Consider the following 112,634-nt stretch of genomic DNA (forward strand, 5'->3'; position numbering starts at 1 on the left):
ATGGAAAACGTCACCATCGTCGGCACAGAAGCAGGAGTCCTCGTACTCGCGACCGAGTCGGGCGAGCGGTTCGCGCTGCCCATCGACGACATGCTGCAGCGCGAGATCCGTCGCGCCACCCGTCAGAGTGAGCCGACGGCACAGAAGCTCGCCGCGAGTCCGCGTGATATCCAGGCGCAGATTCGAGCCGGTCTCACGGCTCCGGAGGTTGCCGAGCTCCTGGGTATCAGCGTCGACGACGTCGCCCGTTTCGAAGGCCCCGTCCTGGCCGAACGCGAGCACGTCATCGGCCAGGCCCTCGCCGTTCCCGTTCTCATCGGCAGCGAGGTCGAGCCCGACGCGCAGCCCACCTTCGGAGTTGCCGTCCGCGCCAAGCTCGCGGAGGTCGAAGCGACGTCGGAGCGTTGGGCGAGCTGGAAGGAGGACTCGGGCTGGACCATCAAGCTCGAGTTCACCGCCAACGACGTCGAACACGACGCCCGCTGGAGCTTCGATCCCCGCCGCAGCGCCCTCTCGCCGCTCAATGCGGACGCCACGCAGCTGTCCCGCCAGGGCTCGCTGCCCGAGGGACTCATCCCCCGCCTGCGGGCCGTGGACGCAGAACGGATCACCTCTCCGTACAAGGACGAGAGCCGCTTCGACTCCGGCGCATTCGGCCCCCGTCTGCTCCCTGCTCCCGACGCCGAGATCGAGGATCCCTCCCTTCCCGAGCGTTCCGACGCGGCCGCACAGGACGCGGCGATCAAACGCGCACCGGCATCACAGACGACGAGCCCCGAGACCGCAGACCTTCTCGAAGCTCTCCGCCGTCGTCGCGGCCAGCGCGAGACCGCGCCGCTGCTGGATGAGCCCACGGACGCAGATCGGGCCGATCAGAGCCCGATCTCACTCTTCGAGGTCCTGGAGCAGCCGGACGACGAGCCGCAGTCTCCGCAGCCCGCGCCTCAGACGACCAACTCGGATTCCGGCGAATCCACAGGTCGGAGACGTCGTCGCAACGCCATGCCCTCTTGGGACGAGATCGTCTTCGGCGCACGAACGGACGAGTGAGACCGGCCTGAGAGTGCTCGCCGGGAAGTCGTGCCGGAGAGCATACCGGGCGATCGTCGTCAGCGAGCGAAAGCGCCGAGCCTGACAACGGGGACCTGCCGCTCCTCCGGTGTGAGTGCACCGTGCTGGCCGACCATTCCGCGACCGCGCTGGTCCGCAGCCGTGCCGTCATAGACCGCCCACGACCCACGCGCGATCGCGAGCACGTCACCGATCCGAGGCGAGGCTGCCTCGGAGACCGTGGGTCCGAAGAGGCCCGCACCCACGGCCTCCTCGCGGGTGACGACATCGGCGACCCCCTCGAGATCCGCACGCCAGCGCGATACCAGCGAGACGCCATCCGCATCGGGCTCCAGATAGGCGTGCAGCATCCGCGGTTCACCACCCACGTGTCGGACGCCTTCGAGGTGGTCCGCTTCGAGCACGATCTGTCGGTTCGGCGCCACATCGACCATCCCATGATCCGACGTGACCACGACCCCGACGCCCGGGGGCACCCGTGCGGAAAGAGCGGCATCGACGTCCTCGAGCGCCGCGACCCATTCGGACGAGGCGATGCCGTACTTGTGGCCGGCCTTGTCGACCTCTGGAAGGTAGCAGTAGACCAGCGAGCCCGGATGGGACTGAGCGAGCGCATAGGCGGCTTCGATACGCGACGCCGCTGTGGTGGCTGCGACGAACTCGGCACCTCGGAGAGTGGCTTTGGTGAAGCCGCTGTGCGCGTATCCGGCGAACCCCACGGCGAAACTCTCGTGGCCGGCACCACCGGCGCGCTCGAAGATCGTGGGAGCCGCCTGCCACGTATACGGGTCGATCCCGTCGGTCTCCCAGCCGCTGAGCTGGTTGACGAGCACGTCGCGGGTCGGATCGAGCACTCGGTAGCCGACGAGGCCGTGCTCCCCCGGCCAGACACCGGTGACGATGCTGGTCAGCGCCGCCGCGGTGGTGGAGGGGAAGACCGACTGCGCGACGTCCTTCTTCGCCATCCCCGCCGTCAACGCACGTGCGTGACCGGCGTGTGCCCGCAGACTGATCGCTCCGAGCCCGTCGATCACGACGAGCACGGCCGAGTCTGCGCGCGGCAACAGCGCCGATTCGCCGCGGAGGGCGGCGAGCAGGTCGTCCGCCACCCCGACGACACTCCGGGCACTCGGCGACGCGGACGGTAGCATGAAGGACATCCGAGCCAGTCTGACACAGGCTCCCGTATGCCTTCAGGAAGTCCATGCCGAAAACCCCGCCGCCCGAGCCTGTCGAGGAGCGCATCCAGGACATCGACCTCTCCACCGAGATGCAGGGCTCGTTCCTCGAGTACGCATACTCGGTGATCTACTCGCGCGCGCTCCCCGATGCGCGCGATGGTCTGAAGCCGGTGCAACGCCGCATCCTGTACCAGATGGCCGAGATGGGCCTTCGCCCCGACCGCGGTCATGTCAAGAGCGCCCGCGTGGTCGGCGAGGTCATGGGAAAGCTCCACCCCCACGGCGACTCCGCGATCTACGACGCGCTGGTGCGCCTCGCGCAGGAGTGGGCGCTGCGCGTCCCTCTGGTCGACGGACACGGCAACTTCGGCTCCCTCGACGACGGTCCGGCCGCGGCTCGATACACGGAGGCACGGCTCGCCGCCGCCGCCCTCGCGCTCACCGAGAACCTCGACGAGGACGTCGTCGATTTCATCCCGAACTACGACGGCCAGTTCCAACAGCCGGCTGTCCTGCCCGCTGCTTTCCCGAACCTCCTGGTCAACGGAGCGAGCGGCATCGCGGTCGGCATGGCGACCAACATGGCGCCCCACAACCTGATCGAGGTCGTCGCGGCCGCCACGCATCTCCTGGAGAACCCGGACGCGACCACCGAGGACCTGATGGAGTTCGTTCCCGGTCCGGACTTCCCGTCGGGCGGGATCCTGATGGGACTGGACGGGGTCAAAGACGCCTACACGAACGGACGCGGTGCGCTCAAGGTCCGAGGGAAGACCTCGATCGAGCCCCTCGGCCCTCGGCGCACCGGCATCATCGTGTCGGAACTGCCGTACATGGTCGGCCCCGAGCGTCTGCTGGAGAAGATCCGCGACGCCGTGCAGTCGAAGAAGCTGCAGGGCATCAGCGACGTCACCGACCTCACCGACCGCAACCACGGACTCCGCGTCGCGATCGGCATCAAGACGGGCTTCGACCCGAACGCCGTCCTCGAACAGCTCTACCGTCTGACGCCGCTGGAAGACTCGTTCAGCATCAACAACGTCGCTCTGGTCGAAGGCCAGCCGCGCACGCTCGGGCTCAAGGAGATGCTGAGCGTCTACGTGGGCCACCGCCTCGAGGTCATCACCCGGCGCAGCCGCTACCGCCTGAAGCGGCGCGAGGAGCGTCTGCACCTCGTCGAGGGGCTGCTCATCGCGATCCTCGACATCGACGAGGTCATCCAGGTCATCCGCTCATCCGACGACTCGGAGCAGGCCCGCACCCGCCTGCGCTCGGTCTTCGATCTGAGCGAGCTGCAGGCGGAGTACATCCTCGAGCTGCGTCTGCGCCGTCTGACGAAGTTCTCCCGCATCGAGCTCGAGACCGAACGAGACGCGTTGCTGGCCGAGATCGCTGCCCTCCGCGAACTGCTGGGGAGCCCCGTGCTGCTGCGCGCCGCGGTCGCGAAGGAACTCGATGCCGCGGCCGACGCGTACGGCACGCCCCGGCGCACACTGCTCATGAACGCCGCACCGCCCAAGCCCCGCGCCACCAAGGGCGCGGTCGACCTGCAGATCGCCGACGCCCCCACGGTGCTCATCCTCTCGACCACCGGGCGCACGGTCCGAGTCGACCTCGGCGAAGGGCAGGAGCTCACTTCCCCGGCACGTCGTAGCAAGCACGACGCGATCCTGACCGCGGTCGAGACCACGGTCAGGGCCGAGCTCGGAGCGCTCACGAACCTCGGACGCGTCGTCCGCTTCTCCCCCGTCGACCTGCCTTCCGTGCCTGCCACCTCGGTTCAGCTCGCTGCCGGCACGCCGTTGCGCGACTATCTCGGGATCACGACGAAGGGCGAGCGGGTGCTCGGTTTCGTGCGGTTCGACAGCGATACGCCGATCGCCCTCGGGACCGCCCAGGGAACGGTCAAGCGCATCGTCCCGTCAGCGCTTCCCGTGCGGCCCGACCTCGAGGTCATCGGCCTGAAGCAGGGCGACACGGTGGTGGGCGCGGCCGAGGCGCCGGACGACGCCGAACTGGTGTTCGTCACGACCGACGCGCAGCTGCTGCACTTCTCGGCCTCCTCCGTGCGCCCGCAGGGGGCGCCGGCCGGCGGCATGGCCGGCGTCAAGCTCAGCTCCGGGGCATCGGTCCTCTTCTTCGGTGTCGTCGATCCCGCCACCGAGTCGGTCGTCGCCACCGTCTCCGGAGGCGACAGCGCACTTCCCGGCACGGAGCCGGGGCGCGCGAAGGTCTCGTCGTTCACCGAGTACCCGGCCAAGGGTCGCGCCACGGGCGGCGTGCGCGCGCACGCATTCCTGAAGGGTGAGGATCGCCTCACGGTCGCGTGGGTCGGGCCCCAGCCACCGCTGGCGGTCGATCCGACCGGTGCCGTGCGCAAGCTTCCCGAGACGGGCGCACGTCGCGATGCCTCCGGACAGCCCGTCGAAGGCGTGATCGGCAGCATCGGCCGCACCCTGGTCTGAGTTGCTCCGCAGGCGGGGTGACCGCCTGCAGCGAAGAAGCCGGTATGGGATGACCCGTGCCGGCTTCTTCCGTGTCTCCGGGGCTCAGGCGTCGATCGACTCGCGCGACAGCCGGTCGGAGGAGTCGATGATGAACTCGCGGCGCGGGGCGACCTCGTTGCCCATCAGGAGCTCGAACACGCGGCCCGCGGCCTCCGCATCCTCCATGCGCACGCGACGCAGCAGCCGTCCGGAACGGTCCATCGTGGTGTTCGCCAGCTGTTCTGCGTCCATTTCACCCAAGCCCTTGTACCGCTGGATCGGCTCGTGCCAGCGCTTGCCCGCCTTGCGGAGCTTCGCCAGCAGCGTGTGCATCTCCTGCTCACTGTAGGTGTAGATCGTCTCGTTCGGCTTCGAGCCCGGGTTCATCACGATGATCCTGTGCAGCGGCGGGACGGCGGCGAACACGCGGCCGTGCTCGATCAGCGGCCGCATGTAGCGGAAGAACAGGGTGAGCAGGAGGGTGCGGATGTGGGCGCCGTCGACATCGGCATCGCTCATCAGGATGATCTTGCCGTAGCGAGCCGCATCGATGTCGAAGGTCCGGCCGGAGCCTGCACCGATCACCTGGATGATCGACGCGCACTCCGCATTCGACAACATGTCGCCGACCGACGCCTTCTGCACGTTGAGGATCTTTCCCCGAATCGGCAGCAGCGCCTGGAACTCGCTGTTGCGCGCGTTCTTGGCGGTGCCGAGCGCCGAGTCTCCCTCGACGATGAAGAGCTCGCTGCGTTCGACATCGTTCGTGCGGCAGTCGACGAGCTTCGTCGGAAGGGTCGACGACTCCAGTGCGTTCTTGCGGCGCTGCGTCTCCTTGTGCGCACGTGCCGACACGCGCGCCTTCATCTCCGAGACGATCTTGTCGAGCAGCTGCGACGCCTGGTTCTTGTCGTCGCGCTTGGTCGAGCTGAATCGCTGGGCCAGGTCCTTGCGGATCACCTGGGCGACGATCTGCCGGACGGCCGGAGTGCCGAGGATCTCCTTCGTCTGCCCCTCGAACTGCGGCTCGGGCACGTTCACCGTGAGCACCGCTGTGAGGCCCGCGAGGACGTCGTCCTTCTCGAGCTTGTCGTTGCCGACCTTGAGACGACGCGCGTTCTGCTCGACCTGGGTGCGGAGAACCTTGAGGAGTTCTTGCTCGAAGCCCTGCTGATGGGTTCCGCCCTTGGGCGTCGCGATGATGTTGACGAACGACCGCACGCGCGTGTCGTAACCGGTGCCCCACCGCAGCGCGATGTCGACGGCGCACACGCGCTCCACCTCGGTAGCGACCATGTGCCCGTCGGCCTGCAGAACGGGAACGGTCTCCTTGAACGTCCCCTCCCCCTGGATGCGCCAGTTGTCGGTCACCGGCGGATCGACCGCGAGGTAGTCGACGAACTCCGAGATCCCGCCCTCATAGAGGTAGGACGTCACCGTCCCGGTGGCATCCGCATCCTCGGAGCCGAGCTCGGGAGCATCCGGACGATTCGTCCGCTTGTCGGCGACCTCGATCTCGAGGCCCGGGACGAGGAACGCCGTCTGTCGGGCGCGGGTCTCGAGCTCGGAGAGCTGGAAGGCCGCGTCCTTGGTGAAGATCTGCCGATCGGCCCAGTAGCGAACCCGCGTACCGGTCACGCCGCGGGGCGCCTTGCCGATGACACGGAGCTCGCTCTTCTCCTGGAAGGGAGTGAACGGCGCGTCGGGACGCTTCTCTCCGGAGTCTGCGAAGACCCCCGGTTCGCCACGATGGAACGACATGGCGTAGGTCTTGCCGCCGCGATCGACCTCGACGTCCAGGCGCTCGGAGAGCGCGTTCACCACGGAGGCGCCGACACCATGCAGACCACCGGATGCCGCGTACGACCCGCCGCCGAACTTCCCACCGGCGTGCAGTTTGGTATAGACCACCTCGACGCCGGTCAGACCGGTGCGCGGTTCGACGTCCACCGGGATGCCGCGGCCACGGTCGTGGACCTCGACACTGCCGTCGGCATGCAGGATGATGTCGATCTTCGTGCCGTTGCCGGCCACCGCCTCGTCGACGGAGTTGTCGATGATCTCCCAGAGGCAGTGCATGAGTCCGGGCGACCCGTTCGACCCGATGTACATCCCTGGGCGCTTGCGGACGGCCTCGAGGCCTTCAAGCACCTGGAGATGATGGGCGGAGTACTCGGCATTCACAATCTCCGAGTCTAATCTCGCGAGTCGTTCCGGCTCCGCAGACACTCCCCGCGGAGGGCCACTCGACGGGCGTCGCGTACGCGCTGAGCGAAACACGCCGCAAACCGGGCATGCGCACAGGTGGGGCGTGGTTGTATTGACCAAATCCCCCAGCGAAGCCGACACCCGAGGAGGCACCGAGATGAACGCAACGACCGAACGTGACACCTCCACCGTCGAGTTCCGCCTGACCGCCATGGATCGCTGTGATTCATGCGGCGCTCAGGCGTACATCGCCGCTGAGGTCAACGGATCCGAGCTCCTGTTCTGCGCCCACCACGGCCGCAAGTACGAAGAGAAGCTCCGCAGCATCGCGACCAGCTGGCACGACGAGACCGCCCGCCTCGTCGAGACGGTCTGATCGCATCCTGACGCACGTCGACTGGTCCCGGTCAGTCGACTGCGGTCAGCGCACACGAATCAATCGGCGACGACTCTCCGCACACGTGATGTGAGCCGGGTGAGGATCTCTTCTCCCACGGTATCGATACGCTCAGCGAGAGTCGTCGCCGACGTCTCTCCGTGCGTCCCGGCGCCGAAGACCACGACCTGATCCCCCGCTCTCGCTCCTGCCCAGCCTTCGACAGTCGACGTCGTATGTCCCACCGACGTGAGGGTGCGCGTTCCGGCAGATGTGCCGACGCGACTTCCGGCCAGTGTCGAAGGGAATCCGTCGAAACTGCCGATGCCGATGGTCACGTCGTCCCGCTGGACGCTGATGACGGGCGCGACGAGGCTCGCAGCCGGGAGGATGCCTTCCAGTTCCGGTCCGTCTGCGGATCGGATGCCATAACAGAAGGCTCCGATGCGCGAGACCGTTCCGCGCAGTTCGGGGCGCCACCAGGACGCCGCCGACGCGGTCAGGTGAAGCGCGGCAGGGGTCGTCCCCGAATCCGCCACGGTACGGACCGCTTCGAGGAACACCGATTGTGCGACGTCGTCGTCCGCGTCGCTCGCCTCGGCGATATGGCTCCACACCCCCTCGAACTCCAGGAGTCCTGCGCGCTCGGCGTCGCGCGCGACAGCGACGGCCGCAGCCCAGTCGTCGGGCAGGATGCCATTGCGATGAAGGCCGGTGTCGATCTTCAGGTGCACGCGCGCGGGCGTGCCGAGCGCCTCTGCGCGCGTGATGATCCGCCGAAGGTAGTCGCTCGTGCCGACGCCGAGGTCGAGCCTCTGCATGAGGGCGTCGTCGATCTCGGCGTCCGTCGACGTCACCCACGCGAAGATCCTGGCGTCGCCGCCGGCGATCCTGCGCACGGTCAACCCGGTACGGATGTCATAGCTGCCGAACCACGTGACGCCCGCGTCGGCCGCGGACTCGACGGCCCACGAGAGTCCGTGGCCGTACGCGTCGTCCTTGAGCACGAGCATCAACGTCGACGGCGCCACTCGGGCGCGTACCGCGTCGATGTTCGCCCGGAACGTGCTGCTGCTCAGGCGCAGCTCCGGACGGCTCAAGCCTCCCACCCCCGCACGGCATGTGCGCCGGCGACGGTGACGAGTTCCGCCGGGCTCATTCCGGTGACGGCGGCCCAGTGCGCGATGGCGGATCCCGCCTGACCCTCGCCGCCGAAGTACGTGACCTCCGCGCCCGCCTCGGCATCCGCGCCTTGGAGGTCGACGACGCAGACGTCCATGGCGACACGGCCGACGATGGGGCGAGCTGCGCCGTCGATCTCGACCTCGGCATGGTTTCCGAGCGCGCGCACGATGCCTTGGGCGTACCCACCGGTCACCAGCGCCACCGTGGTCTCACGCGAGGCGCGGTAGGTGTAACCGTAGGAGACGGCGTCTCCCGGCCGGAGCCCCTTGGTGGAGAGGACGCGACCCGTCAGCCGCATCACCGGTCGCGTCCTCGTGCGTCCGGTCGCATCAGGAAGACCGTAGAGGAGCGTCGCGTCGATGTCCGGCTCACCCGTCGTGGCGCCGTCGATTCCCTCGAGCTGCAACGCCTCCACCTCTCCGCGGGCGTCGACGAGCACTCGCTCGGCTCCTGCGGCCGTCACGAGCTGCGCGACGGCGAGAACACCATGACCCCAGGCGTCACGCCGTAGATCGGCGACTCGGCCGCCTGCCGACACGGCAGCAAAGGCGCCCGCGGCCAGGGCCGAACGGGAGATCATCGCACGCGGCAGGGCGCTGGAAGTCGTCTCACACACGTCTTCCACCCTAGCTTCCGGCTCTCAGGTCGGCCGTCCCGGCCCCCGTAGACTGGTGGGGACCCCGACCCTGGAGCCTCATGTCTCGTCTTTCCCTCGCGCCCCGCATCCGCTATCTGATGGGACGTGCCCGCCGCATCGACGTCGGATCGGTGGTGGAACGCGCCAAGGAGGCATCCGCTCAGCATCACAAGGCCGTCCCCGCCATCGTCGTGGACATGCTCTGGTCGGCCGCGCGCCACAACGTCGGGTTCCAGGACTACATCGACTACGACTTCGCGATGCTGACGAAGGCCGAGCGCGACACCTACATGACGCATCCCGTCTCGAACCAGCTCTCGCAGCGGTATGACCACCCTGACTACCGCTGGATCTTCCAGGACAAGGTCGAGTTCGACAAGCAGTTCTCCGACCACCTGCACCGCGAATGGATGGTCGTCGACCAGGGCAACGCCGACGCGGTGCGCGAGTTCACACAGCGACTCGGCACGATCGTCACGAAGGAACCTGTGGGACAGGCCGGAACCGGAGTGCATCGCTATCACGCCGCCGACATCACCGACTGGAACGAGTTCCACCAGGGGCTCCTCGCTCGAGGCGAGCTGCTGATCGAAGAGGTGATCCGCCAGCACGACGCGCTTGCGGCCGTGTGCCCCGGGACGGTGAACACCACCCGCATCACGGCGTTCTTCGATGGTGAGAAGGCGCACATCCTCGCCATGGCCCAGAAGTTCGGTCGCGGTGCGGTGAGCGATCAGATGACCTTCGGCGGCTTCTACACGATGCTCGACGAGAACGGTCATGCCGTCGGTGCCGGGTACGACTCGCACGGGCACGTGCACGAGACGCACCCGGACTCGGGTTTCCGCATCGCCGACTTCCAGCTGCCCTACATGGACGAGGTGCGCGCGTTCATCGACGAGGTCGCCCGCGTCGTGCCCCAGGTGCAGTACGTCGGTTGGGACATCGTCGTCTCCCCGGACGGTCCCGTCCTCGTCGAGGGCAACTGGGGCGCCGGAGTCTACGAGAACAAGCCCAGCGTCACCGGTATCCGCACGGGCCACAAACCTCGGTACCGCGAAGTCATCGGTTTCTGAGACAGAGATGACGAAGGCCCCGGATGCCGAGCATCCGGGGCCTTCGTCGTCGTTCTGAGCGGATCAGATGACAGAGGTCAGACTGCGCGGACGATGCCGAGCGGTGTGGACTCGAGCCCCTGTCCGAGCGGGTTGTCCCCGAGGATCTTGACCAGACGACGCTCGCCGTCCTTGTCGAGCGTCGACCCGAGGATGTTGCCGCCGAGGTCGTTGATATCGACCACTGCCACTTCTGCCTGGCCACCGATCAGTGCCTTCAGCCGCGCGGCCACGCCGTCGGGATCCTTCGGTCCGAGCACGACAGCCTCGTTGTACGGAGGGATGGTGTGCTTGGTGGGACCGTCGATGGCCCGCGCCTTGTCACCCGCGATGCGGTAGAAGTCACCACGACGACCGAACGCCTTGGTGACCGCTGCCACGGCCGACGCGAACAGGATCCGCGGAGTGCCGCATTCCCGCAGCGCCATCTCCATCGTCTCCGGCATGCCGAGCCCGATGCCGTACGGCGTGCGGGTGACGTACTTGGAGAGGAACAGGGCGAGCTTGCGCGGCTTGATCTCGTCGAGACGGTACGACCGCCCCTGGGTGATCGCCACGATCTTCTCGGTCACGAACAGCAGGTCGCCCGGCTGCACGGCGTCCTTGGCGTACTCCGTGATGATCGCATCGAGGTCGTCCTCGGGCATGACCACACGGGTACGCAGCGGGATACGCGCATAGCTCTTGCCGTCGACGCTCGCCTCGAGCGCCTTGCCGTCGTTCGCCTGGCTCATTCGAGGTAGTCCCGCAGGGACTGCGAACGGCTCGGGTGCCGGAGCTTCGCCATGGTCTTCGACTCGATCTGACGGATGCGCTCACGCGTCACGCCGAAGGTGTCGCCGATCTGGTCGAGAGTCTTCGGCTGACCGTCGCCCAGGCCGAAGCGCATCCGGATCACGCCGGCTTCGCGCTCGGAGAGCGAGTCGAGCAGCTGCTCCAGCTGACGCTGCAGCATGGTGAAGCCCACCGCGTCGGCCGGAACCACGGCCTCGGTGTCCTCGATCAGGTCGCCGAACTCGCTGTCGCCGTCTTCACCCAGCGGCGTGTGCAGCGAGATCGGCTCGCGGCCGTACTTCTGCACCTCGACGACCTTCTCGGGCGTCATGTCGAGCTCACGGCTGAGCTCTTCCGGCGTGGGTTCGCGGCCGAGATCCTGCAGCATCTGACGCTGCACTCGCGCGAGCTTGTTGATGACCTCGACCATGTGCACCGGGATGCGGATCGTGCGGGCCTGGTCGGCCATCGCACGGGTGATCGCCTGGCGGATCCACCACGTGGCGTACGTCGAGAACTTGAAGCCCTTGGTGTAGTCGAACTTCTCGACCGCGCGGATGAGGCCGAGGTTGCCCTCCTGGATCAGGTCCAGGAACTGCATGCCGCGGCCCGTGTAGCGCTTGGCGAGCGAGACGACGAGTCGGAGGTTCGCGCCGAGCAGGTGGCTCTTGGCACGCTGTCCGTCGCGGGCGACCCACTGCAGGTCGAGTCCGAGCTGGCTCGTCTTCTCGGCCGCGGTCATCGCCGACAACTTCTCCTCGGCGAACAGACCCGCCTCGATGCGCATAGCGAGCTCGACCTCTTCGGCCGCGTTCAGGAGCGCGACCTTTCCGATCTGCTTCAGGTAGTCCTTGACAGGGTCGGCAGTCGCACCGGTGATCTGCGTCGAGTAGACGGGAACGTCTTCATCGTCGTTCGACGAGATGACGATCGCGCCGGTCGGCAGCGGCTCGGTGAACTTCGGCTTCGCGTCCTCGTCCTCGTCGTCCTCGACCGCAGCAGCGGCGGGGGCCTCGTCTTCTTCGACGACGTCCTCGGACTTCTTCTTCTTGACGGGGGCGCGCTTCGCGGCAGCACGCTTCGCCGCGCTCAGGGGCGCGGGCTTCTCGGGCGCATCGGCCTCGACCGGAGCGTCGGCGGTCGTCTCTTCGGCAGCCTTCTTCGTCCGGGTGTTCTTCGTCGTGGCAGGAGTCACGTTTCGCCTTTCACGGAGCTGCTGTGTAGCCCCGGGACATTTCGGACACTAGTAAGACCCTTGTCAAGTCCAGCGCTCGAAAACACTGATTGACAACGGGTCAGAGTCCTAGTATCGCACACGTGTGGCGATGCGGATGCATTACGACGAAGTTCTCGCGGATCCGTGTCAGTTGCGACCGGGCTTGTCCTCGTCGCCCGACGGACGCGACGCCAGGTAGCGCTCCAGTTCCGCAGCGAGCTCGTCGGCGCTGGGAAGGTCCCGCTCACTGAACCCGCCCTCGTCGTACGAATCGTCATCGGGATTGCGTCCCGCCATGTACGCGTCATATCGGCGCTCGAGGTTGTGCACCATCTGCTGCAGCTCATCGTTCCCGGCGACCTGCTCGTCGACGCGCGCCAGGTAGTCCTCGCGGCGCTCCTGAACGGCGTCCAGCATCAGCACCAGACCGGTCGAGGCCATCAGCCTCTCTGCCGCGGCGATCACCGCTTCTGGATTCTCGGTCTCGGCGAGGTAGTGCGGCACGAGGAGCACGAATCCGACGGCGGGGTCGCCGCGCTCGACGAACCGGAACTCGAGGAGGTGACCGGCGGTCGCCGGCACCTGGGTGCGCGGACGCCAGACGGAGTGCGCGACCGTGAGCTCACGGCGATTGCCGCTCACGGTTGTACCGATCGGACGTGTGTGCGGAACAGGCATGGCGATCGAATGCACCCAGTGCAGCCCCGACACCTCGAACTCCGCCGCCAGGGCGAGGACGGTGCTCGCGAAGCGGTTCCACGCGAAGTCGGGCTCGTACCCGGCGAGGAGCAGGAACGGACGGCCGAGCGCGTCCGTCGCGAGGGACAGCTCGAGACGCGGCGGCCGGAATTCGGTGAGATGGTCCTGGTCGAACGCGATCACCGGTCGACGGGCGCGATAGTCCAGTAGCGCGTCGTTGTCGAACACCACGACGGTTTCCGGCGACGCGGTCTCCCTCAGGTGGTCGATCAGACCGGACACCGCGCTGCCCGCGTCGGTGAAACCGGTGAGAAGCAGCACCAGGGGCAGGCCGCGCGGCACTGTCGGCGCATTCGCGACGCGTTCGTGGATCTCACCGGAGAAGGGCATGTGTCCATGCTACGAGCAGGGCCGGGGGCCGGGGGCCGGGGCGCGGAGCATCATGCTGAGAGCGAACACGCGCCACGAGGGCGCGCGACCATGCTGCGGCAGAGATCCTAGGATGGAGGCATGACGCTTCCCGTGCTCTCGCACACCACCGCTCAGTTCCCCGGAAGCGCTGCAGATGCCGCAGTGCTCGTCGTCGCCGCTCTCCCTGATTCGGCGGATTCACTGGCCGGTTATCCCGGCCTCGCCGATGCGTTGGCCGGTATCGGCTTCACCGGCTCCGCTGGATCGTTCGCACGCGTGTACGCCCCGGAGGTGACGTCGTTGCCGCTGGCCGTCGTCGGCGTCGGCAACGCGCCTGACCCCGCTGCGGTGCGCAATGCGACCGGGACAGCGCTGCGCACCCTCGCCGGTTTCGAGCACGTCGCCATCGCCCTCGCCGACGGCCTGGAGTCCTTCGCCGTGCCGGCAGCAGAAGGCGCCGTGCTCGGCGGACACAAATTCGACGGGTACCGCACGGAGAAGGGCAAGGCTCGCGCCACCACGATCACCCTGCACGCCGCCCTCGACGACGAGGACGCCGAGCATGCTCAGGTCCTCGGCGACGCCGTCGCCCTCGTCAAGGACCTCGTGAACGTTCCCGCCGAGTGGCAGAGCCCTGCCCAGCTCGCCCAGAGCGCCGCCGACAGCGTCGCCGACCTCGACGTCACGGTCGAGATCCTCGACGAGAAAGACCTCGCCGAGCAGGGCTTCGGGGGCATCCTCGGCGTGGGGCAGGGCTCCGACCGCCCCCCGCGTCTGGTCCGCCTCGACTACTCCCCCGCGGACGCATCGCGACACATCGCGCTGGTCGGCAAGGGCATCACCTTCGACACCGGCGGGCTGTCGCTGAAGCCCGCCGCATCGATGGTCGGCATGAAGTTCGACATGGCCGGAGCAGCGACATCTCTCGCCGCGATCCGCGCGATCGCGACTCTCGGGCTCCCTGTCCACGTGACGGCCTGGCTCTGCATCACCGACAACATGCCCTCGGGCCGCGCTCTGCGCCCCGGCGACGTCATCCGCATCCTCGACGGCACCACGGTGGAGGTGCAGAACACCGACGCTGAGGGCCGCCTCGTCCTGGCGGACGGTCTGGTCGCCGCGAGCCGAGAGAATCCCGACGTCATCATCGACGTGGCGACCCTCACGGGTGCCATCGTCGCCGCGCTCGGCCACCGGCACACCGGTGTCTTCGGCGACGTCGAGACGGTCTCCGCGTTCATCTCCGCGACCGCACAGGTCGACGAACCGGCCTGGCACATGCCGCTGCCGGAGTACATGGAGGAGTCGCTCGAGTCCCCCATCGCCGATCTCCAGAACGCCAACATGGGCGACCGGATGGGCGGTGCCTCCTATGCCGGCCTGTTCCTGCGCCGGTTCGTCGGGCGCACGTCGGAGGCCGAGGACGCCCCGCGCATCCCCTGGGTGCACCTCGACATCGCGGGCTCCGGCGAACACGCCGGCGCCCCGTACGGCTTCACCGAGAAGGGCCCCACCGGGGCGATGGTCCGATCGATCGTCGCCTTCGCCGAAGCATCCCACACGGAGGCATGACATATGACAACCCACACCTTCGACATCGTCGTCCTGGGCGGCGGAAGCGGCGGCTATGCCGCTGCATTGCGCGCGAGTGAGCTCGGCAAGTCCGTCGCATTGATCGAGAAGGACAAGGTCGGCGGCACCTGCCTGCACCGCGGCTGCATCCCGACCAAGGCACTCCTGCATGCGGCCGAGGTCGCCGAGCATGTGCGCGATGCCGCGTCGGTCGGTGTGACGGCGTCCCTGGAAGGCATCGACCCCGTCGGCGTCCGCACGTATCGCGAGGGCATCGTCGCCAAGAAGTTCAAGGGTCTCGAAGGTCTCGTCAAAGCTCGCGGCATCACCACCGTCACCGGGCTCGGTCGACTGAATCCAGACCGCAGCATCAGCGTCGGCGATGACATCTACGTCGGTGCGGACGTCGTGCTCGCGACCGGTTCGTACAGCCGATCGCTCCCCGGCCTCGAGATCGGCGGACGGATCCTCACCAGCGAGCAGGCGCTTGCTCTGGATGTCGTCCCCGACCGCGTCCTGATCCTCGGCGGTGGTGTCATCGGCGTCGAGTTCGCGAGCGTCTGGCGCTCCTTCGGCTCCGAGGTCACCATCATCGAAGCGCTGCCGCACCTCGTCCCGAACGAGGACATCGCGCTCAGCAAGGGCCTGGAGAGGGCATTCCGCCGCCGTGGCATCCAGTACTCCCTCGGGACCCGCTTCCAGACGGCCACGCAGGACGACTCGTCCGTCACGGTCACGCTCGAGGACGGCAAGGAGTTCACGGCCGACTACCTGCTCGTCGCCGTCGGACGCGGGCCGGCGACGGCCGACCTCGGCTTCGAAGAGGCCGGTGTCACTCTGGACCGCGGCTTCGTGATCGTCGACGAAGACCTGCGCACCGGGGTCCCGGGGCTCTGGGCCGTCGGCGACATCGTCCCCGGCCTCCAGCTCGCGCACCGCGGATTCCAGCAGGGCATCGCCGTCGCCGAACGGATCGCCGGCCTCTCCCCCGTCAACGTTCCCGATCTGCAGATCCCCAAGGTCACCTATTCCAGCCCCGAGGTCGCGTCGGTCGGAGTTACCGAGGAAGCCGCCGCTGCTGAACACGGCGCGGACGCGATCGTCGCCTACGAGTACAACCTCGCCGGGAACGGCAAGAGCGAGATCATCGGAACGGGTGGTCTCGTGAAGGTCGTCCGCCTCAAAGACGGCCCCGTCATCGGTGTGCACCTGCTCGGCGACCGTGTCGGCGAGCTCATCACCGAGGGGCAGCTCGCCGTCGCCTGGGAGGCGCACCCGGAGGACATCGCTCCCCTGATCCACGCGCACCCGACCCAGAGCGAGGCACTCGGCGAGGCCTTCCTCGCCCTGGCCGGCAAGCCCCTGCACGCCCTCTGAGCACCAACCGGTGCCCGAGTCACTAAGCTAGACAAGCGTCATACAACTTCCTGAAGGAGACTCAGTCATGAGCACATCCGTCGTCCTCCCCGCTCTCGGCGAGAGCGTCACAGAGGGTACGGTCACCCGCTGGCTCAAGCAGGTGGGAGACACCGTGCAGGCGGACGAGGGCCTGCTCGAGATCTCGACCGACAAGGTCGACACCGAGATCCCCTCCCCCGTCAGCGGCGTGATCGAGGAGATCCTCGTGGCCGAGGACGAGACCGTCGAGGTCGGCGCGCTCCTCGCGCGCATCGGCGATGGCAGCGCCGCGGCTCCGGCCGCAGATGCTCCCGCCGCCGCCGCACCCGCCGCGGAAGAAGCGCCAGCCGAGGCATCTCCCGCTGCCGAAGAGACCTCGGCTGCAGAGGCTCCGACCCCCGCCGCAGAAGCACCGGCACCCGCCGCTGAGTCCGCACCTGCCGCACCCGCCGGCGATGCGACAGACATCGTGCTTCCCGAACTGGGCGAGAGCGTCACCGAGGGAACCGTCACCCGCTGGCTGAAGCAGGTCGGCGACACCATCGCCGTCGACGAGGCCCTTCTGGAGATCTCCACCGACAAGGTCGACACCGAGATCCCGTCGCCGGTCGCCGGCGTACTGCAGGAGATCGTGGCCGGCGAGGACGAGACCGTCGCCGTCGGCGCTGTGCTCGCACGTGTCGGTTCCGGCGCAGCGCCCGCTTCCGAGGCACCTGCTGCTCCGGCACCCGCTGCTGCTCAGGCACCCGCTGCTGCTCCGGCACCCGCTGCTGCTCCGGCACCTGCCGCTGCACCCGCCGCTGCTGCTCCGGCGCCTGCCGCTGCTTCGGCACCTGCCGCTGCACCGGCCCCGGCTGCTCCGGCCCCTGCCGCCACTCAGCCCGCATCGAAGCTCGCGCTCCCCACCGAGAACGACAACCTCTATGTGACCCCGCTCGTGCGCCGACTGGCGTCGCAGCAGGGCGTGGATCTGGCTTCCGTCACCGGAACCGGTGTGGGCGGTCGCATCCGCAAGGAAGACGTGCTGAAGGCCGCGGAGACCGCGAAGTCGGCGCCCGCTGCAGCAGCAGCGGCCCCTGCTCCGCTCGAGGTGTCGCCTCTTCGTGGGACGACCCAGCCGATGTCGCGTCTGCGCAAGGTCCTCGCCAAGCGCGCTGTCGAGTCGATGCAGCAGACGGCACAGCTGACCACGGTCGTCGAGGTCGATGTCACGGCCCTCGCCGACTACCGCGACAGCGTGAAGGCGTCGTTCCTCGAGAAGACGGGCGACAAGCTCTCCTTCCTGCCGTTCTTCGCTCTCGCCACGGCCGAGGCCCTGCAGGCGTTCCCGATCGTCAACGCGACGGTCGACGGTGAGAACATTGTCTACCCGGCCAGCGAGAACGTCTCGATCGCGGTCGACACCGAGCGGGGCCTGCTGACGCCGGTACTGCGTGACGCGGCGTCGAAGAACATCGCCCAGATCGCCCACGAGATCGCCGATCTTGCGGCACGGACCCGCGACAACAAGCTGAAGCCCGACGAGCTGGCCGGTGGAACGTTCACGCTGACCAACACCGGTTCGCGTGGTGCCCTGTTCGACACGCCGGTCGTGTTCTTGCCGCAGTCGGCGATCCTGGGCACCGGAACGGTCGTCAAGCGTCCGGGTCTCGTGAAGGTCGGAGGCACCGACGCGATCGCTGTCCGGTCGTACGTGTACCTCGCTCTCTCCTATGACCACCGCATCATCGACGGTGCAGACGCCGCCCGCTTCCTGGGCGCCGTGAAGGCGCGACTCGAGTCGGCACAGTTCGCCGCTCAGCTCGGCGCCTGACGGGCGAAGAGTCATCCTGGCTGGTCCGCGACGTCGTAGACGTCGCGGACCAGCCATTTCTCTCCTGTGCGGATGAGCACGACGATCGTCTGATCCGAACCCTCGTCTTCCTCCCCGCCCTCTTCCCCCTCCGCGCCTCCCTCCCGACCTGCCGATGCGAGGCGCACCACCGCGACGTCGCCGTATTCATCCACCAGTTCCGCGGCCGAGGGCGGCAGCCCGTCGAGGGCCTTCATCACTCGCGCGGCGTCGCCGGACACCGCGTCTGCGCACGAGGTGTCTCCCGCGGCCCGACAATCCGCGATCGCGCGGAGGAGCGATGAGGCTGCCGCCACGGGATCGATGCCCGCGGCCGACTCCTCGGGCTCTGAGCCCTCGGGGGCTGAGTCCTCAGGGTCGGAGTCCTCGGGGGCTGAGTCCTCAGGGTCGGAGTCCTCGCTCTCTTCCGGGGCACCGATCACGGAAGGCGAGGCCGCCGGAGACGCATCTTCGGGCGACGACGATGCCCGCGCCTGACCACTGCCACCAGACAGGTCAGCGCCCTTACCCGACGCTTCTCCCTCCGGCAGCAGCAGTCCGCCGGCAAGCACAAGCGCCGCAGCCGCGCCCGCGACGAGCAGGGAACGTCGACGCAGCTTCCCGGTCTCAGCGGATCGCCCACGGCGTACGCTCCGGCGACCGGTTCGCGAAGCCTGCGTTCCTCTCATGCGATCCACACGCGCAAGAACCTCGCCGATCGATGAGCGCATCGCATCGCCGATCGCCTCCCGCGCGCGGCTTCCGCGACGCGACCCCCTGCTCGGAGTCCGGTCCGCGCGCAGACGTCGCCCCCCTTCGTGAAGGCCAGAGACGTGCGGAACGACGGCGCGGGCGACGTCCCGCGCTCGTTCCGCAGCATGGATCTCGCGTTCGAGCGGCTGCGGCGCGGCGACGTCGAGCATCGACTGCTCCCACGCCTCGGTGAGCCTGCGGGGCAGACGCGGCTGGGCGATGACCTTCCGCAGGGCCTCCTCGATCGCACCGGTCGCGCGTCTGAGCACTTTGTCCGAACTGCGCTCCGCCAGCTGTTCCAGGATCTCCACGGTCCCCGCCCTCGCGTCCGTGCCGTCCCCCAGCACGAACACCGGTCGCCCGCCATCCGTCAGCCACCATGCCCCCGTGCGCATGCCGTCGATGCCCTCTCCCAACTCGTCGAGTCCCCGCAGGAGACTGACGACGAGAGTGGTGGTTTCGCCCGGCGTGATGCCCCCTCCTCCCACCGAACGGCGGCCCAGGAAGCTGCACACACGCTCGATGCACCACGGAAGCAACACGTCGTGCCCTCCCTGGCGCCGGACGACATCGATCGGCGCAGCGATGTGTTCGGCGCCGGAGAAACCCCATCCCACCCACCCGCCGAGCGCCGCCGCGTCTACTCTCACGGCGACGCCGTCCCCGTTCGTGACGAGAGTGCCGGGGAAGGGCCCCTCCGTCGCATCGAGCGTTCTCACCACGCGATGCGCGCCCGGTACGAGCGGCCCGCCCCGGCCGTCGTCGATCGCGATGTCTTCCATTGCTCCATCACAGCGCAGACCTCAGCCCGATCCCGGTGCCCGGGGATGATCGCGACGGATTCCGCCGAATCCTCTGATGTGCAGGAGTGGTGGCGCCGGTCCCCTCCGCTTCGCGCGAACGCCGACATCAGGAGGCTCCGGGACTCGGTAGGCTGGTCCTCATGGCAAAGCGTGCTCCTGAACCCGAAAAGCGTCCTGGGTTCTTCTCCCAGATCAAGTCCCTCTTCCGGTTCACACGTGAGGCATACTCCTGGTTGCCGTGGGCGCAGGCTGCCATCCTCATCGGCGGCGTGCTGCTCGGCCTCGTCGCCGGCTATCTCATCCCGCCCTTCCAGATCTGGACGCTCGTCCTCTGGGGGATCACCGGTCTCATGCTCGGCATCCTCGGTGCCCTGTTCCTGATGACGCGCCTCTCGACCTCCGCCATGTACAGCAAGATCGACGGCATGCCCGGCGCCACCGGACACGTGCTCAGCACGAGCCTCGGGCGCAGCTGGCAGGCATCCGAGACTCCCGTCGGCATCAACCCGAAGACCCAGGAGGCTGTGTACCGCACCATCGGGCGCGGAGGCATCGTCATCGTCGGTGAAGGTGCACGCGGCCGATTGACGCGTCTCGTGAACGAGGAGCGCAGCAAGGCACAGCGTGTCGCGCACGGCGTCCCGGTCACCGTCCTCTACGTCGGTCACGGCGACGACGAGGTGGCGATCGCCGATCTCTCGAAGACGATCAAGAAGCTCCCGAAGGCGATCGACAAGGCCACGATGGCCGCCGTCATCCGCCGCGTGGACTCCGTCTCCCAGTCGCTGTCATCGCTGCCGATCCCGAAGGGCATCGACCCGACCAAGGTGCGCTCCCAGCGTCCTCGTTGACTCTCCGCACCTCAGAAGCACCGAGCGCGGCCATCCTCCTGCGAGGGTGGCCGCGCTCTCTTTCACTCGGAGAGAGGCTGTCGCGGCAGCCTGCGGACTTTGGCGCGCCGACGACGACGCTCAGGAACCATGGAGCGCATCTCGTCGAGCTTGCCGAAGCAGAACAGCCGGTCATCGGCTTCCAGGACGACGTGCTTGCGCGGGTTGGGAATGACACTGACTCCTCGGTGCAGCGTGAGGACCGTGATGTCGCGTTCCCAGAGCCCGGCCTCCCCCAGGGTCTTCCCGACGAGGTCGACCGCGCCGTGGACCATCAGCTCGGCGACGCCATAGCCCGTCGAGACGGTGAGACGCTGACGCACGTCGATCTCGGGGAAGGCGACCTGACCGGCGATGTAGTCGATGATGGCGCCGGCGACGTCGAGCTTGGTGGCCGTCTCGATGCCCTGCAGCCCGGGTGAGGAGTTGACCTCCATGACGAGCGGGCCGTCGTCCCCCTCGAGCATGTCGACACCGGCCACACGCAGGCCCATGATCTGGGCCGAGCGCACGGCCGCACGCTCATAGACCGGATCGAGCTCGATGGCCTCGACCGATCCGCCACGGTGCACGTTGGATCGGAACTCGTCACCGGCCGCCGATCGTCGCATCGCCGCGACGACACGGTCACCGACGACCAGCGCCCGGATGTCGCGACCGCGGCTCTCCGAGATGAACTTCTGGATGAGCACGTTCTGCTTGGTGGAGTGCAGGGTCTCGATGATGGCCTCGGCGACCTTCACCTGAGGGGCGAGGATGACCCCGATCCCCTGTGTGCCTTCCAGGAGCTTGATCACGACCGGAGCCCCGCCCACGCGTTCGATCGCCGGACGGACGTCGGCGCGGTTGCGCACGAACGCGGTCGGCGGCATCGCGATGTTGTGGCGCGAGAGGATCTGGTTCGCTCGCAGCTTGTCACGTGCGCTCGAGATCCCGTTCGCCGTGTTCGGCGTGTAGACGTCCATCTGCTCGAACTGGCGCACGACGGCCGTGCCGAAGTACGTGATCGAGTTCCCGATGCGCGGGAGGATCGCGTCGTAGTCGCTGAGCTGGCGACCCCGGTAATGCAGGTCCGGTTCCTCGGCGGTGAGATCGATCGCGAAGCGCAGAGTGTTGAGCACCTTGACGTTGTGTCCGCGTTGAAGCGCGGCTGCACGCAGCCGCTGGGTGGAGTACGCCTGCGGCGCGCGGGAGAGCACTGCGATCTTCACGGGGGATTTTTCCTGCCAGGATGTATCAGGTGAGTAGGACTACCCCCCATTCAAACACCCTTACGGGGTGGCGAGAATGGGTGAGCCTGCCCGATCTCGGAGTGGACTGGCTGAAGGCCAAGATCGACACGGGTGCGCGCACGTCGTCTCTGCATGCTTTCGACATCGTGGAGTTCGAACAGGACGAACAGCCGTGGGTGCGGTTCAAAGTCAAGCCCTGGCAGGACAGCCAGGAGGACGCGGTCGTCGTCGAATGCCCGATCCATGATCGTCGTGCGGTGCGGAGCTCGTCCGGGCACGCCCAGGAACGCCTCGTGGTCGAGCTGCTGATCCGGCTGGTGGACCGCGAGGTGCTGGCTGAGGTCACCCTGAGCAACCGCGACGAGATGGGCTTCCGGATGCTCATCGGCCGGGAGGCGCTGCGCCGCGGCTACGTGGTCGACCCCGCCCGCTCGTTCCTCGGCGGACGAGCCCCGCGCGAAGCACGTCGACGCAACCGCGGGCGAGACTGACGGCAGCCCGCCGCAGGTCAGGTGCGGATCAGAACCGTGCCGACGGCCTTGTCGTGGAGACCGCGCTGATCGGCATCCCAGATCACCGCAGGCACGACGACCACGAGCAGAAGCGTGCGGACGATCGGCCGCCACAGACCGACCCAGCTCCCGTCCATGCGAGCAAGACGCATGCCGAGGATACGGTGTCCCGGGCTGCCGCCGGCGGTCGGGATGAAGACGATCTGCAACACGGCGAACACCAGCATCGGAGCGAACTGGCTCAGGCCGGCTTCCGTCGGCAGTGCGAACTGGTTGAATCCGAGGAATCCGGTCGCGATGATCGTCGCCGCGGTGTAGTCGATCAGGAGCGCTCCGATACGGCGTCCGGGACGGGCGATGCTCCCGGAGCCGGATTCGGGGAGTCCGAGTCGTTCACCGGGGTACGTGTTCACAGCATCCGTCACTCCCCCAGCCTACCGAGCGCGAAATGCCGCTCTGACGCCCTCGCGCCTGTAACACGCCCGAAACAAAGCGGATACCGTAGAGAAATCCCCCGTCCGTACTCTGCAGAGTGGCCGTGAAGCCATCGATCCGCATTACAGGAGTCGTACATGTTCAAAGATTCGTCCGAGGTACTGAGCTACATCAAGGAGAACGACGTCAAGTTCCTTGACATCCGTTTCACCGATCTCCCGGGTGTTCAGCAGCACTTCAACATTCCTGCATCGACGGTCGACGAGGCTTTCTTCACCGACGGCCAGCTGTTCGACGGCTCGTCGATCCGCGGCTTCGCGAGCATCCACGAGTCCGACATGCAGCTCATCCCCGACGTCACGACGGCGTACGTCGACCCGTTCCGCGAGGCGAGCACGCTCGTCATGCTGTTCGACATCTACAACCCGCGCACCGGCGAGATCTACTCGAAGGACCCGCGTCAGGTCGCCAAGAAGGCCGAGAAGTACCTGACCTCGACCGGCATCGCCGACACCGCCTTCTTCGCCCCCGAGGCCGAGTTCTACATCTTCGACGACGTCCGCTACAACGTCACGTCCAACTCCAGCTTCTACAGCGTCGACTCGGAAGAGGGCGCCTGGAACACCGGTCGCGAGGAAGAGGGCGGAAACCTCGGCAACAAGACCCCGTACAAGGGTGGGTACTTCCCGGTCAGCCCGGTCGACAAGACAGCCGACCTGCGTGATGACATCACCCTCAAGCTGATCGACGCCGGGTTCATCCTCGAGCGCTCGCACCACGAGGTCGGCACCGGCGGCCAGCAGGAGATCAACTACCGCTTCGACACGATGGTGCACGCGGCGGACGACATCCTCAAGTTCAAGTACATCGTCAAGAACACCGCCGAGGAGTGGGGCAAGGTCGCGACCTTCATGCCCAAGCCCCTCTACGGTGACAACGGCTCGGGCATGCACACCCACCAGTCGCTGTGGAGCGACGGCAAGCCGCTGTTCTACGACGAGGCCGGCTACGGTCAGCTCAGCGACATCGCGCGCTGGTACATCGGTGGCATCCTGGCGCACGCGCCGGCCCTGCTCGCCTTCACCAACCCGACCCTGAACAGCTACCACCGCCTGGTCAAGGGCTTCGAGGCTCCGGTGAACCTGGTCTACTCGGCCGGAAACCGCTCCGCCGCGATCCGCATCCCGATCACGGGCTCGAACCCCAAGGCAAAGCGCATCGAGTTCCGTGCCCCCGACGCCTCCGGCAACCCGTACCTCGCCTTCGCCGCGCAGCTGATGGCAGGACTCGACGGCATCAAGAACCGCATCGAGCCGCACGAGCCGGTCGACAAGGACCTCTACGAGCTTCCGCCCGAGGAGGCCAAGGACATCCCGCAGGTTCCGAACTCCCTGCTCGACTCGCTCGACGCGCTGGCGGCCGACCACCAGTTCCTCCTCGAGGGCGGCGTGTTCACCAAGGAGCTCATCGAGACCTGGATCTCCTACAAGTACGAGAACGAGATCCTGCCGATGGCGCAGCGTCCGCACCCGTTCGAGTACGAGCTGTACTTCGGCGTCTGACGACAGCGGAGCATCACGAAGAGCCCGTCCCCGCTTCTGCGGGGACGGGCTCTTCTGCGGTGGGGGTGGCGGCGCGGGGCCTCACTCAGATCGCTTCGGGCCGGGGCGCGACCCAGGTGCCGTCGAGCACGCACAGGCGCGGTCGGTAGAGGCGCAGTGTGTAGTTCCACCCCGGCATGACGACCAGCGCGTTCGTGAGGCCGGCAGGGTGCGCACCGAAGTGGATGGTGATCCCGCCGTCGTCGTCCGCGGTCGCCGTCAGGCTGTTGATACTGTTCACCCCGAGCTCGTTCTCCTCGAAATAGCCGGCGGCGTTGTAGAGCGAGACGGACCAGAAGGCGTCGACAGGAACGTCCGTCAAACGCAGACGATAGTCCCCGACCGGCAGGCCCTCGTCAACGCTGATGTAGGTCGCCTCGTACTCGGGCAGACCACCCCATTCGCCGGCGACGCCCAGCAGGTGCATGACGGGATCCACTTCCTCCCTCGTGCCGAACGCACGATCGTAGGTCGAGACGCCGCGCCCGAGAGTGAGCAGAGCATCACGGGTCTCCGACTGCGACGGCTCGTCGTACTCAGGGAGCGGGAACTCCCCCGATCCGCCGCCCACGAGACGAAGTGCGTCCTGGAGGTGATTCACCTCGGCGATGTCTTCGGCGTCGTTCGGGTCGACGAGGATGCGGACCAGGACCGCCGCGTAGTCGGTTCCGACGGCTGCGCGTGTGAGCGCATGGTCGCCGGGCTCGTGTAACAGGAACGGCGCGTAGTGATCCTGATTCACGACGAAGGCGGAGACGTAACGACCGCCCGTGTCGGGCAGCGTGAGCGTGACTCCTTCGCGCACATCGATGACGGCACTGCTGTAGAGAGTGTCCCGGTTCTGCCGGATGATGGGCTGATCGTCGAGCGACTTCAGCCCTCGCGTGTGATTCCAGGTCCCGAGCGTGCTCCCGGCGGCGAGCCGGGAGAACATCAAGTCGGACTCGGCACGAGCGAAGTTGCGGACGTTCACCTTCGTGGCTGACATGTCGTTCCTTTCTCTCGCGGCACAGACTCACCGCGAAGCATGGGTCGGGGTCGGATGCCCGGCCGTGACACGGTCCGGCAGCGCGGACCTCGTTGCGATTCTGTTCGCCCGATCGCTCTCCGGACGCACGCGTCATCCTCATCGGATGAGATCTGCCTGCCCACCAACATCACGGATTCCCACGCCGATATCGTTGTCCCGTGATCGATGCCGTCCGCGAGGCCCTGTCTCCCAGCGATCCGGCACTCGCCCGCGCGGCGCTGCGCCGGAACTGGCTCCGTCTCATCCTCGAATCCCGCACCCGCGAACTCGAACAGCTCTGCCTCGCCCACCCCGAGCCGCACGACCCGCACGTCCTCCTCATCCGTGCCTGCTGCCGCGACCTCCTCGGCGATTCCCACGGTGCCACGTTCCTTCGCGGCCAAGGAATGCGCATCGCTGACGATGACTTCGTGGTCTGCTTCACCGAGCTCCTCCTCGCTGCCGACACCCTGACGAAGGCCACGGTCGCCGATCGCGCTCGAGAAGCTTTGACCGAGTGCGGGCCCGACGACGACTATCCCTCGGCGCTCTTCCTCCTCGGCTGGACGGAAGTGCGCCTCCGCCGCGACCTCTCCGGTGCCATCGGCCTCCTGCGCTCAGCCTCAGACGAAGCCCGCTTGCGCGGCCGACCGGAGACCTACCGCCTCGCCCAGTCCAATCTCGCCTTCGCCTTGACCCACGCCGGTCTCTTCACCGCTGCCGAGCAGACGCTCGATGCGCTTCCCGTCTCGTCCGAGCCGTCGGACTGGGACATCTTCGAGGGCGGGCTCCCCCAGGCGAACCGCGGCACCATCGCATACTGGCGAGGCGACTACGACGAAGCGATCGCCCACCTCGAACAAGCAGTGGACGACGGCGCTCCCGGCAACAACTTCGAAGCCCTCGCCCGGCTGTACCTGGTCATGAGCATCATCGCGCTCAGGCGCGAAGACCGATACTTCGCCGCGGCCGGCCTGCTCCACGGGGTGAGCAAGGACGATAAGCACGGCATCCCCTGGGACACGCTGCGCCGCGTGATCTCCGCACTGCTCGCGCACGCCGAGGGACACGACGACCGCGCTCTAACCATCGCGGCGCCGGCACTCGCCCGCCCCGGTGCCGCCGTCGCCCACGCGGTGCTCGCGGAGCTCTATCGTGTCCTCGAAGAACCCGCGTCGGCTGCGCAGGCGCTGCGGCTGGCGATATCGGGCGCGCTGCCACGCTACGCGCGGGCGAGCACGCTCGTCACTGCAGCGGCCCTGCGCTCCACCGCAGGGCATGGAGCGGACGCGCACGAACAGCTCGACAGAGCCCTCGAATCCGCAGCCCCCGAGCGGATCCTCACTCCATTCCTCTCGGATGATCCGCTCATCGGCGATCTCCTGATCGCCCATGCCCACCGCGGATCCCGCCACGATGAGTTCCTCGGAACGATTCTCGAACGACGGGGAGAGCTGGCCCGACGACGGACGGGCGTCCTCACCCCGCGCGAGAGCGAAGTCCTCGCATACCTGCGCACGACGATGACCGCCGAAGAGATCTCCACGCGTCTGGGGGTCGCCTATCCCACCGTCAAGACCCACATCCGCTCCATCTATCGCAAGCTCGGCGTGACCTCGCGACGGGGGGCCGTCCTCACCGCCGACGCGAGGTGAGGAATCAGACGTCGCCACGCCGCGCCACCGGCTTGACCGCGCGGGATCCAGGGTGATCAACTGGTGAGTCTGACCATCGACCGGGGGAATCATGCGCCGTAGAAGAGTGACCGCGAACACCGAGCTGCGCGCGTCGGCGGAGCCGCGTTCATCGCAGCCGTCGAATGCGGTCGCCGCATATGCCAGGACCAACCCGTTCATGTTCGGCCTGCTGGGCGCCCTCGGAGTGCTCGTCGCACTGGGGATCGGCAGCATCGTCGGGCAGCTCGCGACCGTGCTCGTCTACATCGGCGTCGCCGTGTTCCTCGCACTCGGGCTCGATCCGATCGTCACCTTCATCGAGAAGAAGCTCCCCCGCCCCGCGGCCGTCACCATCGTGGTCGCCGCGGTCATCCTGGCGTTCGCCGGCGTCATCCTCGCGATCGTCCCGCTGCTCGTCGAGCAGATCAGCAACCTGATCAAAGACGGACCGCAGATGATCAAGGACTTCATGGCCAGCGACTGGTTCAAGGACGTCAGCGGTCAGTTCGGCTCGACGATCGACGACGCCGTGCAAGGCATCCTCGGCTTCGTGCAGGACCCCAACAACTTCCTCGACATCGGGGGTGGTGTGTTCGCCGTGGGCGCGGGTATCGCCGGCGGCTTCACCGGGATCACGATCGTCCTGATCCTGACGCTGTACTTCATGGCGTCCCTGCGCAGCATGAAGCACGTGGCCGCCCGCTTCGTGCCCGCCTACCAGCGCGACACCTTCAGCGGCCTCCTCGAAGACGTCTCTGGCGCCGTGGGCCGCTACGTCATCGGCCAGGTGAGCCTCGCACTCATCAACGGCATCCTGAGCCTCATCTTCCTCAGCATCATCGGCGCCCCGGTTCCGGCCCTGCTCGCCCTGATCGCCTTCATCGGCTCGATGATCCCGCTGGTCGGCACGCTGACCGCGTCGATCATCAACTCGCTGATCTGCCTGTTCGTCTCTCCGCTGACCGCGCTGATCGCGATCATCTACTACCTCATCTACATGCAGATCGAGGCATACGTGCTGTCGCCGCGCATCATGAGCAAGGCCGTCGCTGTGCCGGGTGCGCTCGTCGTGATCGCCGCGGTGGCCGGCGCCGCGCTGGGCGGCATCCTGGGCGCCCTGGTCGCGATCCCCGTGGCCGCGAGCATCATCATCATCATCCAGAAGGTGACGTTCCCCGCGCAGGACCGCAAGATCGTCCCCCCGCCCGTCACCCGCTGACACGGGGACGGGACGGGGCGTTCGACCTCAGCGGACCAGGAGGGCGCCCGGCTCGACGCGCACGTCGAACGCGGTGACCTCGCCCATCTCCTCCCCGTCGATCTCGAACACGAGGGGCGTCTTCAGCTCGACCGAGATGCTCTCTACCGGAAGGTGGCGGGCGGACTCGGTGCTCACGGCCTCGTCGGTGGCACCGAAGAGACGGCGGATGCCGTTGTCCCAGACGAAGGAACGGAGCGTGTCGAGCCACTGCAGCGCACCGTCCGCGCTGATCATGAGCACGTCGAGCTTGCCGTCGTCGAGCACCGCATCGGGAAGCAGCCGGATGCCGCCCTGCACCATCCCGCAGTTGCCGATGAGCATGGTGTGTCCCCGCACGGCCACGGCCTTCTCCCCGTCGATCGCCAAAGTGATGTCGGTCATCTCGGTGCCGGCGAGTGCGCGGCCCATCGCCTCCACGTAGGCCAGCCAGCCGGCCTTGGACTTGAGGTCGTCGTCGGTCTCCACCAGCATCTGCGCATCGACGCCGAAGCCGACCATCACGGCGAAGGCGTGCTCGGTGCCGTCGTACGAGACCCAGCCGAGGTCGATCCGACGGGGCTCGGCGTCGCGCACGCGCTCCAACGCCGCCTTCACGTTGTTCAGCGGAACGTCGAGGTTGCGCGCAAGCAGGTTGCCGGTCCCCTGCGGCACGATCCCCAGTGCTGTGTCAGACCCCGCCAGGGACTCCGCGACGGCGCGTACAGTGCCATCGCCGCCGACGGCGATCACGATGTCGCGGCCGTCTTCGCGGGCCTCGCGAGCCATGCCCCGGCCCGGGTCCTCCGGAGTCGTCTCCCACCAGCGGATATCGTACTGAGCGTCGAACACGCCGCTCACGGCGGTCTGCAGGACCTCCTGCTCGACCTTCGAAGGGTTCCAGACGATGCCGATACGTGCGTGGGTCATATCGTCAGCTTGGGACACCTCGCCCGATACCGCAAACTCAGGGCGCGGACTCAGCCGTAGAAGAGCTGCTCGAAGGTCTTCCGTGCGCGTCGGGTGACCCCGAGGTAGTCCTCTTCGAGCTCGGTCGCCGATCGATCGGGGTAGCCCAGGAGCCTGCCGATCGCGTCGAGCTGCCGACGATCCGCCGGCAGCACATCACTGGTCTGCCCCGTGAGCAGGGTGATCGCAGAGCGGAGACGGCTGGACAGGAGCCAGGCTTCACGAAGGCGCAGCGCGTCTTCCTCGGAGACGAGATCAGCCGCGACGGCAGCCTCGAGGGCACCGAGCGTCGACGTCGTGCGCAACCCGGGAACCGCGTGCGCATGCTGCAGCTGCAGCAGCTGGACGAGCCACTCCACGTCGCTGAGCGAGCCCGGTCCCAGCTTCAGGTGACGCCGCGGATCGGCGCCCTGCGGCAACCGCTCCCCCTCGACTCTGGCCTTGATGCGTTTGATCTCTCGCGTCCCCTGCAAGTCGACCGATTCCGGGTAGCGGATCGTGTCGGCCAGAGCCGTGAACCGCGCGATGAGCTTGGCGCTTCCTGCCACCCCGCGGGCGCGCAGCAGTGCCTGAGCCTCCCATGACAGCGACCAGCGCCGGTAGTACTCGGTGTACGCCTCGATGGATCGCACGACCGGCCCGTTGCGTCCCTCCGGCCTCAGATCGGCATCGAGGTCGAGCGGGAGGCGATGATCGGTCAGGTGCTCGCGCAGCCCCGCCACGATCTGCGTCGCCAGCTTCTGGGCGCGCTGCGGATCGACACCGTTCGCGTCGTACACGTAGAGGATGTCAGCGTCGGATCCGAAGCCGAGCTCGGCACCGCCGAAACGTCCCATCGCGATGACGGCGAAGTCGAGCGCCTCGTCCTCGGGTGGGACGACCTCCCGGATGACCGCGCGCAGGGCGGCTTGAATCGTGGCCTCGGTGATCTCGGTGAGTGCGGTGGCCACCTCTTCGATGGTGAGGACGTCGAGGACTGCTCCCATAGCGGTGCGCAGGAGCTCACGCCGTCGCAGCGCCCTGACGGCGCGCAGCGCATCGCCGATGGACTCATGACGCGTCTGTATCGCACGAGCCTCCTCGTCGAGCGCTGCCGCGCCCCGAGGGCGCAGACGCCCCGTGCTGTCCAACCATGCCACGGATTCGGGGATCCACTCCAGGAGCTCCCCGACGTAGCGTGAGGATGACAACAGGCGGGTGAGACTCTCGGCGGCCCCTGAGGAGTCCCGCAGCATCCGCAGGAACCAGGGAGTGTCCCCGAGTCGCTCGCTGATGCGCCGGAATGCGAGGAGCGCATAGTCGGGGTCGCTGCCGTCCGCGAACCACCGCACCATGATGGGCATCAGGTGGCGTTGGATCGTCGCCTTACGGCTCAGTCCGCTCGTGAGGGCGCCGATGTGCCGGAGAGCTCCCGCCGGGTCACGGAACCCGATCGCCGCCAGGCGGTCGTGCGCCTGGGCTGCGGAGAGCGTGCGCTCCTCCTCCGGCAGCCCGGCGACGGCGCTGAGCAGCGGCCGGTAGAACAGGCGGGTGTGGATCTCGCGCACCTCGCGCCGCACGCTCTCCCAGCGCGCCCACACGCCCTCGCCGCTCTCGGCCAGTCCGGTGCCTCGCGCCAGGATCCGAAGACCGGCAGGAGTGCGCGGCATCAGATGCGTGCGGCTGAGCTCCCTGAGCTGGAGGCGGTGCTCCATGAGCCGCAGCAGACGATAGTCGTCGGCGAACGCGGCTGCATCGACGCGCCCGATGTAGCCGCCCTCGACGAGTGCGTCGAGACTCTCGAGGGTTCCACGCGTGCGCAGCGATTCGTCGGTGAGACCGTGGACCAGTTGCAGCAGCTGCACCGTGAACTCGATGTCTCGCAGACCGCCGGCTCCGAGCTTCAGCTGATACGGCGCATCCTCGGGATCGATGTGCTCCATCACGCGCTCCCGCATGCGCTGCACGCTCTCCACGAAGTCCTGTCGCGCCGCGCTCGACCAGATCTTCGGCTGAACCGCGGCGATGTACTCGGCCCCGAGCTCGGAGTCTCCCGCGATCGGACGGGCCTTGAGCAGCGCCTGGAACTCCCAGCTCTTCGCCCAGCGGTCGTAGTACGCGAGGTGCGACGCGAGCGAGCGGACCAGTGCACCCTGCTTGCCTTCGGGGCGGAGAGCGGCGTCCACCTCCCACAGCGGCGGCTCCACCTCGATGGCGTCGAGGTTGCGCATGGTCTCGCGCGCGAGTCGCGTGGCGATATCGATCGCCCGCGCCTCCGAGAGGATCTCCTCGTCGCTACTCCCGCCGACGAAGATCACATCGACGTCGCTGACGTAGTTCAGCTCGCGAGCCCCGGCCTTGCCCATCCCGATGACGGCGAGACGCGTCGCGGCCACTTCCGCACGGCCCATCGATCCCTGCAGTCTGGCCCTGGCGACGGCGAGCGACGCTTCGAGGGCGGCACCCGCGATGTCCGCCAGCGCCGCAGACACCGGTCCGACGATCGACTCCGGGTGCGGATGCGAGAGGTCATAGGCGGCGATAGCGGCGAGATGCCGACGATACGCGATTCTGATCGCGACGACCGCATCATCGTCGCCCGACTGCGCGAAGCCGTCTTCCGCGCCCACCGCAGCCAGCAGGCGCTCCTGCAGCTCCGCCGACGAGGGCAGCCCGACGATCGGCCCTTCCAGGACCGAGAGCTGATCCGGGTGGCGGAGGAAGAACTCGGCGAACCCTTCCGACGCGCCGAACACCCGCCATACCCGCCGACGGGTCTCCTCGTCGACCAGCAGCCGCCGCAACGGCTCCTCGTCGCGGCGCGCCACCCGCAGGAGTCCGCGCACCGCTGCATCGGGGTCGGCGGCGTCGGCCGCCTCGAGCAGGACCGAGCGCGGCTGATCCAGAATGGCCGCCAGCTCAGCGAGAGAGGCCGCGGCTTCACTCAGCTCGGAGAAACCGAGCCTCGCCAGCGCGGAGAGGGAGACCGAATCGTCAGGACGCGCCATCTGTGCGGATCAGAGCAGTTCGAGATTGCTCTTCAGCTCGAACGGGGTGACCTGACCTCGGTAGGCCTCCCATTCCTTGCGCTTGTTGAGCAGCACGTAGTTGAAGACCTGCTCGCCCAGCGTCTCCGCGACGAGCTCGGATGCCTCCATGTACTCCAGGGCATGGTCGAGACTCGCCGGCAGCGCCTCGTAGCCCAGTGCACGCCGCTCGGCGTCGCTCAGCGACCACACGTTGTTCTCGGCCTCGGGCGGGAGATCGTATCCCTCCTCGATTCCTTTGAGCCCCGCTGCGAGCAGGAGTGCGTACGCGAGATACGGGTTCGACGCCGAATCGATGCCCCGGTACTCCACGCGGGACGACTGGCTCTTGTTGGGCTTGTACATCGGCACGCGGACGAGAGCGGAGCGGTTGGCGTGGCCCCAGGTCACGAAGCTCGGCGCCTCGTCGCCGCCCCACAGGCGCTTGTACGAGTTGACGAACTGGTTGGTGACTGCAGAGATCTCGTTCGCATGACGGAGCAGGCCCGCGATGAAGTGCCGCCCTGTCTTCGACAGCTGGTACTTGGCGCCTTCTTCGTAGAAGGCGTTCTGGTCGCCTTCGAACAGCGACATGTGCGTGTGCATCCCGCTGCCGGGCTGGTCGCTGAGGGGCTTCGGCATGAACGTCGCATAGACGCCCTGCTCGATCGCCACCTCCTTGATCACCGTGCGGAAGGTCATGATGTTGTCGGCTGTCGTGAGTGCGTCCGCGTAACGGAGATCGATCTCGTTCTGCCCGGGGCCGCCTTCATGGTGGCTGAACTCCACGGAGATGCCGAGGTCTTCCAGCATCCGCACCGAGCGGCGGCGGAAGTCGTGTGCCGTGCCACCGGGAACATTGTCGAAGTATCCGGCCGAGTCCACGGGCACGGGGCCGTCGGGACCGAACGAGGAGGACTTCAGCAGATAGAACTCGATCTCCGGATGCGTGTAGAACGTGAATCCGGCGTCCGCGGCCTTCGCGAGCGTGCGCTTGAGCACGTGACGCGGGTCGGCGACGGCCGGCTGCCCGTCGGGCGTCGTCAGGTCGCAGAACATGCGCGCGGTCGGGTCGATCTCCCCGCGCCAGGGCAGCGTCTGGAACGTCGTCGGATCGGGCTGCGCGAGCAGATCGGATTCGTAGGTGCGTGTCAGCCCCTCGATCGCCGAACCGTCGAACCCGATGCCCTCCGCGAAGGCGCCCTCGACCTCGGCCGGCGCGATGGCCACCGACTTGAGCGTGCCGATCACGTCCGTGAACCACAGCCGCACGAACTTGACGCCGCGCTCCTCGATGGTCCGGAGGACGAAGTCCCTCTGCTTGTCCATGGCTACTCTGCGCCCTGGCCCTTTGCGTCGCCCTTGACATCCCAGCCCTGCTCGACGGCCTCTTCCTCGGCCCAGGCGCGCGAACGCTCCTTGACGACCTCGGGCGCGCGGCGGGCCTCGGCCTCCGTGTCGAACGGACCGATGCGGTCGATGGAGGGCGAGATCATGCCGAACTCGATCTCGCCGGTCGTGGAGTTGTACCAGTACTTGTGGTCGCCGTCAGACATGTCTGCCCCTTCTTCACGTGATGTCATCGATCCTACTGGCGCGCACCGCGGTCGCTAAGCTATCGCCCATGGCAAAAGCGATCGGCGTCGACATCGGCGGCACGGGTATCAAAGCAGGAATCGTCGACCTCGAGCACGGAATCATGGCATCCGACCGGGTGCGGGTCCCCACTCCCGAGGGCGCATCGCCGCAGGATGTGCTCAACGCCGTGCAGACCGTTCTGAAGACGCTCGACGTCCACGACTCCACCCTTCCGCTCGGTGTCGCCTTCCCGGCGATCGTCAAGCGCGGCAAGACCCTCTCCGCGGCGAACGTCTCGAAGGAGTGGATCGACTTCGACGCGGAGCGGTTCTTCCGGGACGGCCTCGGCCGCAACATCGTCTTCGTCAACGACGCCGATGCCGCCGGCGTCGCGGAGGCCCGCCATGGAGCCGCCAGGGACGTGCGCGGCTTCACCCTTCTGACGACCCTCGGCACCGGTATCGGATCGGCTTTCCTCTACGACGGTGTGCTGCTGCCGAACACCGAGCTCGGGCACCTGAACTTCCGTGAGTACGAGTCGGTCGAGACGTACGCCGCGACCTCGGCGCGCGAGCGCGAGAACCTCACCTGGGCCGAGTGGGCCGAGCGCCTGCAGGCGTTCTACTCGCACATCGAGTTCCTGTTCAGCCCCGACCTGTTCGTGGTCGGCGGCGGCGTGTCGAAGAATGCGGGCGACTTCCTCCCGCTTCTCGATCTCAAGACCCCGATCGTCCCGGCGATCCACCGCAACAACTCCGGCATCATCGGTGCGGCGTCCCTGGCCGGGGACTGATCGCCACGACGCCTGACACCCGAAGGCCCCGCTGACTCTGCAGTCATCGGGGCCTTCGTTCGCCTTCGGGGACGATCAGCCGCTGGATGGTGGACCCCCTGGCGGTCTTCGGTGGGCAGATCCACCCCCCGCGAGCCTCGCGGAGGTCACCGAATCCTCGTGCACCCACCGGGGGTGGGTCGACCAAGTCCGGTGAGGTGAATGGCCCGACTCATACGGGCGACGTCCCGCCTCTCGTCCGGGGGCAAAACGCCCGCGGCCGGTCAGCGCTGCGGCGGCAGGACGAACGTGGTCTCGTACGCGTGCACCTCGCCGTTCACATCCCCCACACTCGTGATCGTGTACGGGCTGAGGTTCAGCGTGTCACCGGCGTAGAGCGGGGTCAGGTACGTCTGGTTCGTGGGGTCGACAGAGTGCAGGCTCCCGCGACGAACCGCGTTCAGGGCTTCGTACGAGTACGGGCCGAGACAAAGCCGTTCGAGGATCGCATCCTTGTAGTCGCCCGACGCGACCAGGTACGACGCGAGCGAGCCGTCATCCGCGGACACGACGGTCCCATTCGCTCCTGCGCGCGATCCCAGGTCGACCATGCCGTCGTACAGACCGACGTCCAGCGGCTCGCCGTTGGAGATCGTCCCATCTCCGCCTGGCCGCCGGCACTGGGGTGTGGCCGCGGGGACCGGGTCGGCGCCCGACGTCGGCTGGATGCTCGGTGCCAGGGTGGGCTGAGCCTCGGCAGGTGACTCGACGGCTCCCGGGGTCGGCGCGCCACAGCCGGTGAGCGCTGCGGTGGACAAGCCGAGGAGAAGCGCCGTGGTCGCGGCGGGCGTGCGGTACGACATGAACGAACGCTACAGGGTAGCCGGCATACGAACCAGCAGCGAACGCCGAGCGTGTCACTGCGAGGTCCCCACGCGCCACCTCGACGTACAGAATCGAAATGAACTTGATTAGATCGTGAATGCGAATGGGCCGACCTGTACGCCGGGTTCTGTTCCGGGGTTCTTCGCCCCTTCGACGGCCATCTCTCTCGGCGACACGTTGCCGTGGCACTCTAGCGGTCTACCCGAGGACTCGGCGAGCCGCGTCAACATCCTCTGTCTGACCTTGCTCCGGACGAGGTTTACCTGGCGGGCCATGTCACCATGGCCCCCGGTGGTCTCTTACACCACCCTTTCACCCTTACCCCTTGCGGGGCGGTCTACTCTCTGTGGCACTTTCTCGCGGATTGCTCCGGGTGGGCGTTACCCACCGTCCTGCCCTGAGGAGCCCGGACGTTCCTCGGTGCGGTCACCCGCAACGCGGCCGTCCAGTCGACCCATTCGCGTCTCCAGTCTACGTTCTCCGGGTCCCCCGGCCTGCGACTACTTCTCCGCCGACTCCGCGATGCGCAGGTCGAGGGGCACATCGATCGGGAAAGAGCCGAACAGTCTCGTCGTCGCGGTGGCCGCTGCCTCTCGCACGGCCTCCGCGGCGGCCTCGGCATGTTCGAGCGGAACATGCAGGATCACCTCGTCGTGCAGGAAGAACGCGAGGTGCGGCGCGCGTGCGAACGGACCGGATGCCGCAGCCTCGGCGAACACCTCGGGGATCTGCTGCAGCCGATGACGGATCTCCGCCAACCAGATCAAGGACCACTCGGCAGCCGTGCCCTGCACCACGAAGTTCCGGGTGAACCGCCCCCAGTCGCGTGCTCTGCGTCGCGCGAGAGCCACGACCGCCGGGTCGGCGTCCGCGTCGGTCGCTTCCGACTGCAGCCGCATCCACTCCACCGATGGCCGCGGGGAGGATCGGCCGAGCCAGGTCGACACGATGCCACCGTCCTCTCCCGTGCGCGCTGCGGCATCGACGAGCGCCATCGCGCGCGGGTACACCTTGCGCAGGCGCGGAACCAGCCGGCCGCTGTCGCCCGTCGTCGCTCCGTACATCGCTCCGAGAACCGCGTACTTCGCCTCCTCTCGGGTCGCGACCGCACCGGAGGCGACGACTCCGGCGTAGAGATCACTCCCCCGGGCGGCCCGGGCCATCGCCTCATCGGCCGCCATCGCGGCGAGCATCCGGGGTTCCAACTGCGCGACGTCCGCCACGACCAGAGTCCATCCGGGATCCGCCCGCACTGCGGGGCGCAGGCTCCTCGGCAGCTGGAGCGCCCCACCGCTGGCCGAGGCCCAGCGCCCGGTGACGACGCCACCCGGGATGTACACCGGACGGAATCGTCCCTCGTGCACCCACTCCGCAAGCCATGCCCAGCCGTTCGCGCTGAGCAGTCTCGAGAGCTTCTTGTACGCGAGCAGCGGTTCGACCACTGGATGATCGTGCTCTGCAAGCTCCCACCGACTCGTGGACTCCACCTGGATGCCGACGCGATGCAGCGCCCGAAGCAGCTTCTGCTGGCTGTCGAGGTGGAGCGAGGAGTCACCGAGGAGCTCACGCACCCGATCGCCGAGCTCGACCATGCGGCTCGGCACTCCCCCGGCGACCGGACGCGTCCCCAGGGCGTCGGTCAGGATCGCATCGTGCACGCCCGCGTCCCAGGGCAACCCTGCGACCCGCATCTCCTCGGCGATCAGGCCACCCGCCGATTCGGCGGCGCACAGCAGTGTGAGACGTCCGTCCGGTGCCGCAGCGATCACGTCGCGCTGCGCCCGGTACTGATCGAGCGTCACGGCGACCGCATCGTCATCGACGACATCGTCGAACACGTCGAACAGCGATGGGACCGCTGCGGCCGGTTCGCGTCGCTCCCAATCGGGCGATGCCGGGAGCGGGCTCGGAACCGACGAGGTGTCCCGCAGGATGGCGTGGCACAGGACCAGATCATGGCTGCGCGTGATCCGAACTCCGTGGCGTAGGAGAAGCGCATAGGTTTCCGCGGCGGAGCGCATGATCCATCGCGGAGCATCGGAATCCTCGACCGAACGAACCCACGCGGCGAGATCATCGGCGCGCAGAAACGTGCGGTCCTGCTCTCGGTCTTTCCCGTCGAGTTCGATCGCCGCGTACTCCCGCGGCCCGACGGAGATCAGCGCGATGCGTCTCTCGACGCCCGACGCCGGTGTCGTCATCGCCGGCGCGCGCAGGCGCCGCTCATGCGAGCCCGGACTCCTCGGTGCGCACGAGGATGCAGCCGCATTCGGGACATGAGACCACGAGGTCGTCGGCCGCGCGACGGATGTCGTTCAGGTCGGTGCTGGGGAGCAGGATGCGGCAGCCTTCGCAGGTGCCGCGAGTGAGCAGCGCGGCGCCCGCGCTGTTCGCGGCACGGCGTGCGTACTCGGCCAGCAGCTCCGGCGCCACGCCTTCCGCAACGGCAGCCCGATCGCGGGCGAGTTGTGCACCGAGCTCGGTGGCCGCGGCGACATCCGCCTTCGCCTGCGCCGTCAGCGCGGAACCCTCCGCCGTCGTGGTGTCGAGAAGTGCCTGCTGGGCGGCGAGGGCGGCTTCTGCTTCCTCGAGCCGTCCCATCACATCGAGTTCGGCGTCCTCGAGGTCGCTCTGCCGGCGGGCGAGGCTCGCCAGTTCGTGCTCGAGCGCCTGCGCGTCCTTGGAGTTCGTCGATGCGGCGAGCCGCTCCGCGTCGCGATTCCGTCGTGCCTCGACGACGGCGACATCGGATTCCAGGCGCTTCAGCTCGGTGCGCACATCGTCGCGGGTGCCGGCGAGAGAGGTCAGCTCGCGGAGCTGCTCCTGGCGGATCGCGACGAGCTCGGTGATCCGCCCCGCCTGGCTCGGCTTCGTTCGTGCACGCTCGGTCTGCGCGATGCGCCGATCGAGGTCGGCGATGTCGAGCAGGGTGCGCTGGTTCTCGGGGCTGGCGTTCACGCTCTCAAATCTAGTCGCTGTCACGACATCCGCCCATCAGTGCACGTCGCCGTCGACGTAGTACCAGTGACGGTCCTCCCGCACGAAGCGGCTGCGCTCGTGCAGCGACCCCCTCGCTGCTCCCTGACGCCAGAGCGCCTCGAACTCCACCACGCCGTCGCGGTCGAAGGGGCCTCCGGCCACGCGATCGATGAGGACCAGCCGCCGCCAGTCGAGGTCGGGCTCGAAATCGATCGTCTCCGGCCTCGTCTTCGGATGCCAGCTGCGCAGAAGGTGCGCCGCGTCCTGAACGACGAAGGCCGTGTAACGCGAACGCATCAGACGCTCCGCCGTCGGAGCAGCGGCTCCATCGAGAATCGGGCGGCAGCACGCGCCGAACGTGTCCCCGGACGAGCACGGGCAGCGTGACCCGTCGTCGATCACGACGTCATCCGGCGCCATCTCCGCCTCCGTTGTCATCCCCTCAGCGTACGCTCGACGAAAAGGCCAAGAAGGAGCATCGTGACCACTCAGCCCGTCGTCCCCTCGTTCACCGCCCACAACGGGTTCGCCCTCCCGGCCATCGGCCTCGGCACCTACGGACTCCACGGCGATGTCGGGGCGGAAGCCGTCAGCGGCGGCATCGACGCGGGCTACCGCCTGGTCGACACGGCGTTCAACTATGAGAACGAGGGCTCGGTCGGGCGCGGGGTCGCCGCCTCGGAGGTCGATCGCTCCGAGATCATCGTGACCACCAAGCTCCCCGGCCGCCATCATCCCTCGGCGAAGGCGCGCACGAGCATCGAGGAGAGTCGCTCCCGGCTCGGTCTCGACGTCACGGATCTGCACCTCGTCCACTGGCCCAACCCCATTCAGGACGAGTACGTCCAGGCCTGGACCGCGCTCGTCGACGCCCAGGCCCGCGGTGTCGTCCGGCAGATCGGCGTCTCGAACTTCCTCCCGGAGCACCTGGAGCGCATCGAGCAGGAGACCGGGGTGCGGCCCGTCGTCAACCAGATCGAGGTGCATCCGTACTTCCCGCAGGAGGAGCAGCTCGCCTACCACCGAGAGCACGGCATCCTCACCGAGGCATGGAGCCCGCTGGGTCGCGCGAAAGAGCTCTTCGACGAACGGGTGATCCACGACATCGCCGCGGCCCGTGGCATCACGACCGCGCAGACGGTCCTCGCGTGGCACGTCGCCCGCGGCACGGTGTCGATCCCGAAGGCGTCGTCGCTCGCACACCAGGTGGCGAACCTCGCGGCGGCGGAGATCGTGCTCGACGACGCCGAGGTCGCGGCGATCACCGCGCTGGGTCGCGCGGACGGACGCCTCTTCGACGCCGACCCGCGAACCCACGAGGAGTCCTGAGGCAGGCTCGCGTCAGACCTTCTGCGTGCCGAGCACCCTCAGGAACTCGAGCTTGCTCGCCGATTCGCTTCCGGGTGCGGCGGTGAGAACGATCAACGCGTGCGATTCATCCTCGGTGAAGAGCGCCTGACAGTCCACCTCGATCTCGCCCAGTTCCGGATGCACCATCACCTTGTGCTGCTCGAACCGACGGCTCACCACGTGGGCGTCCCACAGCTCGACGAACTCCGGGCTCCGGGCGGTCAGCTCTGAGACGATCTCCCCGGCGCGGGATCGGGGGCCCATCACGCCGTGCGCGGAACGCAGCGACCCGACCAGGGCGCGGGCCTGTCGCGGGTGATCGGCCTCGCGATACCGACGCCGTTCGACGTCGGGATACGCGAACCAGCGGTAGATGCCGCTGCGGTCGAGCCCGGTGAGTGCACTCGCATCGCCCACGAGCGCGCGGGACGCATCGTTCTGCACCAACACTTCATCGAGGACGGAGACGACGAAGGCCGGGGTGTCGTGCAGTCGGTCGAGCACGCGGAGGATGCCGGGGCGTACGTACTCCGTGATGTGTGCACGATCGGGGGCACTGTGGCCGCAGAGCCGGAAGAGGTAGTCGCGCTCGTCCTCGGTCAGGCGCAGAGCCCGGGCCAGCGCGGCGAGGATCTGCACGCTCGGCTGCGGACCACGCCGCTGCTCCAGACGCGCGTAGTAATCGGTCGACATGGTCGCCAACTGCGCCACCTCCTCCCTGCGCAGTCCCGAGGTGCGTCGTCGCGGCCCCGCCGGGAGCCCGACGTCGACGGGCCTCAGCGCCTCCCGCCGACGGAGGAGGAATTCGGCCAGCGCATCACGATCCACCCCTGAAGTATCCCCCGCTGTCGACCCCGGTTCCAGGGATCCCCGATCCCTGGATGTCCGCTCTCTGGATGGACGGTGCCAGGAAGCCGAGGCTGGTTGCATGAACATCAGCGGAAACACCATCTTCATCCCGGGAGCGACGAGCGGTATCGGCCTCGCCCTCGCGCTGCGCCTGCACGATCGGGGCAACACCGTGATCGTGGGCGGACGCCGCGAGGACCGCCTCGCGGCCATCGCGACCGCGCACCCCGGCATCCACACGATCCGCATCGACACTGCCGACGCGCGCAGCATCGAGGCCGCTGCCCGTACTGTGCTCGCCGAGCACCCTGATCTCAATGTGCTCATCACCATGGCCGGCGTCATGCGGGCAGAGGACTGGACGACCCCGTCGGGCTTCCTCGCCACCGCCGAGGAGACGGTGACCACGAACGTCCTCGGACCCATCCGGCTCATCGCCGCTTTCATCGATCACCTGGGCGCGCAGCCGGATGCGACGATCATGACGGTCTCCTCCGGGCTCGCGTTCGCCCCGCTCCGGGTGACCCCGACCTACAACGCCAGCAAGGCCGCCATCCACATGCTCAGCGAGTCTCTGCGCCTGCAGCTCGAGAGGAGCAGCGTGTCGGTGCTCGAGCTGGAGCCGCCGGCCGTGCGCACGCCGCTCATGCCCGGGCACGAGGAAAACGAGTCGGCGATGCCGCTCGACGAGTTCATCGACGAGGTCATGATGCTGATCGAATCGCAGCCGGACGCCACCGAGATCCAGGTCGAGCGGGTCAAGTTCCTCCGCTACGGCGAAGCCCGCGGCGACTACGACCAGGTCGTCGCGACGCTGAATCGCACCGACCCGCACGGTCGCTGAGAACTGAGGGCGTCGGCCTCCGAGCCGGCGCCCTCAGGGACGCAGGGTGGCAGCCGCGGCGGTGAGGGCGTCGGCGGACTGACGCAGCAACGCCAGCTCACCGTCGGAGAACGATGTGTTCCGGATCGGCACGGCACCCGCCGCGCTCACGATCGACGGCACCGAGAGGGCGACACCGTCGAGCCCGTGGAAGTCGCGCAGCACCGTGCTCACCGGCATCACCGCATGCTCGTCGCTCAGGATCGCCTCGACGATGCGCGCGCTCGACAGGCCGATCGCATAGTTCGTGGCCCCCTTGCCCTGGATGACCTTGTACGCGGCGTCACGCACGTCGACCGCGATCTCCTGCAGCTCGTCGAGCGTGAAGCGCGGGTGCCCCGGCGTCTCCCACTCCAGGATCGGCACGGTGCCGATCGTCGCGCGGGACCAGAGCGGGAATTCGGTGTCGCCGTGCTCGCCGATGATGTGGGCGTGCACGCTGGCGGTCGACACTCCGGCGCGCTCACCGAGCTTCCACCGCAGCCTCGACGTGTCGAGCACGGTTCCCGAGGCGAAGATCCGCTCCGGCGGAAGCCCCGTCTCCTCCTGTGCGATCACCGTCAGCACGTCGCAGGGATTCGTGACGATCACGTAGATGGCGTTCGGTGCGACTTCGAGGAGATCGGGCATCATGCGGCGGATGATGCCCGCGTTGACCTCAGCGAGCTCGATGCGGGTCTGGCCGGGCTTCTGCTTGGCCCCGGCCGTGATCACCACGACGTGCGAACCGGCCGCGACGGAGATGTCGCTGCCGCCGATGATGTCGCTGGAGCCCGTGAACTGCGTGCCGTGGGCCAGGTCGAGCACCTCGGCCTCGACCTTTTCGGTCGCGATGTCATACAGCGCGACGTGCCGGGCAGAGCCACGGATCAGTGCCGCATAGGCGACACTAGATCCCACGCTTCCCGCACCGACGACCGTGAGCTTCGAGTTCTCGATGATCTCCATGCGCACAGTCTTGCAGTGCGGCACCCCGATCCGGGAGGGGTCTCACCGGAAGAATGCCGTCCCGCTCGACGACGTCACAGCGCGGCGGCGACAGCCTCCGCCGCAGTCGCGTGTGTGAACCGGAATCCGGACCGCTCCAGTACCTGCGGACGGACATCGGCGTCGGGGAGCAACAGCGATTCCGCAGCGTCCCCGAGAGCCCAGCGCAGCGCCCAGGCCGGCGCGGGCAGCCAGAACGGCCGATGCATCCGCGCGGCGAGCGCACGACCGATGTCGTTCGCGGAGGCCGGAGTGGGTCCGGTGAGGTTCACCGGACCCACGATCTTGGCGTCCACGATGTGGCGGATCGCCCGCACCTCGTCATCGAGCGAGATCCACGGCCAGATCTGCGTGCCGCGGCCCAACGGCCCGGAGACGCCGAATCGGGTCAGCTGGATGAGGGGCTTGAGGACTCCGCGTCTGTGCACCACCGGCGCGGTACGGAGCAGGGCGACCCGGGTGTGGTCTTCCGCGCGTCGCGCTTCGGCTTCCCACCGCACGGTCAGATCGGCCAGGAAGGTCTGCCCTGCGGCCGAGTCCTCGGTGAGGATCTCACCGGGGGCGGAGCCGTAGTACCCGACGGCGGATGCCGAGACGAGCGCCGGGGCGTCGGAGCGCAGTGCCCGAAGCGCGGTGGTCAGGGTACGCGTCGCCTGGAGCCGCGAGTCGACGAGCTCCCGACGATAGCCGCGTGTCCAGGGCAGCCGTCCCACGCTGGCTCCGCCGAGGGCGACGACCGCGTCTGCGCCCGTCAGAACCTCGGGGTCGAGTGCGCTCTCCCCCGGCGCCCATTGCGCCTCGTCCTCCGATCGCGGGATCCGACGGACCAGAGCGGTGACTTCGATCCCATCCGCGCGGAGCGATGCGGCGAGTGCGGTGCCGATGAGGCCCGATGCCCCGCTGATGACGATACGTCCCGCCATGTGTGAAAACTCCCCTGTCCGCTCGCCGAATCGTGTCGTGCGGTCCAGCGTACGCGCCGCCTCGCTCCCCGGAGGTCAGGTCTCAGCGGGCCCGCCGATAGTGCGTCGCGATGACCCCGCTGCGAAGCGGTGTGGCGGAGATCAGCTCGAGACGGCGTGTTCCTGGCAGTCCGTCCTGATAGAGGGTCGGGCCGTGACCCACGATCCGGGGGTGCACGAGGAACCGGTACTCGTCGATCAGGTCCAGGCGATCGAGCGCGCTCGCCAGCATCCCGCTGCCGAGCAGGACACCATCGGGGGTGTCGTCCTTGAGTCTCTGCACGCTCGTGCGCAGGTCTCCGACGAGACGATGGCTGTGGGCCCAGGGGAAGTCCTCGCGCGTGGACGAGACCACATACTTCGGCTTCGCGTCCAGCGCGACCGCCCAGTCGTACAGCGCGCGTGGAGCGTCCACCTCGCCGCGGGCGACCGCCGGCCAGGCGTCCTCCATCATCTCGTAGGTGGTCCGGCCCCAGAGCATCGCACCGGATTCCTGCAGCAGTCGCGTGAAGTGGGCGTGGGTCTCGTCGTCGGCGATCCCCTCACGATGATCGACGCAGCCGTCGAGGGTGACGTTGATGCTGAAGGTCAGAAGTCCCATGCGGGGAGCATAGGTCTGCGGCGAGGCGACCGCCAGGGGCTTTCGGACGGTCGCCTCGCCGCTCATAGGCTGCCTTCACCCGCCCTTCGTGCCTCGCGAACGCGTGACGCCGATGACCGTGTCGAGGATCACGAAGCCGAGGAGTGTCCATCCGACGAGCGGAAGCCAGAAGCCGATGAGAACGGCGGCGACTCCCACCGCTCCGATCCCCCACCACGGTGCCGTCGGCAGCACGCGGCGGGGTGGGGCCCCGACGACGGGGCCCGTGACACGCGGCGGCCTCCGTTTCCACCACAGGAGATAGCCGAGCACGACCATCGCGGCGAGTCCGACCGCGACGACGAACAGCACGAGCTGGTTGACGAGTCCGAACATGACCCCCATGTGCAGGTTGATCCCCCAGCTGGCGAGCTTTGCAGCGAGCGGGAGGTCCGCGAAGTCGATCCGGTCGACGACCTGCATGGTGATCCCGTTGATCGCGAGGGAGTCGCCTTCCGTGGGGAAGCTGCTCTTGATCTCGCGGATCGTCCATGCCGTGCCGGGTTCTGCCGGTGGTTTGATCTCGACCTGCCCCGTGTTGACGTTCTCTTCTTGCGCGATCGCGAGGATCGCGTCGAAGGTAGCAGGATTGGCGGCGCCGGTCGGTGCGGTCATCGCGCCGTTGTGGCCGGCGTGCTCATCCGCTGACGCGGTTCCGCCGTCGAGGCTGGTCTCGATCGAGGGCGTGCCCCAGTCGAGTGCGGCGCGAAGACTGCTGACGTTGTTCCCGGCATACTGCGACCAGGTGATTCCGGTGGCGGAGAGGAAGAGCGCACCGAGGATGACCCAGATCCCGATGCTCGTGTGCCAGCCCAGCATCCCGCGGTAGCCCTTGTGGGCGAGGTTCGGGCGAAGGAGGTCCTTCTTCGCACGGGACTTCCGGATGCGGACGATCCACAGCGCCAGACCCGCCACGACCACGATCCCGAGCCAGGAGGCGGCGAGTTCGCTGTAGAGACGTCCGGCGTCTCCCAGGTGGAGGTTGCGGTGGAGATTGCTGATCCAGGTGCGGAGCGGCGTCGCGCCGCTGGTGCCGTAGACGACCAGATCGCCGCGGATCTCTCCGGTTCCGGGATCGACGAACACGGCCCTGGATTCGCTCGGTCCCAGCCCGTCCTCGGCGTACATGATCCGTGTGGTGTCGCCGGGTTCGGGTGCGGGCCGCACAGCGAGGAGTCCGGAGGGGTCGCCACGGTAGTCGGCGGCGGCCTCGATCTGCTCCGCGAGGGTGAGTGATGTCTGCGTGTCGGGTGCACGCAACTGTTCCGCGTAGACGGCCTGTTCCAGCTGCGGGGTCAGCGCGTACAGGGCGCCGCTGACGGCGGCGATGAGGATGAACGGCCCGACGAGGATGCCCGCGTAGAAGTGCAGACGGAGCAGCAGAGGGACGAACCATCCGCGTCGACGGGACGTGGCGGGCGGGGAGGGTGGGGAGTGTGGGGCGGATTCGGACGATGTGAGGGTCATGGTGATGCTTTCCGGATGTGAGGGGTCGCCGATGGATCGTCGTGCACACCCGGAAGAAGGGAATGCCCCGGGCGCAGACGGACGGCACCGACGGTCGTTCAGGAGGCTCTGGGCGCGCGTGGCGCCCAGAGCGGGAACACACCGGCCGCAGACGAGCCGGTGCGGATCAGCTCACGCCGTGTGCCGGCGGAGCCCGGCCCCGCAGACTCGCGAGTGTCGACGACTCACGCAGACGACGACCACGCGGCGAGACGCCGGGTTCGCGCAGGTCGAGCATCGCGGGGGCGCCCAACGCCGCTGCCACCCGACGACGCACCCAGAGGACCACCCGAATCGCGAGGTCTCGCAGCGCGAGCAGCATCCGCTCACCGCGATGCGCGGCGGCGACCGTCACGATCGCCGCCGACAGGTGTCCGATCCACATGGTCCCGTCGGCGACGACCAACTCCGTCGTGCCGGAAGCACCGGGCAGAACCATGGCAGTGCCGTGCACGTGACCGAGGGACCGCCCCGAGGGCTCGATCGTCCCCAGGACGAACAGGAGGTGGAACAGGAGTTGGCTGATAGCGATGGAGATGCTCGATCGGATCACCGAGAGCTTCCGGCCCGCGAGGAGCACGCAGACCATGAGGGAGAAGATCCAGGGCACCAGGATGCCCAACGGGCCCGGCATCTGTCCGCCGCCGGTCACGTGGCCGGCCAGCGCCGCGAACGTCGCGAGCGACGCCGAGGAGAAACCACGCACGAGTGCGCTCTTCCTCGACGGGATCATGTTCCCATCCTGTCATCGCCCCGGCGACAGGATGGAGCTCGCGATCTGGGGTGGGCCCTGCCGGGATCGAACCGACGACATCCACGGTGTAAACGTGGCGCTCTACCAGCTGAGCTAAAGGCCCTGGTGTCGTCAGTCTATCGGGAGCCCGGTGCGCACCCGTGTCGTAGAAGAGGGATAGGCTGAATCCGGCGCGCGTTGTGCACAGCTGACAAGGCTGCCCGTGTCGCTTCCCGTTTCCTTGGCATGACCTGCCAGCTTGACGAAAGGTTCCCCCGTGACCGTGCACGACCAGGATCCGTACTCCCAGGGCCCCCTCGACAGCGATCCGGAGGAGACCGGCGAGTGGCAGCAGTCCCTCGATGAGCTGGTGGATGCCAAGGGCCACGGCCGCGGCCGCGAGATCATGCTCAGCCTGCTCAAGCGCTCGAAGGAGCTGCACCTGGGCGTGCCGATGGTCCCGACGACGGACTACATCAACACCATCGCCTCGGAGAACGAGCCCGAGTTCCCCGGAGACGAAGAGGTCGAGCGTCGCTACCGTGCATGGATCCGCTGGAACGCCGCGATCACCGTGCACCGCGCGCAGCGCCCGGGCATCGGCGTCGGCGGCCACATTTCGACGTACGCGTCGTCGGCCGCGCTGTACGAGGTCGGCTTCAACCACTTCTTCAAGGGTGCCGACAACCCCGGCGGCGCCGACCAGATCTTCATCCAGGGTCATGCCTCGCCCGGCACCTACGCCCGCTCGTACCTCGAAGGACGTCTGAGCGAAGACCAGCTCGACGGCTTCCGCCAGGAGAAGTCGCACGCCCCGAACGGCATCCCGTCGTACCCGCATCCGCGTCTGATGCCGGAGTACTGGCAGTTCCCGACCGTGTCTATGGGGCTCGGGCCAATCAACGCCATCTACCAGGCGATGTCGAACAAGTACCTCGAGAACCGCGGCATCAAGGACACCTCGCAGTCGCACGTCTGGGCTTTCCTCGGCGACGGCGAGATGGACGAGGTCGAGAGCCGCGGCCAGCTGCAGGTCGCCGCCAACGAGGGCCTCGACAACCTCACCTTCGTCGTCAACTGCAACCTGCAGCGCCTCGACGGCCCGGTCCGCGGCAACGGCAAGATCATCCAGGAGCTCGAGTCGTTCTTCCGCGGTGCGGGCTGGAACGTCATCAAGGTCGTCTGGGGTCGCGAATGGGACGACCTGCTCGCCCGCGACACCGAGGGCGCACTGCTCAACCTGATGAACGTCACCCCCGACGGCGACTACCAGACGTACAAGGCCGAGTCCGGCGCTTACGTGCGCGAGCACTTCTTCGGACGCGACGAGCGCGCCGCGGCTCTCGTCAAGGACTACTCCGACGAGGACATCTGGAACCTCAAGCGCGGTGGCCACGACTACCGCAAGGTCTACGCCGCGTTCAAGGCAGCGACCGAGCACAAGGGCAAGCCCACCGTCATCCTCGCGAAGACCGTCAAGGGCTACGGCCTCGGTCCGCACTTCGAGGGCCGCAACGCGACCCACCAGATGAAGAAGATGACGCTGGACAATCTCAAGACTTTCCGCGACGCGATGCACATCCCGATCACGGATGCGCAGCTCGAGGAGAACCCCTACCTGCCCCCGTACTACAACCCGGGCCCCCAGGACGAGACGATCCAGTACATGCTCGAGCGTCGTCAGGCTCTCGGCGGCTACCTGCCGGAGCGCCGTTCCACCCACGTCGGACTGTCGCTGCCGGACGACTCGGCGTACGCCCTGCCCAAGAAGGGCTCCGGCACGCAGGAGATCGCCACGACCATGGCGTTCGTCCGCCTGCTGAAGGACCTGCTGCGCTCGAAGGACTTCGGCCACCGCATCGTCCCGATCATCCCGGACGAGGCCCGCACGTTCGGAATGGACGCCTACTTCCCGTCGGCGAAGATCTACAACCCCAACGGCCAGCACTACACGTCGGTCGACCGCGAGCTCCTCCTCGCCTACAAGGAGAGCCCGCAGGGCCAGATCGTGCACGTCGGCATCAACGAGGCGGGTGCCCTCGCGGCGTTCACCGCGGCCGGCACCTCCTACGCCACGCACGGCGAGCCGCTGATCCCGATCTACCTCTTCTACTCGATGTTCGGATTCCAGCGCACCGGCGACGCCCAGTGGGCGGCCGGCGACCAGATGGCCCGCGGGTTCATCATGGGCGCCACGGCAGGTCGCACCACCCTCACGGGTGAGGGCCTGCAGCACGCAGACGGCCACTCGCACCTGCTCGCCGCCACGAACCCGGCGACGGTCTCGTACGACCCGGCCTACGGCTACGAGATCGCGCACATCATGCGCTCCGGTCTCGAGCGCATGTACGGCGGCAACCACGAAGACCCCAACGTCATGTACTACATCACGCTCTACAACGAGCCGATGGTCATGCCGGCGGAGCCGGAGAACGTGGACGTCGACGGCATCGTGCGCGGCATCCACCGCGTTTCGGTCGGCGAGGGCGAGGGCCCCCGCGCCCAGCTCTTCGCGTCGGGCGTCGGTCTTCCCTGGGCACTCGAGGCTCAGCAGCTGCTGAAGAACGACTGGGGTGTGATCGCCGACGTCTGGTCGGTCACGTCCTGGACCGAGCTTCGCCGCGACGGCCTCGCCGCCGACGAGCACAACTTCCTGCACCCGGAGGAAGAGCCCCGCACCGCGTACCTCACCCAGAAGCTGCAGGGTGCCGAGGGTCCGGTCGTCGCGGTCAGCGACTTCATGCACGCTGTGCAGGACCAGATCCGCCCGTGGGTGCCGAACCGCTTCGCCACGCTCGGTGCCGACGGCTTCGGCTTCTCCGACACGCGGGCCGCGGCTCGTCGCTTCTTCAAGATCGACGGCCCGTCGATCGTCGTCCGCACGCTGCAGTCGCTCGCCGAAGACGGGGTCGTCGACCGTTCTCTCGCCGCGCAGGCCATCCAGAAGTACAGCCTGCACGATGTGAACGCCGGAACCAGCGGCAACGCGGGCGGCGAAAGCTGAGCCCTCGGTGACAGGTTCTCCTCCTTCCGGCATGGACAAGGCCGCGACGCTCACCTGGCTGCGCCGGATCTCCGGTGACATCGCCTCGGTGACGATCAAGCGCCTGGAGGACACCCTCCCGTGGTACGCCGATATGCCACCAGCCCGCCGCTCTGCGGTCGGGCTGGTGGCCCAGGCGGGCATCACGTCGTTCATCCAGTGGTACGAAGACCCCACCTCCACCCCGTGGATCGCGGCCGACATCTTCGCCGCGGCCCCGCGTGAACTCCTGCGCAGCGTCAGCCTCCAGCAGACCCTGCAGCTGATCCGCGTGACGGTCGAGGTCACCGAGGAGCGCGTCGCCGGGCGGGGAAACGATCTCCGCGAAGCGATCCTGCTCTACTCGCGTGATGTCGCCTTCGCGGCGGCCGACGTGTACGCCAGGGCTGCGGAGGCCCGCGGCCTGTGGGATGCGCGCCTGGAGGCGCTCGTCGTCGACTCGATCCTCACGGGCGAGGCCGACGAAGAGCTCCCGAGCCGGATCGCCGCGCTCGGATGGCACGGTCACGGGGAGGTCGCCGTCCTCGTCGGCACCACGCCTCCCCAGTTCGACGTCGATCTGGTCCGCCGTACGGCGAGGAAGCTCGCTGTCGACGTGCTCATCGGCGTGCAGGGCTCCCGACTCGTCCTGGTGCTCGGACGCGCCCGAGTCGAGGGGCACGAAGTCGAAGAGGAAGAGCTCGGCTTCCAAGAGATCGCCTCCCGCCTCGAGCCGTCCTTCGGCCCGGGATACGTCGTACTCGGCCCCGAGGTCGCTGCCCTCGTGGACGCGAGCCAGAGCGCACGCGCCGCGCTCGCGGGGTTCGCCGTCGCCCGTGCATGGCGCGGTGCTCCCCGTCCCGTCGAAGCCGATGACCTGCTCCCGGAACGGGCACTCGCCGGAGACCCGTTGGCGAAGCAGACCCTGATCGAGCGCATCTTCCGCCCCTTGCAGGCGCACTCCACCGATCTGGTGACGACCCTGTGGAGCTACCTCGACAACGGGCGCTCCCTCGAAGCCACAGCACGCGAGCTGTTCGTGCACCCCAACACTGTGCGCTATCGCCTGAAGCGCGTGAGCGAGGTCATCGGCTGGGACGCCACCGGCCCCCGTGAGGCTCTCATCCTGCAGACCGCGCTGATCCTCGGTTCGATCGGTGCGGCGGATCAGGTGCGGCGGCGGCCACCGCTTCGACGTCCGCAGCGCTGAGCGCGCCCTTCTGTACACCACACACAAGGGTTTTTCCGAATCTTGTGATGGATCATCCACCGATCTCCGGCAATCGTTGGCAGACTGGGTGGGTGATTGTCGTTGTATGCCCAGGTCAGGGCTCGCAGACCCCCGGATTCCTCGCCCCTTGGCTCGAGCTCGACGGGGTGGCCGAGCGCCTCGCCTCGTACTCCGACGCCGCGGAGGTCGATCTGCACGAACACGGCACGGTGTCCGACGCCGACACGATCCGTGACACGCGTGTCGCGCAACCGCTGATCGTCGCCGCGTCGTTGATCGCCGGTGACGCCTTGACGCAGCGCGCCGGTCGTCGCGCCGACGGCATCGCCGGCCACTCGGTCGGAGAGATCGCGGCACTCGTCGGCAGCGACGTGATCGACGCCGACACCGGCATGCGCCTAGTGGGCATCCGCGGCCGTGCGATGGCCGACGCTGCAGCACAGGAGCAGACCGGGATGAGCGCCGTGCTCGGCGGCGACGAAGACGCCCTTCTGGCGCGCCTCGCCGAGCTCGACCTCTCCCCCGCCAACTACAACGGCGGCGGACAGATCGTCGTCGCCGGCGCCCTCCCGGCTCTCGCCGCTCTCGCGGAGGAACCCCTCAAGGGCACCCGCGTGGTCCCGCTGCAGGTTGCCGGAGCCTTCCACACGCGGTACATGGCGTCCGCCGTCGCCGCTCTCCGCGACGCGGTGGCCGACGTCACCCCCGCGAACCCCGACATCACTCTCTGGACCAACCGTGACGGCTCCGTCGTCGCGGACGGGGCCCAGGCGCTGAGCTTCCTCGTCGACCAGGTCTCGTCGCCGGTGCGCTGGGACCTCTGCATGCAGTCCTTCGCGGACGCCGGCGTGACCGGGGTCATCGAGCTCGCCCCCGCCGGCGCCCTGGTCGGCCTCGCCAAGCGCGGCCTCCGCGGTATCCCGACCGTCGCCGTGAAGACTCCCGAAGACCTCGATGCGGCCGTCGCGCTGCTGAATGGAGAAGCCGCATGAGTGCCACCCTCGCCCAGGTGACCGGCCCGGCATACACGCGCATCTACTCCTACGGCGCAGCCCGCGGCGAGAACGCCGTGCCGAACGAAGACCTGGTGGGTCCGATCGACTCCAGCGACGAGTGGATCCGCCAGCGCACGGGCATCATCACCCGCGCGCGAGCCGACAAGGGGACGGACGCGATCGACCTCGCGACCACGGCGGCGGCCGAGGCGATCGAGAAGTCGGGTGTCCCGGCGGACCAGGTCGATCTGGTGATCGTCGCGACCATCAGCAACCCCAAGCAGACCCCGTCCGTCTCGGCGATCGTGGCCGACCGTGTGGGGGCGAACCCCGCGGCGGCCTACGACATCAACGCTGCCTGCGCCGGCTTCGCCTATGCGATCGCTCAGGCCGATGCGCTGATCAAGGCCGGCGCTGCGCGCTACGCACTGGTGATCGGCACCGAGAAGCTGTCCGACGTCGTCGATCCGACCGACCGCAGCATCTCCTTCCTCCTCGGCGACGGTGCGGGCGCTGCGCTCATCGGCCCGAGTGACACGCCGGGCATCGCTCCCGCGGTCTGGGGCTCCGACGGCTCGAAGGCCGACGCGGTAGGCATGAACGGCACACTCACCGACTTCCGCGACGGCGTGGTGCCGTGGCCGACCCTCCGCCAGGAGGGCCCGACGGTCTTCCGCTGGGCAGTCTGGGAGATGGCCAAGGTCGCACGCGAGGCGCTGGACAAAGCGGGCGTCGAGCCCTCCGACATCGCCGCGTTCATCCCGCACCAGGCCAACATGCGCATCATCGACGAGTTCGCCAAGCAGCTGAAGCTGCCCGACACCACGGTGATCGCGCGCGACATCGAGACGACGGGCAACACCTCCGCCGCCTCCATCCCGCTGGCCAGCCACCGCCTGATGGCCGAACACCCCGAGCTGTCGGGCGGTCTCGCCCTGCAGATCGGCTTCGGTGCCGGTCTCGTGTTCGCCGCACAGGTCGTCGTCCTTCCCTGAGAATGCGCTGACCTTCCCTAGACTGTTCCACGGTTCCGAAAACAACCCGCAAGAAAGAGGAAGACCACATGGCTTTCACCAACGATGAGGTCCTCGCCGGCCTCGCAGAGCTCATCACCGACGAGACCGGCATCAACGCTTCCGAGGTCGCCCTCGAGAAGTCGTTCACGGACGACCTCGACATCGACTCCATCTCGATGATGACGATCGTCGTCAACGCCGAGGAGAAGTTCGGCGTCACCATCCCCGACGACGAGGTCAAGAACCTGAAGACCGTCGGCGACGCCGTCAGCTTCATCGTCGCGGGCCAGGAGTAATCCCGGCAGGATGCCACTCCCGCGCCTCGCGGGGAGTGGCATCCTCCGCCTGCCCTCTCACCCGTTCGACTTCGTTTCGACAAGGAACCACACCTCATGACCAAGCGCATCGTCGTCACCGGCATCGGCGCCACTTCCGCCATCGGCGGCACGGCCCCGGAGAACTGGACGAACCTGCTGGCCGGCATGTCCGGCACTCGCACGCTCGAACACGACTGGGTACAGCAGTACGAGCTGCCCGTCACCTTCGCCGCCGAGGCGATTGTCCGCCCTGAAGAGGTGCTCCCCCGCCACGAGGCCAAGCGCCTCGACCCCTCGTCGCAGTTCGCGCTGATCGCCGCACGCGAGGCCTGGGAGGACGCCGGTTCTCCCGAGGTCGCCCCCGAGCGCCTCGGCGTCGACTTCGCCACCGGCATCGGCGGCCTCTGGACGCTTCTGGACGCCTGGGACACCCTCCGTGAGAAGGGCCCGCGCCGGGTCATGCCTCTCACCGTTCCGATGCTCATGCCGAATGCCGCTGCCGGAAACCTGTCGCTGCAGTTCCACGCCCGCGCTTACGCGCAGACCGTGGTCAGCGCGTGCGCCTCCAGCACCGAATCGATCATCCACGCTTTCCATCACCTGCAGGACGGGCTCGCGGACGTCGTGATCGCCGGCGGCACAGAATCCGCGATCCATCCGATCACGATGGCCTCCTTCGCCTCCGCGCAGGCCCTCTCGCGCCGGAACGACGACCCCGCCCATGCCTCGCGTCCCGGCGCGATCGACCGTGACGGCTTCGTCATGGGCGAGGGCGCAGCCGCACTGATCCTCGAGACCGAGGAGCACGCCAAGGCCCGCGGCGCCAAGATCTACGGCTATGTGCTGGGTGGCGGCGTCACCGCAGACGCCTATCACATCACCGGCAACGACCCTGAGGGCAACGGCGCGGCCCGTGCCGTCACGCAGGCGCTCGAGGAGGCCGGGGTCACGGCCGACCAGGTCACGCACATCAACGCGCACGCGACATCGACGCCGGTCGGCGACCCCAACGAGTACGTGGCACTCAAGAAGGTCTTCGGAGACCGGATCGACGAGATCCCCGTCTCCGCGACGAAGGCATCGACCGGGCACCTTCTCGGTGGCACCGGTGCGCTCGAGGCGATCTTCTCCCTCCTCGCGCTGCGCGACCGTGTCGCCCCGCCGACGATCAACATGACGGAGCCCGACCCGGCCGTCCCGTTCCGCCTCTCCGGCGAAGCCACGCCCCTCGGAGACGGTCCGCAGGTCGCGATCAGCAACTCGTTCGGATTCGGCGGTCACAACGCGGTCCTCGTGGTCGCCAGCGCCGACTGACACGCCACAACGATGAGCGGCCCTCGGGATTCCGAGGGCCGCTCTTCTCATCGGCATGAGGATCACACGGAAGCATGAGCATCCGCCGGTACTCGATCACGCAAGCGTGCACAGGTCATGCAGGTGCGCGGTGTTCCGTCAGGAGGTGCGGAGGCTCCCGAGCTGCTGCGATCGGGCCCCGCGCATCCGGGTGATGCGCGGGAGGAACCAGCCGATCAGCGGGCCGACACCGAAGGCGAAGAGCACGGTGCCGACGCCGACGGGGCCGCCCAGCAGGAAGCCCACGAGCAGCACGCTCCCTTCGATCAGTGTGCGCACCAGCCACACCGCCCATCCGGTTCGACGGACGAGCCCCGTCATCAGGCCGTCACGAGGGCCGGGGCCGAAGTCGGCGGCGATGTAGAGGCCGGTCGCGAAGGACAGCAGAAGCAGCCCGAAGACGAACATCGGAGCGCCGATCCACACCGAGGACGGTTGCGGGATCAGGGCGAGCGCGAGATCCGCACTCGGACCGACGAGCAGGGCATTCAACACGGTGCCCAGCCCCACGCGTTGGCGCAACGGAATCCACAGCAGAAGGACGATGATCGAGATCAGCACGGTCATGACGCCGTAGCCGAGGCCGGTCTGCGCGGCGAGACCGAGAGCCAGCACGTCCCAGGGAGCGACGCCGATGCCTCCCCGCACCATGAACCCGAGCGCGACGCCGTAGAGGAACAGACCGGCGAGCAGCTGCACGAGCCTCTCGACGAGGTCGCGCCGACTGGTCGCCGTCACGGGGAGGAGCACAGAACGCAGGAACATCCCTCCACTCTGGCCCCCGATCCGCCTTTCGAGGCGAAGCCACTCGCCGCAAAGTGGTCTGCAGAGATCAGGCCACTTTGCGTCATGCTGGACGTATGGGATCACGACTCGTCGAACAGCTCGGAGCGCACAATGTCGCCGGCGCCACGGCGTCGGGGCTCGCGGACCGGATCAGGGCACTGATCCTCGACGGCCGACTCACCGTCGGCGAGCGTCTGCCGAGTGAGCGTGCACTCGCCGTCGAGCTGCGCCGTTCCCGCTCGACGGTCACCCGCGCCTACGGCGTGCTGGAGACCGACGGCTACGTCTCACGTCTGCACGGCGGAAGCACGCGTGTCACGCTCCCCAACGGCCACACCGCTCCGGGCGCGGAGGCCGACGACGACTCCATCGACCTGTCGATCGCGTCGATGGACTCGACCCCGGGCCTGTACGACGCGACGGTGCGCTCGCTGCCCCGCCTCGCGGCGTTGCGCGGCACCAGCGGATACTCGCTGCGTGGACTTCCCGAGCTGCGCGAAGCCGTCGCGCAGCGGTTCCGTGATCGCGGCGCACCGACGTCGGCCGACGAGATCATCATCACCTCCGGTGCTCTCAACGCGGTGAACCTGATCCTCACGGCGATCGGGCGGCGCGGTGAGCGAGCCCTGGTCGAGCAGCCGACGTTCCCTCACGCTCTCGAGGCGCTGAACCGCCACGGGTACCGGCTTCTCCCCACGCCGGTGGACGCCGACGGGTGGGACACGCGGCATCTGAACGAGACGCTAATGAGCTCCCGGCCGCATGTCGCGTATCTCATCCCCGACTTCCACAATCCGACCGGCGCGACCCTCCCCGACGACGAGCGACCGCGCATCGTGACCACCGCGCGCAACGTGGGCACTCACCTCATCGTCGACGAGACGACGACCGAGCTCGACATCGACCGGGGCTGGGCACCGATTCCCATGGCCGCGGGCGGCCCCAACGTGATCACCGTCGGATCGATGTCGAAGATCGCATGGGGCGGGATGCGCATCGGCTGGGTCCGCGCGGAGCGTTCCGTCATCGCGCGGCTGCTCGCGGTGCGCCCCTCGTTCGAACTCGGTACGGCGCTGCTCGAGCAGTGCATCGCCGTCGAGCTGCTCTCCGACATGCCGGCGCTCAGCGCGCACGTCCGCCGGCGCCTGCGCGCGGGTCGTGGGGCGGTTGAGGCGGGTGTGGCCGGTATCCCCGGGTTCCGGATGCCGCCGACGCCCGGAGGCCTCTCCGCGTGGATCGACATCGGCGCGCCACTGTCCACCTCGCTCTCCCTCGCCGCGCGCGAGCGGCGCCTCGTTCTTCCGCCCGGCCCCCGCTTCACGACGGGCGGCGTGCTCGAGCGCCGGGTGCGCATCCCGATCACGCTCCCACCCGAGCGGATGGCGGAGGCGATGCGGCGGTTGACCCTCGCCTGGGGAGACGTGCGCGAGGGAAGCGCATCGCGCACCGCGGAACTCCAACACTCCGCGGTCATCTGATCCGGATGACGAAGACGCCGCCCCGTTCCCGGGGCGGCGTCCTCATCGTGCGGAGCGGGGATACGTCTTCTCAGCGTCCGGGATGACTCACCGGCATCCGATACTCACGCCTCCCCCGTTCCGGTCTGTGGTGTCGGCTCAGCCGACCTTGTGGAGCCAGACGACCCTGGCATCGTCGCTGGCATGGCGGAAGGGCTCGAGCTCCTCGTCCCAGGCGGAGCCGAGGGCGATGTCGAGCTCGCGCTGCAGCTCGACCGCGCTCCCGGCGGCGATCTCCATCGCATAGCGGATGCGGTCTTCACCGATCACGATGTTGCCGGCGGCATCGGTCTGGGCGTAGTGGATGCCGAGATCGGGCGTATGCAGCCAACGGCCGCCGTCGCTGCGGGGCGTCGGGTCCTCGGTCACCTCGAAACGGAGGTGCTCCCAGCCGCGAATGGAGGTCGCGAGAGCCGCTCCGGTGCCGACAGGGCCGTCCCAGTAGAACTCCGCGCGTCGTGCGCCGTCCAGGACGGGCTGCTCGGTCCAGTCGAAGTTCACCGCACGCCCGATAGCGCGACCCACCGCCCATTCGAGGTGCGGGCAGAGCGCGCGAGGCGCAGAGTGGATGAACACCACTCCGCGTGCGTAAGCCGTCGCCATGATCTCTCCGTTTCATCAGGTGCGTCTTCCCCAACGACCTGAACCACGAAGTGGCGAGAATATGCGGTTGTGCGCCCATTCTCGCCGAGATCCACAGAAATCACAAGCATGTCATTCCATGACGAAGGCCCCGGTCACGGGGACCGGGGCCTTCGGACCGCAATCGGTCGTAGATCTGACGAGGATCAGGCCTCGCTCATGGCCTGCTTGACCTGCTGGCCCTTGGCGGCGTAGTACGCCGCACGAGCGGCGTCCTTGCGCGCCTGCTCGGCATAGCCGAACTCCAGCGTCTCCTGGTCGACCTCGTAGTTGGGCACATCGTCGGTGCCGTGGTACTTCTCGATGTAGGCATCGAGCTCCGGGCCCGAGGTCCACGAGGTGATGAGGCAGTAGCGCGGCTCCGTGCCGTTGTGCGTGGCCGCGTGCCAGAGGCGCTGCGTGTCGACGATGAGCTGCGCACCGGCCGGAAGGGCGATGCGGTACTCGATGCTGGGGTCGGTGCGGTTCTCGCGCAGGACGAAGTAGCTGTCCTTGTCGTCCGTCAGATTGAAGAAGCCGCGGACCACCCAGCCCGTGCCGTCCGGGTTCAGACGGTTGTTGTCATCCTGGTGCAGGTTGTAGAGGCAGTCGCCGTACGGGGTCGGCTGCAGCTCGATCACGCGGCATCGGCCGACGTTGGCACCCGGCTCCTGCGCGCGGCGCGTCAGGTTCGGGGCCTTCTCGGTCTGCGAGTCGATCCAGACGCCATCCTTGTCGGTGCGTGGCGGCTTGTGGTTCCAGAAGCCGTTGCACTCGATGTCACCGAAGGCACTGGCGAGAGGGGCGAAGCGGGTGTCACCCGACGACTTCCAGTCGTTGTACTCGATGTCGAGCCATTCCTTGGGGTCGAGCTCCTGGTTGTAGCTGTCGAGGACGACGAATCCCTTTTCCTCGAGGGCAGCGGACTTGATGTAACCCATGATCGAGTCATGTTCCTTTCATCGGGGGCCAGCACGTTTTAACAGGCCCTGATAAGGCAAGCCTAACAGCGTGGTCCGGGAGCCCTTCGGAGGTCGGCCGTGCATAACCGAATAGACTGATCGGGGCGCCCGGCGAGTCCTCGGCGCCCGTCGCTACGGGAGGACGAGACACCAGCATGAGCACCGCGACCAACGTCGAGGCGACAGCAGTCAACACGATCGAATGGCTCGCGGCAGGGAGCACGACCATCGTCGTCCCCGTGTATCAGCGGCAGTACCGGTGGGACATCGGCGGCTGCGAACGTCTCCTCTCCGACATCCGCGCGGTCGCCGGCGAAGACGATGCCCACCGTCACTTCATCGGCTCGATCCTGTCCGCCGAAGACGGCTCCGCAGCCGACTCCGACCTGATCCTCATCGACGGCCAACAGCGCATCACCACTCTCATGCTGCTGGTGGCCGCCCTGCATCATGCGATCCGCGATACCGACAGCGCCATGGCCGCAGCGCTCGAACGCGTGCTGGTGCGCTCCGACGCTCCGGACCGCACCAAGCTGCGCCCGCACGATGCCTGGGCCGACCTGTACGAGTCCGTGGTCCTGGATCGACGCGATGACGCCGACCGAGAGTCGCGCTTCGACGACAACTATGCCTTCTTCCGCAGCCAGATCCACGTCGACGAGGTTCCGGCCATCTGGCGCGGGCTGCAGAAGCTCGAGCACGTGTCGATCACCCTCGGCGCGCAGGCGAACGCACAGCAGATCTTCGAGAGCCTGAACTCGACGGGCGAGCCGCTGCGCGACCACGAGCTCATCCACAACTACATCCTGATGGGGCTCAGCCACGCGGAACAGGTCGACGTCGAGGCCCGGTTCTGGGTTCCGATAGAACGGCACACCGGCGAGGCGATCGGTGCCTTCTGGCGGCACTACCTCGTACTCGTCACCGGACGCGAGGTCGCCGCGAACGGCGAGCACGGCGTGTACAGCGCCTTCCGGCAGTCGTTCCCGCGGGTCGACGTCGACCATCTGCAGGCGGACGCGGCCGAGTGGCGGCACTACGCCGAGATCTACGGCACCCTGCTGGATCCGTCGCGGGAGCAGGACCCGGAGATCGCGCAGCAGCTGCGCCACGTCAACACGTTCGGCCGCTCCTCTTACCCGCTCGTGATGAGCGCTTACAGCGATCATCTGCGCGGCGTGATCGACCGCGCAGAGTTCGTCGAGACGTTGGAGTGGTTGCAGGCCCTCTCCCTCCGCCGCGCCCTCGTGAACCTGCCCGCGGAGAGACTCGTCGCCAGACTGTGCCGAGCGCGCCGCGACGGTCGCGATGCGCTCGCCCGGGCGTTCGCGCGCATCACGCCCTCCGACGAGCGCGTCAGTGCGGTCGTGAAGTACAGCGAGCTCCCCCACCCCGCGTATGTGTTGGGACGGCTCGAAGGTGTCGACGACGTCGACGACTTCGACGTCGAGCACATCGTCCCGACCGTACCCGGAGATGCGTGGTCGGGCGACGGGGAGCGATCGTGGATCGACTATTCCGAAGACGAGCAGAACAGCCACCGTGCCCTCGCTCCGACCCTCGGCAATCTGACCCTGCTCGAGCAGTCGCTGACGGAGCGGGTGTTCGGTGCCTCCTTCCCCGTCAAGCGCTCGGAAGCCTACGCGCACAGCTCCGTGCCGGCCACGCGCGATCTCACCGACCTCGGCTCCTGGAACACGGCGGCGATCACCCGCCGCACGATCGCGCTCACAGCCGACCTCATCCGTATCTGGGCCCGCCCCGCGCTGCCGGAGATCGATGACGACGGCCTGACGCCGATCCTCGATGCGGTCCGTCGCCGCGGATGGCCGACGGGCTGGGAGCGGGAGTTCGACTACGTCGAGTATCGCGGTGAACGCTGGGAGGTTCCCGACGTCAAGTATCTGTTCAACCGGGTCTTCCGTCGCGCCTGGACCGACACGAGAGAGGCCGCCCTGGCCTACTGCGCCGCGCACGGCGGTCCGATCTACCAGGACATGGCCTGGAAGGGGCAGTGGGATGAGCTCGACGAGGGTCATTTCCTCTACATGGGCTGGGATTCCAACTACATGATGACCGCGGTGCAGGGCGTGCTCGAGGAGTCGGGCATCGCCTCGGAGGTCTTCGTCAAGTACTCCTATATCGGAAATGTGATGTGAACATGAGCACCATCGTCCGCACGCTGCAGGATCTGACCGTCGAAGAGCACACGCTCACCGTCCCTCTGGTCTGGGGCGATCCGGCCGATCACCGCACCATCGAGATCTTCGCCCGCGTGGTCACCCGCGAAGGCGGCGACGCCCTCCCCTACCTGGTCTTCCTCCAGGGCGGGCCCGGGCATGAGGCTCCGCGCCCCTTCCACTCTTCGACATCGCCGGCCTGGCTCGACGAGGCCCTCGCCCACTATCGCCTGGTGCTTCTCGACCAGAGAGGGACCGGTCGGTCCACTCCTGTGGGCGACGGCGACCTCGAGCGCGGCTCGGCCGCCGTCGCCGAGCACCTCACGCATCTGCGCGCCGACGCGATCGTGCGCGACTGCGAGGCCGTGCGCGAGCACCTGGGCGCCACCACCTGGAGCGTGCTCGGACAGTCGTTCGGCGGCTTCACGACCTTGGCGTACCTCTCCACCGATCCCTCCTCGCTCGAAGACGTCTTCATCACCGGAGGCCTCAGCGCCGTGGGGCGGCACCCTGACGACGTGTATGCGCTCTGCTACGACAAGATGCGCGACGCCTCGGAACGCTACTACCGCCGTTTCCCGGAGCACCGCGATGTGATGCGACGGCTCGTCGAGCTGGCGGATGCCGGCGACATCGTCCTGCCCGACGGAGAAGTCGTCTCCCGCTCACGCCTCCGGTCTGTGGGATCGGCCCTCGGCACGAACGACGGCTGGCAGACCCTGTGGTCGATCCTGGAGCGCGATCCCTCCTCCAACGCCTTCCGGTACGACCTGATGCACGCGATGCCCTACGACGGCCGCAACCCGCTGTACTTCGCCTTCCACGAATCGAGCTACGCGGACGGGCACGCGACCCGGTGGTCGGCCGAGCGCACTGAACCCTCCGACTTCCGCGACGACCCCACGCTGTTAACGGGTGAGCACATCCGGCGCGAGTGGGCCGAGACGGTGCCCGCGTTCCGGCCATGGCGCGAGGTCGCCCTCGAGCTCGCCGAGTTCGAATGGCCGAGCATCTACGACGTGGCCGTGATCGCCGGGTCGGAGGCGACCGGTGCGGCCGCGGTCTACGTCAACGACGTCTACGTGCCATATGAGTTCTCTCTCGAGACGGCGAAGCTCATCCCGGGGGTGCAGCTCTGGCAGACGAGTGAGCACGAGCACAACGGGCTGCGTTCGGGACCGGTGCTGTCGCGCCTCATCGACCTCGCGCACGGTCGCCGCATCCGCTGAACATCTCCTCCCGAAGGAGGATGCTCTCGCTCCACCCGACGCCTACTCTGGAGCACATGGAACAGGGAGTGGGCGTGCTCGTCACGGTCGGAGTGCTGCTGCTCCTGGTCTCGGCGGTGATCGTCGTGATCGCCTTCGGCTTCTCGAGGGTGCCGATCGAGAAGAAGTACGAGACCAGTGGAGGGGGACTCGGCGGCGCATTCGACGCCGTCTGGTCTCCGTCTGCGCACGAGGCGGGTATCGAACGCGACCGCCAGACGCAGCGGACGGCCCCGGCACCATCGCCGGGGGATCCTCCAGACACGATCGACGACGGCCGGATCCGACTCGACCTCTGAGGTTTCGGGCACGGCCGCGAACGCAGCGGCCGGGGAACGAAGAAAGCCCCACGCTCCGAGGAGCATGGGGCCTTGTTCGTTGGCGATCGTTACTTGGACGAGCCGCCGAAGCCCTTGAAGCGCTGGTTGAACTTCTCGACGCGGCCGGCCGAGTCCATGATGCGCTGCTTACCCGTGTAGAACGGGTGCGAAGCCGAGGAGATCTCGACGTCGATGACGGGGTACTCCACGCCGTCCAGCTCGATGGTCTTGTCGCTCGACACGGTCGAACGGGTGAGGAACGTCTCGCCCGAACCGAGGTCGCGGAACACGACAGCCTTGTACTCGGGGTGAATGTCAGTCTTCATGGGATTCCTTAGTTGCTGCCCTGGATTGTGCCAGGGACGAGGGAAGTCTGCGGTGCAGAGAGCACCAAGGGTCGATTCTATCAGACCCGGATCAGGATGCTGCGCGGGCGGCGTAGCGGCCGCCCTCGCCGCTGAGCACGATCGGCATGCCGAACGTGTCGCTGAGAGCCTCGGCCGTGAGCGTCTCCGCGATCGGGCCCGCCGCGACCACGGCACCGTCCCGGATCAGCATCACGTGGGTGAATCCCACGGGGATCTCCTCCACGTGGTGCGTCACCATCAGCATGGCCGGGGTGGTCGGCGAGGACGCGTACCCGCTGAGGAGCGCGAGGAGCTCTTCACGAGAGCCGAGATCGAGCGAAGCCGTGGGCTCGTCGAGAAGCAGGAGCTCGGGGTCTGTCATGACGGCACGCGCGATCTGGACCCTCTTCTGCTCGCCGTCGCTGAGGGTGCCGAAGGTGCGGTCGGCCAGATGGTCGAGACGCCAGTCGCCGAGGACGCGGAGCGCGCGGCGCTCGTCGATGGCCTCGTAGCTCTCGTTCCAGCGGCCGAGCACGGAGTACGCGGCCGTGAGCACGGTGTTGAGAACCGTCTCGTCCCGGGGCACGCGCTTGGCCATGGCCGACGAGGCGAAGCCGATGCGCGGGCGCACCTCGAACACGTCGGTGCGGCCGAGCGTCTCCCCCAGCACCGTCACCGTTCCCGACGTCGGGTGCATGAGAGTGTCGGCCAGCTGCAGGAGCGTGGTCTTTCCCGCGCCGTTCGGGCCGAGGATCACCCATCGTTGATCATCGTCGACCTTCCAGGTCACGTGATCGATGATGTTGCGCCCCTCACGGCGCACGACGACGTCGGTGAATTCCAGAGCGCTCGGCATGCCTTCAGCCTATCGGCTCAGGCGGTCAGCTCCGCGTAGAGCGCGCGCGTCGTCTCGGCGATCGCCGCCCAGCTGAACTCCTCGCGCGCCCGCTCCCGTCCGGCCTCGCCGTACGCGCGTGCCCGATCCTGATCCATCGCCACCTCCGTGAGCACGGCGGCCAGATCCGCGACGTAGCGGTCAGGGTCCACCGGCGTGCCGGTGCCGTCCTGAACCTGCTCGATCGGGACGAGACGCCCGGTCACACCGTCGGCGACGACCTCAGGGATCCCACCGGTCGCGGTCCCGACGACCGCCGCCCCGCACGCCATCGCCTCCAGGTTCACGATCCCGAGGGGCTCGTAGACGGACGGGCAGACGAACGTCGTCGCGGCCGTCAGGACCGTCGACAGCTCGTCGCGCGGCAGCATCCGCTCGATCCAGATCACCCCGTCCCGCTCCTGCTGGAGCAGCCGGACGCCTTCTTGGACCTCCGCCATGATCTCCGGTGTGTCCGGCGCTCCGGCGCAGAGCACCAGCTGCACCTCTGGCGGCAGCAGACGCGCGGCCTGCAGCAGAAACGGCAGCCCCTTCTGCCGCGTGATGCGACCGACGAAGACGACCGACGGTCGAGCAGGGTCCATTCCGATCGATCGCAGGAACTGGTCGTCGCGTACCGGACGCCAGCGTTCGACGTCGATCCCGTTGTGGATCACCCGCACCTTCGCCGGGTCGACCTGCGGGTAACTGCGCAGGATGTCGGCACGCATCCCCGCGCTCACAGCGATCACCGCTGCGGCGTTCTCATAGGCCAGGCGCTCGATCCCGCTGGAGACGGCGTAGCCGCCGCCGAGCTGCTCCGCCTTCCATGGTCGAAGGGGTTCGAGGCTGTGCGCCGTGAGCACGTGGGGGATGCCGTGCAGCTGCGAGGCGAGATGCCCGGCGAAGTTCGCGTACCAGGTGTGGCTGTGCACCAGATCGGCCTCGGCGATAGCCGACACGATCTCCAGATCCGTGCCGAGCGTCTGCAGAGCGGCGTTCGCCCCGGCGAGCTCGGCGGGCGTGCGGTAGGCGAAGGTGCCCGCCTCGTCACGGGGTGCGCCGAACGCACGGACCCGGACGTCGACGTGCTCCCTGAGGGCCGCGACGAGCTCGGCGACGTGCACGCCGGCACCGCCGTAGACCTCCGGCGGGTACTCCTTCGTGATCATTTCAACTCGCATGTCTGAACGCTAGTACAGCGACGATGATGGCATCTATGGTGGAGCCATGTCCGCTCCAAAGAAGGTCTTCGGGATCATCCTCGCCGGCGGCGAGGGCAAGCGCCTCATGCCTCTCACGGCCGATAGAGCGAAACCCGCAGTGCCCTTCGGCGGACAGTACAGACTCATCGACTTCGCGATCTCGAACCTCATCAACTCCGGGTTGCGGCAGATCGTGGTGCTGACGCAGTACAAGTCGCACAGCCTCGACCGACACATCTCGCAGACCTGGCGGATGTCGGCGCTCCTCGACTCCTACGTGACCTCCGTGCCGGCCCAGCAGCGCCTCGGCAAACGGTGGTTCTCGGGCTCCGCCGACGCGATCCTGCAGAGCATGAACCTCATCAACGACGAGAAGCCCGACATCGTCGTCGTGATCGGCGCCGACCACGTGTACCGGATGGACTTCCGCCAGATGCTCGAGGCGCACATCGAGTCCGGTGCCAAGGCGACCGTCGCCGGCATCCGCCAGCCGCTCGCGCTCGCGTCGCAGTTCGGCGTGATCGACGCCGACGCGGAGTCCGGACGGATCAAGCAGTTCCTCGAGAAGCCGACCGACATCGCGGGCCTCGAGGATTCGCCCCACGAGGTCCTCGCCTCGATGGGCAACTACATCTTCGACGCCGACGCGCTGATCGCCGCCGTCGAGGCCGACGGGGAGTCTCCCGTGTCCGGGCACGACATGGGGGGCGACATCGTCCCCTACTTCGTCGAGCGCGGCGAGGCCGGCTACTACGACATGAAGCAGAACGAGGTCCCCGGTTCTTCTCCACGCGACCGGTCGTACTGGCGGGACGTGGGAACGATCGACTCGTTCTTCGACGCGCACCGGGACCTCATCTCGACGCTTCCCGTCTTCAACCTCTACAACATGGAGTGGCCGATCCACTCGCAGGCCGTCAACTCCCCGCCGGCGAAGTTCGTCAGGGACTCGGTCGGACGGATCGGCAATGCGATCGACTCGATCGTCTCCCTCGGCTCGGTGCTGTCCGGAACGCACCTGGAACGCAGCGTGGTCGGTCCGTGGACACTCGCCGGAGGAGGATCGACCATCACCGACTCGGTCGTGTTCGACCACGTGCACGTCGGCCAGGGGGCACGCATCCACCGGGCGATCCTCGACAAGAACGTGGTGCTGGCTGATGGAGCGACGGTCGGTGTGGACCGTGAACGCGACCTGGCGCGCGGCTTCACCGTCACGGAGTCAGGCATCACCGTCGTGGGCAAGGGCATCTTCATCGACCGCTGAGCACGTCACGCCGCACACCGACCACTCGAGCGATCGCTAGGCTCGACGGGTGACCAGCGCGCGCTTCCTCGTCGTCCTCGATGCCGATTCCACCCTCATCCGCAACGAGGTGATCGAATTGCTCGCCGACGAAGCCGGGCGGCGTGCCGAGGTGCAGGCCGCCACCGAAGCGGCGATGCGCGGTGAGGTCGACTTCTCGACGAGCCTGCGCTCGCGGGTCGCGGCTCTGAAAGGTGTACCGGTGTCGGCCTTCGAGCGCGTCCGCGCGCGCATCGAGCCCACGCCCGGCGTGCGAGAGCTGACTGCGGCCGTCCACGACCGCGGCGGGGTGGTGGGCGTCGTCTCCGGAGGATTCCACGAGATCCTCGACAGCGTCGCGCCGGCCCTCGGCGTCGATCGCTGGCGAGCCAACCGTCTCGACGCCGCAGAAGGCGTGCTGTCCGGCCTGGTAGACGGTGACATCGTCGACGGCGCGGCGAAGGCATTGTCTCTCCGGGAGTGGGCGGCGGAACTCGGGGTCGCTCCCCGGGCGACCATCGCGATCGGCGACGGTGCGAACGACCTGCCGATGATGGCGGTCGCCGGTCTCGGTCTCGCCTTCAACGCGAAGCCCGCCGTTCGGGAGGCCGCGAGCCTCGTCATCGGCCCGCAGGACTTGGCGGAGGTCATCGCCCTGCTGCCGTAAGGGAACGCTGTGGTGAAAGTCCGACGCCACCGCTAGCGTCAGCTCATGGACATCATCCTCATCCCGGGACTCTGGCTCGATGCGTCCAGTTGGGAAGAGGTGATCCCTGCCCTCGAACAGGCCGGGCATCGCGCACATCCCCTCACCCTCCCCGGCCTCGGCGCGCCCGCCGCCATCTCCGCGGGGATCGGCATCGCCGAATGGATCGACGCCGCCGTCCATGCCGTGGACGCCCTGCAGGGAGAGATCGTGGTGGTGGGTCACAGCGGCGGGGGCAACGTGGCATGGGGCGTCGCCGATGCCCGCCCCGAGCGCCTGAAACGAGTCGTCTTCGTCGATACCGTGCCGCCCCCTCCCGGGAGCGGCATCAGCGAGTTCGAGATCGTGGACGGGGTCGTGCCCTTCCCCGGTTGGGGCTTCTTCCCGGACGAGGACGTGAGCGACCTCGACGACGCGACCCGAGCGCGTACGACTCGCCTCACCCGCAGCGTTCCCGCGAGGGTGCCGACCGACGGCATCGTCCTGGAGAACCGCTCACGCCATCGAGTTCCGGTGACGCTGCTGATGGCTGGCCTCGATCAGGCCACGTTCGACGAGATGATCGACCAGTGGGGTGCGTACGCCGACGAATACCGGTCGATCGATGACGCCGAGGTCCTGCGCATCGGCTCCGGCCATTGGCCGCAGTTCTCCGTGCCCGAACGGCTCGGTGCGCTGATCAACGCGGCGACCGCGCGCTGAACACCGGTCTCGGGGTCAGTGCCCCATTCCGAGGCCGCCATCGACGGGGATGACCGCGCCGGAGACGTACCCGGCGTCGTCACCCGCGAGCCATGTCACCACACCCGCGACCTCATCGGGTGTGGCGAAGCGTGCGGCCGGGATGCTCGCCTTGTACTGCTTCTGGGTCTCTTCGGGGAGCTCGGCGGTCATGTCGGTCTCGATGAATCCGGGAGCGACGACGTTGGCGGTGATCCCGCGCGCGCCGAGCTCACGGGTGATCGATCGCGCGAAGCCGACCAGGGCGCTCTTCGACGCCGAGTAGTTGGCCTGGCCTGCGGAGCCGTAGAGTCCGACGACGCTCGAGATCAGGATGATGCGGCCGAAGCGTGCCCGGAGCATGCCCTTTGAGGCACGCTTGACGACGCGGAACGTGCCTCCCAGATTCGTCGCGACCACGCTGTCGAAGTCGTCTTCACTCATGCGCATCAGCAGGGTGTCCTTGGTGATGCCCGCATTCGCGACGACGATCTCCACCGGTCCCAACTGCTGCTCCACCTCGGTGAACGCCGCATCGAGCGCGGCCGCATCCGTGACATCCGCCCGGACCGTGAGAGTCCCCTCCGGCCCCTCGCCGCTGCGAGCGGTGACCGCGACGCGGTATCCGTCCCGCACGAAACGCTCCGCGATCGCGCGGCCGATACCGCGGTTTCCGCCGGTGACGAGGACGACGCGCTCAGCGCTCATGGGGACACTCCTGCTCTGGCCGGTGGCACGGGTTCCCGAGCCGTCATCGATCCTACCGACGATGCCGGGTCGATCCTCGGCTCCGCGATAATCGCGATCGGCGCGTTCCCCCTCATCGGCGTCTTCATCGGCTTCCTGTTCGTCGGAGCGCTCAGCCTGCCCGTCGTCTTCTCGCGCTGAACCGCCTCCGAACCGGCACGCCGAATGCCCGGTACCGGCGTAGGCTTGAGACATCGTGAAGAACGCGCGTCAAGTCCCGGCCGTCACCTCACTGCCGCAGTCTCCGCGGGATGAGGCAGACCATCGTGTGCGCCGTTATGTCCTGACGATGTCCATCCGCATCGCGTGCTTCGCTCTGATGGTGCTGGTCCAGCCGTACGGTTGGTACACCTGGGTTTTCGGGATCTCCGCCGCCGTGCTGCCGTACATCGCCGTGGTCTTCGCCAACGCGGGCAGCGACAGCACCGAGACCGGTGCCGAGTCGCCGGTTCAGGAGCTGTCCGCCCCGGCGCCCGCACCGATCGAGAGCCAGCCCGCGACACCACCGGTGTTCACGATCCACGAAGGCCCGAAGGACCGATGACAGACCTCGAATGCTCGCGTGCCGGCTGCCGGAGCGCGGCGACCAGACAGGTCGTATGGCGCAACCCCCGCATCCATGCCGCCGATCGGGAGAAGATCTGGTTGGCGTGCGATGAGCACGTCGCCTACCTCCGGGACTATCTGGCAGCACGTGACTTCCCTGTCAGTGTTCGGGATGGGATCCCCGCATGAGCGGACGTCTGACCCGATGGGCCGTCTACGTGCTCATCGCGATCGGTTTCGCGGTCGCGTGCGTCTTCCTGTCGAACTGGCAGTTCGAGCGCAACGAGACCAGAGCCGCGCAGATCGAGCTCGTTGAAGAGAACTACGACGCGAAGCCTGTTCCCCTCTCCGACCTCATCGGAGAAGACGGTGCCCTCGATCCCTCCGACGAGTGGCGACCGGTGATCCTGCAGGGCGAATACCTCGCCGACCAGCAGCTCCTGGTGCGCAACCGCCCGCACGGCGGGACGAGCGCCTTCGAGGTGCTCGTGCCGTTCCGCGACGTCGATGGTCGCATCTTCATCGTCGATCGCGGCTGGGTGCCGCCGGGTGACGGGGACGCGCCGGATTCGGTGCCAGCACCGCCGGAGGGCGAAGCCGAGGTCACCGTGCGTCTTCGCCCGGGTGAGCAGGTTCCGGCATCGGGCCGTGGCGCGCCCGAAGGTCAGGTGCCGACCATCAATCTGCCGACCATCGCCGATCTCGTCGACGGTGACGTGATCACCGGAGCCTACGGACGGATGATCAGCGAAGACCCGGCCGGCGCAGGGACGCTGGGGGGATTCGACTCCCCCACCGACGATCCGGGTCCGCACCTGTCCTATGCCATCCAGTGGATTCTCTTCGCGCTGATGGGCTTCATCTTCATCGGATACATCATCCGGACGGAGATCGTGAAGCACCGCGAGGAGGTCGAGGGAGTCCAAGCCCCCGTCAAGAAGTCGCGCCGCAAGGACCACGACGCCGACGTCGAGGACGAACTGCTCGACGTACGGTGACTCTTCAGCCGGTGCTCGCTCGGTCCGACCATGGCATCGGGCGCTCCGGTAGCCGCGAGCTGTCGTCCGGAAGGTGCGGCAGTTCCTCGCCGCCGGCGCGGAGACAGAGCCAGCGCAGTTCGCCCGGACTGTCCGGTCGCGCTCGCCACGTGCGAGCGACGCCCTGACCGACGCGGATCACGGTACCGGGGCCGACCTCCACCACATCGTCGTCCAGCCCCATCTGCCCTCGCCCTCCGAGGAACACGTAGACCTCTTCGATCTTCCGGTGCACGTGCCAGTAGCCGGCCTCTTCGCCCGGCTCCAACGCGTTCGCGGTCATCCCGATGTACTGCATCGTCAGCTCATGGTCGACGACGCGACGCCCGTCGCGCGATCGTGCGGCATCGAAGCCACCATGGTGGGTGCGCCACTCGTCGAGCGACCCGATCTCGAGCACCTGATAACCGCTCATGTCCGCTCCCCTGCGACTCTATATCTCGCCACACCGGCGGCCTCGCCCGTCACGCTGCGGCTCCAGCCGCCCTCCGCGCGCTGAAAGACGATCCGGCTGTGGTTCCGGTCCGCCGATCCCTGCCAGAACTCGACCCGCGCCGGGACGATCCTCCAGAGCACCCATTCCCCCGGCGCGACACCGCGACGAGCGTCAGCCGACCGCGCGGCGAGATCTGCGGCGCTCTCCACCTCGGACGCTTCCTGGATCATTCCCCGGACCCGCACGGCCCGTCGGAGCGGCTGCCACCAGAAGTTCAACGCCGCGGCAGGGCGTGCGGCGATCTGCTCGCCCTTGCGGGACGAGCGCGTCCCGGCGAACGCCCATCCTCGCGCGTCGACGCCCTTGAGGATCAGTGTCCTCGCATCCGGCACGCCGTCATCGTCGACCGTCGCCAGGGTCGCCGCGTGCGGTTCCGCGACCCCGCTCTCGGCGGCCTCTCCGATCCAATCGACGAATAACGGCACGGGATCTTCGGGAAGCCCTGCGAGATCGAGCGGCGGCGCGACCCCGGTGAGGGAAGGCTGCGCACGCAACCAGTCGCTGATGTCTGACGAGGACGGGGGATGCGCGAACGGCATGCTCTCGACTATGCCATGGGTCCGCCCCGGGCAGGGCCGAGTGGTCAGGCGAGTTCGGCGGAGGCGGAACCCACCGGGAGCGGCCCCAGGAGGTCGATCAGCTCGCCGAGCGTCGAGACCCGGCGGGTGTCTCCTGCCCACTTCTGGTGCCCGCCGTCGAAATGGACGAACTCCGCGCCGAGATCGTCCGCGATCTCTCGATCGTGATTGGTGTCGCCGACGACGAGCACATCATGCGCAGCCATCCCGGATGTCGCCAGCCATCGCGAGATCACATCGTGCTTGGAGGCGCGGAAGGGATCGTCGATCGACAGCACCGCTTCGAACGCCTCGCCCAGGTCGTGCGGGGCCATCTGCCGAGCGAGGGCATCCGGAAGAGTCGCCGAAGCGAGGACCTGGCGGATCCCTCGCTCACGGAGCACCGCGAGCGTGGCCCGCACGTCGGAGTGGAGCGGCGCCTCGCCGACGCGCTGGGCGAGCAGGTCGAGATACGTGGTTGCGGCCGACAGGAATCGGTCGTCCCCGAGTCCGACCGAGCGGTAGAAGTCCCGGATCGGGAAGCGGAAGACGGATCGGTACGCGTGCTCGTCGGCGAGCGGTTCGAGCGCGTGCTCCTCGAGCACGGCGTTCATGACCTGACGGCAGATCTCGGCATCGTCGAGCAGCGTGCCGTTCCAGTCCCAGCAGATCGCGCGGATGTGACCCAGCCCCATGTCCGTCACGATATCCCGGGCCGCCGACACGGAACCGACCCCCTAGGCGAGCTCGATGAGGTCCTGGTACTCCTGGCTCCAGATGTCCTCGACCCCGTCCGGCAGGATCAGCACACGTTCGGGGTTGAGTGACTGCACGGCACCGGGGTCGTGCGAGACGAGCACGACTGCGCCCTCGTAGTGCGCGAGCGCACCGAGGATCTCCTCGCGCGAGGCAGGATCGAGGTTGTTGGTCGGCTCATCGAGCAGCAGCAGGTTCGCCGACGACACGACCAGCGTCGCGAGCGACAGACGGGTCTTCTCACCACCGGAGAGGACGCCGGCGGGCTTGAGCACGTCGTCACCCGTGAACAGGAACGACCCGAGCACCTTGCGCGCTTCGGTCTCCGTGATGTGCGGAGCGGCCGAGACCATGTTCTCGAGCACCGAGCGGTTCACGTCGAGGTTCTCGTGCTCCTGCGCGTAGTAGCCGACCTTGAGGCCGTGCCCCGGCTCGAGCTGTCCCGTATCGGGCTGGTCGACGCCGGCGAGCATCCGCAGCAGTGTGGTCTTTCCTGCACCGTTGAGTCCGAGCACGACGACCTTCGAACCGCGATCGATCGCCAGGTCGACGTCGGTGAAGATCTCGAGCGAGCCGTACGACTTCGAGAGGCCGGAGGCCATCATCGGCGTCTTACCGCAAGGAGCGGGCTTCGGGAAGCGCAGCTTCGCCACCCGGTCCTCCTGACGCACCTCGTCCAGTCCGGCAAGCAGCTTCTCGGCGCGCGCGATCATCTGGTGCGCAGCAGCGGCCTTCGAAGCCTTCGCACCGAAGCGGGCGGCCTGCAGCTGCAGGGTCGTCGCCTTCTTCTCGGCGTTCGCGCGTTCCTTCTTGCGACGCTCCTCATCAGCCACCCGCTGACGCAGGTAGTTCTTCCAGTTCATGTTGTATGTGTCGATGATCTGGCGGTTCGCGTCGAGGTAGAACACCCGGTTGACGGTCTCGCCGACGAGCTCCACATCGTGACTGATCACGATCAGCCCGCCCTTGTAGCCCTTGAGGAACTCGCGCAACCACACGACGCTGTCGGCGTCGAGGTGGTTGGTCGGCTCGTCGAGGATCATCGTCTGCGCGTCGGAGAAGAGGATGCGCGCGAGTTCGATCCGACGGCGTTGACCGCCGGACAGCGTCGACAGCGGCTGGTCGAGGATACGGTCGGGAAGCGACAGGTTGTTGGCGATGGACGCGGCTTCGGCTTCGGCCGCGTAGCCGCCCTGCGCCTCGAACTGCTCGGTGAGTCGGGCGTAGCGCTTCATGGCCTTGTCGGCCACCGCGGGGTCGTCGGAACCCATGGCGAGGGCCGCCTCGGTCATGCCGAGGTTGAGCTGACCGAGCCCGCGGGCATCGAGGATGCGCGTACGCGCGAGGTCTTCGGGATTGCCCGAACGAGGGTCCTGCGGCAGGTAGCCGAGTTCCCCGGAGCGGGTGACGCTTCCGCCCGACGGGAGCACGTCACCGGCGAGCACCTTGGTGAGCGTGGTCTTCCCGGCCCCGTTGCGGCCGACGAGTCCGATCTTGTCTCCGTCGGCGACGCGGAACGAGACGTTCTCCATCAGCAGGCGCGCGCCAACGCGGATCTCGAGGTCGTGCACGGCAAGCACAGCGGACGTCCGTTCTTTCGGGGAGGTTGTCGGCCGATCGGCCAGCCTCCCAGTATAAGCGGCGTCGCCGGGAGTCGCGCTCAGCAAGATCACTCCGAAGGGTGAGGGTCCCGATACCCGAGAGGGATGCCCGGCTCGGGGTCCGCTGCATAACGTACGGGAGTGGACATCCTCAACGAGCTCATCATGCAGGCGATTGCCTCACCCTGGCTGTACCTGGTCCTGTTCGCCGTCACCGTCATCGACGGCTTCTTCCCCCCGGTTCCCAGCGAGACCGTGCTCGTCGCCGCGGCGGCGGTCACCGCCTCCACCGGCGAGGGAAACCTGGTGCTCCTCGGGCTCGTCGCCGCGATCGGTGCGGCGATCGGAGACAATCTCGCCTTCGTCATCGGGCGAGCGGTGGGCACGACGAGGTTCGCGTGGATGCGACGCCCCCGGGTGGCGGCGGCATTCGCTCACGCCCAGCGCGCACTCGACCGTCGGAGCGCGACGCTCATCCTCGGCGCCCGCTACATCCCGGTCGGTCGGGTCGCCGTCAACATGAGCGCGGGCGCTCTCCACTTCCCCTGGCGGCGCTTCCTCCCCTTGAGCCTCATCGCCGGGGTCAGCTGGAGCGTGTTCAGCCTCGCGATCGGTCTGCTCGCCGGCGCCTGGATCAAAGACCAGCCCCTGCTCAGCGCCGGGCTCGGCATCGTCATCGCCCTCGTCATCGGGTTCGTGATCGACCGGATCGCCGCGGCCCGTCGCCGCCGTGCGCCGGCGCCCCAGCTGGCAGGATGACAGTCATGGCACGACGCCGGGAGCGCACACCGCTCCGCCAACGGATCAACCGCCGCACCTCCGCCCTCGTGGCGCTGGGTGCGGCGGTCGTGGCGCTGTACGCGGTGATCGTCCCGCTGCAGACCCTCCTGTACGGCACACCGCTGCCGCTGTCGTTCATCCTCGGAGCTGTGCTGTGCGCTTCGCCGCTCCTCGCGATCTCACGTCCTCGCTGGGCTCTCATCCTGTTCACGGCGAGTGCGTTCACCCTGCCGCTCACGGTCGTGCCGGAGCTGGCGATCCAGTCTCCCTGGCCGTGGTCCGTTCCGGCACTCCTCGTCTTCGTCCTCTTCGTCGGCGTCGTCACTTTCCTCCATGGGACGAGGATCGGAGCCTTCGCCCTGATCCTCGGGGCGATCGCCTCGCTTCTCGCCCCCGTGCTCCGGCCCGACATGGTCGCCCTCCCGGCGTCATCCGCCAGTGCGACCGCCGACCTGATCGTCACGACTGCAGTCGCCTCCGCGATGTTCCTCATCGCAGCGCTGATAGCCGGGCGGGTCCGCGTCGCCGCCGAGCTGACGCGCGAGAAGGAGCACAGCGCGCTCGAGGAGGCCAGGCGCGCGCTCGTCGAAGAGCGCACACGGATCGCCAGGGAGCTGCACGACGTCGTCGCCCACAGCATGTCGGTGATCCAGGTGCAGGCCTCGACGGCCAAGTATCGGATTCCCGAGCTCGGCACCGCCGCCATCACGGAGTTCGACGACATCGCCGCCACCGCCCGGACCTCGCTCACGGAGATGCGACGCATGCTCGGGGTGCTCCGCACCGAAGACCAGAGCGCCGAACTGGCCCCGCAGCAAGGCGTCGACGACATCCCCGCCCTTGTCGACAGCATCCGCCGCGCCGGTGTCGACGTCGGACTCGTCCTCGAAGGAACCGAAACCGCCTCCGCCACACCTGCTGTCCAGATCGCCGCCTTCCGCATCGTGCAGGAGGCATTGAGCAACGCCGTGCGACACGCACCCGGTGCGCGCATCGCTGTGCGCGTGCGCGCAGAGGCGCCCAGCATCCACATCCAGGTGCACAACGACGCACCGCCGCACCGCGCCGAGAGTCACGGCACCGGTTACGGGCTCCGGGGCATGCGGGAGCGCGCCGAGATCCTCGGCGGCAGTCTCTCCGCCGGCCCCGCGTCCGACGGAGGATGGGATGTCGACGCCGTCCTCCCCCTCGACGCCGCCCCGGCCGGCACACCTTCATCCCCTTCCCCTGACAAGGAGAGCCTGTGACCATCAGCGTCCTCATCGCCGACGACCAGGCCATGGTTCGAGCAGGGTTCGCCGCGCTCCTCGACGCCCATGACGGCATCCGCGTGACCGGGCAGGCGGCGAACGGTGCGGAAGCGGTCACCCTCGCAGCGCGTCTCGATCCCGATGTGATCCTCATGGATGTGCGCATGCCGGAGCTCGACGGGATCGAGGCCACGAGGCGCATCCTCGGCCCCTCCTATCCGGCCGCGCACGTACCTCGAATCCTGATGCTCACCACATTCGACATCGACGACTACGTGTACGACGCGCTCGAGGCCGGCGCCAGCGGCTTCCTGCTGAAGGATGCTCTACCGGAGGAGCTCGTGCACGCGGTTCGGGTCGTCGCGGACGGCGATGCGCTGCTCGCGCCCAGCGTGACGCGCCGCATGATCGAGCAGTTCGCCGGCCGCCGCCCCCGCGCACCGCGCTCGGCGACGGCTCTCGCCGAGCTCACGGATCGCGAGCGCGAGGTGCTCGTGCTCATCGGTCGAGGTCGTTCTAACACCGAGATCGCCGCCGATCTCTTCATCGCAGAGCAGACCGTCAAGACGCATGTCGGCAAGGTGCTCGCCAAACTGAGCCTGCGAGACCGCGTGCACGCCGTGATCCTCGCGTACGACACCGGACTCGTCGAACCGTCGTCCTGACTCACCCCGTCGTAGGGGGTCGTGACGGCACCCACGGGTGATGCCCTCGCCGGCACCACCTCCATAGTCTCCTGGAACACCGCTTCCGAGGAGGACTCATGGCCATCGTCCAGGCACCGCGCGCCGTCAGCACCACAGCTCCCCCACGCGCATCCCGCGACACCGGGATCGACTTCCTCCGGGCCCTCTGCGTCCTCGGGGTCGTGCTCCTGCACGCCATCATGGTCGGCGTCACCGTGACCGATTCCGGACCGGTCTTCGCCAATGCCAGCGACGGGACCGGATGGATCGCGCCGCTCAGCTGGTTCCTCCAGGTGATGCCCCTGTTCTTCGTCATCGGAGGGTTCTCGGGTCTGCTGGCCTACCGGCGGATGCATCAGCGCGGAGGCACGGCCATCGGCTTCGTCGCCGGCCGTGTGCATCGACTGCTGCGTCCGGCGATCTTCACGATCGCGGTCATCGCACTCGCACTCGCGCTGCTCACGGTCTTCGGCGTTCCCGCCGACCTCATCGCGACGGCGGGATTCCGATACGGGCAGCCGCTCTGGTTCCTGGGCGTCTTCCTGCTCTGTCAGGCTCTGCTCCCTCTTCTCGCCTCCGCCCATGAACGCGCACCGCTGCGCACGATCGGCGCGCTGGTGCTCGCCTCGATCACCGTCGACGTGCTGCGCACAGCCACCGGCATCGACGGGCTGGGGTTCCTGAACCTCGCTTTCGTGTGGATGACCCTCCAGCAGCTCGGGTTCTTCCTGGCCGACGGCAGCATCGACCGCCTCGCCAGGCGCGTACGCGCCACCGCCGGGATCACGGCCCTCCTTCTGCTCGTCGCGACCTTCGCCTTCGGCATCTACTCCCCCGACCTCATCGCGAACATCAACCCGCCGACCGCGGCGCTCCTCCTCGTCGGAGTTGCGCACGCCAGGCTGCTGTCACTGCACCGCGAGCGTCTCGAACGGTTCAGCCGTCGGCCGCGGGTCGCCGCGTTCACCGCCTTCGTGACGGTGCGCACCATGACGATCTACCTCTGGCACATGCCGGTACTGCTCCTGATGGCCGGTGTCACCGCAGTGTACGCACTCGTCGCCGGAGCCAGCCTGCCGGCGTTGGACAGCGCGGGATGGTGGGCCGGGCGTCCCCTCTGGCTGGCGACGGCTCTCGCTCTCACCGCTCTCGTCGCCGTCGCCTTCACGCGATTCGAGTCGCAGCCCGCGCCCTCGGCGACGACCTCGATGCACCGCATCGTCATCGGAACCTTGAGCGGTCTGGTCGGGATCGTGCTCCTTCTGGTGCTCGGCACCTCGGTATCGACCGCGCTGATCGCGATCGCGCTGATCGGCGCCGCGCTGCGACTCTCGTCGCTGTCGGCTTCTCAGCGACCGACACAGCGAGCACGAGTCGCAGTCAACGCGCCAGTGCCGGCCTGAGTCAGACGATGCCCCGGGCCGCCAGCGCTTCGCCGACGTCATCCGCGTGCCGCAATGCGAGCACCAGCAGCGGCACGACGGTGCGGATCCCCAGGCGCACATCGCGGGCCTGCTCGGCTTCGCGCACGCGTGCGGCGAACCCGGCGATCACCGGGACTGTCGTGAGGGTGAGCGATATCGTCAGCGCCACCGCCTCCGGATCGACCCGCATGCTGCGAAGCGGACGGAGGAGACGATGGAGCACCGCGAGAAGGTCCGACATCCGAGTGGTCAGGGTCAGCAGGCTCGCCAGGAGGAGCACCGCCACGACCCTCCCTGTGCTGATCCACGCGGCGACGGGCGACACGAAGATGAGCAGCGCCGCGGCGAGGACGAGGACGATCCAGCGCAGACGCCAGGCCTCCGTGACGAGCACACGGAACGGCAGTCCGCTCAGGCCGTACAGCCCCACGACGATCGCGAGCGAGACGCCGATGCTCAGCGAGTCGTGCGGATACAGCGAGAGCACGAGGGCGCCGACAGCCAGGGCCGCGAGTTTGAAGCCTGCCGGCGCTCGATGGATGAGCCCCGTTCCCGGACGGTAGAGCGGGATCATGCGCACGCCCGCCGGTAGGCGTCGATCACGCGCGCCGGCTCACCGGAGGCGGCGATCCTCCCGTCCTCGAAGAGCAGCGCGGCGTCGCAGCGGGCAGCGAGGTCGAGGTCGTGCGTGACCACCACCACCTGCGCCTGCTGTGCGAGCAGGAGGTCGCCGATGCGGCGGGCGTTCCGTAGATCCAGCAGCGTGGTCGGCTCGTCGGCGACGATCACGCGCGGTTGCGCGATGAGCACCGACGCCAGCGCGAGCATCTGCTTCTGCCCACCGGACAGCATCGATGCCGGGACCTCGGCGTGCGCGCCCAGTCCGTTCGTCTCGAGGGTCTCCTGGACGCGCGCGGCCACTTCCGCCTTCGGGCGACCGCGCAACGACAGCGCGAGATCCTCGGCCGGTGTCGGCATGAGGATCTGCGCATCCGGATTGGTGAAGACGAAGCCCACGAGGCGGCGCACCGCTGCACGCTCCTGCACGGTGTCATGTCCGTGCACACGCACGGTGCCGCTGTGGGGTGTGACGAGTCCGTTCAGCAGCCTCGCGAACGTCGACTTCCCCGAACCGTTCGCCCCGATCACGGCGATCGTGGAAGCCGTGAGCTCGACGCTGATGTCATGCAGCACCGAACGTCCGTCGAGTTGCACCGACACCCGCTCGAGCGTGATCGGAGCCCCGGCGACCTGAGGGCACCCCATCATCTGATCTCCCCGTCACGGTCCTGAACACTGTTCACCTGAACGTCGTTCACTATAATCGGAGCATGAGTCCCGAGCACAATCCGGCACGTCACGACCGCGACAGCGTGGCCAGGCGCGCTCTCGCCCTGCTCGACGAGGTGGGACTCGCCGATCTCTCGATGCGGCGCATCGCCGCCGGGCTCGACGTGCAACCCAGCGCGCTCTACTGGCACTTCGCGAGCAAGCAGGAGCTGCTGGCCGAACTCGCCGACCGGATCACCGCATCGATCCCTCACGGGAGCACCGACGTCCTCACGACCGCACGCGGCATCCGCGACGCACTCTTCGCCTACCGTGACGGCGCCGAACTGGTCCTCAGCACCTATGCGCTCCAACTCGGCTCGTCGCAGGCGCAGACCGCGCTGACCGATGCGCTCCGCGCGCAGGGAGCCCCCGATGCGGATGACCGTGGAGCCGCGATCCTGCATTTCGTGCTCGGACACGCAACGCTCGTCCAACAGCGCATGCATGCCGACAGCCACGGCGCTCTGCCCGACGCCGGCGCTCTCGACGTCACCGCCGGACTCGATGGCGTGTTCGACCTCGGGGTCACCGCCCTCGCGGGAGACCTCAGCGCGCCGGCGACTCCGCCGCGTGCCCGAGCCTGAGCCCGGGTACGACAGCCAACGCGACGAGAGCGATACAGAACGCGAAGACCGCGCTGAACGCCCCGGCCTCGCCGCCGAGCGTCGCGACACCGAGACCGGCGAGTGCGATGGCGACGGCTGATCCGGCCGCGTCCGATATCGACAACGCGGAGGAGTTGAACCCCTGATTGGTCTCGTCCGAGTAGGCCAGGGTCAGGACGGTGAGGCGTGGATAGAGCAGTCCCATCCCGCCGCCGGCGAATGCCCAGCCCACCACCACGACGGCCGCCGAGACGTCGAACAAGGCGGCGGTGAGCACGCACAGCATCGCGACCAGGAGTGACCCCAGGCTGATCGTCGTGATGCGGTGATTGCCGAGTCTCTCGCCGAACCGCCCCTGCAGGGCCGAGGCACCCGCCCACGCGAGGGCCGCGAGCATGAGGGCGACGCCCGCCCAGGTCGCGCTGAAGTCGAACTTCTTCATCAGCAGATAGGGGATGTAGGCCTCCGCAGCGAAGAAGGCTCCCGCCACGATTCCTCGCATGAGCACCACGCTGGGAAGCCCCAGCCCTGCCCGCAAGGTACGCCGCGGCAGGAGTGGCAGTACGGCGAAGCCGATCGCCAGCACGGCGCCGAGCGCCACCGGCCATCTGATCGAGGGGGTCATCTCGGCGGAGAAGCCGACGACGACGGCGAGGACCGCGACGACGACCGCGAGCAACAGGCGGACGATGAGCGTACGGCGATCCTGCGGCTCGCCACGCCCGAGGTCGACCCCACGGAGGCGGACGGCGATCATCAGGAACGCCGCAGCGGTGAGCACGGCCACGCCCAAGAAGGCCCAGCGCCAATCGAGATACTCGGCGACGGCGCCCGCCAGAAACGGACCGACCATGGACGGCACGACCCACGCCGCGGCGAAGGCGGCGAAGATCCGACCGTGCAGATGGGGCGGATACAAGCGTGCGACCACGACGTACAGTGCGACCGTCTGCCCTCCCGTCCCGAGCCCCTGGACGAGGCGTCCGACCAGGAACTGATGCATCGTGACGGCGAAGCCCGAGAGGAGCAGACCGATGATGAAGAGCGTCACCGCGACGTAGAGGGCGCCGCGGGGGCCGCGGGCATCTGACCAGGCTCCGGTCGCGACCATGCCGATCACGCTCGTCGCGAGGGTTCCCGCGAAGGCCACGGCGAACAGGGCCTCACCATCGAGAGCCTCGCTGACGATCGGCATCACCGTCGTGACGGCCAGAGCCTCGATCGCCGCGAGGAAGATCAGCGCGACCGCGCCGAGAGTCACCCAGATCCGTTGGCGGTCCCAGATCGTCGCGGCGTCGGCGGCGGTCATCGGCCGACGAGCGACGCGATGCGCTCGATGGCCTCGGTGAGGATCTCGGGGCTGGTGCCGAAGTTCAGTCGCACGTGGCCCGCGCCCTCCGCGCCGAACGACGGCCCGAAGTGCAGGGCGACCTTGGCGTCCTTGAGGATGCGCCGAGCGGGGTTGTCGCCCCACTCCAGTGCGGAGAGATCTATCCAGGCGAGGTAGCCCGCATCGGGGATGCGGTAGCGCGCGCCGGGAAGACGGGCGGCGAGAAGATCCTCGAGCAGCACGCGGTTCTCGTCGAGAGTGCGCAGCAGACCGTCGAGCCACTCATCGCTCTCCTCCGAGAACGCCGCGACGGCCGCGAGCAGCCCGAACTGCCCCGTTCGCCATTCGACCTCGACCGGAAGACCTCGGACGACGGCGCTGGTCGCGTCGTCGGCCGTGACCATGAGGGCGCACTTGAGCCCGGCCAGGTTGAACGCCTTGCTGGCGCTCACGACGGCGTAGCCCACCCGCTGTGCAGAGTCGCTCACGGACAGGAAAGGGGTGAACCCCGTGCCCGGTTGGGCGAGGGGCGCATGGATCTCGTCCGAGACGACCGCGACGCCGAACTCGTCGGCCAGCTCCGCGAGCGCTGCGAGACTGTCCCGATCGTGCACCGTGCCAGTGGGGTTGTGCGGGTTGCAGAGCAGGATCGCCGTCGCACCGTCGTCGAACGCCGCGCGGATCCCGTCGATGTCGAGCTCCCAGCCGGTGCCGGTATCGCGAAGCGGTACCCGTTCGACCTCTGCACCGGCCTCGGCGACCAGATCGTAGAAGGGTGGGTACACGGGCGGCGTCACGACGATCCGCTCCCCCGGCTGCGTCACGCGACGCAGGATCTCCACGATCCCCATGCTCACGTCAGCCGTGCTGCGCATCCGGGCCGGGTCAGGGTCCCACCCGTAGCGTCGGCTCGCGAAGGCCGCGAACGACTCCGCGAGCGGCGTGCGCGAGGCGACATACCCTGTGTCACCGATCTCCACCGCACGCTGCAACGCCGTCGAGATGGCCGGAGCCAACGGGAAATCGGTCTCCGCGACGAACAGCGGCAAGACGTCGGCGGGGTACTCCCGCCACTTCTCGCTGCTGCGCTCGCGGAGTTCCGCAAGAGGCAGGGCCTTCACCTGAAGCATTGGTTCTCCCGAGGTTCCGACACGCGCCGTCGCGGTGCCATCCGATCCGACGCACGCCGATGATGCCTTCCGGCAATGCTCCTGCGGGGTCAGATAGCGAAGCCGAGGGCGCGCATCATGTCGCGTCCGTCATCCGTGATCCGCTCCGGGCCCCACGGTGGCATCCAGACCCAGTTGATCCGGAAGCGATCGACGACGCTGTCCAGAGCCTGGGCGGTCTGGTCCTCGAGGACGTCCGTGAGCGGGCAGCCGGCGCTGGTCAGCGTCATGTGGATGACGAGAGCATCGTTCTCGTCATCCCAGGCGAGGTCGTAGATGAGGCCGAGGTCGACGACGTTGATCCCGAGCTCGGGGTCCATGACGTCTTTGAGAGCCTCGGTGACCGCGTCGTACTTCTCGTCCGTGAGGGTCGCTGTCATGCGATCAGCCTACGCCTCGATGGGGGCTGCAGGGTCGAGGAAACGGTCGTATCCCTCGTTCTCCAGCCGGTCCGCGAGCTCGGGGCCACCCTCTTCGACGATCTTGCCCGCGACCACCACGTGGACGAAGTCGGGCCGGATGTAGCGGAGGATACGGGTGTAGTGCGTGATCAGCAGCACGCCGAGCCCGGTGGACTCCTTCGCACGGTTGACGCCCTCGGAGACGATCTTGAGCGCGTCGACGTCGAGGCCGGAGTCGGTCTCGTCGAGGATCGCGAACTTCGGCTTCAGCACCTCGAGCTGCAGGATCTCGTGACGCTTCTTCTCGCCACCGGAGAAGCCCTCGTTGACGTTGCGCTGCGCGAACTTCGGGTCCATGCGCAGGTTCGACATGGCCGCCTTGACGTCCTTGGTCCAGCCGCGGATCGCCGGCGCTTCGCCGTCGAGTGCCGTCTTGGCCGTGCGCAGGAAGTTCGTCACCGTGACGCCGGGGATCTCGACCGGGTACTGCATCGCGAGGAAGAGGCCGGCGCGGGCCCGCTCGTCGACGCTCATCTCCAGGACATCCTGCCCGTCGAACGTGATCGAACCGGAGGTCACCGTGTACTTGGGGTGCCCGGCGATCGTGTATGCCAGCGTCGACTTGCCAGAACCGTTGGGGCCCATGATGGCGTGGGTCTCACCCGTGTTCATGGTGAGGTTGATTCCGTTGAGGATCGGGGTGGTCCCCGCATCGGTCTCGACCGTCACATGCAGGTCGCGGATCTCGAGAACAGACATTCTTCAGACTTCCTTAATCACAGTCGGATCGATGAGCACGTCGTCGCCGTCGATCTGGACGACGTAGACGGGGACGGGCTCATATGCGGGGAGATTCTGGGGCTTGCCGGTGAGCAGCGAGAAGGCGGAGCCATGGGCCCAGCACTCCACGGTGTCACCCTCGACGAAGCCCTCGGACAACGAGATGTCGCCGTGGGTGCAGGTGTCGCCGATGGCGTGGATGACGCCCTCGCCGTCTTTGATCACCGTGATGGGGACGCCGCCCGGGTCCACGCGCAGCGGCATGTCCTGTTCGAGGTCGGCGACGCCGCAGACGCGCTCGGCGGTCATGCGCTCACCTCGGCGAGCTCCGTCTCGATCGCTGCCAGCAGTTCGGTCTCGAGGGCGGGGATGCCGAGGCGCTGCACGATGTCGGTGAGGAACCCGAGCACGACCAGACGTCGCGCCTCCTCCTCGGTGATGCCGCGAGCCTGCAGGTAGAACAGCTGCTCGTCGTCGAACCGACCGGTGGCACTCGCGTGTCCGGCGCCGAGGATGTCACCGGTCTCGATCTCGAGGTTCGGGATGGAGTCGGCACGCGCGCCCTCCGTCAGCACCAGGTTGCGGTTCGCCTCGTAGGAGTCGGTTCCGGTCGCGTCGGCGCCGATCAACACGTCGCCGATCCACACGCTGTGCGCGCCCTCACCCTGCAGCGCGCCCTTGTAGAGGACATCACCCTTGGTGTGGGGTCCCTTGTGGTGCAGGTAGACCTGACTCTCGAGGTGCTGCCCGGCATCCGCGTACGAGAGCCCGTACAGGTACCCCTCGGACCCGGCGCCCGTCAGCTCGACGCTCGGGTTGACGCGGACCACTCCGCCGCCGAAGCTGATCACGAAATGCCGGAGTGTCGCGTCTGCTCCGACCGTCGCCTGGTGAGCGGACGCGTGAACCGCGTCGTCTTCCCAGCGCTGGAGACTGACGACGGTGAGCTTGGCTCCGTCGCGCACGATGATCTCGACGTTCTGCGCATACTGCGCGGAACCGGAGTGCGCGAGCACGATGGTGCCGCGCGAATGCGGGAGGGCTTCGATGAGGATCTGCCCGAAAGCGCGCTTGTCTGCGCCCTTCCCCTCGACGGGGACGATGATCGGCTCGTCGAGTTCGGCCTCGGCAGGGATCTGGATGTGCAGACCGCGGGGGCTGTGCTTCCACGCGAGGGCGCTCGGCAGATCCTCGGGGCGGAAGAACTCGCCGTACGGGCCCTTCTCGTCCGCAGACGGCTCGAGGAACGCTTCGGCCGCGCCGAGACCATAGGTCACCGCGTCCTCGTCTCCCTGCTCGTCGGTGAAGAGTCCGCCGAACTTCGCGACCGGCGTGTGCTTCCAGTTGACCTCGCGCCCGGTCGGGGCGCCGAAATCAGTGGGTTCGAAGGAGTGCGGGCGCTCCGAGCGGGTCTGCACGGGGACGAATCCCGCGGCGGCGACCTGTGCCGCCGGATCGATGTGCGCGCTCACGGGCGCGTCGGTGTTCTGCGCCTCGGCGGGCGCTGTCGTCGAGGCCGTCACTAGCCGACCGATCCTTCCATGCCCATCTCGATGAGCTTGTTCAGTTCCATCGCGTACTCCATGGGAAGCTCCCGTGCGATCGGCTCGATGAAGCCGCGCACGATCATCGCCATCGCCTCGTCCTCGGGCATGCCGCGGGACTGCAGGTAGAACAGCTGCTCCTCGCTCACCTTCGAGACCGTGGCCTCATGGCCGAGCTGCACGTCGTCGACGCGGATGTCGATGGCCGGGTAGGTGTCGGAGCGGGACTTGGTGTCCACGAGCAGAGCGTCGCAGCGCACCGTGTTGGCGGAGTGGTGCGCCGCCGCGTCGACGCGCACCTCGCCGCGGTATCCGGCACGTCCGCCACCACGAGCGATCGACTTCGAGACGATCGACGACTGCGTGTAGGGCGCCATGTGGATCATCTTGGCGCCGGCATCTTGGTGCTGACCGGGACCGGCGAAGGCGACGGACAGGGTCTCGCCCTTGGCGTGCTCGCCCATCAGATAGATCGACGGGTACTTCATCGTGACCTTGGAGCCGATGTTGCCGTCGACCCACTCCATGGTCGCGCCCTCGTACGCCACGGCGCGCTTGGTGACCAGGTTGTAGACGTTGTTCGACCAGTTCTGGATCGTCGTGTACCGAACGCGGGCGTTCTTCTTCACGATGATCTCGACGACGGCCGAGTGCAGGGAGTCCGACTTGTAGATCGGAGCCGTGCAGCCCTCGATGTAGTGGACATAGCTGTCCTCGTCGGCGATGATGAGCGTCCGCTCGAACTGCCCCATGTTCTCGGTGTTGATGCGGAAGTAGGCCTGCAGCGGGATCTCGACGTGCACGCCCTTCGGGACGTACACGAACGAACCGCCAGACCACACGGCGGTGTTCAGCGCGGCGAACTTGTTGTCGCCTGCGGGGATGACGGTGCCGAAGTACTCCTCGAAGAACTCGGGGTGCTCGCGCAGTGCCGTGTCGGTGTCCATGAAGATGACGCCCTGGGCTTCGAGGTCTTCGCGGATCTGGTGGTAGACGACCTCGGACTCGTACTGAGCCGCGACGCCGGCCACGAGGCGCTGACGCTCAGCCTCGGGGATGCCGAGGCGCTCATAGGTCTCGCGGATCTCGGCGGGAAGGTCTTCCCACGTCTGCGCCTGCTTCTCGGTGGAGCGGACGAAGTACTTGATGTTGTCGAAGTCGATCTCGCTGAGGTCTGCACCCCAGGTCGGCATCGGCTTGCGCCCGAAGAGCTGGTACCCCTTGAGACGGGTCTTCAGCATCCATTCGGGCTCATTCTTGAGGCTCGAGATCCCACGGACGACGTCTTCGGAGATGCCGCGTTTCGCGATGGCACCCGCAGCATCCTCATCGTGCCAGCCGAATTCGTACACCCCCAGACCGTCAAGCTCCGGGCGGTCGATCAGCACATCCGACATCCAACACTCTCCTCACAGGTCCCAAACGGTGTCATCCGCCCCGACACACCTGATCCCCGTCGAGTCTGCGGGAGCGGGTGCCGTTGGTGGGCCCTCATCACCGGCGCTTCCATCGCGCCTAAACTGTTGACGATGCTTCAGCGCTGTCAGCGCTCATCGCAACAATCCGATTCTACAGGTTCCGCCTGACAGACGGGCCATGCCCGCCGCGTCCCGTGCGGTCCGGAGGACTTATGCCCGAGACGATGATCCCCGCCAGCTCGACGACGCCGGCGGTCCCCGCCCGTTCCTCGTCCTGGGGGCGCGCGTTGACGGTCTTCGCGTGGTTGTCGTTCATCAGCGAGACCATCATCATCGGCACCGGCGGCGCCGTCCGTCTCACCGGATCGGGCCTGGGATGCTCGGACTGGCCCCTGTGCACGCCGGACTCACTGGTGCCGATCCTCGAGGTGCAGGGCATCCACGGGATCATCGAGTTCGGCAACCGTCTGATGACCGGCGTGGTCGGGATCATCGCGCTGGTCGTGGTGCTGCTGGTGCTGCGTCTGTTCAGCGGGAAGCGCGGCCTCGTCAACGCGCTCTGGTTCGCGGCCGGCGGCCTCGTCGCCGCGGGTGTCGCCTACGCCGTCGCCGCTCCGTTCCACATCCCCGCCTTCCCGATCGCCTCCGGTGTCCTGCTCATCGCGGTCATCGCCGCGGCTGTCCGATCCGTGCGCACGACTCCGGCGAGACGGGACCTCGTCCTGCTCGCCTGGCTCACGCTGATCGGCGTGGTCGCGCAGGCGCTCGTCGGCGGCATCACGGTCCTCACCGGACTCAACCCGTTCATCGTGGGCTTCCACTACACCTCGTCGCTGCTGCTCGTGTGCATCACCGCGGCCTTCCTCGTGCGGTTGAAGACCTCCCCCGGACCGCGCGAGCGTGCGGTGCCCGCCTGGTTCGCCGTCGTCACGCACGTGACCGGCCTGGCTCTGGCGGTCACGATCGTGTTCGGCGTGCTCACGACCGGCTCCGGCCCGCACTCGGGCGACGCCGATGTGCTGCGTCACGGGTTCGACGCGACCGTGCTGGCACACGTGCACTCGTGGCCGGGCTACATCCTGGCGGCGCTAGTGCTGTTCCTCACGGTCGCGGCGTGGGTGCTGCGACTCGAGCCGCGCCGGTGGCTGCTCGTCCTCGTCCTCGCGATCCTCGTGCAGGTCGGCGTCGGCGTCTGGCAGGCCAGAGAGGGCCTCCCGCCTGTCCTCGTCGGCATCCACATGGTCTTGGCCTCGCTCTCCGCCGCGACCTACACCGTGGTCGTGCTGCACCTCAAGCGCACGGCCGCAGCCGCGGACTGACCCCGCACAGGCGATCCACAGGCGGCGCATCGTCGACTCATCAGGATGTCGGCGATGATGGTCCGCATGAACAAGTCACTCACACGAAGCATCGGATTCTGGCTCCTCCTGGTCGTGTCCCTCGCCACGACGGCGGTCGGCGCCTGGCTGATCTCCGGTCAGATCGGCACGATGACGACCACGCTGCTCGATGGCACCGCCACCGGCGTCGAGGTATACGTCGGTCAGTCGCTCGTCGTGGTGGGTGCCGGCGTGCTCGCAGCCGGAATCGTCGGCATCCTGCTGACCCTCGGACTCGTCGCTGCACGTTCACTCGTCCCCACGCCCGCCCCGGCCGTCGTCGAAGCGATCGACTGGACCGTCGAGACCGACGAGACGCCCGCCCCTGTCGCGGTCGCCCCTGCGGTCGACACCACGCCGTCGACCGACGCCACTCCTGTGTCCGAGGACGTGGCGACCGACGCCGTTCCCGAGACCGCGGCCACGAACGACACGGCCCCGAATGACGCGGCCACGAACGGCGCGCCCGCGACCGACGCCGAGCCGGACAGCACTCCGCCGATCACCCGCTGATCGTCGGAACGGATGACGACGGAGCGGCGCCGAGGAATTCCTCGGCGCCGCTCCGTCGTCTCAGACGTAACCCGGGTCAGAACGGCAGCAGCGGGTCGACCGCAACCGCCACGAAGATCAGCGTGAGGTAAGTGATCGACGCGTGGAAGACGCGCATCGGACGCGGTTCGGTTCCGTGGACCGCACGGTTGTAGAGGCGGTGCGACTCGTAGATGAACCATCCGCCGAACACCGTGGCAGACACGGTGTACACCAGCCCCATGTTCGCGATCGGGATGAGGAGAAGCGAGCAGGCGACGGTGGCCCACGCGTAGAGGATGACCTGGAGGCCGACCTGCGAGGCGTTGCGCGTGACGCCCAGCATCGGAACGTCGACATCTTCGTAGTCGTCCTTGTACTTCATCGACAGCGGCCAGTAGTGCGGCGGCGTCCACAGGAAGACGAGGAGGAACAGGATGAACGCCGGCCAGTCGAGCGAACCGGTGACCGCGGACCATCCGATGAGCACCGGGAAGCAACCGGCGATCCCGCCCCAGATGATGTTCTGCTCGGTGCGGCGCTTGAGGATCATCGTGTAGATCACGACGTAGAAGAAGATGGCCGTCGCCGAGAGGGCCGCCGTGAGCCAGTTCGTCGTGACGAGGAGCCAGACGGTCGAGGCGACGGCGAGCGTCCACGAGAAGACCAGGGCGCCGCGCGGGCTGACCTCGCCGGTCACCAGCGGGCGGTTCTCGGTGCGGTGCATGTGCGCATCGATGTCGCGGTCGAGGTACATGTTGAAGGACGCCGCGGAACCGGCGCTCAGCGAGCCGCCGATGACGGTGGCCAGCACGAGCCACAGGTTCGGGAGTCCGCCCTGCGCCAGGAACATCACCGGCACGGTCGACACGAGCAGCAGCTCGAGGACACGCGGCTTGGTCAGCGTGACGTAGGCCTTCACCGTGCGACCGATGGACGACTTCCTCACGGTCTGATCAGACATCGTCGAGATCTCGATCGCCTCCTCCGCACGTGTGACCGGACAACCTCTCCAGTGTATGACACGGGATGACGTGTTCCCGCTCGCGGGCCCGCGTAGCGCAAGGCACGTCACCGCTATGCTGAAAACACTCGCGCGCCCGGCGATGTGCACACTTCTCCGTGATGATGCGGATGCGCCAGGGAATACGGGCGCCCTCGAAACTGTCGGAAAGGGCATGAACGTGTCGGAATTGCAGTGGGATGAGATCGATCGACGCGCGGTGGACACCGCTCGAATCCTGGCGGCCGATGCCGTGGAGAAGGTCGGTAACGGTCACCCCGGCACAGCCATGAGCCTCGCTCCGGCCGCGTATCTCCTCTACCAGCGGGTGCTGCGTCACGACCCGACCGATGTCGACTGGCTCGGTCGCGACCGGTTCATCCTTTCGGCCGGACACTCCTCCCTCACCCAGTACGTCGAGCTGTACCTCGGCGGCTTCGGTCTCGAGCTGGACGACCTCAAGGCGCTGCGCACCTGGGGCTCACTGACGCCGGGCCACCCGGAGTACGGCCACACCAAGGGTGTGGAGATCACCACCGGCCCCCTCGGCCAGGGCCTCGCATCGGCCGTGGGCTTCGCGTACGCCGCCCGGTACGAGCGCGGTCTCTTCGACCCCGAGGCTGCGGCCGGTACGAGCCCCTTCGACCACTTCGTGTACGTGATCGCCGGTGACGGCGACCTGCAGGAGGGCGTGACCAGCGAGGCCTCCTCGCTCGCGGGCCACCAGCAGCTCGGCAACCTGATCGCGATCTACGACTCCAACCAGATCTCCATCGAGGACGACACGAACGTCGCCTTCACCGAAGACGTCGCGAAGCGCTACGAGTCCTACGGATGGCAGGTGCAGGTCGTCGACTGGAAGAAGACCGGCGAATACATCGAAGACGTCGCCGAGCTGTTCGCTGCGATCGAAACCGCCAAGGGCGAGACCTCGAAGCCGTCGCTGATCATCCTCAAGACCATCATCGGCTGGCCGTCGCCGGGCAAGCAGAACTCCGGCAAGATCCACGGCTCCGCTCTCGGCGCCGACGAGCTCGCCGCGACCAAGAAGGTGCTCGGCTTCGACCCCGAGCAGAACTTCGTTGTCGCTGATGACGTGCTCGCACGCACCCGTGGACTCGCAGCTCGCGCCGCCGATGTCCGTGCCGCCTGGCAGGAGTCGTTCGATGCCTGGGCCGCCGCGAACCCCGAGAAGAAGGCCCTGCTCGACCGCCTGGAGGCGCACGAGCTGCCCGGCGACATCACGAGCGCGCTGCCCGTCTTCGAAGCCGGCAAGGAGGTGTCGACCCGCGCCGCGTCCGGCCAGGTCATCAACGCCCTCGCTGCCGAGCTCCCCGAGCTGTGGGGCGGTTCGGCAGACCTCGCCGAATCGAACCTCACCACGATCAAGGGCGCGCCGTCGTTCATCCCGGCGGAGTGGTCGACCCACGAGTGGTCGGGCAACCCCTACGGCCGAGTGCTCCACTTCGGCATCCGCGAGCACGCCATGGGCGCGATCATCAACGGCATCGTGCTCCACGGACCGACGCGCGCCTTCGGCGGGACCTTCCTGATCTTCAGCGACTACATGCGCCCGCCCGTGCGTCTCGCAGCGCTCATGAACGTGCCCAGCATCTTCGTCTGGACCCACGACTCGGTCGCCCTCGGCGAAGACGGTCCGACCCACCAGCCCGTCGAGCAGCTCGCGACGCTCCGCGCGATCCCGAACTTCACAGTCGTGCGACCCGCGGACGCGAACGAGACGGCAGCGACGTGGCTGGAGATCCTCCGCCGCCACGAGGGACCCGCCGGCATCGCCCTGACTCGCCAGAACATCCCGGTGTTCGAACGCGGCGAGGGCGCAGCCTCCGGCGACACCTTCGCCTCGGCCGTCAACGCCGCCAAGGGCGCCTACGTCCTCGCTGAAGCACCCAACGGCACCCCGGACGTCATCATCGTGGCCACCGGCTCGGAGGTGCAGCTCGCGGTGAACGCCCGCGAGGCGCTGGCTGCGGAAGGTGTGAACGTGCGGGTCGTCTCCGCTCCGTCGCTGGAGTGGTTCGACGAGCAGGATGCGGAGTACCGCGAGAGCGTGCTTCCCGCCTCCGTCACCGCCCGTGTCTCGGTCGAGGCGGGATCCGTGCTCAGCTGGCGCGGCATCGTCGGCGACCGCGGCCGTTCGGTCGGCATCGACCACTTCGGCGCCTCCGCGGACTACAAGACCCTCTTCGAGAAGTTCGGCATCACCACCGAGGCCGTCATCGCGGCCGCCCGCGAGACCATCGCGGCCAACAGCACCAAGGAGAACGCATGAGCACCCCCACCGCACAGCTCGCCGCCGCCGGCGTCAGCATCTGGCTCGACGACCTCTCCCGCACGCGCATCTCCTCGGGTAACCTCGCCGACCTGATCTCGTCGCGCAACGTCGTGGGCGTGACGACCAACCCGACGATCTTCGCGAACGCGATCACCGACAAGAACGACACGTCGTACGACGCTCAGGTCACCGAGCTCGCCGCCTCCGGCGCCACTGCGGAGGAAGCGGTCTTCGCCGCGACCACCCAGGATGTCGCTGCCGCCCTCGACGTGTTCCGCCCGGTCTGGGAGGCATCGAACCACGTCGACGGCCGCGTCTCCATCGAGGTCTCCCCCGACCTGGCGCATGACACCGCCGGCACCGTGGCACAGGCCAAGGAGCTGTGGTCCAAGGTCGACCGCCCGAACCTGCTCGTCAAGATCCCGGCGACCAAGGCCGGTCTCCCCGCCATCGCCGAGGCGATCGGGGCGGGCATCAGCGTCAACGTCACGCTGATCTTCAGCCTGGAGCGCTACGCCGAGGTCATCGAGGCATACCTGACCGGCCTCGAGACCGCCAAGGCCGCGGGCATCGATCTGTCGACGATCCACTCCGTCGCCTCGTTCTTCGTGTCGCGCGTCGACACCGAGACCGACAAGCGCCTCACCGCGATCGGCACGGAGGCCGCAGAGGCCCTCAAGAGCAAGGCTGGGCTCGCCAACGCACGCCTCGCCTACGAGTTGTTCGAGAAGACGTTCGCCGGCGAGCGTGCCACGGCTCTCCTCGACGCGGGCGCGAACCTGCAGCGTCCGCTGTGGGCGTCCACCGGCGTCAAGGACCCGGCCCTGCCCGACACGCTCTACGTCACCGAGCTCGTCGCCCAGGGTGTCGTCAACACGATGCCCGAGAAGACGCTCGAGGCCACGTTCGATCACGGTGTCGTCACGGGCGACACCATCACCGGTGGTTACGAAGAGGCCCGCGCCGTCTTCGCCGGGCTCGCCGAGGTCGGCATCGACTTCGCCGATGTCACCCAGGTGCTGGAAGACGAGGGCGTATCGAAGTTCATCGACTCGTGGCACGATCTGCTGACGCAGGTCGCCGAAGGACTGGAGTCGCAGCGATGACGTTCTCGATCCACACATCCGGTGCACCCCGCGCCGCGATCGATGAGACGGTACCCAGCCTCGTCCATGATCTGATCGCCTCGCGCATCACCGGCGGAGACGCGACTCTCTGGGGCCCCGCGGCCGAAGCCGAGGCCTCCGTGCGCCTCGGATGGGTGGAGGCCGTCTCGGTCTCCCGTCCGCTCGTCGCCGAGATCGTCGCACTGCGTGCCGACCTCGAGGCCAAGGGCGTCACCCGCGTCGTGCTGGCGGGCATGGGCGGTTCGTCGCTCGCGCCCGAGGTCATCGCGCAGACCGCGGGCGTCCCCCTCACGATCCTCGACTCCACGGCTCCGGGACAGGTGCTCGCCGCTCTCGACGAGGGCCTCGCCGACACCGTGCTCGTCGTCTCGTCGAAGTCCGGCTCCACGGTCGAGACCGACTCTCAGCGGCGCACGTTCGAGGCGGCGTTCCGCGACCTCGGCATCGACCCCGTCGAGCGCATCGTGGTCGTCACCGATCCCGGCTCGCCGCTCGACGCCTCGGCTCGCGAGGCGGGTTACCGCGTCTTCAACGCGGACCCGAACGTCGGCGGACGCTACTCGGCGCTCACCGCCTTCGGCCTGGTGCCGTCCGGGCTCGCGGGGGTCGACATCGATGAGCTGCTGAACGAGGCCGAGGCCTCGCTGCTCGAGGTGGCCGTCGACTCGGCCGAGAATCCCGCCCTGCGCCTGGGCGCGGCGATCGCCGCGACGAACCCCCGCCGCGACAAGCTCGGGCTGATCACCGACGGCACGCACATCAAGGGTCTCCCGGACTGGATCGAGCAGCTCATCGCCGAATCCACCGGCAAGGAGGGCACGGGCATCCTCCCGGTCGTCCTGCTCCCGGTCTCCCCCGAGCTCGATCCCGTGCCCGCCGACCTGCAGATCGTCCGACTGGTCGATGACGCCAACGAGTTCCACCTGCACGAGCGTCACGAGGGCGAGATCCTCGTCAGCGGAACGCTGGGCGCCCAGCTGATCGTGTGGGAATACGCCACGGCGATCGCCGGACATCTGCTGCGCATCAACCCGTTCGACCAGCCCGACGTCGAGTCGGCCAAGGTCGCTGCTCGCGGCCTCCTCGACGCGCGTCCGGAGCCGACCGCTCCCGCATTCGTCGAGAACGGCGTCGAGGTCCGCGTGTCGGATCCGGCTCTCGCCGTGTCCGGCAACGTCGAGGGCGTGCTCGATGCTCTCTGGGCCCGGCTTCCGGCAGACGGCTACGTGTCGATCCAGGCCTACGTCAACCGTCTCGAGGTGCCGCAGCTCCAGGGCCTGCGCGAGCTGGTCGCGGCAGACTCCGGAAGACCCACCACGTTCGGATGGGGGCCGCGGTTCCTGCACTCGACCGGCCAGTATCACAAGGGCGGCCCCGCGCAGGGCGTGTTCCTGCAGATCCTGGAGCGCACCGAGGTCGACCTCGAGATCCCGGACCGTCCCTTCACCTTCGGGCAGCTCATCCAGGCCCAGGCCGCCGGTGACGCTGCTGTGCTCGCCGAGCACGGCCGCCCCGTCGTCACGCTGACGATCACGGAGTCCTCCGACGACGTGCTCGCCCTCTTCGAAGCCGCACAGAAGTAACAGCAGGAGAATCCCCCACCGATGTCTGTTCCCATCTCGCGCGGGCACAACCCGCTGCGTGACCCCGATGACCGCCGTCTCAACAGGATCGCCGGGCCCAGCGCCCTGGTGATCTTCGGCGTCACCGGAGACCTGTCACGCAAGAAGCTGATGCCCGCGGTCTACGACCTCGCGAACCGCGGCCTTCTCCCTCCCGGGTTCGCCCTGGTCGGATTCGCCCGCCGAGACTGGGAGGACCAGGACTTCGCGCAGGTCGTCTACGACGCGGTCAAGGAGCACGCTCGCACGCCGTTCCGTGAGGAGACGTGGACCCAGCTGCTGCAGGGCATCCGGTTCGTCTCGGGTGAGTTCGACAATCCGGACTCGTTCCGCAAGCTCCGCGAGACCATCGAGAAGCTCGATGTCGAACGCGGGACGATGGGCAACCATGCGTTCTACCTGTCGATCCCGCCCAAGGACTTCCCGCTGGTCGCCAAGCAGCTGAAGGACTCCGGCCTCGTCGGCGAGAACAGCGACGACGACGAGCGCTGGCGCCGTGTCGTGATCGAGAAGCCCTTCGGGCACGACCTCGAATCGGCGCGCGCACTCAACGCCGCGCTCGAGGTGGCCTTCCCGGCCGACTCGATCTTCCGCATCGATCACTACCTCGGCAAGGAGACGGTCCAGAACATCCTGGCGCTGCGCTTCGCGAACGAGCTGTACGAGCCGATCTGGAACCGCAACTACGTCGACCACGTGCAGATCACCATGGCCGAGGACATCGGTGTGGGTGGACGCGCGGGCTACTACGACGGCATCGGCGCGGCACGCGACGTGATCCAGAATCACCTTCTGCAGCTGCTGGCCCTCACCGCGATGGAAGAGCCGATCAGTCTCTCGGCGGAGCACCTGCGCGCCGAGAAGGAGAAGGTCCTCGCCGCAGTCCACGTTCCGGACGACCTCTCCCTCGCGACCGCGCGCGGTCAGTACGCGGGTGGGTGGCAGGGCGGCGAGAAGGTCACCGGTTTCCTGGAAGAGGAGGGGATGAACCCCGAGTCGACCACGGAGACGTATGCCGCGATCAAGCTCGAGATCGATACGCGCCGCTGGGCGGACGTGCCGTTCTATCTGCGCACGGGCAAGCGCCTCGGACGGCGCGTGACCGAGATCGCCGTCGTCTTCAAGCGCGCACCGCAGCACCTCTTCGGGCGCGGCAACGCCTCGGAGCTCGGACAGAACGCTCTGGTCATCCGCGTGCAGCCGGATGAGGGCGTGACGATCCGCTTCGGCTCCAAGGTGCCGGGCAACGGCACGAACGTGCGCGACGTGACCATGGACTTCGGATACGGTCACGCCTTCACCGAGGCGAGCCCCGAGGCCTACGAACGCCTGATCCTCGACGTCCTCCTGGGCGATCCGCCGCTGTTCCCGCGGCACGAGGAGGTCGAGCTCTCCTGGAAGATCCTCGACCCCGTGGAGAAGTACTGGGCAGCCGAGGGCGGTCCGGTCGAGCAGTACGCGCCCGGCTCGTGGGGACCGGCATCCGCCGACGACCTGCTGGCCCGCGATGGACGAGTCTGGAGACGCCCGTGATCATCGACCTTCCCGACACCACCGTCAGCCAGGTCGCGAAGCAGCTGGTCAAGGTGCGCGAAGAGGGCGGCGCCGTTGCCCTCGGGCGTGTGCTCACCCTTGTGATCGCCGCACGCAACGGCGTCGCCGAAGCGGCGATCGACGCGGCGAACGACGCCTCACGAGAGCACCCGATGCGCGTGATCGTGATCACGACGGGCGAGGGCGACTCTCGCCTCGACGCGCAGATCCGCGTCGGCGGAGACGCCGGCGCCAGCGAGGTCGTGGTCCTCCGCGCCTTCGGGGACGCGGCCAGCAACGAGGAGAGCCTGATCACCGGACTCCTGCTTCCGGATGCTCCCGTGGTCGCCTGGTGGCCCGAAGCCGCCCCCGTGGCACCCGCCCAGTCGCCCCTCGGCAAGATCGCCCAGCGCCGCATCACCGATGCCGCGACGGCGACCGACGTCCGCGACCGGCTCGCCCTGCTCGGCGAGACCCACGCCCCTGGCGACACCGATCTGGCGTGGACCCGTCTGACCCATTGGCGCGAACAGCTCGCGGCCGTGCTCGACCAGCCGCCGTACGAGCCGATCACCGGCGTCGAGGTGCGCGGGGCCGCGGCATCGCCGTCGACCGCTCTGCTGGCCGCCTGGCTGCAGATGGCCCTCGACGTTCCGGTGCGCTGGTCGTACGAAGACCCCGAGCACTGGGCGGAGGGCATCAAATCGGTGCGCCTGACTCGCGAGTCCGGAGACATCCTCCTGGAGCGTCCGACTCCCGGCGTGGCCGTGCTCACGCAGCCCGGGCAGCCGAACCACGATCTGCACCTGCCGCGACGCACTCTTCGCGAGTGCCTGGCGGAGGAGCTGCGTCGGCTCGACCCCGACGTCCTGTACGGTCGAGTCATCACCGAGGGCTGGGAGAAGTTGGGTCCGCCCGAGACAGGAGAGTGACGTCGATGACGACATCGTCCGCCGAGAAGCGGGTCGTGGTGGAAGCCACGCCCGCCGCCCTCGCCACCCGTGTGGCCGACCGATTCCTCACGCGGGTGCGCGCGCGCACCCGCAACGGTCGGATCGCACACATCGCCCTCACCGGTGGTTCGATGGGTGGAGCGGTGCTGCGCGCGGCGTCCGAGCACCCCCGGGCGACCGAGATCGACTGGTCACTCGTGCATTTCTGGTGGGGTGACGAGAGGTTCGTGCCGCGCGACGACGTCGACCGCAACTCGCTGCAGTCACGACAGGCCCTCCTCGATCACATCCCGGTGCCCGTCGAGAACGTGCATGAGGTCGCGGGACCAGACAGCGGTCTGACATTGGACGAATCCGCGGCGGCCTACGCCGCCGAACTCGCGCGGTTCGGCACCGAGGAGCATGCCTGGCCCTCGTTCGCCGTGTGCTTCCTCGGCGTCGGTCCCGACGGCCACATCGCGTCGCTCTTCCCCGATCGGGAAGAGGTCACGGTGACGGATGCGGCCGTCCTCGCCGTCCGCGACTCACCGAAGCCGCCGCCCGAGCGCGTCACGCTGACCCGCCCCGTGCTCAACTCGTCGAAGCGCGTGTGGCTCGTGCTGACGGGTGCGGACAAGGCATCAGCCCTGGGGCTCGCTCTCGCGGGAGCGAGCTACACGAGCGTGCCCGCTGCCGGGGCCAAGGGGCGCAAGCGCACGGTGTTCTTCGTGGACGAGGCTGCGGCCGCCGAGGTGTCGGTCGACCTGATCGATCAGGCGTACTGAGTCCGTATCGCCACGGGCGACCGGCACACCTCCACGGACGAGCGGAGCGGCGCTAGGGCCGGTCAGCGGAGCCGTCGTACGGCGGCGGAGTCTCCGGGCTCACCGACCCGCTCGAGCGCTCAGGCGCAGCCGTGGAGGAGGAACTCGATGATGCTGCGCCCTCCGTCCCGCCCTGCCCAGCTCCGCCCGGGGTGCTGCCACCCGGGGTGCTGCCGCGTTGGATGCCCAAGTCCTGGCTGTCGCTGAGCACCTGAGGATGGTAGCGGGCCAGGCCGACCACACCCCACACGGCGATGGCTCCGGCGACCGCGAAGATCACGAGCACCCACCACGGTGCCGCAGCGGCCTCGCCCAGCACGACCATGCCGATGAGCACCGCGACGAGAGGGTCGACGACCGTGAGCCCGGCGATCACGAGGTCGGGCGGACCTGAGCTGTACGCCGTCTGCACGAAGTATGCACCGACCGCGGCTGCCGAGACGAGCGCGAGCACGCAGATGCCGGTGATCCACTCGAACTGACCTGCTTCGATGCGCTTGATGACCACCTTCGCGAGCGTGGCGACGAATCCGTAGAGGATGCCGGCGCCGATCACGTAGAAGAGCGCCCGCATGCGATGGCGCAGGATGAGCCAGCACGCGCCGAGCACGATGATCACGACCAGGAGGAGCGCCAGGATCACGAACAGCTCGCGGTCGGTGACGTCCTGCTCGGTCGCGTAGATCGCCGCGAAGAAGACGAAGAGGAAGATGCCGCCCACACAGGCCACGATCGCGGTGAGCGACTGTTTGGTGGGCGTATGACCGGAGACGCGGGCGTTGAGCAGAGTGGTGATGACGAGCGCAATGGCGCCCAGCGGCTGCACCACGATGAGCGGTGCCTTCACGAGCGCGGCGAGCTGGCAGATCACGGCGAGCCCGAGCATGAGTGTGCCGATGAGCCATGATGGGCGGGTGAGAAGCCGTTTGAGCTGATCGAAGCTCAAGCCCGACGCGCCGTTGGCACCGCTGAGACGCTCGACCTTCTCGACCCCGCGGTGCTGGTACTGCGCTCCGAGCGACATGAAGACGGCACCGGCGAGAGCGAGGGGGATTCCGAGCAGAAGGCCCGGGTTCTGGAAGGCGCCGACGAGCTGATCGCCGACATCCTCGACCGCGTTCATCCATACCCCGGCATTCACAGTACGACCCTACCTGCCGACTGCCGCCGACTAGGGTTGTGACGTGGCTGTACTTCCGATTCGCATCATGGGCGACCCCGTCCTGCACTCCCCTGCTTCCCCCGTCGACGAGATCACGGAGGACATCCGCACCCTCGTGGCCGACATGTTCGAGACCATGGACACGGCGCCTGGAGTCGGCCTCGCCGCTCCGCAGGTGGGCGTTCCCCTGCGGATCTACACCTACGCGTACGTCGATGACGACGACCAGCCCTGGCGTGGCGTTCTCATCAACCCCGTGCTCTGGATGGTGCCGCTCGAGCCCGGCGACCCGGACCCCGACCTCGAGTCCGAAGGCTGCCTCTCCTTCCCGGGCGAGCGGTTCCCGCTGCGGCGGTCGGAGCGCGTCCACGTGACGGCGACCGACCTGGAGGGCCAGCCGGTCTCGATCGACGTCGACGGCTGGCGCGCACGCATCATGCAGCATGAGTTCGATCATCTCGACGGCATCCTCTACGTCGATCGCCTCTCCGACGGCGATTGGAAGACAGCCCAGAAGGTCGCCCGCAAGCGCGGTTGGGGCCGCCCGGGATCGAGCTGGATGCCCGGCGTCGACGACCTCGAAGGCTGAACCGCTCTCAGCCGAACCACAGGCTCCTCGAAGTTGCATCACAGACTCGCGAACGGCTAGCGTGTTCGCGGCGGGGGCTTTTCGCATGCCTCCACATCACGCTTCGGAGGGGAACCAATCATGATGAAGATGCGCACGCGACGCGCTCTGATGCTCGCAGGATCCGCAGTGGCACTCTCAGTCGCCCTGAGCGGCTGCAGTGCTCTCAACAGCCTTCTCGGCAGCGGCTCCGGCGACGCCAACCGCGATGAGGAGACCGGCCAGGTCACGGAGAGCGCGAACGTCGGCGTCTTCTCGGTGAAGCTGGGCGACTGCATGCTCGACACCGGCTCCGGCATGCTCACGGACGCCAACGTCCTCCCGTGCACCGACCCGCACGACCAGGAGGTGTACTACGAGATCACCATGCCCGACGGCGAGTTCTCCGACTCCGACGTCGACGCGGCGACGCAGGAGTGCATCGGCGATGCCTACACGACCTTCGTCGGTGTGGCCTACCAGGACTCGGCCCTCGACGTCACCACGCTCGTTCCCACCAAGGACTCCTGGGAGCAGAACAACGACCGCGTGATCCAGTGCATCATCTTCGATCCGGCCGGACAGACCACCGGATCGCTGGCCGGCGCCGCACGCTGACCGACAGCCACCAAGGAGGGTCTCGCCAATCGGCGGGGCCCTCCTTCGTGCACGCGCGCATCAGTCGTCAGAGGCACGTATCGCGAGCCAGGCGGCCACCCGATCATCGGGATCGGCGAATGACAGCCCGATCAGGTCTTCGATCCGTCGGATGCGCGCTGCCAGAGTCTGCCGGTGGATCCGCAACCGCGTGGCGCTCTCGCCCCAGGCGCCGTTCGTGGCGAGGAACACGCGCAGGGTCTCGATGAGCTCGGTCCGCTGCTCGGCGGCCCTCAGCGGATCGAGAAGCCGCGCGATCCTCTGCGTCTGGTCCGCATCCAACTGCCCGAGCACGAACGACACCGTCGGGATCGACGAGTAGCGGACGACGCGCTCCCCTCCCGCGCGAGCCGTCTCGCAGGCTTGACGGGCTTCATCGACACTGCGGGCGAGCGCATCCGTCGTGGCGGGCCGACCGAGCCCGAGATAGAGCGTCGAGGCGAAGGACCGCGCCCGATGCGCGATCTCCTCCGCATGTTCCTCGCGCACAACGCCGCGGATCAGACCACGCTGCGCGGCGAAGACATGCTCCGCCCCGAGCTCATCCAGCCACAGCGCCAGCAGATGCTCCACGTCCACGCCACTGGTGCGCGAGGTCAGGACGAATCCCACCAGACTTCGTTCGTGCACGCCCCAGCGACGCAGGAGACGCGTCGCCTCCTCCCCTCCCTCGAGCACGGTCTCCAGCATCATGGATCGGCCGAGACGCTCGAGGTGGCTGCTGTCCCGCGTGCGCATCAGAAGATCGAGCAGTGCCGCGGCCTGCGAGCTGAGCTCCCTCCCCCGACCCGAGCTGTCGTTGCGGGGTGCGGTGACGAGTTGGGCGGTGATGTCCTGCCCCGGGCCGACCGGATGCACCTGGAGCGCGCGATGGCGCACGCGAACCGGGCGCCCCACGGCGACCGCCACGGCGTCGTCGATGTGCAGGCTTCCCGCTCCCGCCGTCGTGATCACCTCCCCGTGGCGGTCGAGGAGCACCGCCCATCCATCGATCCGATGCGCGAGCTCGGCGATGACCCCCGTGATGCCGCTGCGGCGTGCGGCCAGGGTCAGCACCCGCATCGCCGAAGTGATCGCTCGGGCCTCGGCTGCCTGGTCGACGGCCAGCAGGGCCGTCAGCATCGGCGTCAGCAGCTCGCGCGACGTTCCTGCCCCGACGATCGCCGTGATGCCTCCGTCCTCGAGCAGACGTCGGAAAGAGGGCGTGTCCGCATCCGTCACGACGACCACGTCCCGGAGCAGGGCGACCCGCTCCGCATCGTCGGCGAGCCGGTCCAGTTGCCAAGCGTCGACGGTGACGAGAGTGGTGAAGAGACTGTCGGTCGGGGCGCCGAACACTTCGAGCGCGACGACGGAATTCACATGTCGCGAACTCGGAACGCCCCCGTGCAGCAGCTCCCCTTGGAGGTATCGCGCCACGGAGGCGACATCACGAGCCATCTTCTGATCATACAAAGTGTGAACACGCGCTTTGCAATCCACATATTTGTCGGATGCCCGCGGTCCCGCACTCTCCTAGCATCGTCGGCAGCCCCCTCCACCCGAAGGATGTCATGAAAGCTGTTGTCTTCCGCGATCCGCAGTCCCCGATCGAGTTCGTCGACGTCGACCTCGCCCCGCCGCGTGCAGGTGAGGTTCGAGTACGCATCGCCGCTGCCGGCGTGTGCCACTCCGACCTCCACGTCAAGCGCGGCGAATGGGATGCGGCTGCTCCCCTGGTCATGGGACACGAGGGTTCCGGTGTCGTGACCGAACTCGGCGAAGGTGTCACCACACTGGCCGTCGGCGATCACGTCGTCCTGAGCTGGGTGCCCCCGTGCGGTGAGTGCCGCTACTGTCGCGCCGGCCACGAGGCACGCTGCCAGAAGGTCGCGACCGTGGTCGCTCCCCTCGGCGTGCTGTTCGACGGCACCTCGCGCCTCAGCCTCGACGGCGAACCGCTGCACCACTATCTCGGAGTCTCCTCGTTCGCGGAGGAGGTCGTCGTTCCCGCCTCGGGGGCCGTCAAGGTCCGTGACGACGCGCCGCTCGATGTCATCGCCGTCGTCGGCTGCGCGGTGGCCACGGGCGTCGGCGCCGTCCTCAACACGGCGGCGGTCGAGCCCGGTTCCACCGTCGTCGTGATCGGCTGCGGCGGCGTCGGCCTCAATGTCGTGCAGGGCGCGCGCCTGGCCGGCGCCGAACGCATCATCGCGATCGACGTGCGTCCGGAGAAGACGCAGATGGCGCTGCAGTTCGGCGCGACGGATCGCATCGATGCCTCGCTGGGCGACCCCGTCGCCCAGCTGCGCGAACTCATCCCGGACGGCGTGGACTACGCGTTCGACGCGATCGGCCGCACATCGACGACCGAGCAGTCGATCCAGATGCTCGGCCTCGGCGGTGCCGCCGTGATCGTCGGCCTCCCTCCCACGGGAGCCCGTGCCTCGTTCGAACCCCTCGTCCTCGCCGAGGCCGACCAGCGCATCCTGGGATCGAACTACGGCTCCGTGCGTCCCTCGATCGATGTCCCGGCGCTGGTGGACCGCTACATGGACGGCCAGCTCAAGATCGATCCGCTCATCTCCGGTCGACGTCCGCTCGCCGAGGCCGCTGCGGCGCTCGACGATCTCGAGACCGGCTCCGCGCTCCGCACGCTTCTCATCCCCTGACCGCACGCCACCCGCAGCCTCCACCCCATCCCCGGAAACCCGAATCCAGGAGAACCATGTCAGACACCGTCGTCGCCCCACCCGGCACGCCCACCGATGCCGGTCTTCGCACCGGCGTCATGAGCGGACCGGAACTCGCCGCCCAGGCCATCGCGAACATCGCCCCCAGCGCCGTCATCGCGTTCACCGCTGCGGCCATCTTCCTCGGTGCCGGCAACGGCACCATCTACGCCTTCGCACTCGCGACCATCGTCATCCTGTGCGTCGGCTACTGCGTTGTCGTGTTCGCCCGCAAGCACGCCTCTGCGGGATCGCTCTACACCTATGTCTCCAAGGGGCTCGGTCCGTTCGGCGCATTCCTCGCCGGCGTCACACTGCTGATCGGCTGCTTCGGCATCGCTGCGGCTTCACTCAGCGGCTCCGTCAGCTACATGGCGCAGTTCCTCACCATGCTGGGCCTCCCCGCCCAGGGCCTCGGGTGGGACATCGGCCTCGCCGTCGTCCTCGGCGGCCTGGCGACGCTGTTCACGATCCGCGGGATCCGCCTGTCCGCCCGGGTCTCGCTCGTACTGGAGCTCGTCTCGGTGGGAATCATCCTCGTTCTCCTGATCGCCGCGCTCGTGTGGGCCGGCCCCGCCGCGTGGGACCCCGCGCAGGTGCTCGCTTCCGGATCGTCGTTCCAGGGGGTCGCGTCCGGCATGGTCCTCGGCATCCTCGGTTTCGTCGGCTTCTCCTCCGCCGACGCGCTCGGTCGCGAGGCCAAGGAGCCGTACAAGGCCATCCCCCGCGCGATCATGTGGAGCGCCCTCGGTGTGGGGGTGCTGTACGTGTTCGCCGCGTACACCCAGATCACGGTACTCGGTGACGACCTCGCCACCTCGTCCAGTCCCCTGGAGAGCATGTCCGCACTGATCGGGATGCCCGGCTGGTTCGCGGCCGTGCTCACGTTCGGTGTCTCCGCGTCGTTCTTCGCCGTGGTCGTCGCTCCGCTCAACGTGATCGGTCGCATCGTGTACGTGATGGGCAAGGAGGGCGTCGTCGCCGAACGATTCGGACGCACCCACGAGCAGCATCTGACGCCTCACCGCGTCCTGATCATCGCCGGCGCTGCAGCCGTGGCGGTGGACATCGTGCTGCTGCTCTCGGGCGCGGCGACCGGCGAGATCCTCGTCTGGGTGAACACCTGGGGCACCTACGGCTACATGGTCGCCTACGCACTCGTCGCGATCGCCTGTGTCGTCTACACGCAGCGCGCGAAGATGCGCAATGGACTCGTGAAGGTCTGCGCGACGGTCGCCGTCGTCACCATGGCCTACGTCTTCTTCGCGAACGTCTGGCCGGTGCCGGTCTTCCCCTACAACGTGATCCCCTACGTGTTCCTCGTGACGGTCGCCCTGGCCCTCACCCGGTACGCCTACCTGGCCCGCCGTCGGCCCGAGGTCATCGCCCGCATCGGGCAACACCGAGACGAGCGCGATGGAGGGCGTCGGCTGATCCGGCCTCCCTCGGACGAGAAGAGCCCCTTCCGATGAGGGGCTCTTCTCGTACCTCGGCTGATCGACGTCCGCTCTTCGACGGTGCCTGCTCGACGGTGCCCGTTCGGTGCACGGGAAAACGAGAGAAGCCCCCTCCGTGGAGGGGGCTTCTCTCGTTGGCTCCCCGGCTTGGACTCGAACCAAGAACCTGCCGGTTAACAGCCGGCTGCTCTGCCAATTGAGCTACCGAGGAATGTGCACCGCTGAGCGGGCAACTCGACAAGCTTAGCAAACTCCCGGACCTGTTCACGACACCGGGGCGCCGTTCGCGGATGCCGGGCGTGTCGGGGTCAGTGGCGCGAATCCGACTCCGCGTTCGGCACCCACAGCAGGTCCTTGCCCACGCCGCGCGCGACGACATGTCCGTTGCGGAGCATGAGCGTCTCGGCATTCAGCTCGCGGATGAAGTCGGCGTCATTGGTGACGAGGAGAGCGGCCATCGACTGCTCCTTGCGACGACGGGTGATCGCATCGAACACGACCGGCCGCACCTCGAGGTCGAGATTCGCGAGCACCTCGTCGGCGATGAGCACCTTCGGCTCCAGGACGAACGACCGCGCGATCGCCACGCGCTGACGCATGCCGGCACTGAGCTCGTAGGGGAACTTCGCGGCTGTTCCGAGGGGAAGGTGCAGCTCGTCGAGCAGAGTGGCGACGCGGATCGAGAGTGCCTTCGTGTTCACCCGCCGCTCGCGCATGAGGATGGGCTCCGCGATCACCTCGTTCACGGTGAGTCGCGGCGGCAGATCGGCGCCGGCGCCCTGCGGTACGAATCCGGTGCGATAGGTGAGGATCCGATGCTTGCGACCCGGCCGACGCACGTCCACCCCGCACACCTCGGCACGCCCGCCGACGACCTTGACCGAGGGATCGGTGGAACCGGCGAGAGCGGCGACCAGCGTCGATTTACCCGAACCCGTGGGGCCCGCGACGCAGATGAGTCCGCCCGGCACAAGGGAGAAGGTGACGCCGTCGACGGCCCGAGTCGGGATCCCGTGTCCGATGCGGTCGATCACCAGATCGGAGCAATCGATCGCGTTCGTGGATACGGGCCTGCGGGACATGACTCCATCCTGCCCTCTGGGCGATGCCGGTACGCGTTACGACTCGGCGAAGCGCTGACGCTCTGCGTCGATGTCGCGCAGACGCATCCGCAGCGCGCGACCACCGTCGGAATCGGCGGGCACACGCTGCACCGCACCGAGGAGCTCCTGCTTCTCGTGCTCGAGCTGGCGGAGCACGAGCCTGCGGGCGAGGTCGGCCACGGTGGCGACAGCCCGCTCTTCCGTCCGCTCCGGGAATGGAGTCATCAGCAGCTCCCCCGCGAGCGAGCGGTAGGGCTCGCGGACGCCGTTCACGGCCTCGGTCACCCAGCCGGCCCTGCTGCGGTCGGGAGCCGCGGCGACGGCCTCGCGCACGGCATCCAGTGCCGGGGTGCGGAACGGCGCCTCCAGAGCCCTGTTGAGGAGGGCCTGATCGACCTGATGCCCGTACTGCAGGGCTCCCATCAGCGCATCGCGTTCGACCGCGACGTCGGGGCTGCGAGGCAGGGTCGCGAGAGTGACCGGAGCGACGAGGGGAGCGCCGGTCACCGAGTCGATCTGCGGAGCCTCCCGACGCACCTGATGCGGTGCAGGTCCCCCACGAGCCGCGCGTTCGACTTCACTGCGCACCTCGGTGGGATCCATCCCGAGCCGACGCGCCAGCACACGCTCGTATCCCGGCCGGAGGAGCTGGTCACGGATCTCGGCCACGATCGGAGCCGCGGCCCGCAGAGCCCCGACCCGACCCTCGACCGTCGAGAGGTCGAAGCCACTCAGCTTGCGGTCGATCGCGAACTCGAACATCGGCTGCTTCGCGTCCATCAGTCCGCGAACCGCGGCGTCTCCGCGTTGAAGACGCAGATCGCACGGGTCGAGGCCGTCGGGCGCGACGGCGACGAAGGTCTGCGCGTTGAAACGGTCGTCCTCCGTGAAGGCACGCAGCGCGGCCTTCTGCCCCGCCTCGTCACCGTCGAACGTGAAGACGACCTCACCGGATGCGTTGTCGTCACCCATCACCCGGCGCAGCACCTTGATGTGATCGGTGCCGAAGGCCGTGCCACATGTCGCGATCGCCGTCGTGAGACCGGCGAGGTGACAGGCCATCACGTCTGTGTATCCCTCGACCACGACCACACGGCGAGGGTCGCCGCGAGCGATGTCGCGCTTGGCGAGGTCGAGCCCGTACAGCACCTGCGCCTTCTTGTAGATGGGCGTCTCCGGGGTGTTCAGGTACTTGGGTCCCTGGTCGTCGTCGAAGAGCTTGCGCGCGCCGAATCCGATGGTCTGCCCCGAGACATCCCGGATCGGCCACACCAGACGCCCGCGGAAGCGGTCGTAGACCCCGCGCTGCCCCGTGGAGACGAGACCCGCATTGCTCAGCTCCTCGCGGGTGAACCCCTGCGCGGTCAGCGCCTTGAGCATCCCGTCCCAGCCGCGCGGAGCGAAGCCGACTCCGAAATGCGCCGCAGCTCCGGCGTCGAATCCTCTCTCACCGAGAAAGCGCCGTCCTGCCTCCGCATCGGGGGTGAGCAGCTGCGCACGGAAGAACTCCGCCGCCGCGGTGTTCGCCGCGTACAGCCGGCTGCGGCCGCTCGTCTCGGGGGCTGCTCCCCCGTCTTCATAGTGCAGTGTGTACCCGATACGCCCGGCGAGACGCTCGACTGCTTCCGTGAAGCTGACGTGATCCATCTCCCGCAGGAAGGAGTAGACGTCCCCCGACTCCCCGCATCCGAAGCAGTGGTAGTACCCCACCTGCTGGCGCACATGGAAGCTCGGGCTCTTCTCATCGTGGAAAGGACACAGCCCCTTGAGCGACCCGACACCGGCCGACTTGAGAGCGACACGCTCCCCGATGATGTCGGCGATGTTCGTGCGCGCCTTCACCTCATCGACATCGGCCTGCCGGATCCGGGGCATCAGTGCGCCCTTTCGGCGACGGGCAGCCGCTCGGCGTGCGCCTGGGCGCCAGGGCGGGCGTGACGGGGAGTCCAGATCCCGACCTCGGCCGGATCGATCTCGCCGACGAGGCGGTTGTGCCAGTCGATCGCGCTCTGGTCGGTGAGGCTCGCGATCTGGTCCACCACGACTCTGGCGCGTTCGGCGTCGTTCTCCGCCGCGACGAAGTCCGCGGCGAACGCGGGCTCGAGCACATCGGACCCGGCGGACCACAGCGCGTCAGTCGACCAGAGGGCGTCGGCGAGTCTCTTCAGCACCCGCCGCTGCTCCTTGTAGACGCCCTTGCGGGCTTCGATCGTGACGATCGCCTGCCCCATGATGCCCTTGAGCACGGCGATCTCGACCTCGATCACTCGCGGGACGACGACATGGGCGTTGTAGCGGACGAGTGCTGTCGTGCCGTAGGCCTCCGTGGTCGCGGAGACCGAGGCTCGGGCGAAGCGTCCGATCAGATCGCTCGTGAGGTTCTTGAGACGGGCCAGTGCCTGGCGGGAGCGGTCGAACGACGAGAGCCACATCGGCTGCGACGCGAGGCGGTAGAGCGCATCGGCGAGTTCATCGCGAGTGAAGTCGTATCCCACCCACTGCTGGATCCGTCCGACGAGAGCGTCGTGCTGACGGGGGTCGGCGAGCTGAGCGACGTCGACATAGCCGTTCACGATGGCGTCCTCGAAGTCGTGGACCGAGTACGCGATATCGTCGGAGAGATCCATGATCTCGGCTTCGATGCAGCGGAGACGCCCCGGCGCCCCTTCGCGCATCCAGCGGAAGACCGCCTCGTCCTCGGGGTACACCCCGAACTTCAGCCGACCACCCGGGTCCGGCACCGGACTGTCGACCGTCCACGGGTACTTGCACGTGGCGTCGAGGCTCGCACGGGTCAGATTCAACCCCACGGAACGGTCGGCGTCGTCGAGGACCTTCGCCTCCAGCCGCGAGAGGATGCGCAGGGACTGGGCGTTCCCCTCGAAGCCCCCGATGGGCTCTGCCCACTCGTTGAGAGCTCGTTCGCCGTTGTGACCGAAGGGAGGATGCCCCAGGTCGTGGCTCAGGCACGCCGTGTCGACGACATCCGCCGAGACGCCGAGGGCGACAGCGAGCTCGCGCCCGACCTGAGCCACCTCGAGGGAATGCGTCAGCCGGTTGCGGGCGAAATCCGCGGTGCTGGCGGGACTGAGCACCTGCGTCTTCGCGGCGAGTCGGCGCAGCGCGGCGGAGTGCAGAACACGGGCACGATCGCGAGCGAAATCGTTGCGCTCGGAACGATGGGTTTCGGCGAAGAAGCGTTCGGCGTCTCGCGCGTCGTAGCCGTCGGCGCGCAGGCCTGCCTTGGGGTCAACCGCCACTGTTCTCGATCTCCGCTCCACGCATCATCTCCGAGGTGTCGGATGCGATCTCCCGCGACTCCAACCACTTCTCCGGCAGGGCGGTGCGCTTCGGGTGTCCCGCTCGACCGCGCTGCCCCTCGGCGTCCGCACCGGGATAGGGCGCCGTGTGATCGAGCCGGCCGAGGAGGTCGTCGATCTCGGCGAGGCTGGATGCCGTGGCGAGTCCGGTGCGGATGTCGCCCCCGACCGGGTAGCCCTTGAAGTACCAGGACACGTGCTTGCGGATATCCCGGCACCCGCGGTCCTCATCCTCGAAGAACTCGACCAGCAGCTCGGCGTGGCGACGGAAGGCGTTCGCGACGAAGCCGAGTGTCGCATCGACGGTCTTCCCCTCCCCACCGAAGGCCGTGGCCAGCTCGCCGAACAGCCACGGGCGTCCGAGGCAGCCACGCCCGACCACGACACCGTCGCAGTCGGTCTGCGCCATCATGCGCACGGCGTCGTCGGCCGACCAGATGTCGCCGTTGCCGAGCACCGGGATGCTCGTGACCGCCTGCTTCAGCTCGCCGATCGCGTTCCAGTCCGCGAACCCCGAGTAGAACTCGCCAGCGGTCCTGGCGTGCAGCGCGACCGCGGCCGCCCCTGCATCTTCAGCCGCTCGCCCGGCATCGAGGAAGGTGAGGTGGTCTTTATCGATGCCCTTGCGCATCTTCACCGTGAGCGGGATGTCGCCTGCGGCTTTCACCGCCTGGTCGACGATATCGGCGAACAGCTTCGACTTCCACGGCAGCGCCGCGCCCCCGCCGCGGCGCGTGACCTTCGGCACCGGGCACCCGAAGTTGAGGTCGATGTGGTCGGCGTGGTCCTCGGCGACGATGATGCGGACGGCCTCGGCGATGGTCTTCGGGTCGACGCCGTACAGCTGGATGGACCGCGGCGTCTCCGACTCGTGGTGGCGGATCAGTCGCATGGTGGTCTCGTTGCGCTCGACGAGAGCGCGCGAGGTGATCATCTCGCTGACGTACAGCCCGGCGCCGTACTCACGACACAGTCGCCGGAAGGCGGTGTTGGTGATCCCCGCCATGGGTGCGAGGACGACCGGCACGTCGAGATCGATCGGACCGATGCGAAGGGGGCGGGCAGGTGCGGTGGCGAGAGTCATGTCCCCTCTATTCTCCCAGACGCGGAGCCCACGGGGATGCGGCGATCTAAGCTGTGAATATGACCGAATCCGCGCTCCGCACGATCCCGTTCACCGACGCGAAGGGCGAGGAGAAGACGCTCGACGATCTCGGTGCCGACGTGGTGCTGGTCGTGAACGTCGCCTCCAAGTGCGGCCTGACGCCGCAGTACGAGCAGCTCGAGGAGCTGCAGCGTCTGTACGGCGACCGCGGGTTCACGGTCGTCGGCTTCCCGTGCAACCAGTTCTTCGGCCAGGAGCCCGGCTCGGTGGACGACATCCTCGAGTTCTGCTCGACGACGTACGGCGTCACGTTCCCGGTCAACGACAAGGTCAAGGTGAACGGCAAGAACGCCGCGGAGCTCTACAAGGCACTCAAGGAGACCCCGGACGCCGGCGGAAAAGCCGGACGGGTCGAGTGGAACTTCGAGAAGTTCCTCGTGCTGCCGGATGGGGACGTCCTGCGCTTCCGCCCGAAGCAGAAGCCGGACGCCCCCGAGATCGTCAGCGCCATCGAAGCCGCGCTGACCCGCTAGATCGAGCCGAGCGTCGGACCGGCGCCGAACGGTCAGACGGCTGCCGTCTCCGTCTCGGCTTCTCCGCGCTTCGACCAGAGGTCGCGGAGGACGTTCTCGAACGCCGCCGGTGGCTGCGCCCCGCTGATGCCGTACTGGCCGTCGACGACGAAGAACGGCACACCCTGGATGCCGTAGGCGCGGGCCTGGGCCTGATCCTGACGAACCGCCGGCAGGTACTGCTCGCTCTCGAGCGCCGCGCGAGCGCGATCTGCGTCGAGGCCGACCTCGGTCGCGAGCTCGACCAGGTCGTCGATACGGCCGACGTGCTTGCCTTCGGTGAAGTAGGCGGACATGAGCCGCTCCTCCAGCTCGTGCTGCAGGCCCTCGGCCTTCGCGAAGTGCAGCAGCTCATGAGCCTTGACCGTGTTGGTGTGCTGCAGCAGGTCGAAGCGGTACTCGAGTCCCGCGTTCGCGGCGACACCGGTCACATTCGACAGCATCTGCTCGACCTGCTCGCGCGGCATTCCCTTGTGCCCGGCGAGGAAGTCGATCTCGTCGCCGTCGAAGTCGACGGGGGTGTCGGGCGAGAGCTCGAAGGAGTGGAAGGTGATGTTGACCTGCGGTGCGTCCTCGTCGGCGGCGACCGCTTCGAGACCCTTCTCGAGGTTGCGCTTGCCGATGTAGCACCAGGGGCAGGCGATGTCGGACCAGATGTCGATAGAGATGGGTTCAGTCACACTCTCATGCAACCGCATGCGCCTATGAGCTATTCCGAGGCAGCCACAGCTCGCGGGTAGGCTTCTCGGATGCTCTCCGCCGACGACCCGCTGCCGCTCCGGCCGGAGCGGGTTCTGGTGGCGGGCGTCTCCGGCTCGGGGAAGACGACCCTGTCGCGGCGTATCGGCACGATGTGGAGCCTGCGCCACGTCGAGATCGACGGTCTGTTCCACGGACCGAACTGGACTCCTCGCCCCGAGTTCCTCGACGACGTGCGCGCCTTCGCGTCCGACGACCGTTGGGTCACCGAGTGGCAGTACACGAGCAAGGGCACGGATGCGATCCTCACGCCGCGCGCGCAGCTCGCCGTCTGGCTGGACTATCCCCACCGCGTCGTGCGCGCCCGTCTGATCCGGCGCACGCTCGCCCGCGGCATCCTGCGACTCGAGCTCTGGAACGGGAACCGCGAGAAGGGACCGTGGAACCTGCTGAACCGCGATCCCGAGGAGAACATCCTCGCGTGGCAGACGGCGACGCTCCACAAATGGAGCGAGCGGTTTCCGGCCCTGCAGGAACACTTCCCCCACCTCGTCGTCGTGAGGCTGCGCCATCCGCGGGAAGCCGAGAGGTGGCTCCGGGCTCAGGCCGAGGCCTCCGGCGTGTCGATCGCGCCGCCGAAACGACGATCGCGCGACAGATAGATACCGATGGCGCGCCACAGCTCCTCACGCGAGAAATCGGGCCAGAGGGTGTCGAGGAACACCATCTCGGCGTAGGCCGACTCCCACAACAGGAAGTTCGAGGTGCGTTGCTCCCCCGAGCTGCGCAGGAACAGGTCGACGTCCGGCATGTCGGGCACATACAGGTTCCGGCGGATCATCTTCTCGGTGATCGCCTTCGGCTTCACCCGCCCGGCGGCGACATCCTCGGCGACCGCCCGCATCGCATCGACGAGCTCCACCCTGCCGCCGTAGTTCACACACATGGTGAGGGTGAGCACGTCGTTGCCACGAGTGAGCTGCTCGGCGTGCTGGAGCTCCTTGATGACGCTTCCCCACAGACGCGGCTTGCGTCCGGCCCAGCGGATCCGCACGCCCCATTCGTTGAGCTGATCACGGCGTCGGTGCAGCACGTCGCGGTTGTACCCCATCAGGAAGCGGACCTCCTCGGGAGAGCGCGCCCAGTTCTCGGTCGAGAACGCGTACACGGAGAGATGCTTCACCCCGGCCTGGATCGCGCCGGCGACCACATCGAGAAGCACCTCCTCCCCTGCCTTGTGACCTTCGATCCGGTTGAGGCCCCGGCGGTTGGCCCAGCGGCCGTTGCCGTCCATGACGATCGCCACGTGCTCCGGCACGGCCCGGAACACAGGGGGATGCACGCCGGTCCAGTCCAGCGGGCGATAGGCCACGGCGTCCTTGTGCGTATACGGCTTCGGGCTCACCGTTCTCCTTCCGAAGGGATGTCGGACACGTGGGCGAGGGAGCGGATCCCGCGTTCCAGATGCCATTGAGCGTAGGCGGAGACCAGGCCGGACGCGGCGGCCGTGTCGGCGGGCGAAGACCCGTCGATGACGTCCCACTCGCCGGCGATCAGCGCCCGGAGCAGCGCCAGGGTCTTCTCGGCGACGCGGGGGCTCCCGGCAGGGGCGCAGTTCTGGCAGACCAGTCCGCCCAGCTGCGCGACGAACCGGGAGTGCGGACCCGGAGTGCCGCAGCGCGCGCATTCGTCGAGGGAGGGCGCCCATCCGGAGAGGGACATCACCCGCAGCAGATACGAGTCGAGGATGCTGCGGGCGACATGCTCTCCGCGGGACAGCGCACGCAGCCCGCCGACGAGGAGCAGGTACTGGTCGGGCGTCGCCTCCGAGTCGCTCAGGCGATCGGCCGTCTCGACCATCGCGTTGGCCGCCGTGAACCGGTCGTAGTGCGCGGCGATGTCCGTTCCGTAGGAACCGAGCGACTCGGCCTGCTGCACGATGTCGAGCGAGCGGCCTTGATACAGCTGCACGTCGGCGACCATGAACGGCTCGAGTCTGGCCCCGAACTTCGACGAGGTCCGGCGCACGCCCTTCGCGACCGCGCGAACCTTGCCATGACGCCGCGAGAGCATGATGACGATGCGATCCGCCTCACCGAGCTTGTGGGTGCGCAGGATCACCGCTTCGTCTCGATAGGTGGGCACCCTCCGATTATCCTCCGTGCGCGAGAATGGAGGCGTGACCGAACCGCTCTTCACCATTCCGCTGTGGGCGGACCTCCTCGGCGTCGGCCTCGGTGGCGTCCAGGGCGCGATGTTCGCATCGGGGTTCCAGGGGCAGCGTCGACTCGACTGGCTCGGCGTCTCGATCATCGGCATCATGATCGGGATGGGTGGCGGTCTCATCCGCGACATCCTGCTGGGGCAGACGCCCGCCACCCTGCAGAATCAGTGGTATCTGGTC

106 protein-coding genes, 2 tRNA genes and 1 other RNA gene (1 of these 109 running past the window's edge) are annotated in these 112,634 nt (G+C 67.9%); 51 read left to right on the forward strand and 58 right to left on the reverse strand.

What is annotated here, in order from left to right:
- Positions 1-1,050: a septation protein SepH gene (sepH, locus tag ACLFA2_RS00005; protein ID WP_021200685.1), complete on the forward strand. Its 1,050-nt coding sequence runs from the start codon at positions 1-3 to the stop codon at positions 1,048-1,050.
- 59 nt (positions 1,051-1,109) lie between these two features.
- Here sepH and ACLFA2_RS00010 read toward each other — a convergent pair whose 3' ends face one another.
- Positions 1,110-2,231 (reverse strand): alkaline phosphatase family protein, encoded by a 1,122-nt coding sequence (locus ACLFA2_RS00010; RefSeq protein ID WP_426621813.1) that lies wholly within the window; start codon positions 2,229-2,231, stop codon positions 1,110-1,112.
- A 44-nt stretch (positions 2,232-2,275) separates the two neighbouring features.
- Here ACLFA2_RS00010 and ACLFA2_RS00015 point away from each other — a divergent pair, with 44 nt between their 5' ends.
- Positions 2,276-4,717, forward strand: a complete 2,442-nt coding sequence (locus tag ACLFA2_RS00015) for a DNA gyrase/topoisomerase IV subunit A (RefSeq protein ID WP_426621814.1) — start codon at positions 2,276-2,278, stop codon at positions 4,715-4,717.
- 84 nt (positions 4,718-4,801) lie between these two features.
- On the opposite strand, the gene ACLFA2_RS00020 is transcribed toward ACLFA2_RS00015, so the two are convergent.
- Positions 4,802-6,922, reverse strand: a complete 2,121-nt coding sequence (locus ACLFA2_RS00020; protein WP_021200688.1) for a DNA gyrase/topoisomerase IV subunit B — start codon at positions 6,920-6,922, stop codon at positions 4,802-4,804.
- A gap of 181 nt (positions 6,923-7,103) precedes the next feature.
- Here ACLFA2_RS00020 and ACLFA2_RS00025 point away from each other — a divergent pair, with 181 nt between their 5' ends.
- Positions 7,104-7,322, forward strand: coding sequence for a DUF7455 domain-containing protein (locus ACLFA2_RS00025; RefSeq protein ID WP_021200689.1), 219 nt, complete (start codon positions 7,104-7,106; stop codon positions 7,320-7,322).
- Between the two features lie 59 nt (positions 7,323-7,381).
- On the opposite strand, the gene ACLFA2_RS00030 is transcribed toward ACLFA2_RS00025, so the two are convergent.
- Complete coding sequence (locus ACLFA2_RS00030; protein ID WP_021200690.1) at positions 7,382-8,422, reverse strand: alanine racemase; 1,041 nt, start codon at positions 8,420-8,422, stop codon at positions 7,382-7,384.
- Complete coding sequence (locus ACLFA2_RS00035) at positions 8,419-9,123, reverse strand: alanine racemase (protein ID WP_235045240.1); 705 nt, start codon at positions 9,121-9,123, stop codon at positions 8,419-8,421. Before ACLFA2_RS00035 ends, ACLFA2_RS00030 begins: the two co-directional genes overlap by 4 nt.
- Before the next feature lie 80 nt (positions 9,124-9,203).
- Here ACLFA2_RS00035 and ACLFA2_RS00040 point away from each other — a divergent pair, with 80 nt between their 5' ends.
- Positions 9,204-10,220 (forward strand): sugar-transfer associated ATP-grasp domain-containing protein, encoded by a 1,017-nt coding sequence (locus tag ACLFA2_RS00040; RefSeq protein ID WP_021200692.1) that lies wholly within the window; start codon positions 9,204-9,206, stop codon positions 10,218-10,220.
- A gap of 77 nt (positions 10,221-10,297) precedes the next feature.
- Here the strand turns inward: ACLFA2_RS00040 and ACLFA2_RS00045 are convergent, their stop codons facing one another.
- The 3 genes from ACLFA2_RS00045 to ACLFA2_RS00055 all read right to left on the reverse strand — a co-directional run bounded on the left by ACLFA2_RS00045 (position 10,298) and on the right by ACLFA2_RS00055 (position 13,338).
- Positions 10,298-10,993: a coenzyme F420-0:L-glutamate ligase gene (locus ACLFA2_RS00045; protein WP_021200693.1), complete on the reverse strand. Its 696-nt coding sequence runs from the start codon at positions 10,991-10,993 to the stop codon at positions 10,298-10,300.
- On the reverse strand, positions 10,990-12,228 hold the full coding sequence (locus tag ACLFA2_RS00050; RefSeq protein ID WP_017830477.1) for an RNA polymerase sigma factor: 1,239 nt from the start codon (positions 12,226-12,228) through the stop codon (positions 10,990-10,992). The genes ACLFA2_RS00045 and ACLFA2_RS00050 overlap by 4 nt, the downstream gene beginning before the upstream one ends.
- Before the next feature lie 168 nt (positions 12,229-12,396).
- On the reverse strand, positions 12,397-13,338 hold the full coding sequence (locus ACLFA2_RS00055; protein ID WP_426621815.1) for a proteasome assembly chaperone family protein: 942 nt from the start codon (positions 13,336-13,338) through the stop codon (positions 12,397-12,399).
- Positions 13,339-13,458: 120 nt separating this feature from the next.
- Between ACLFA2_RS00055 and ACLFA2_RS00060 the strand changes: the two genes are divergently transcribed.
- The 3 genes from ACLFA2_RS00060 (at position 13,459) to sucB (ending at position 18,142) form a co-directional block, all read left to right on the forward strand.
- A complete protein-coding gene (locus tag ACLFA2_RS00060) occupies positions 13,459-14,931 on the forward strand; it encodes a leucyl aminopeptidase (protein WP_426621816.1) in 1,473 nt (490 codons plus the stop codon).
- Between the two features lie 3 nt (positions 14,932-14,934).
- Positions 14,935-16,308: a dihydrolipoyl dehydrogenase gene (gene lpdA, locus ACLFA2_RS00065; RefSeq protein ID WP_426621817.1), complete on the forward strand. Its 1,374-nt coding sequence runs from the start codon at positions 14,935-14,937 to the stop codon at positions 16,306-16,308.
- A gap of 67 nt (positions 16,309-16,375) precedes the next feature.
- On the forward strand, positions 16,376-18,142 hold the full coding sequence (gene sucB, locus ACLFA2_RS00070; RefSeq protein WP_426621818.1) for a 2-oxoglutarate dehydrogenase, E2 component, dihydrolipoamide succinyltransferase: 1,767 nt from the start codon (positions 16,376-16,378) through the stop codon (positions 18,140-18,142).
- 11 nt (positions 18,143-18,153) lie between these two features.
- Here the strand turns inward: sucB and ACLFA2_RS00075 are convergent, their stop codons facing one another.
- On the reverse strand, positions 18,154-19,695 hold the full coding sequence (locus ACLFA2_RS00075; protein WP_426621819.1) for a hypothetical protein: 1,542 nt from the start codon (positions 19,693-19,695) through the stop codon (positions 18,154-18,156).
- Positions 19,696-19,856: 161 nt separating this feature from the next.
- Here ACLFA2_RS00075 and ACLFA2_RS00080 point away from each other — a divergent pair, with 161 nt between their 5' ends.
- Positions 19,857-20,567 (forward strand): DUF4191 domain-containing protein, encoded by a 711-nt coding sequence (locus tag ACLFA2_RS00080; RefSeq protein ID WP_021200699.1) that lies wholly within the window; start codon positions 19,857-19,859, stop codon positions 20,565-20,567.
- Positions 20,568-20,629: 62 nt separating this feature from the next.
- Here the strand turns inward: ACLFA2_RS00080 and ACLFA2_RS00085 are convergent, their stop codons facing one another.
- A complete protein-coding gene (locus ACLFA2_RS00085) occupies positions 20,630-21,817 on the reverse strand; it encodes a RimK family alpha-L-glutamate ligase (RefSeq protein WP_017830470.1) in 1,188 nt (395 codons plus the stop codon).
- A 20-nt stretch (positions 21,818-21,837) separates the two neighbouring features.
- On the opposite strand from ACLFA2_RS00085, the gene ACLFA2_RS00090 reads away from it, so the two are divergent.
- Positions 21,838-22,329: an ATP-dependent zinc protease family protein gene (locus ACLFA2_RS00090; protein WP_029260308.1), complete on the forward strand. Its 492-nt coding sequence runs from the start codon at positions 21,838-21,840 to the stop codon at positions 22,327-22,329.
- Positions 22,330-22,346: 17 nt separating this feature from the next.
- Here ACLFA2_RS00090 and ACLFA2_RS00095 read toward each other — a convergent pair whose 3' ends face one another.
- Positions 22,347-22,775 (reverse strand): RDD family protein, encoded by a 429-nt coding sequence (locus tag ACLFA2_RS00095; RefSeq protein WP_029260307.1) that lies wholly within the window; start codon positions 22,773-22,775, stop codon positions 22,347-22,349.
- A gap of 147 nt (positions 22,776-22,922) precedes the next feature.
- On the opposite strand from ACLFA2_RS00095, the gene glnA (ACLFA2_RS00100) reads away from it, so the two are divergent.
- On the forward strand, positions 22,923-24,347 hold the full coding sequence (glnA, locus tag ACLFA2_RS00100) for a type I glutamate--ammonia ligase (RefSeq protein ID WP_021200702.1): 1,425 nt from the start codon (positions 22,923-22,925) through the stop codon (positions 24,345-24,347).
- Positions 24,348-24,432: 85 nt separating this feature from the next.
- Here the strand turns inward: glnA (ACLFA2_RS00100) and ACLFA2_RS00105 are convergent, their stop codons facing one another.
- The gene (locus ACLFA2_RS00105) at positions 24,433-25,374 is read right to left on the reverse strand and encodes a DUF1214 domain-containing protein (RefSeq protein WP_426621820.1); all 942 of its coding nucleotides are present in this window, start codon (positions 25,372-25,374) and stop codon (positions 24,433-24,435) included.
- Positions 25,375-25,574: 200 nt separating this feature from the next.
- On the opposite strand from ACLFA2_RS00105, the gene ACLFA2_RS00110 reads away from it, so the two are divergent.
- Positions 25,575-27,050: a LuxR C-terminal-related transcriptional regulator gene (locus tag ACLFA2_RS00110; RefSeq protein WP_426621821.1), complete on the forward strand. Its 1,476-nt coding sequence runs from the start codon at positions 25,575-25,577 to the stop codon at positions 27,048-27,050.
- 106 nt (positions 27,051-27,156) lie between these two features.
- On the forward strand, positions 27,157-28,290 hold the full coding sequence (locus ACLFA2_RS00115; protein WP_021200705.1) for an AI-2E family transporter: 1,134 nt from the start codon (positions 27,157-27,159) through the stop codon (positions 28,288-28,290).
- Between the two features lie 27 nt (positions 28,291-28,317).
- Here the strand turns inward: ACLFA2_RS00115 and ACLFA2_RS00120 are convergent, their stop codons facing one another.
- Genes ACLFA2_RS00120 through ACLFA2_RS00135 form a run of 4 tightly spaced genes read right to left on the reverse strand, consistent with a single transcriptional unit; the run spans position 28,318 to position 33,838 of the window.
- Complete coding sequence (locus tag ACLFA2_RS00120) at positions 28,318-29,238, reverse strand: diacylglycerol/lipid kinase family protein (protein ID WP_029260275.1); 921 nt, start codon at positions 29,236-29,238, stop codon at positions 28,318-28,320.
- 50 nt (positions 29,239-29,288) lie between these two features.
- Entirely contained in the window at positions 29,289-32,264 is a 2,976-nt protein-coding gene (locus ACLFA2_RS00125; protein ID WP_426621822.1) for a bifunctional [glutamine synthetase] adenylyltransferase/[glutamine synthetase]-adenylyl-L-tyrosine phosphorylase, read from the reverse strand.
- 9 nt (positions 32,265-32,273) lie between these two features.
- Complete coding sequence (glnA, locus tag ACLFA2_RS00130) at positions 32,274-33,611, reverse strand: type I glutamate--ammonia ligase (RefSeq protein ID WP_021200708.1); 1,338 nt, start codon at positions 33,609-33,611, stop codon at positions 32,274-32,276.
- Positions 33,612-33,613: 2 nt separating this feature from the next.
- The gene (locus tag ACLFA2_RS00135; RefSeq protein ID WP_021200709.1) at positions 33,614-33,838 is read right to left on the reverse strand and encodes a hypothetical protein; all 225 of its coding nucleotides are present in this window, start codon (positions 33,836-33,838) and stop codon (positions 33,614-33,616) included.
- Between the two features lie 68 nt (positions 33,839-33,906).
- Between ACLFA2_RS00135 and ppgK the strand changes: the two genes are divergently transcribed.
- Entirely contained in the window at positions 33,907-34,653 is a 747-nt protein-coding gene (gene ppgK / locus ACLFA2_RS00140) for a polyphosphate--glucose phosphotransferase (RefSeq protein ID WP_021200710.1), read from the forward strand.
- Positions 34,654-34,916: 263 nt separating this feature from the next.
- Here the strand turns inward: ppgK and ACLFA2_RS00145 are convergent, their stop codons facing one another.
- The 5 genes from ACLFA2_RS00145 to ACLFA2_RS00165 form a co-directional block, all read right to left on the reverse strand.
- A complete protein-coding gene (locus tag ACLFA2_RS00145; RefSeq protein ID WP_021200711.1) occupies positions 34,917-35,495 on the reverse strand; it encodes a hypothetical protein in 579 nt (192 codons plus the stop codon).
- 122 nt (positions 35,496-35,617) lie between these two features.
- Positions 35,618-35,974: RNase P RNA component class A (rnpB, locus tag ACLFA2_RS00150), an RNA gene on the reverse strand.
- Positions 35,975-36,017: 43 nt separating this feature from the next.
- On the reverse strand, positions 36,018-37,718 hold the full coding sequence (locus ACLFA2_RS00155) for a bifunctional 3'-5' exonuclease/DNA polymerase (protein WP_426621823.1): 1,701 nt from the start codon (positions 37,716-37,718) through the stop codon (positions 36,018-36,020).
- Positions 37,719-37,740: 22 nt separating this feature from the next.
- Positions 37,741-38,475, reverse strand: coding sequence for a zinc ribbon domain-containing protein (locus tag ACLFA2_RS00160; RefSeq protein ID WP_029260271.1), 735 nt, complete (start codon positions 38,473-38,475; stop codon positions 37,741-37,743).
- Between the two features lie 36 nt (positions 38,476-38,511).
- Positions 38,512-38,934 carry a YchJ family protein gene (locus ACLFA2_RS00165; RefSeq protein ID WP_426621824.1) on the reverse strand — a complete coding sequence of 141 codons (423 nt, stop codon included), beginning with the start codon at positions 38,932-38,934 and terminating at the stop codon, positions 38,512-38,514.
- Between the two features lie 42 nt (positions 38,935-38,976).
- Between ACLFA2_RS00165 and ACLFA2_RS00170 the strand changes: the two genes are divergently transcribed.
- Positions 38,977-39,825 carry an aldo/keto reductase gene (locus ACLFA2_RS00170; protein ID WP_021200715.1) on the forward strand — a complete coding sequence of 283 codons (849 nt, stop codon included), beginning with the start codon at positions 38,977-38,979 and terminating at the stop codon, positions 39,823-39,825.
- A 12-nt stretch (positions 39,826-39,837) separates the two neighbouring features.
- On the opposite strand, the gene ACLFA2_RS00175 is transcribed toward ACLFA2_RS00170, so the two are convergent.
- Complete coding sequence (locus ACLFA2_RS00175) at positions 39,838-40,674, reverse strand: helix-turn-helix transcriptional regulator (RefSeq protein WP_167254010.1); 837 nt, start codon at positions 40,672-40,674, stop codon at positions 39,838-39,840.
- A 100-nt stretch (positions 40,675-40,774) separates the two neighbouring features.
- Here ACLFA2_RS00175 and ACLFA2_RS00180 point away from each other — a divergent pair, with 100 nt between their 5' ends.
- On the forward strand, positions 40,775-41,539 hold the full coding sequence (locus tag ACLFA2_RS00180; RefSeq protein WP_426621825.1) for an SDR family oxidoreductase: 765 nt from the start codon (positions 40,775-40,777) through the stop codon (positions 41,537-41,539).
- A gap of 33 nt (positions 41,540-41,572) precedes the next feature.
- Here ACLFA2_RS00180 and ACLFA2_RS00185 read toward each other — a convergent pair whose 3' ends face one another.
- From ACLFA2_RS00185 to ACLFA2_RS00210, 6 genes are all read right to left on the reverse strand, one after another.
- Positions 41,573-42,526: an L-lactate dehydrogenase gene (locus ACLFA2_RS00185; RefSeq protein WP_021200718.1), complete on the reverse strand. Its 954-nt coding sequence runs from the start codon at positions 42,524-42,526 to the stop codon at positions 41,573-41,575.
- 74 nt (positions 42,527-42,600) lie between these two features.
- Positions 42,601-43,488 carry a TIGR01777 family oxidoreductase gene (locus tag ACLFA2_RS00190; RefSeq protein WP_021200719.1) on the reverse strand — a complete coding sequence of 296 codons (888 nt, stop codon included), beginning with the start codon at positions 43,486-43,488 and terminating at the stop codon, positions 42,601-42,603.
- An 82-nt stretch (positions 43,489-43,570) separates the two neighbouring features.
- Positions 43,571-44,128, reverse strand: coding sequence for a dihydrofolate reductase family protein (locus tag ACLFA2_RS00195; RefSeq protein WP_031207696.1), 558 nt, complete (start codon positions 44,126-44,128; stop codon positions 43,571-43,573).
- Between the two features lie 75 nt (positions 44,129-44,203).
- Entirely contained in the window at positions 44,204-45,634 is a 1,431-nt protein-coding gene (locus ACLFA2_RS00200) for a PepSY-associated TM helix domain-containing protein (protein WP_426621826.1), read from the reverse strand.
- Between the two features lie 166 nt (positions 45,635-45,800).
- On the reverse strand, positions 45,801-46,406 hold the full coding sequence (locus ACLFA2_RS00205; protein ID WP_426621827.1) for a hypothetical protein: 606 nt from the start codon (positions 46,404-46,406) through the stop codon (positions 45,801-45,803).
- Positions 46,407-46,457: 51 nt separating this feature from the next.
- Positions 46,458-46,530: transfer RNA gene (locus tag ACLFA2_RS00210), tRNA-Val, on the reverse strand.
- 153 nt (positions 46,531-46,683) lie between these two features.
- On the opposite strand from ACLFA2_RS00210, the gene aceE reads away from it, so the two are divergent.
- The 6 genes from aceE to ACLFA2_RS00240 all read left to right on the forward strand — a co-directional run bounded on the left by aceE (position 46,684) and on the right by ACLFA2_RS00240 (position 54,301).
- Positions 46,684-49,410, forward strand: coding sequence for a pyruvate dehydrogenase (acetyl-transferring), homodimeric type (gene aceE / locus ACLFA2_RS00215; RefSeq protein WP_426621828.1), 2,727 nt, complete (start codon positions 46,684-46,686; stop codon positions 49,408-49,410).
- 31 nt (positions 49,411-49,441) lie between these two features.
- Positions 49,442-50,638 (forward strand): PucR family transcriptional regulator, encoded by a 1,197-nt coding sequence (locus ACLFA2_RS00220; protein ID WP_021200724.1) that lies wholly within the window; start codon positions 49,442-49,444, stop codon positions 50,636-50,638.
- A 92-nt stretch (positions 50,639-50,730) separates the two neighbouring features.
- On the forward strand, positions 50,731-51,651 hold the full coding sequence (locus ACLFA2_RS00225; RefSeq protein ID WP_031207699.1) for an ACP S-malonyltransferase: 921 nt from the start codon (positions 50,731-50,733) through the stop codon (positions 51,649-51,651).
- Entirely contained in the window at positions 51,648-52,649 is a 1,002-nt protein-coding gene (locus ACLFA2_RS00230; RefSeq protein WP_021200726.1) for a beta-ketoacyl-ACP synthase III, read from the forward strand. Before ACLFA2_RS00225 ends, ACLFA2_RS00230 begins: the two co-directional genes overlap by 4 nt.
- Positions 52,650-52,717: 68 nt before the next feature.
- Positions 52,718-52,966 (forward strand): acyl carrier protein, encoded by a 249-nt coding sequence (locus ACLFA2_RS00235; protein WP_017830435.1) that lies wholly within the window; start codon positions 52,718-52,720, stop codon positions 52,964-52,966.
- A gap of 96 nt (positions 52,967-53,062) precedes the next feature.
- Entirely contained in the window at positions 53,063-54,301 is a 1,239-nt protein-coding gene (locus ACLFA2_RS00240; protein WP_021200727.1) for a beta-ketoacyl-[acyl-carrier-protein] synthase family protein, read from the forward strand.
- Between the two features lie 138 nt (positions 54,302-54,439).
- Here the strand turns inward: ACLFA2_RS00240 and ACLFA2_RS00245 are convergent, their stop codons facing one another.
- Complete coding sequence (locus ACLFA2_RS00245; RefSeq protein WP_426621829.1) at positions 54,440-55,105, reverse strand: YczE/YyaS/YitT family protein; 666 nt, start codon at positions 55,103-55,105, stop codon at positions 54,440-54,442.
- Positions 55,106-55,200: 95 nt separating this feature from the next.
- On the opposite strand from ACLFA2_RS00245, the gene ACLFA2_RS00250 reads away from it, so the two are divergent.
- A complete protein-coding gene (locus tag ACLFA2_RS00250) occupies positions 55,201-56,604 on the forward strand; it encodes a PLP-dependent aminotransferase family protein (protein ID WP_021200729.1) in 1,404 nt (467 codons plus the stop codon).
- A gap of 138 nt (positions 56,605-56,742) precedes the next feature.
- On the opposite strand, the gene ACLFA2_RS00255 is transcribed toward ACLFA2_RS00250, so the two are convergent.
- Positions 56,743-57,246: a DUF3145 domain-containing protein gene (locus tag ACLFA2_RS00255; protein ID WP_017830431.1), complete on the reverse strand. Its 504-nt coding sequence runs from the start codon at positions 57,244-57,246 to the stop codon at positions 56,743-56,745.
- Positions 57,247-57,431: 185 nt separating this feature from the next.
- On the reverse strand, positions 57,432-58,205 hold the full coding sequence (locus ACLFA2_RS00260; protein ID WP_021200730.1) for a hypothetical protein: 774 nt from the start codon (positions 58,203-58,205) through the stop codon (positions 57,432-57,434).
- Positions 58,206-58,381: 176 nt separating this feature from the next.
- Between ACLFA2_RS00260 and ACLFA2_RS00265 the strand changes: the two genes are divergently transcribed.
- From ACLFA2_RS00265 to ACLFA2_RS00275, 3 genes are read left to right on the forward strand one after another with little or no spacing between them, the layout of a single operon-like run.
- On the forward strand, positions 58,382-60,385 hold the full coding sequence (locus tag ACLFA2_RS00265) for a DUF262 domain-containing protein (protein ID WP_347125743.1): 2,004 nt from the start codon (positions 58,382-58,384) through the stop codon (positions 60,383-60,385).
- Positions 60,386-60,387: 2 nt separating this feature from the next.
- Entirely contained in the window at positions 60,388-61,635 is a 1,248-nt protein-coding gene (locus ACLFA2_RS00270) for an alpha/beta fold hydrolase (protein ID WP_426621830.1), read from the forward strand.
- Positions 61,636-61,691: 56 nt separating this feature from the next.
- Positions 61,692-61,973, forward strand: coding sequence for a hypothetical protein (locus ACLFA2_RS00275; RefSeq protein WP_021200733.1), 282 nt, complete (start codon positions 61,692-61,694; stop codon positions 61,971-61,973).
- Positions 61,974-62,062: 89 nt separating this feature from the next.
- On the opposite strand, the gene ACLFA2_RS00280 is transcribed toward ACLFA2_RS00275, so the two are convergent.
- The 3 genes from ACLFA2_RS00280 to glgA all read right to left on the reverse strand — a co-directional run bounded on the left by ACLFA2_RS00280 (position 62,063) and on the right by glgA (position 64,399).
- Entirely contained in the window at positions 62,063-62,320 is a 258-nt protein-coding gene (locus ACLFA2_RS00280; protein ID WP_021200734.1) for a type B 50S ribosomal protein L31, read from the reverse strand.
- A gap of 91 nt (positions 62,321-62,411) precedes the next feature.
- Complete coding sequence (locus ACLFA2_RS00285) at positions 62,412-63,197, reverse strand: ABC transporter ATP-binding protein (protein WP_426621831.1); 786 nt, start codon at positions 63,195-63,197, stop codon at positions 62,412-62,414.
- 17 nt (positions 63,198-63,214) lie between these two features.
- Complete coding sequence (gene glgA / locus ACLFA2_RS00290) at positions 63,215-64,399, reverse strand: glycogen synthase (RefSeq protein WP_029260256.1); 1,185 nt, start codon at positions 64,397-64,399, stop codon at positions 63,215-63,217.
- Positions 64,400-64,445: 46 nt separating this feature from the next.
- Between glgA and glgC the strand changes: the two genes are divergently transcribed.
- The 3 genes from glgC to ACLFA2_RS00305 are packed head-to-tail and all read left to right on the forward strand — an operon-like array spanning position 64,446 to position 67,113.
- A complete protein-coding gene (gene glgC, locus ACLFA2_RS00295) occupies positions 64,446-65,687 on the forward strand; it encodes a glucose-1-phosphate adenylyltransferase (RefSeq protein WP_021200737.1) in 1,242 nt (413 codons plus the stop codon).
- A gap of 49 nt (positions 65,688-65,736) precedes the next feature.
- Positions 65,737-66,372 (forward strand): phosphoserine phosphatase SerB, encoded by a 636-nt coding sequence (serB, locus tag ACLFA2_RS00300; RefSeq protein ID WP_021200738.1) that lies wholly within the window; start codon positions 65,737-65,739, stop codon positions 66,370-66,372.
- Positions 66,373-66,417: 45 nt separating this feature from the next.
- Positions 66,418-67,113, forward strand: coding sequence for an alpha/beta fold hydrolase (locus ACLFA2_RS00305; protein ID WP_021200739.1), 696 nt, complete (start codon positions 66,418-66,420; stop codon positions 67,111-67,113).
- A gap of 15 nt (positions 67,114-67,128) precedes the next feature.
- On the opposite strand, the gene ACLFA2_RS00310 is transcribed toward ACLFA2_RS00305, so the two are convergent.
- Positions 67,129-67,839 (reverse strand): beta-ketoacyl-ACP reductase, encoded by a 711-nt coding sequence (locus ACLFA2_RS00310; protein ID WP_031207704.1) that lies wholly within the window; start codon positions 67,837-67,839, stop codon positions 67,129-67,131.
- Between the two features lie 307 nt (positions 67,840-68,146).
- Here ACLFA2_RS00310 and ACLFA2_RS00315 point away from each other — a divergent pair, with 307 nt between their 5' ends.
- The 3 genes from ACLFA2_RS00315 to ACLFA2_RS00325 are packed head-to-tail and all read left to right on the forward strand — an operon-like array spanning position 68,147 to position 69,422.
- Entirely contained in the window at positions 68,147-68,422 is a 276-nt protein-coding gene (locus ACLFA2_RS00315; protein WP_235045246.1) for a DUF3099 domain-containing protein, read from the forward strand.
- Positions 68,419-68,613 (forward strand): hypothetical protein, encoded by a 195-nt coding sequence (locus ACLFA2_RS00320; RefSeq protein WP_081859644.1) that lies wholly within the window; start codon positions 68,419-68,421, stop codon positions 68,611-68,613. Before ACLFA2_RS00315 ends, ACLFA2_RS00320 begins: the two co-directional genes overlap by 4 nt.
- Positions 68,610-69,422, forward strand: a complete 813-nt coding sequence (locus tag ACLFA2_RS00325; protein ID WP_021200742.1) for an SURF1 family cytochrome oxidase biogenesis protein — start codon at positions 68,610-68,612, stop codon at positions 69,420-69,422. Before ACLFA2_RS00320 ends, ACLFA2_RS00325 begins: the two co-directional genes overlap by 4 nt.
- A 4-nt stretch (positions 69,423-69,426) precedes the next feature.
- Here ACLFA2_RS00325 and ACLFA2_RS00330 read toward each other — a convergent pair whose 3' ends face one another.
- The 4 genes from ACLFA2_RS00330 to abc-f are packed head-to-tail and all read right to left on the reverse strand — an operon-like array spanning position 69,427 to position 72,850.
- Positions 69,427-69,876: a cupin domain-containing protein gene (locus ACLFA2_RS00330; RefSeq protein WP_021200743.1), complete on the reverse strand. Its 450-nt coding sequence runs from the start codon at positions 69,874-69,876 to the stop codon at positions 69,427-69,429.
- Entirely contained in the window at positions 69,873-70,496 is a 624-nt protein-coding gene (locus tag ACLFA2_RS00335) for a pyridoxine/pyridoxamine 5'-phosphate oxidase (RefSeq protein ID WP_426621832.1), read from the reverse strand. The genes ACLFA2_RS00330 and ACLFA2_RS00335 overlap by 4 nt, the downstream gene beginning before the upstream one ends.
- 44 nt (positions 70,497-70,540) lie before the next feature.
- Positions 70,541-71,209 carry an HAD family hydrolase gene (locus ACLFA2_RS00340; protein ID WP_152525916.1) on the reverse strand — a complete coding sequence of 223 codons (669 nt, stop codon included), beginning with the start codon at positions 71,207-71,209 and terminating at the stop codon, positions 70,541-70,543.
- A 42-nt stretch (positions 71,210-71,251) separates the two neighbouring features.
- Complete coding sequence (abc-f, locus tag ACLFA2_RS00345) at positions 71,252-72,850, reverse strand: ribosomal protection-like ABC-F family protein (protein ID WP_029261766.1); 1,599 nt, start codon at positions 72,848-72,850, stop codon at positions 71,252-71,254.
- Between the two features lie 162 nt (positions 72,851-73,012).
- Between abc-f and ACLFA2_RS00350 the strand changes: the two genes are divergently transcribed.
- From ACLFA2_RS00350 to ACLFA2_RS00365, 4 genes are all read left to right on the forward strand, one after another.
- On the forward strand, positions 73,013-73,630 hold the full coding sequence (locus tag ACLFA2_RS00350) for a DedA family protein (RefSeq protein ID WP_021200747.1): 618 nt from the start codon (positions 73,013-73,015) through the stop codon (positions 73,628-73,630).
- A gap of 5 nt (positions 73,631-73,635) precedes the next feature.
- The gene (locus ACLFA2_RS00355; protein ID WP_347125731.1) at positions 73,636-74,898 is read left to right on the forward strand and encodes a sensor histidine kinase; all 1,263 of its coding nucleotides are present in this window, start codon (positions 73,636-73,638) and stop codon (positions 74,896-74,898) included.
- Entirely contained in the window at positions 74,895-75,566 is a 672-nt protein-coding gene (locus ACLFA2_RS00360; RefSeq protein WP_021200749.1) for a response regulator, read from the forward strand. The genes ACLFA2_RS00355 and ACLFA2_RS00360 overlap by 4 nt, the downstream gene beginning before the upstream one ends.
- Before the next feature lie 98 nt (positions 75,567-75,664).
- Positions 75,665-76,990 (forward strand): acyltransferase family protein, encoded by a 1,326-nt coding sequence (locus ACLFA2_RS00365; RefSeq protein WP_426621833.1) that lies wholly within the window; start codon positions 75,665-75,667, stop codon positions 76,988-76,990.
- Position 76,991: 1 nt separating this feature from the next.
- Here the strand turns inward: ACLFA2_RS00365 and ACLFA2_RS00370 are convergent, their stop codons facing one another.
- Both ACLFA2_RS00370 and ACLFA2_RS00375 read right to left on the reverse strand, forming a co-directional pair.
- Positions 76,992-77,585 (reverse strand): CbiQ family ECF transporter T component, encoded by a 594-nt coding sequence (locus tag ACLFA2_RS00370; protein ID WP_021200751.1) that lies wholly within the window; start codon positions 77,583-77,585, stop codon positions 76,992-76,994.
- Entirely contained in the window at positions 77,582-78,280 is a 699-nt protein-coding gene (locus tag ACLFA2_RS00375; RefSeq protein ID WP_021200752.1) for an energy-coupling factor ABC transporter ATP-binding protein, read from the reverse strand. The genes ACLFA2_RS00370 and ACLFA2_RS00375 overlap by 4 nt, the downstream gene beginning before the upstream one ends.
- 62 nt (positions 78,281-78,342) lie before the next feature.
- On the opposite strand from ACLFA2_RS00375, the gene ACLFA2_RS00380 reads away from it, so the two are divergent.
- Positions 78,343-78,927: a TetR family transcriptional regulator gene (locus tag ACLFA2_RS00380; RefSeq protein WP_021200753.1), complete on the forward strand. Its 585-nt coding sequence runs from the start codon at positions 78,343-78,345 to the stop codon at positions 78,925-78,927.
- Here ACLFA2_RS00380 and ACLFA2_RS00385 read toward each other — a convergent pair.
- The 7 genes from ACLFA2_RS00385 to sufB all read right to left on the reverse strand — a co-directional run bounded on the left by ACLFA2_RS00385 (position 78,890) and on the right by sufB (position 85,569).
- Positions 78,890-80,257 (reverse strand): MFS transporter, encoded by a 1,368-nt coding sequence (locus tag ACLFA2_RS00385; protein ID WP_426621834.1) that lies wholly within the window; start codon positions 80,255-80,257, stop codon positions 78,890-78,892. The two genes, ACLFA2_RS00380 and ACLFA2_RS00385, sit on opposite strands and share 38 nt — an antisense overlap.
- On the reverse strand, positions 80,254-81,408 hold the full coding sequence (locus ACLFA2_RS00390) for a MalY/PatB family protein (RefSeq protein ID WP_021200755.1): 1,155 nt from the start codon (positions 81,406-81,408) through the stop codon (positions 80,254-80,256). The genes ACLFA2_RS00385 and ACLFA2_RS00390 overlap by 4 nt, the downstream gene beginning before the upstream one ends.
- Positions 81,409-81,497: 89 nt before the next feature.
- Positions 81,498-81,827 (reverse strand): metal-sulfur cluster assembly factor, encoded by a 330-nt coding sequence (locus ACLFA2_RS00395; RefSeq protein WP_021200756.1) that lies wholly within the window; start codon positions 81,825-81,827, stop codon positions 81,498-81,500.
- A gap of 9 nt (positions 81,828-81,836) precedes the next feature.
- Positions 81,837-82,607: a Fe-S cluster assembly ATPase SufC gene (gene sufC, locus ACLFA2_RS00400; RefSeq protein ID WP_021200757.1), complete on the reverse strand. Its 771-nt coding sequence runs from the start codon at positions 82,605-82,607 to the stop codon at positions 81,837-81,839.
- 3 nt (positions 82,608-82,610) lie between these two features.
- Positions 82,611-82,937 (reverse strand): non-heme iron oxygenase ferredoxin subunit, encoded by a 327-nt coding sequence (locus tag ACLFA2_RS00405; protein ID WP_017830403.1) that lies wholly within the window; start codon positions 82,935-82,937, stop codon positions 82,611-82,613.
- A complete protein-coding gene (gene sufD, locus ACLFA2_RS00410) occupies positions 82,934-84,151 on the reverse strand; it encodes a Fe-S cluster assembly protein SufD (protein ID WP_426621835.1) in 1,218 nt (405 codons plus the stop codon). The genes ACLFA2_RS00405 and sufD overlap by 4 nt, the downstream gene beginning before the upstream one ends.
- On the reverse strand, positions 84,151-85,569 hold the full coding sequence (sufB, locus tag ACLFA2_RS00415; RefSeq protein WP_021200759.1) for a Fe-S cluster assembly protein SufB: 1,419 nt from the start codon (positions 85,567-85,569) through the stop codon (positions 84,151-84,153). The genes sufD and sufB overlap by 1 nt, the downstream gene beginning before the upstream one ends.
- Before the next feature lie 233 nt (positions 85,570-85,802).
- Between sufB and ACLFA2_RS00420 the strand changes: the two genes are divergently transcribed.
- Positions 85,803-86,909: a COX15/CtaA family protein gene (locus tag ACLFA2_RS00420; protein ID WP_167253987.1), complete on the forward strand. Its 1,107-nt coding sequence runs from the start codon at positions 85,803-85,805 to the stop codon at positions 86,907-86,909.
- 66 nt (positions 86,910-86,975) lie between these two features.
- Positions 86,976-87,482 carry a hypothetical protein gene (locus ACLFA2_RS00425; RefSeq protein ID WP_426621836.1) on the forward strand — a complete coding sequence of 169 codons (507 nt, stop codon included), beginning with the start codon at positions 86,976-86,978 and terminating at the stop codon, positions 87,480-87,482.
- A gap of 76 nt (positions 87,483-87,558) precedes the next feature.
- Here ACLFA2_RS00425 and ACLFA2_RS00430 read toward each other — a convergent pair whose 3' ends face one another.
- On the reverse strand, positions 87,559-88,464 hold the full coding sequence (locus ACLFA2_RS00430; RefSeq protein ID WP_136024288.1) for a heme o synthase: 906 nt from the start codon (positions 88,462-88,464) through the stop codon (positions 87,559-87,561).
- Positions 88,465-88,684: 220 nt separating this feature from the next.
- Here ACLFA2_RS00430 and tkt point away from each other — a divergent pair, with 220 nt between their 5' ends.
- From tkt to pgl, 6 genes are read left to right on the forward strand one after another with little or no spacing between them, the layout of a single operon-like run.
- Positions 88,685-90,796, forward strand: a complete 2,112-nt coding sequence (tkt, locus tag ACLFA2_RS00435; RefSeq protein WP_426621837.1) for a transketolase — start codon at positions 88,685-88,687, stop codon at positions 90,794-90,796.
- Positions 90,793-91,905, forward strand: a complete 1,113-nt coding sequence (gene tal / locus ACLFA2_RS00440) for a transaldolase (RefSeq protein WP_167253984.1) — start codon at positions 90,793-90,795, stop codon at positions 91,903-91,905. Before tkt ends, tal begins: the two co-directional genes overlap by 4 nt.
- On the forward strand, positions 91,902-93,509 hold the full coding sequence (locus ACLFA2_RS00445; RefSeq protein ID WP_167253982.1) for a glucose-6-phosphate isomerase: 1,608 nt from the start codon (positions 91,902-91,904) through the stop codon (positions 93,507-93,509). Before tal ends, ACLFA2_RS00445 begins: the two co-directional genes overlap by 4 nt.
- Positions 93,510-93,530: 21 nt before the next feature.
- Complete coding sequence (gene zwf / locus ACLFA2_RS00450; protein ID WP_021200766.1) at positions 93,531-95,081, forward strand: glucose-6-phosphate dehydrogenase; 1,551 nt, start codon at positions 93,531-93,533, stop codon at positions 95,079-95,081.
- Positions 95,078-96,013, forward strand: a complete 936-nt coding sequence (locus tag ACLFA2_RS00455; protein WP_029260234.1) for a glucose-6-phosphate dehydrogenase assembly protein OpcA — start codon at positions 95,078-95,080, stop codon at positions 96,011-96,013. Before zwf ends, ACLFA2_RS00455 begins: the two co-directional genes overlap by 4 nt.
- 5 nt (positions 96,014-96,018) lie before the next feature.
- The gene (gene pgl, locus ACLFA2_RS00460; protein ID WP_029260233.1) at positions 96,019-96,798 is read left to right on the forward strand and encodes a 6-phosphogluconolactonase; all 780 of its coding nucleotides are present in this window, start codon (positions 96,019-96,021) and stop codon (positions 96,796-96,798) included.
- Positions 96,799-96,850: 52 nt separating this feature from the next.
- Here the strand turns inward: pgl and ACLFA2_RS00465 are convergent, their stop codons facing one another.
- On the reverse strand, positions 96,851-97,960 hold the full coding sequence (locus ACLFA2_RS00465) for a DMT family transporter (protein WP_021200769.1): 1,110 nt from the start codon (positions 97,958-97,960) through the stop codon (positions 96,851-96,853).
- Positions 97,961-98,021: 61 nt separating this feature from the next.
- Between ACLFA2_RS00465 and def the strand changes: the two genes are divergently transcribed.
- Both def and ACLFA2_RS00475 read left to right on the forward strand, forming a co-directional pair.
- Positions 98,022-98,588: a peptide deformylase gene (def, locus tag ACLFA2_RS00470; RefSeq protein ID WP_084487383.1), complete on the forward strand. Its 567-nt coding sequence runs from the start codon at positions 98,022-98,024 to the stop codon at positions 98,586-98,588.
- Positions 98,589-98,756: 168 nt separating this feature from the next.
- Positions 98,757-99,224, forward strand: a complete 468-nt coding sequence (locus ACLFA2_RS00475; RefSeq protein WP_231479813.1) for a septum formation family protein — start codon at positions 98,757-98,759, stop codon at positions 99,222-99,224.
- A 60-nt stretch (positions 99,225-99,284) separates the two neighbouring features.
- Here ACLFA2_RS00475 and ACLFA2_RS00480 read toward each other — a convergent pair whose 3' ends face one another.
- A complete protein-coding gene (locus tag ACLFA2_RS00480) occupies positions 99,285-100,703 on the reverse strand; it encodes a PucR family transcriptional regulator (protein WP_021200772.1) in 1,419 nt (472 codons plus the stop codon).
- Positions 100,704-100,816: 113 nt separating this feature from the next.
- On the opposite strand from ACLFA2_RS00480, the gene ACLFA2_RS00485 reads away from it, so the two are divergent.
- Both ACLFA2_RS00485 and ACLFA2_RS00490 read left to right on the forward strand, forming a co-directional pair.
- Entirely contained in the window at positions 100,817-101,914 is a 1,098-nt protein-coding gene (locus ACLFA2_RS00485) for an alcohol dehydrogenase catalytic domain-containing protein (protein WP_021200773.1), read from the forward strand.
- 56 nt (positions 101,915-101,970) lie between these two features.
- Positions 101,971-103,446 (forward strand): APC family permease, encoded by a 1,476-nt coding sequence (locus ACLFA2_RS00490; protein ID WP_426621838.1) that lies wholly within the window; start codon positions 101,971-101,973, stop codon positions 103,444-103,446.
- 120 nt (positions 103,447-103,566) lie between these two features.
- Here ACLFA2_RS00490 and ACLFA2_RS00495 read toward each other — a convergent pair.
- The 5 genes from ACLFA2_RS00495 to dusB form a co-directional block, all read right to left on the reverse strand.
- Positions 103,567-103,642, reverse strand: a tRNA-Asn gene (locus tag ACLFA2_RS00495).
- A gap of 97 nt (positions 103,643-103,739) precedes the next feature.
- Positions 103,740-104,513 carry an ATP-binding cassette domain-containing protein gene (locus ACLFA2_RS00500; protein WP_021198591.1) on the reverse strand — a complete coding sequence of 258 codons (774 nt, stop codon included), beginning with the start codon at positions 104,511-104,513 and terminating at the stop codon, positions 103,740-103,742.
- A 36-nt stretch (positions 104,514-104,549) separates the two neighbouring features.
- Entirely contained in the window at positions 104,550-106,409 is a 1,860-nt protein-coding gene (gene dnaG, locus ACLFA2_RS00505; RefSeq protein ID WP_031206747.1) for a DNA primase, read from the reverse strand.
- Complete coding sequence (locus ACLFA2_RS00510) at positions 106,409-107,794, reverse strand: deoxyguanosinetriphosphate triphosphohydrolase (protein ID WP_021198589.1); 1,386 nt, start codon at positions 107,792-107,794, stop codon at positions 106,409-106,411. The genes dnaG and ACLFA2_RS00510 overlap by 1 nt, the downstream gene beginning before the upstream one ends.
- On the reverse strand, positions 107,784-108,938 hold the full coding sequence (gene dusB / locus ACLFA2_RS00515; RefSeq protein WP_021198588.1) for a tRNA dihydrouridine synthase DusB: 1,155 nt from the start codon (positions 108,936-108,938) through the stop codon (positions 107,784-107,786). Before dusB ends, ACLFA2_RS00510 begins: the two co-directional genes overlap by 11 nt.
- A gap of 59 nt (positions 108,939-108,997) precedes the next feature.
- Between dusB and ACLFA2_RS00520 the strand changes: the two genes are divergently transcribed.
- Complete coding sequence (locus ACLFA2_RS00520) at positions 108,998-109,492, forward strand: glutathione peroxidase (protein ID WP_021198587.1); 495 nt, start codon at positions 108,998-109,000, stop codon at positions 109,490-109,492.
- Positions 109,493-109,524: 32 nt separating this feature from the next.
- Here ACLFA2_RS00520 and ACLFA2_RS00525 read toward each other — a convergent pair whose 3' ends face one another.
- Entirely contained in the window at positions 109,525-110,211 is a 687-nt protein-coding gene (locus ACLFA2_RS00525; protein ID WP_021198586.1) for a DsbA family oxidoreductase, read from the reverse strand.
- A 69-nt stretch (positions 110,212-110,280) separates the two neighbouring features.
- Between ACLFA2_RS00525 and ACLFA2_RS00530 the strand changes: the two genes are divergently transcribed.
- Positions 110,281-110,892: a hypothetical protein gene (locus ACLFA2_RS00530; protein ID WP_021198585.1), complete on the forward strand. Its 612-nt coding sequence runs from the start codon at positions 110,281-110,283 to the stop codon at positions 110,890-110,892.
- On the opposite strand, the gene ACLFA2_RS00535 is transcribed toward ACLFA2_RS00530, so the two are convergent.
- On the reverse strand, positions 110,832-111,635 hold the full coding sequence (locus tag ACLFA2_RS00535) for an isoprenyl transferase (protein ID WP_426621839.1): 804 nt from the start codon (positions 111,633-111,635) through the stop codon (positions 110,832-110,834). The two genes, ACLFA2_RS00530 and ACLFA2_RS00535, sit on opposite strands and share 61 nt — an antisense overlap.
- A complete protein-coding gene (recO, locus tag ACLFA2_RS00540; RefSeq protein ID WP_021198583.1) occupies positions 111,632-112,375 on the reverse strand; it encodes a DNA repair protein RecO in 744 nt (247 codons plus the stop codon). The genes ACLFA2_RS00535 and recO overlap by 4 nt, the downstream gene beginning before the upstream one ends.
- A gap of 34 nt (positions 112,376-112,409) precedes the next feature.
- Between recO and ACLFA2_RS00545 the strand changes: the two genes are divergently transcribed.
- Positions 112,410-112,634, forward strand: partial view of a trimeric intracellular cation channel family protein gene (locus ACLFA2_RS00545; protein WP_021198582.1) — the 5' end (the start) only. It continues 474 nt past the right edge of the window; 225 of the gene's 699 nt are visible here — the first part of the coding sequence; it begins with the start codon at positions 112,410-112,412; its stop codon lies beyond the right edge, outside the window.

It is taken from the genome of Microbacterium sp. As-52 (genome assembly GCF_049949185.1).
Lineage (GTDB): Bacteria > Actinomycetota > Actinomycetes > Actinomycetales > Microbacteriaceae > Microbacterium > Microbacterium maritypicum_A.

Coding starts and splice junctions, on each gene's coding strand:
- ACLFA2_RS00010 (WP_426621813.1), bottom strand. CDS start 2,231: ATGTCCTTCATGCTACCGTCCGCGTCGCCGAGTGCCCGGAGTGTCGTC.
- ACLFA2_RS00045 (WP_021200693.1), bottom strand. CDS start 10,993: ATGAGCCAGGCGAACGACGGCAAGGCGCTCGAGGCGAGCGTCGACGGC.
- ACLFA2_RS00500 (WP_021198591.1), bottom strand. CDS start 104,513: ATGTCCCGCAGGCCCGTATCCACGAACGCGATCGATTGCTCCGATCTG.
- ACLFA2_RS00280 (WP_021200734.1), bottom strand. CDS start 62,320: ATGAAGACTGACATTCACCCCGAGTACAAGGCTGTCGTGTTCCGCGAC.
- ACLFA2_RS00385 (WP_426621834.1), bottom strand. CDS start 80,257: ATGACCGCCGCCGACGCCGCGACGATCTGGGACCGCCAACGGATCTGG.
- ACLFA2_RS00135 (WP_021200709.1), bottom strand. CDS start 33,838: ATGTCTGACGGCGACCACAAGTACTGGTACAACTCCACGACCGGCGAG.
- ACLFA2_RS00365 (WP_426621833.1), top strand. CDS start 75,665: ATGGCCATCGTCCAGGCACCGCGCGCCGTCAGCACCACAGCTCCCCCA.
- ACLFA2_RS00080 (WP_021200699.1), top strand. CDS start 19,857: ATGGCAAAGCGTGCTCCTGAACCCGAAAAGCGTCCTGGGTTCTTCTCC.
- ACLFA2_RS00355 (WP_347125731.1), top strand. CDS start 73,636: ATGGCACGACGCCGGGAGCGCACACCGCTCCGCCAACGGATCAACCGC.
- ACLFA2_RS00520 (WP_021198587.1), top strand. CDS start 108,998: ATGACCGAATCCGCGCTCCGCACGATCCCGTTCACCGACGCGAAGGGC.
- pgl (WP_029260233.1), top strand. CDS start 96,019: ATGACGACATCGTCCGCCGAGAAGCGGGTCGTGGTGGAAGCCACGCCC.
- ACLFA2_RS00420 (WP_167253987.1), top strand. CDS start 85,803: ATGCCCGAGACGATGATCCCCGCCAGCTCGACGACGCCGGCGGTCCCC.
- ACLFA2_RS00335 (WP_426621832.1), bottom strand. CDS start 70,496: ATGCCGTTCGCGCATCCCCCGTCCTCGTCAGACATCAGCGACTGGTTG.
- ACLFA2_RS00480 (WP_021200772.1), bottom strand. CDS start 100,703: ATGGCTCGTGATGTCGCCTCCGTGGCGCGATACCTCCAAGGGGAGCTG.
- ACLFA2_RS00330 (WP_021200743.1), bottom strand. CDS start 69,876: ATGAGCGGTTATCAGGTGCTCGAGATCGGGTCGCTCGACGAGTGGCGC.
- ACLFA2_RS00205 (WP_426621827.1), bottom strand. CDS start 46,406: ATGATCCCGTCGAGGAAGAGCGCACTCGTGCGTGGTTTCTCCTCGGCG.
- ACLFA2_RS00040 (WP_021200692.1), top strand. CDS start 9,204: ATGTCTCGTCTTTCCCTCGCGCCCCGCATCCGCTATCTGATGGGACGT.
- ACLFA2_RS00255 (WP_017830431.1), bottom strand. CDS start 57,246: ATGGCGACGGCTTACGCACGCGGAGTGGTGTTCATCCACTCTGCGCCT.
- ACLFA2_RS00375 (WP_021200752.1), bottom strand. CDS start 78,280: ATGATGGGGTGCCCTCAGGTCGCCGGGGCTCCGATCACGCTCGAGCGG.
- ACLFA2_RS00265 (WP_347125743.1), top strand. CDS start 58,382: ATGAGCACCGCGACCAACGTCGAGGCGACAGCAGTCAACACGATCGAA.
- ACLFA2_RS00230 (WP_021200726.1), top strand. CDS start 51,648: ATGAGTGCCACCCTCGCCCAGGTGACCGGCCCGGCATACACGCGCATC.
- ACLFA2_RS00390 (WP_021200755.1), bottom strand. CDS start 81,408: ATGCTTCAGGTGAAGGCCCTGCCTCTTGCGGAACTCCGCGAGCGCAGC.
- ACLFA2_RS00340 (WP_152525916.1), bottom strand. CDS start 71,209: ATGGGGCTGGGTCACATCCGCGCGATCTGCTGGGACTGGAACGGCACG.
- ACLFA2_RS00485 (WP_021200773.1), top strand. CDS start 100,817: ATGAAAGCTGTTGTCTTCCGCGATCCGCAGTCCCCGATCGAGTTCGTC.
- ACLFA2_RS00125 (WP_426621822.1), bottom strand. CDS start 32,264: ATGGCGCGTCCTGACGATTCGGTCTCCCTCTCCGCGCTGGCGAGGCTC.
- ACLFA2_RS00055 (WP_426621815.1), bottom strand. CDS start 13,338: ATGCCCTTCTCCGGTGAGATCCACGAACGCGTCGCGAATGCGCCGACA.
- ACLFA2_RS00075 (WP_426621819.1), bottom strand. CDS start 19,695: ATGGAAGACATCGCGATCGACGACGGCCGGGGCGGGCCGCTCGTACCG.
- ACLFA2_RS00285 (WP_426621831.1), bottom strand. CDS start 63,197: ATGCCGAGCGCTCTGGAATTCACCGACGTCGTCGTGCGCCGTGAGGGG.
- ACLFA2_RS00025 (WP_021200689.1), top strand. CDS start 7,104: ATGAACGCAACGACCGAACGTGACACCTCCACCGTCGAGTTCCGCCTG.
- ACLFA2_RS00320 (WP_081859644.1), top strand. CDS start 68,419: ATGACAGACCTCGAATGCTCGCGTGCCGGCTGCCGGAGCGCGGCGACC.
- ACLFA2_RS00090 (WP_029260308.1), top strand. CDS start 21,838: ATGTATCAGGTGAGTAGGACTACCCCCCATTCAAACACCCTTACGGGG.
- dnaG (WP_031206747.1), bottom strand. CDS start 106,409: ATGCCCCGGATCCGGCAGGCCGATGTCGATGAGGTGAAGGCGCGCACG.
- ACLFA2_RS00325 (WP_021200742.1), top strand. CDS start 68,610: ATGAGCGGACGTCTGACCCGATGGGCCGTCTACGTGCTCATCGCGATC.
- ACLFA2_RS00405 (WP_017830403.1), bottom strand. CDS start 82,937: ATGACCGCCGAGCGCGTCTGCGGCGTCGCCGACCTCGAACAGGACATG.
- ACLFA2_RS00465 (WP_021200769.1), bottom strand. CDS start 97,960: ATGAACGCGGTCGAGGATGTCGGCGATCAGCTCGTCGGCGCCTTCCAG.
- dusB (WP_021198588.1), bottom strand. CDS start 108,938: ATGACTCTCGCCACCGCACCTGCCCGCCCCCTTCGCATCGGTCCGATC.
- ACLFA2_RS00195 (WP_031207696.1), bottom strand. CDS start 44,128: ATGGGACTTCTGACCTTCAGCATCAACGTCACCCTCGACGGCTGCGTC.
- ACLFA2_RS00305 (WP_021200739.1), top strand. CDS start 66,418: ATGGACATCATCCTCATCCCGGGACTCTGGCTCGATGCGTCCAGTTGG.
- ACLFA2_RS00490 (WP_426621838.1), top strand. CDS start 101,971: ATGTCAGACACCGTCGTCGCCCCACCCGGCACGCCCACCGATGCCGGT.
- ACLFA2_RS00530 (WP_021198585.1), top strand. CDS start 110,281: ATGCTCTCCGCCGACGACCCGCTGCCGCTCCGGCCGGAGCGGGTTCTG.
- ACLFA2_RS00380 (WP_021200753.1), top strand. CDS start 78,343: ATGAGTCCCGAGCACAATCCGGCACGTCACGACCGCGACAGCGTGGCC.
- ACLFA2_RS00120 (WP_029260275.1), bottom strand. CDS start 29,238: ATGACCCACGCACGTATCGGCATCGTCTGGAACCCTTCGAAGGTCGAG.
- ACLFA2_RS00240 (WP_021200727.1), top strand. CDS start 53,063: ATGACCAAGCGCATCGTCGTCACCGGCATCGGCGCCACTTCCGCCATC.
- ACLFA2_RS00015 (WP_426621814.1), top strand. CDS start 2,276: ATGCCGAAAACCCCGCCGCCCGAGCCTGTCGAGGAGCGCATCCAGGAC.
- ACLFA2_RS00425 (WP_426621836.1), top strand. CDS start 86,976: ATGAACAAGTCACTCACACGAAGCATCGGATTCTGGCTCCTCCTGGTC.
- ACLFA2_RS00185 (WP_021200718.1), bottom strand. CDS start 42,526: ATGGAGATCATCGAGAACTCGAAGCTCACGGTCGTCGGTGCGGGAAGC.
- ACLFA2_RS00445 (WP_167253982.1), top strand. CDS start 91,902: ATGACGTTCTCGATCCACACATCCGGTGCACCCCGCGCCGCGATCGAT.
- ACLFA2_RS00245 (WP_426621829.1), bottom strand. CDS start 55,105: ATGTTCCTGCGTTCTGTGCTCCTCCCCGTGACGGCGACCAGTCGGCGC.
- ppgK (WP_021200710.1), top strand. CDS start 33,907: ATGGCAAAAGCGATCGGCGTCGACATCGGCGGCACGGGTATCAAAGCA.
- ACLFA2_RS00250 (WP_021200729.1), top strand. CDS start 55,201: ATGGGATCACGACTCGTCGAACAGCTCGGAGCGCACAATGTCGCCGGC.
- ACLFA2_RS00275 (WP_021200733.1), top strand. CDS start 61,692: ATGGAACAGGGAGTGGGCGTGCTCGTCACGGTCGGAGTGCTGCTGCTC.
- glgA (WP_029260256.1), bottom strand. CDS start 64,399: ATGCGAGTTGAAATGATCACGAAGGAGTACCCGCCGGAGGTCTACGGC.
- glnA (WP_021200708.1), bottom strand. CDS start 33,611: ATGGACAAGCAGAGGGACTTCGTCCTCCGGACCATCGAGGAGCGCGGC.
- sepH (WP_021200685.1), top strand. CDS start 1: ATGGAAAACGTCACCATCGTCGGCACAGAAGCAGGAGTCCTCGTACTC.
- sufB (WP_021200759.1), bottom strand. CDS start 85,569: ATGTCGGATGTGCTGATCGACCGCCCGGAGCTTGACGGTCTGGGGGTG.
- ACLFA2_RS00430 (WP_136024288.1), bottom strand. CDS start 88,464: ATGTCTGATCAGACCGTGAGGAAGTCGTCCATCGGTCGCACGGTGAAG.
- ACLFA2_RS00180 (WP_426621825.1), top strand. CDS start 40,775: ATGAACATCAGCGGAAACACCATCTTCATCCCGGGAGCGACGAGCGGT.
- sufC (WP_021200757.1), bottom strand. CDS start 82,607: ATGTCTGTTCTCGAGATCCGCGACCTGCATGTGACGGTCGAGACCGAT.
- glnA (WP_021200702.1), top strand. CDS start 22,923: ATGTTCAAAGATTCGTCCGAGGTACTGAGCTACATCAAGGAGAACGAC.
- ACLFA2_RS00310 (WP_031207704.1), bottom strand. CDS start 67,839: ATGAGCGCTGAGCGCGTCGTCCTCGTCACCGGCGGAAACCGCGGTATC.
- ACLFA2_RS00370 (WP_021200751.1), bottom strand. CDS start 77,585: ATGATCCCGCTCTACCGTCCGGGAACGGGGCTCATCCATCGAGCGCCG.
- ACLFA2_RS00235 (WP_017830435.1), top strand. CDS start 52,718: ATGGCTTTCACCAACGATGAGGTCCTCGCCGGCCTCGCAGAGCTCATC.
- ACLFA2_RS00165 (WP_426621824.1), bottom strand. CDS start 38,934: ATGACAACGGAGGCGGAGATGGCGCCGGATGACGTCGTGATCGACGAC.
- ACLFA2_RS00145 (WP_021200711.1), bottom strand. CDS start 35,495: ATGTCGTACCGCACGCCCGCCGCGACCACGGCGCTTCTCCTCGGCTTG.
- ACLFA2_RS00395 (WP_021200756.1), bottom strand. CDS start 81,827: ATGACAGCGACCCTCACGGACGAGAAGTACGACGCGGTCACCGAGGCT.
- tal (WP_167253984.1), top strand. CDS start 90,793: ATGAGCACCCCCACCGCACAGCTCGCCGCCGCCGGCGTCAGCATCTGG.
- ACLFA2_RS00060 (WP_426621816.1), top strand. CDS start 13,459: ATGACGCTTCCCGTGCTCTCGCACACCACCGCTCAGTTCCCCGGAAGC.
- sucB (WP_426621818.1), top strand. CDS start 16,376: ATGAGCACATCCGTCGTCCTCCCCGCTCTCGGCGAGAGCGTCACAGAG.
- ACLFA2_RS00200 (WP_426621826.1), bottom strand. CDS start 45,634: ATGACCCTCACATCGTCCGAATCCGCCCCACACTCCCCACCCTCCCCG.
- ACLFA2_RS00155 (WP_426621823.1), bottom strand. CDS start 37,718: ATGACGACACCGGCGTCGGGCGTCGAGAGACGCATCGCGCTGATCTCC.
- ACLFA2_RS00260 (WP_021200730.1), bottom strand. CDS start 58,205: ATGGGTTACATCAAGTCCGCTGCCCTCGAGGAAAAGGGATTCGTCGTC.
- ACLFA2_RS00270 (WP_426621830.1), top strand. CDS start 60,388: ATGAGCACCATCGTCCGCACGCTGCAGGATCTGACCGTCGAAGAGCAC.
- lpdA (WP_426621817.1), top strand. CDS start 14,935: ATGACAACCCACACCTTCGACATCGTCGTCCTGGGCGGCGGAAGCGGC.
- glgC (WP_021200737.1), top strand. CDS start 64,446: ATGTCCGCTCCAAAGAAGGTCTTCGGGATCATCCTCGCCGGCGGCGAG.
- zwf (WP_021200766.1), top strand. CDS start 93,531: ATGTCTGTTCCCATCTCGCGCGGGCACAACCCGCTGCGTGACCCCGAT.
- ACLFA2_RS00105 (WP_426621820.1), bottom strand. CDS start 25,374: ATGTCAGCCACGAAGGTGAACGTCCGCAACTTCGCTCGTGCCGAGTCC.
- ACLFA2_RS00220 (WP_021200724.1), top strand. CDS start 49,442: ATGGACAAGGCCGCGACGCTCACCTGGCTGCGCCGGATCTCCGGTGAC.
- ACLFA2_RS00190 (WP_021200719.1), bottom strand. CDS start 43,488: ATGGCGGGACGTATCGTCATCAGCGGGGCATCGGGCCTCATCGGCACC.